This is a genomic window from Pantoea sp. R13S299 (assembly GCF_048515925.1).
Taxonomy (GTDB): domain Bacteria; phylum Pseudomonadota; class Gammaproteobacteria; order Enterobacterales; family Enterobacteriaceae; genus Pantoea.
Genome location: NZ_JBLYEF010000003.1, coordinates 1 through 113,335 on the forward strand (window position 1 = coordinate 1; position 113,335 = coordinate 113,335).

General features: G+C 53.2%; 109 protein-coding genes and 3 pseudogenes (1 of these 112 cut by a window edge). 65 read left to right on the top strand and 47 right to left on the bottom strand.

Features of this window, described 5'->3' with window-relative positions; all coding sequences use genetic code 11:
• Nucleotides 1-426 (top strand): annotated as a pseudogene (locus ACN1CO_RS14370) (hypothetical protein); the annotation flags it as partial.
• 126 nt (nt 427-552) lie between these two features.
• Nucleotides 553-2,148: a tyrosine-type recombinase/integrase gene (locus tag ACN1CO_RS14375; RefSeq protein WP_419139518.1), complete on the top strand. Its 1,596-nt coding sequence runs from the start codon at nt 553-555 to the stop codon at nt 2,146-2,148.
• Between the two features lie 105 nt (nt 2,149-2,253).
• Here the strand turns inward: ACN1CO_RS14375 and ACN1CO_RS14380 are convergent, their stop codons facing one another.
• The gene (locus ACN1CO_RS14380) at nt 2,254-3,171 is read right to left on the bottom strand and encodes an AraC family transcriptional regulator (protein WP_010670295.1); all 918 of its coding nucleotides are present in this window, start codon (nt 3,169-3,171) and stop codon (nt 2,254-2,256) included.
• A 98-nt stretch (nt 3,172-3,269) separates the two neighbouring features.
• Here ACN1CO_RS14380 and ACN1CO_RS14385 point away from each other — a divergent pair, with 98 nt between their 5' ends.
• The 5 genes from ACN1CO_RS14385 (at nt 3,270) to umuC (ending at nt 9,295) form a co-directional block, all read left to right on the top strand.
• Nucleotides 3,270-4,337 (top strand): aldo/keto reductase, encoded by a 1,068-nt coding sequence (locus ACN1CO_RS14385; protein WP_033760287.1) that lies wholly within the window; start codon nt 3,270-3,272, stop codon nt 4,335-4,337.
• Nucleotides 4,338-5,046: 709 nt separating this feature from the next.
• Nucleotides 5,047-6,066, top strand: coding sequence for a LacI family DNA-binding transcriptional regulator (locus tag ACN1CO_RS14390; protein WP_033760284.1), 1,020 nt, complete (start codon nt 5,047-5,049; stop codon nt 6,064-6,066).
• A gap of 867 nt (nt 6,067-6,933) precedes the next feature.
• Nucleotides 6,934-7,509 (top strand): TetR/AcrR family transcriptional regulator, encoded by a 576-nt coding sequence (locus tag ACN1CO_RS14395; protein WP_010670509.1) that lies wholly within the window; start codon nt 6,934-6,936, stop codon nt 7,507-7,509.
• A 52-nt stretch (nt 7,510-7,561) separates the two neighbouring features.
• Entirely contained in the window at nt 7,562-8,038 is a 477-nt protein-coding gene (locus ACN1CO_RS14400; protein WP_010670510.1) for a DUF1348 family protein, read from the top strand.
• 216 nt (nt 8,039-8,254) lie between these two features.
• The gene (gene umuC / locus ACN1CO_RS14405; RefSeq protein ID WP_419139972.1) at nt 8,255-9,295 is read left to right on the top strand and encodes a translesion error-prone DNA polymerase V subunit UmuC; all 1,041 of its coding nucleotides are present in this window, start codon (nt 8,255-8,257) and stop codon (nt 9,293-9,295) included.
• Nucleotides 9,296-9,358: 63 nt separating this feature from the next.
• On the opposite strand, the gene araD is transcribed toward umuC, so the two are convergent.
• The 11 genes from araD to ACN1CO_RS14460 all read right to left on the bottom strand — a co-directional run bounded on the left by araD (nt 9,359) and on the right by ACN1CO_RS14460 (nt 20,670).
• Nucleotides 9,359-10,057 carry an L-ribulose-5-phosphate 4-epimerase gene (gene araD, locus ACN1CO_RS14410; protein ID WP_419139519.1) on the bottom strand — a complete coding sequence of 233 codons (699 nt, stop codon included), beginning with the start codon at nt 10,055-10,057 and terminating at the stop codon, nt 9,359-9,361.
• Nucleotides 10,054-10,914 (bottom strand): L-ribulose-5-phosphate 3-epimerase, encoded by an 861-nt coding sequence (locus ACN1CO_RS14415; RefSeq protein WP_283544913.1) that lies wholly within the window; start codon nt 10,912-10,914, stop codon nt 10,054-10,056. Before ACN1CO_RS14415 ends, araD begins: the two co-directional genes overlap by 4 nt.
• Complete coding sequence (ulaD, locus tag ACN1CO_RS14420; RefSeq protein WP_419139520.1) at nt 10,911-11,567, bottom strand: 3-keto-L-gulonate-6-phosphate decarboxylase UlaD; 657 nt, start codon at nt 11,565-11,567, stop codon at nt 10,911-10,913. The genes ACN1CO_RS14415 and ulaD overlap by 4 nt, the downstream gene beginning before the upstream one ends.
• Nucleotides 11,564-13,045 (bottom strand): FGGY-family carbohydrate kinase, encoded by a 1,482-nt coding sequence (locus ACN1CO_RS14425; protein ID WP_419139521.1) that lies wholly within the window; start codon nt 13,043-13,045, stop codon nt 11,564-11,566. The genes ulaD and ACN1CO_RS14425 overlap by 4 nt, the downstream gene beginning before the upstream one ends.
• Nucleotides 13,042-14,337 (bottom strand): MFS transporter, encoded by a 1,296-nt coding sequence (locus tag ACN1CO_RS14430; RefSeq protein WP_419139522.1) that lies wholly within the window; start codon nt 14,335-14,337, stop codon nt 13,042-13,044. Before ACN1CO_RS14430 ends, ACN1CO_RS14425 begins: the two co-directional genes overlap by 4 nt.
• Nucleotides 14,334-14,819, bottom strand: coding sequence for a YhcH/YjgK/YiaL family protein (locus tag ACN1CO_RS14435; protein ID WP_419139973.1), 486 nt, complete (start codon nt 14,817-14,819; stop codon nt 14,334-14,336). Before ACN1CO_RS14435 ends, ACN1CO_RS14430 begins: the two co-directional genes overlap by 4 nt.
• Before the next feature lie 10 nt (nt 14,820-14,829).
• Nucleotides 14,830-15,828, bottom strand: a complete 999-nt coding sequence (gene yiaK / locus ACN1CO_RS14440; protein WP_419139523.1) for a 3-dehydro-L-gulonate 2-dehydrogenase — start codon at nt 15,826-15,828, stop codon at nt 14,830-14,832.
• A gap of 250 nt (nt 15,829-16,078) precedes the next feature.
• Nucleotides 16,079-16,909 carry an SMP-30/gluconolactonase/LRE family protein gene (locus ACN1CO_RS14445; RefSeq protein ID WP_419139524.1) on the bottom strand — a complete coding sequence of 277 codons (831 nt, stop codon included), beginning with the start codon at nt 16,907-16,909 and terminating at the stop codon, nt 16,079-16,081.
• 14 nt (nt 16,910-16,923) lie between these two features.
• Complete coding sequence (locus ACN1CO_RS14450) at nt 16,924-18,024, bottom strand: substrate-binding domain-containing protein (protein ID WP_419139525.1); 1,101 nt, start codon at nt 18,022-18,024, stop codon at nt 16,924-16,926.
• A complete protein-coding gene (locus tag ACN1CO_RS14455; protein WP_419139526.1) occupies nt 18,021-19,121 on the bottom strand; it encodes an ABC transporter permease in 1,101 nt (366 codons plus the stop codon). The genes ACN1CO_RS14450 and ACN1CO_RS14455 overlap by 4 nt, the downstream gene beginning before the upstream one ends.
• Before the next feature lie 22 nt (nt 19,122-19,143).
• Complete coding sequence (locus ACN1CO_RS14460) at nt 19,144-20,670, bottom strand: sugar ABC transporter ATP-binding protein (protein WP_419139527.1); 1,527 nt, start codon at nt 20,668-20,670, stop codon at nt 19,144-19,146.
• A gap of 319 nt (nt 20,671-20,989) precedes the next feature.
• On the opposite strand from ACN1CO_RS14460, the gene ACN1CO_RS14465 reads away from it, so the two are divergent.
• Nucleotides 20,990-21,802, top strand: a complete 813-nt coding sequence (locus ACN1CO_RS14465) for an IclR family transcriptional regulator (protein ID WP_419139974.1) — start codon at nt 20,990-20,992, stop codon at nt 21,800-21,802.
• A gap of 11 nt (nt 21,803-21,813) precedes the next feature.
• On the opposite strand, the gene ACN1CO_RS14470 is transcribed toward ACN1CO_RS14465, so the two are convergent.
• Complete coding sequence (locus tag ACN1CO_RS14470) at nt 21,814-22,083, bottom strand: hypothetical protein (RefSeq protein WP_419139528.1); 270 nt, start codon at nt 22,081-22,083, stop codon at nt 21,814-21,816.
• A 529-nt stretch (nt 22,084-22,612) separates the two neighbouring features.
• On the opposite strand from ACN1CO_RS14470, the gene ACN1CO_RS14475 reads away from it, so the two are divergent.
• A complete protein-coding gene (locus ACN1CO_RS14475) occupies nt 22,613-23,134 on the top strand; it encodes a GNAT family N-acetyltransferase (protein ID WP_419139975.1) in 522 nt (173 codons plus the stop codon).
• Between the two features lie 10 nt (nt 23,135-23,144).
• Here the strand turns inward: ACN1CO_RS14475 and ACN1CO_RS14480 are convergent, their stop codons facing one another.
• Complete coding sequence (locus ACN1CO_RS14480) at nt 23,145-24,317, bottom strand: EAL domain-containing protein (RefSeq protein ID WP_419139529.1); 1,173 nt, start codon at nt 24,315-24,317, stop codon at nt 23,145-23,147.
• Nucleotides 24,318-24,749: 432 nt separating this feature from the next.
• Here ACN1CO_RS14480 and ACN1CO_RS14485 point away from each other — a divergent pair, with 432 nt between their 5' ends.
• Entirely contained in the window at nt 24,750-25,706 is a 957-nt protein-coding gene (locus ACN1CO_RS14485) for a D-2-hydroxyacid dehydrogenase family protein (RefSeq protein ID WP_419139530.1), read from the top strand.
• Between the two features lie 136 nt (nt 25,707-25,842).
• Here the strand turns inward: ACN1CO_RS14485 and ACN1CO_RS14490 are convergent, their stop codons facing one another.
• On the bottom strand, nt 25,843-26,247 hold the full coding sequence (locus tag ACN1CO_RS14490) for a tautomerase family protein (RefSeq protein ID WP_419139531.1): 405 nt from the start codon (nt 26,245-26,247) through the stop codon (nt 25,843-25,845).
• A 272-nt stretch (nt 26,248-26,519) separates the two neighbouring features.
• On the opposite strand from ACN1CO_RS14490, the pseudogene ACN1CO_RS14495 reads away from it, so the two are divergent.
• From ACN1CO_RS14495 to ACN1CO_RS14540, 10 genes and pseudogenes are all read left to right on the top strand, one after another.
• Nucleotides 26,520-27,195: pseudogene (locus ACN1CO_RS14495) on the top strand (O-methyltransferase).
• Between the two features lie 435 nt (nt 27,196-27,630).
• The gene (locus tag ACN1CO_RS14500; protein ID WP_419139532.1) at nt 27,631-27,948 is read left to right on the top strand and encodes an ArsR/SmtB family transcription factor; all 318 of its coding nucleotides are present in this window, start codon (nt 27,631-27,633) and stop codon (nt 27,946-27,948) included.
• Nucleotides 27,945-28,472, top strand: a complete 528-nt coding sequence (locus ACN1CO_RS14505) for a rhodanese family protein (protein ID WP_419139533.1) — start codon at nt 27,945-27,947, stop codon at nt 28,470-28,472. The genes ACN1CO_RS14500 and ACN1CO_RS14505 overlap by 4 nt, the downstream gene beginning before the upstream one ends.
• A gap of 209 nt (nt 28,473-28,681) precedes the next feature.
• A complete protein-coding gene (locus ACN1CO_RS14510) occupies nt 28,682-30,256 on the top strand; it encodes a methyl-accepting chemotaxis protein (RefSeq protein WP_419139534.1) in 1,575 nt (524 codons plus the stop codon).
• Between the two features lie 169 nt (nt 30,257-30,425).
• Nucleotides 30,426-30,986, top strand: coding sequence for a fasciclin domain-containing protein (locus tag ACN1CO_RS14515; RefSeq protein WP_090965204.1), 561 nt, complete (start codon nt 30,426-30,428; stop codon nt 30,984-30,986).
• A gap of 61 nt (nt 30,987-31,047) precedes the next feature.
• On the top strand, nt 31,048-31,596 hold the full coding sequence (locus ACN1CO_RS14520) for a sigma-70 family RNA polymerase sigma factor (protein WP_419139535.1): 549 nt from the start codon (nt 31,048-31,050) through the stop codon (nt 31,594-31,596).
• A complete protein-coding gene (locus tag ACN1CO_RS14525) occupies nt 31,593-32,270 on the top strand; it encodes an anti-sigma factor (RefSeq protein ID WP_419139536.1) in 678 nt (225 codons plus the stop codon). Before ACN1CO_RS14520 ends, ACN1CO_RS14525 begins: the two co-directional genes overlap by 4 nt.
• Nucleotides 32,271-32,307: 37 nt before the next feature.
• Nucleotides 32,308-32,748, top strand: a complete 441-nt coding sequence (locus ACN1CO_RS14530; protein ID WP_419139537.1) for a GNAT family N-acetyltransferase — start codon at nt 32,308-32,310, stop codon at nt 32,746-32,748.
• Between the two features lie 297 nt (nt 32,749-33,045).
• Nucleotides 33,046-33,594, top strand: coding sequence for a GNAT family N-acetyltransferase (locus ACN1CO_RS14535; protein WP_419139538.1), 549 nt, complete (start codon nt 33,046-33,048; stop codon nt 33,592-33,594).
• Nucleotides 33,595-33,709: 115 nt separating this feature from the next.
• Nucleotides 33,710-35,134 (top strand): alpha,alpha-trehalose-phosphate synthase (UDP-forming), encoded by a 1,425-nt coding sequence (locus ACN1CO_RS14540; RefSeq protein ID WP_419139539.1) that lies wholly within the window; start codon nt 33,710-33,712, stop codon nt 35,132-35,134.
• Nucleotides 35,135-35,195: 61 nt separating this feature from the next.
• Here the strand turns inward: ACN1CO_RS14540 and ACN1CO_RS14545 are convergent, their stop codons facing one another.
• Entirely contained in the window at nt 35,196-35,651 is a 456-nt protein-coding gene (locus ACN1CO_RS14545; protein ID WP_419139540.1) for a MarR family winged helix-turn-helix transcriptional regulator, read from the bottom strand.
• A 76-nt stretch (nt 35,652-35,727) separates the two neighbouring features.
• On the opposite strand from ACN1CO_RS14545, the gene ACN1CO_RS14550 reads away from it, so the two are divergent.
• Entirely contained in the window at nt 35,728-36,807 is a 1,080-nt protein-coding gene (locus ACN1CO_RS14550; protein WP_419139541.1) for an FAD-dependent monooxygenase, read from the top strand.
• An 82-nt stretch (nt 36,808-36,889) separates the two neighbouring features.
• On the opposite strand, the gene ACN1CO_RS14555 is transcribed toward ACN1CO_RS14550, so the two are convergent.
• Nucleotides 36,890-37,312, bottom strand: coding sequence for a GNAT family N-acetyltransferase (locus ACN1CO_RS14555; protein ID WP_419139976.1), 423 nt, complete (start codon nt 37,310-37,312; stop codon nt 36,890-36,892).
• A 105-nt stretch (nt 37,313-37,417) separates the two neighbouring features.
• Entirely contained in the window at nt 37,418-38,344 is a 927-nt protein-coding gene (locus tag ACN1CO_RS14560) for a LysR family transcriptional regulator (protein ID WP_419139542.1), read from the bottom strand.
• Nucleotides 38,345-38,425: 81 nt separating this feature from the next.
• Between ACN1CO_RS14560 and ACN1CO_RS14565 the strand changes: the two genes are divergently transcribed.
• Nucleotides 38,426-39,379 carry an MBL fold metallo-hydrolase gene (locus tag ACN1CO_RS14565; RefSeq protein ID WP_419139977.1) on the top strand — a complete coding sequence of 318 codons (954 nt, stop codon included), beginning with the start codon at nt 38,426-38,428 and terminating at the stop codon, nt 39,377-39,379.
• 56 nt (nt 39,380-39,435) lie between these two features.
• Here the strand turns inward: ACN1CO_RS14565 and ACN1CO_RS14570 are convergent, their stop codons facing one another.
• Entirely contained in the window at nt 39,436-40,644 is a 1,209-nt protein-coding gene (locus ACN1CO_RS14570) for an MFS transporter (RefSeq protein ID WP_419139543.1), read from the bottom strand.
• A 175-nt stretch (nt 40,645-40,819) separates the two neighbouring features.
• Here ACN1CO_RS14570 and ACN1CO_RS14575 point away from each other — a divergent pair, with 175 nt between their 5' ends.
• The gene (locus tag ACN1CO_RS14575) at nt 40,820-41,440 is read left to right on the top strand and encodes a TetR/AcrR family transcriptional regulator (protein WP_419139544.1); all 621 of its coding nucleotides are present in this window, start codon (nt 40,820-40,822) and stop codon (nt 41,438-41,440) included.
• An 82-nt stretch (nt 41,441-41,522) separates the two neighbouring features.
• Here ACN1CO_RS14575 and ACN1CO_RS14580 read toward each other — a convergent pair whose 3' ends face one another.
• Nucleotides 41,523-43,484 (bottom strand): sigma-54-dependent Fis family transcriptional regulator, encoded by a 1,962-nt coding sequence (locus ACN1CO_RS14580; protein WP_419139545.1) that lies wholly within the window; start codon nt 43,482-43,484, stop codon nt 41,523-41,525.
• A 194-nt stretch (nt 43,485-43,678) separates the two neighbouring features.
• On the opposite strand from ACN1CO_RS14580, the gene ACN1CO_RS14585 reads away from it, so the two are divergent.
• From ACN1CO_RS14585 to ACN1CO_RS14600, 4 genes are all read left to right on the top strand, one after another.
• Nucleotides 43,679-43,858: a hypothetical protein gene (locus ACN1CO_RS14585; RefSeq protein ID WP_419139546.1), complete on the top strand. Its 180-nt coding sequence runs from the start codon at nt 43,679-43,681 to the stop codon at nt 43,856-43,858.
• 12 nt (nt 43,859-43,870) lie between these two features.
• A complete protein-coding gene (locus ACN1CO_RS14590; protein WP_419139547.1) occupies nt 43,871-44,884 on the top strand; it encodes a Gfo/Idh/MocA family oxidoreductase in 1,014 nt (337 codons plus the stop codon).
• Nucleotides 44,884-45,663, top strand: a complete 780-nt coding sequence (locus ACN1CO_RS14595) for a TIM barrel protein (protein WP_419139548.1) — start codon at nt 44,884-44,886, stop codon at nt 45,661-45,663. Before ACN1CO_RS14590 ends, ACN1CO_RS14595 begins: the two co-directional genes overlap by 1 nt.
• An 86-nt stretch (nt 45,664-45,749) precedes the next feature.
• Nucleotides 45,750-46,673: a substrate-binding domain-containing protein gene (locus ACN1CO_RS14600; RefSeq protein ID WP_419139549.1), complete on the top strand. Its 924-nt coding sequence runs from the start codon at nt 45,750-45,752 to the stop codon at nt 46,671-46,673.
• Between the two features lie 292 nt (nt 46,674-46,965).
• Here ACN1CO_RS14600 and ACN1CO_RS14605 read toward each other — a convergent pair whose 3' ends face one another.
• Nucleotides 46,966-47,313: a hypothetical protein gene (locus ACN1CO_RS14605; protein ID WP_419139550.1), complete on the bottom strand. Its 348-nt coding sequence runs from the start codon at nt 47,311-47,313 to the stop codon at nt 46,966-46,968.
• Between the two features lie 594 nt (nt 47,314-47,907).
• On the opposite strand from ACN1CO_RS14605, the gene cybB reads away from it, so the two are divergent.
• Both cybB and ACN1CO_RS14615 read left to right on the top strand, forming a co-directional pair.
• Nucleotides 47,908-48,432 carry a cytochrome b561 gene (gene cybB / locus ACN1CO_RS14610; RefSeq protein WP_419139551.1) on the top strand — a complete coding sequence of 175 codons (525 nt, stop codon included), beginning with the start codon at nt 47,908-47,910 and terminating at the stop codon, nt 48,430-48,432.
• An 83-nt stretch (nt 48,433-48,515) separates the two neighbouring features.
• Entirely contained in the window at nt 48,516-48,866 is a 351-nt protein-coding gene (locus ACN1CO_RS14615; protein WP_419139552.1) for a DUF3147 family protein, read from the top strand.
• Between the two features lies 1 nt (nt 48,867).
• Here the strand turns inward: ACN1CO_RS14615 and ACN1CO_RS14620 are convergent, their stop codons facing one another.
• On the bottom strand, nt 48,868-49,077 hold the full coding sequence (locus ACN1CO_RS14620) for a hypothetical protein (protein ID WP_419139553.1): 210 nt from the start codon (nt 49,075-49,077) through the stop codon (nt 48,868-48,870).
• Between the two features lie 61 nt (nt 49,078-49,138).
• On the opposite strand from ACN1CO_RS14620, the gene ACN1CO_RS14625 reads away from it, so the two are divergent.
• The 4 genes from ACN1CO_RS14625 (at nt 49,139) to fetB (ending at nt 52,025) form a co-directional block, all read left to right on the top strand.
• Complete coding sequence (locus ACN1CO_RS14625; RefSeq protein ID WP_419139554.1) at nt 49,139-49,798, top strand: DUF1345 domain-containing protein; 660 nt, start codon at nt 49,139-49,141, stop codon at nt 49,796-49,798.
• A gap of 189 nt (nt 49,799-49,987) precedes the next feature.
• A complete protein-coding gene (locus tag ACN1CO_RS14630; protein WP_419139555.1) occupies nt 49,988-50,476 on the top strand; it encodes a hypothetical protein in 489 nt (162 codons plus the stop codon).
• 114 nt (nt 50,477-50,590) lie between these two features.
• Nucleotides 50,591-51,259: an iron efflux ABC transporter ATP-binding subunit FetA gene (gene fetA, locus ACN1CO_RS14635; protein ID WP_419139556.1), complete on the top strand. Its 669-nt coding sequence runs from the start codon at nt 50,591-50,593 to the stop codon at nt 51,257-51,259.
• Nucleotides 51,246-52,025 (top strand): iron efflux ABC transporter permease subunit FetB, encoded by a 780-nt coding sequence (fetB, locus tag ACN1CO_RS14640; RefSeq protein WP_419139557.1) that lies wholly within the window; start codon nt 51,246-51,248, stop codon nt 52,023-52,025. The genes fetA and fetB overlap by 14 nt, the downstream gene beginning before the upstream one ends.
• Nucleotides 52,026-52,162: 137 nt before the next feature.
• On the opposite strand, the gene ACN1CO_RS14645 is transcribed toward fetB, so the two are convergent.
• A complete protein-coding gene (locus ACN1CO_RS14645) occupies nt 52,163-52,564 on the bottom strand; it encodes a VOC family protein (protein ID WP_419139558.1) in 402 nt (133 codons plus the stop codon).
• Between the two features lie 174 nt (nt 52,565-52,738).
• Between ACN1CO_RS14645 and ACN1CO_RS14650 the strand changes: the two genes are divergently transcribed.
• The 7 genes from ACN1CO_RS14650 to ACN1CO_RS14680 all read left to right on the top strand — a co-directional run bounded on the left by ACN1CO_RS14650 (nt 52,739) and on the right by ACN1CO_RS14680 (nt 59,371).
• Nucleotides 52,739-53,602: an alpha/beta fold hydrolase gene (locus tag ACN1CO_RS14650; protein WP_419139559.1), complete on the top strand. Its 864-nt coding sequence runs from the start codon at nt 52,739-52,741 to the stop codon at nt 53,600-53,602.
• Nucleotides 53,603-54,215: 613 nt separating this feature from the next.
• Nucleotides 54,216-54,431, top strand: a complete 216-nt coding sequence (locus ACN1CO_RS14655; protein ID WP_419139560.1) for a YdgH/BhsA/McbA-like domain containing protein — start codon at nt 54,216-54,218, stop codon at nt 54,429-54,431.
• A gap of 252 nt (nt 54,432-54,683) precedes the next feature.
• Nucleotides 54,684-56,420, top strand: a complete 1,737-nt coding sequence (locus ACN1CO_RS14660) for an ABC transporter permease (protein WP_419139561.1) — start codon at nt 54,684-54,686, stop codon at nt 56,418-56,420.
• Between the two features lie 10 nt (nt 56,421-56,430).
• Nucleotides 56,431-57,768, top strand: a complete 1,338-nt coding sequence (locus tag ACN1CO_RS14665) for an AAA-associated domain-containing protein (RefSeq protein WP_419139978.1) — start codon at nt 56,431-56,433, stop codon at nt 57,766-57,768.
• A 326-nt stretch (nt 57,769-58,094) separates the two neighbouring features.
• Nucleotides 58,095-58,733, top strand: coding sequence for a TetR/AcrR family transcriptional regulator (locus tag ACN1CO_RS14670; protein WP_419139562.1), 639 nt, complete (start codon nt 58,095-58,097; stop codon nt 58,731-58,733).
• Entirely contained in the window at nt 58,730-58,912 is a 183-nt protein-coding gene (locus ACN1CO_RS14675; protein WP_419139563.1) for a hypothetical protein, read from the top strand. The genes ACN1CO_RS14670 and ACN1CO_RS14675 overlap by 4 nt, the downstream gene beginning before the upstream one ends.
• Before the next feature lie 195 nt (nt 58,913-59,107).
• Nucleotides 59,108-59,371: a hypothetical protein gene (locus ACN1CO_RS14680; RefSeq protein WP_419139979.1), complete on the top strand. Its 264-nt coding sequence runs from the start codon at nt 59,108-59,110 to the stop codon at nt 59,369-59,371.
• A 187-nt stretch (nt 59,372-59,558) separates the two neighbouring features.
• Here ACN1CO_RS14680 and ACN1CO_RS14685 read toward each other — a convergent pair whose 3' ends face one another.
• Nucleotides 59,559-59,789 (bottom strand): hypothetical protein, encoded by a 231-nt coding sequence (locus ACN1CO_RS14685; RefSeq protein WP_090965277.1) that lies wholly within the window; start codon nt 59,787-59,789, stop codon nt 59,559-59,561.
• Nucleotides 59,790-60,692: 903 nt separating this feature from the next.
• Between ACN1CO_RS14685 and ACN1CO_RS14690 the strand changes: the two genes are divergently transcribed.
• A complete protein-coding gene (locus ACN1CO_RS14690; RefSeq protein WP_419139564.1) occupies nt 60,693-61,802 on the top strand; it encodes an SDR family oxidoreductase in 1,110 nt (369 codons plus the stop codon).
• A 179-nt stretch (nt 61,803-61,981) separates the two neighbouring features.
• Here the strand turns inward: ACN1CO_RS14690 and ACN1CO_RS14695 are convergent, their stop codons facing one another.
• Together ACN1CO_RS14695 and ACN1CO_RS14700 are read right to left on the bottom strand one after the other, a co-directional pair.
• Nucleotides 61,982-62,278: a YciI family protein gene (locus ACN1CO_RS14695; protein ID WP_419139565.1), complete on the bottom strand. Its 297-nt coding sequence runs from the start codon at nt 62,276-62,278 to the stop codon at nt 61,982-61,984.
• 73 nt (nt 62,279-62,351) lie between these two features.
• The gene (locus ACN1CO_RS14700; protein WP_419139566.1) at nt 62,352-63,158 is read right to left on the bottom strand and encodes an SDR family NAD(P)-dependent oxidoreductase; all 807 of its coding nucleotides are present in this window, start codon (nt 63,156-63,158) and stop codon (nt 62,352-62,354) included.
• A gap of 173 nt (nt 63,159-63,331) precedes the next feature.
• Here ACN1CO_RS14700 and ACN1CO_RS14705 point away from each other — a divergent pair, with 173 nt between their 5' ends.
• Complete coding sequence (locus ACN1CO_RS14705) at nt 63,332-64,387, top strand: helix-turn-helix domain-containing protein (RefSeq protein WP_419139567.1); 1,056 nt, start codon at nt 63,332-63,334, stop codon at nt 64,385-64,387.
• A gap of 290 nt (nt 64,388-64,677) precedes the next feature.
• Nucleotides 64,678-65,784, top strand: coding sequence for a tyrosine-type recombinase/integrase (locus ACN1CO_RS14710; protein ID WP_419139568.1), 1,107 nt, complete (start codon nt 64,678-64,680; stop codon nt 65,782-65,784).
• A 7-nt stretch (nt 65,785-65,791) separates the two neighbouring features.
• Here ACN1CO_RS14710 and pagP read toward each other — a convergent pair whose 3' ends face one another.
• On the bottom strand, nt 65,792-66,361 hold the full coding sequence (pagP, locus tag ACN1CO_RS14715; protein WP_419139569.1) for a lipid IV(A) palmitoyltransferase PagP: 570 nt from the start codon (nt 66,359-66,361) through the stop codon (nt 65,792-65,794).
• A gap of 441 nt (nt 66,362-66,802) precedes the next feature.
• Between pagP and fhuE the strand changes: the two genes are divergently transcribed.
• Nucleotides 66,803-69,025, top strand: coding sequence for a ferric-rhodotorulic acid/ferric-coprogen receptor FhuE (gene fhuE, locus ACN1CO_RS14720; protein ID WP_419139570.1), 2,223 nt, complete (start codon nt 66,803-66,805; stop codon nt 69,023-69,025).
• A 79-nt stretch (nt 69,026-69,104) separates the two neighbouring features.
• Here the strand turns inward: fhuE and ACN1CO_RS14725 are convergent, their stop codons facing one another.
• From ACN1CO_RS14725 to ACN1CO_RS14790, 14 genes are all read right to left on the bottom strand, one after another.
• Nucleotides 69,105-70,220: a helix-turn-helix domain-containing protein gene (locus ACN1CO_RS14725; protein ID WP_419139571.1), complete on the bottom strand. Its 1,116-nt coding sequence runs from the start codon at nt 70,218-70,220 to the stop codon at nt 69,105-69,107.
• Nucleotides 70,221-70,230: 10 nt separating this feature from the next.
• Nucleotides 70,231-70,824 (bottom strand): hypothetical protein, encoded by a 594-nt coding sequence (locus tag ACN1CO_RS14730; RefSeq protein WP_419139572.1) that lies wholly within the window; start codon nt 70,822-70,824, stop codon nt 70,231-70,233.
• 96 nt (nt 70,825-70,920) lie between these two features.
• Nucleotides 70,921-71,766 carry a VOC family protein gene (locus ACN1CO_RS14735; protein ID WP_419139573.1) on the bottom strand — a complete coding sequence of 282 codons (846 nt, stop codon included), beginning with the start codon at nt 71,764-71,766 and terminating at the stop codon, nt 70,921-70,923.
• A gap of 20 nt (nt 71,767-71,786) precedes the next feature.
• Nucleotides 71,787-72,923 (bottom strand): amidohydrolase, encoded by a 1,137-nt coding sequence (locus ACN1CO_RS14740; RefSeq protein ID WP_419139574.1) that lies wholly within the window; start codon nt 72,921-72,923, stop codon nt 71,787-71,789.
• Between the two features lie 2 nt (nt 72,924-72,925).
• Nucleotides 72,926-74,026, bottom strand: coding sequence for an alkylhydroperoxidase domain protein (locus ACN1CO_RS14745; protein ID WP_419139575.1), 1,101 nt, complete (start codon nt 74,024-74,026; stop codon nt 72,926-72,928).
• The gene (locus ACN1CO_RS14750; protein WP_419139576.1) at nt 74,023-75,030 is read right to left on the bottom strand and encodes a putative FMN-dependent luciferase-like monooxygenase; all 1,008 of its coding nucleotides are present in this window, start codon (nt 75,028-75,030) and stop codon (nt 74,023-74,025) included. The genes ACN1CO_RS14745 and ACN1CO_RS14750 overlap by 4 nt, the downstream gene beginning before the upstream one ends.
• On the bottom strand, nt 75,027-76,646 hold the full coding sequence (locus ACN1CO_RS14755) for a dipeptide ABC transporter ATP-binding protein (protein ID WP_419139577.1): 1,620 nt from the start codon (nt 76,644-76,646) through the stop codon (nt 75,027-75,029). Before ACN1CO_RS14755 ends, ACN1CO_RS14750 begins: the two co-directional genes overlap by 4 nt.
• Nucleotides 76,643-77,494: an ABC transporter permease gene (locus tag ACN1CO_RS14760; protein WP_419139578.1), complete on the bottom strand. Its 852-nt coding sequence runs from the start codon at nt 77,492-77,494 to the stop codon at nt 76,643-76,645. The genes ACN1CO_RS14755 and ACN1CO_RS14760 overlap by 4 nt, the downstream gene beginning before the upstream one ends.
• Nucleotides 77,491-78,432, bottom strand: a complete 942-nt coding sequence (locus ACN1CO_RS14765; protein WP_419139579.1) for an ABC transporter permease — start codon at nt 78,430-78,432, stop codon at nt 77,491-77,493. Before ACN1CO_RS14765 ends, ACN1CO_RS14760 begins: the two co-directional genes overlap by 4 nt.
• A 12-nt stretch (nt 78,433-78,444) precedes the next feature.
• Nucleotides 78,445-80,079, bottom strand: a complete 1,635-nt coding sequence (locus tag ACN1CO_RS14770; protein WP_419139580.1) for a TIGR04028 family ABC transporter substrate-binding protein — start codon at nt 80,077-80,079, stop codon at nt 78,445-78,447.
• Nucleotides 80,080-80,289: 210 nt separating this feature from the next.
• Complete coding sequence (locus tag ACN1CO_RS14775; RefSeq protein WP_419139581.1) at nt 80,290-81,519, bottom strand: MFS transporter; 1,230 nt, start codon at nt 81,517-81,519, stop codon at nt 80,290-80,292.
• A gap of 77 nt (nt 81,520-81,596) precedes the next feature.
• Complete coding sequence (locus ACN1CO_RS14780; protein ID WP_419139582.1) at nt 81,597-83,948, bottom strand: GNAT family N-acetyltransferase; 2,352 nt, start codon at nt 83,946-83,948, stop codon at nt 81,597-81,599.
• A 1-nt stretch (nt 83,949) separates the two neighbouring features.
• Nucleotides 83,950-85,242 carry a lysine N(6)-hydroxylase/L-ornithine N(5)-oxygenase family protein gene (locus tag ACN1CO_RS14785; protein ID WP_419139583.1) on the bottom strand — a complete coding sequence of 431 codons (1,293 nt, stop codon included), beginning with the start codon at nt 85,240-85,242 and terminating at the stop codon, nt 83,950-83,952.
• Nucleotide 85,243: 1 nt separating this feature from the next.
• On the bottom strand, nt 85,244-86,806 hold the full coding sequence (locus tag ACN1CO_RS14790; RefSeq protein WP_419139584.1) for a pyridoxal phosphate-dependent decarboxylase family protein: 1,563 nt from the start codon (nt 86,804-86,806) through the stop codon (nt 85,244-85,246).
• Nucleotides 86,807-87,247: 441 nt separating this feature from the next.
• Here ACN1CO_RS14790 and ACN1CO_RS14795 point away from each other — a divergent pair, with 441 nt between their 5' ends.
• Together ACN1CO_RS14795 and ACN1CO_RS14800 are read left to right on the top strand one after the other, a co-directional pair.
• A complete protein-coding gene (locus ACN1CO_RS14795; protein WP_419139585.1) occupies nt 87,248-87,559 on the top strand; it encodes a type II toxin-antitoxin system HigB family toxin in 312 nt (103 codons plus the stop codon).
• On the top strand, nt 87,556-87,969 hold the full coding sequence (locus ACN1CO_RS14800) for a helix-turn-helix domain-containing protein (RefSeq protein ID WP_419139586.1): 414 nt from the start codon (nt 87,556-87,558) through the stop codon (nt 87,967-87,969). The genes ACN1CO_RS14795 and ACN1CO_RS14800 overlap by 4 nt, the downstream gene beginning before the upstream one ends.
• Before the next feature lie 220 nt (nt 87,970-88,189).
• Here the strand turns inward: ACN1CO_RS14800 and ACN1CO_RS14805 are convergent, their stop codons facing one another.
• Genes ACN1CO_RS14805 through ACN1CO_RS14815 form a run of 3 tightly spaced genes read right to left on the bottom strand, consistent with a single transcriptional unit; the run spans nt 88,190 to nt 90,373 of the window.
• Nucleotides 88,190-89,563, bottom strand: coding sequence for a PTS ascorbate transporter subunit IIC (locus ACN1CO_RS14805; RefSeq protein WP_419139587.1), 1,374 nt, complete (start codon nt 89,561-89,563; stop codon nt 88,190-88,192).
• 39 nt (nt 89,564-89,602) lie between these two features.
• Nucleotides 89,603-89,875, bottom strand: coding sequence for a PTS sugar transporter subunit IIB (locus ACN1CO_RS14810; protein WP_419139588.1), 273 nt, complete (start codon nt 89,873-89,875; stop codon nt 89,603-89,605).
• Between the two features lie 48 nt (nt 89,876-89,923).
• Nucleotides 89,924-90,373: a PTS sugar transporter subunit IIA gene (locus tag ACN1CO_RS14815; protein WP_419139589.1), complete on the bottom strand. Its 450-nt coding sequence runs from the start codon at nt 90,371-90,373 to the stop codon at nt 89,924-89,926.
• Nucleotides 90,374-90,819: 446 nt separating this feature from the next.
• On the opposite strand from ACN1CO_RS14815, the gene ACN1CO_RS14820 reads away from it, so the two are divergent.
• The 18 genes and pseudogenes from ACN1CO_RS14820 (at nt 90,820) to ACN1CO_RS14905 (ending at nt 108,014) form a co-directional block, all read left to right on the top strand.
• Entirely contained in the window at nt 90,820-91,554 is a 735-nt protein-coding gene (locus ACN1CO_RS14820) for a GntR family transcriptional regulator (protein WP_419139590.1), read from the top strand.
• Between the two features lie 387 nt (nt 91,555-91,941).
• Nucleotides 91,942-92,430, top strand: coding sequence for an Hcp family type VI secretion system effector (locus ACN1CO_RS14825; protein ID WP_419139591.1), 489 nt, complete (start codon nt 91,942-91,944; stop codon nt 92,428-92,430).
• Nucleotides 92,430-92,792 (top strand): tlde1 domain-containing protein, encoded by a 363-nt coding sequence (locus ACN1CO_RS14830; protein WP_419139592.1) that lies wholly within the window; start codon nt 92,430-92,432, stop codon nt 92,790-92,792. Before ACN1CO_RS14825 ends, ACN1CO_RS14830 begins: the two co-directional genes overlap by 1 nt.
• On the top strand, nt 92,789-93,367 hold the full coding sequence (locus ACN1CO_RS14835) for a hypothetical protein (protein WP_419139593.1): 579 nt from the start codon (nt 92,789-92,791) through the stop codon (nt 93,365-93,367). Before ACN1CO_RS14830 ends, ACN1CO_RS14835 begins: the two co-directional genes overlap by 4 nt.
• Before the next feature lie 288 nt (nt 93,368-93,655).
• Complete coding sequence (locus ACN1CO_RS14840; RefSeq protein WP_419139594.1) at nt 93,656-94,654, top strand: MsnO8 family LLM class oxidoreductase; 999 nt, start codon at nt 93,656-93,658, stop codon at nt 94,652-94,654.
• A gap of 19 nt (nt 94,655-94,673) precedes the next feature.
• On the top strand, nt 94,674-95,825 hold the full coding sequence (locus ACN1CO_RS14845; RefSeq protein ID WP_419139595.1) for an amidohydrolase: 1,152 nt from the start codon (nt 94,674-94,676) through the stop codon (nt 95,823-95,825).
• An 81-nt stretch (nt 95,826-95,906) separates the two neighbouring features.
• Nucleotides 95,907-97,220 carry an LLM class flavin-dependent oxidoreductase gene (locus ACN1CO_RS14850; protein WP_419139596.1) on the top strand — a complete coding sequence of 438 codons (1,314 nt, stop codon included), beginning with the start codon at nt 95,907-95,909 and terminating at the stop codon, nt 97,218-97,220.
• Between the two features lie 11 nt (nt 97,221-97,231).
• Nucleotides 97,232-98,173, top strand: a complete 942-nt coding sequence (locus tag ACN1CO_RS14855; RefSeq protein WP_419139597.1) for an ABC transporter substrate-binding protein — start codon at nt 97,232-97,234, stop codon at nt 98,171-98,173.
• A gap of 10 nt (nt 98,174-98,183) precedes the next feature.
• Complete coding sequence (locus ACN1CO_RS14860; RefSeq protein ID WP_090965329.1) at nt 98,184-98,696, top strand: GNAT family N-acetyltransferase; 513 nt, start codon at nt 98,184-98,186, stop codon at nt 98,694-98,696.
• A gap of 9 nt (nt 98,697-98,705) precedes the next feature.
• Complete coding sequence (locus ACN1CO_RS14865; protein WP_419139598.1) at nt 98,706-99,632, top strand: amino acid ABC transporter permease; 927 nt, start codon at nt 98,706-98,708, stop codon at nt 99,630-99,632.
• Nucleotides 99,616-100,410 (top strand): amino acid ABC transporter ATP-binding protein, encoded by a 795-nt coding sequence (locus ACN1CO_RS14870; protein WP_419139599.1) that lies wholly within the window; start codon nt 99,616-99,618, stop codon nt 100,408-100,410. Before ACN1CO_RS14865 ends, ACN1CO_RS14870 begins: the two co-directional genes overlap by 17 nt.
• A complete protein-coding gene (locus ACN1CO_RS14875) occupies nt 100,407-101,306 on the top strand; it encodes an ABC transporter substrate-binding protein (protein ID WP_419139600.1) in 900 nt (299 codons plus the stop codon). The genes ACN1CO_RS14870 and ACN1CO_RS14875 overlap by 4 nt, the downstream gene beginning before the upstream one ends.
• Before the next feature lie 206 nt (nt 101,307-101,512).
• The gene (locus ACN1CO_RS14880; protein WP_090965337.1) at nt 101,513-102,073 is read left to right on the top strand and encodes a non-canonical purine NTP pyrophosphatase; all 561 of its coding nucleotides are present in this window, start codon (nt 101,513-101,515) and stop codon (nt 102,071-102,073) included.
• Nucleotides 102,070-102,864: an SIR2 family protein gene (locus ACN1CO_RS14885; RefSeq protein WP_010247078.1), complete on the top strand. Its 795-nt coding sequence runs from the start codon at nt 102,070-102,072 to the stop codon at nt 102,862-102,864. The genes ACN1CO_RS14880 and ACN1CO_RS14885 overlap by 4 nt, the downstream gene beginning before the upstream one ends.
• 156 nt (nt 102,865-103,020) lie before the next feature.
• Nucleotides 103,021-103,383: a YebG family protein gene (locus tag ACN1CO_RS14890; RefSeq protein ID WP_419139601.1), complete on the top strand. Its 363-nt coding sequence runs from the start codon at nt 103,021-103,023 to the stop codon at nt 103,381-103,383.
• Nucleotides 103,384-103,776: 393 nt separating this feature from the next.
• Complete coding sequence (licT, locus tag ACN1CO_RS14895; protein ID WP_419139602.1) at nt 103,777-104,610, top strand: BglG family transcription antiterminator LicT; 834 nt, start codon at nt 103,777-103,779, stop codon at nt 104,608-104,610.
• 137 nt (nt 104,611-104,747) lie between these two features.
• On the top strand, nt 104,748-106,607 hold the full coding sequence (gene bglF, locus ACN1CO_RS14900) for a PTS beta-glucoside transporter subunit IIABC (RefSeq protein WP_419139603.1): 1,860 nt from the start codon (nt 104,748-104,750) through the stop codon (nt 106,605-106,607).
• A 12-nt stretch (nt 106,608-106,619) separates the two neighbouring features.
• Nucleotides 106,620-108,014, top strand: a pseudogene (locus tag ACN1CO_RS14905) (glycoside hydrolase family 1 protein).
• Nucleotides 108,015-108,072: 58 nt separating this feature from the next.
• On the opposite strand, the gene ACN1CO_RS14910 reads toward ACN1CO_RS14905, so the two are convergent.
• Nucleotides 108,073-109,200, bottom strand: a complete 1,128-nt coding sequence (locus tag ACN1CO_RS14910) for a Fic family protein (protein ID WP_419139604.1) — start codon at nt 109,198-109,200, stop codon at nt 108,073-108,075.
• A gap of 522 nt (nt 109,201-109,722) precedes the next feature.
• Here ACN1CO_RS14910 and ACN1CO_RS14915 point away from each other — a divergent pair.
• Complete coding sequence (locus tag ACN1CO_RS14915; RefSeq protein ID WP_419139605.1) at nt 109,723-111,663, top strand: methyl-accepting chemotaxis protein; 1,941 nt, start codon at nt 109,723-109,725, stop codon at nt 111,661-111,663.
• A 72-nt stretch (nt 111,664-111,735) separates the two neighbouring features.
• Here the strand turns inward: ACN1CO_RS14915 and ACN1CO_RS14920 are convergent, their stop codons facing one another.
• A complete protein-coding gene (locus ACN1CO_RS14920; protein ID WP_419139606.1) occupies nt 111,736-112,818 on the bottom strand; it encodes an ABC transporter ATP-binding protein in 1,083 nt (360 codons plus the stop codon).
• A 2-nt stretch (nt 112,819-112,820) separates the two neighbouring features.
• Nucleotides 112,821-113,335 carry the 3' portion of a carbohydrate kinase family protein gene (locus ACN1CO_RS14925; protein WP_419139607.1) on the bottom strand. Its footprint extends 433 nt past the window's final position, so only the last 515 of its 948 coding nucleotides appear in the window; the start codon falls outside the window, past its right edge; its stop codon occupies nt 112,821-112,823.

The following is a 113,335-nucleotide window of genomic DNA, read 5'->3' on the forward strand; positions in this document are numbered from 1 at the left end:
TTATTTTTCAGGGGAGCCTTACTGATGAATGAAAAAACGGCCAGAGTCACTTATGTGCCTTTTAAACGCACAGATTATCAGCTGAGGGATGCGTTAAGTCCTGAGGAAAGAAACGCAATAAGTACAGGCTACCGACGGTCAGCTGCGCTCGACCAGCCAGGTTCTCTGCCGTTTTTGCTGTTGCCTCTGCAGGACATTGCCTCACGCAGCAGTATCAGTGCCAGACTTGTCAGAATTACCATACTTGCAGTTCTTGCAGAAACACACCGGGCGGGTCAGCCCTGCTGGCTGTGGTCGCAGGAAAGGTGGTTAACGCTCTGTCAGCAACATAGTTCCGGCAGGCCTTTGCTTGCTGCTTTTGCTTTTCATCTCGGCCCGTTTGCTTCTCCATTAAGCCTGCCTGTGCATGGCGCACCGTCGCTGTAAGCCAGTGCCATTTATGGCCGGATTTTTGTCAGCCATGAACTTAACCGGCTGACAGACGTTCTGATCTCACTGGGATATGTCGGGCAGAATCAGAAACACAATCTGTCGGGTATGCTGGGTGTTCTGATGCTGATGAATAATGATCCGCAACTTGAAACTTTTACGACAGAACTGCTGTGGCGGGGGCAGAACTGTCACGACCGGGGGATCGCAAGAGTTACAGGAAAAATATCCTATGCACTTGCTGCTATGGGGATTATAAAAACCCCCCTGAGAATGCGTAATTATAAAGAATGGCATGAAAAGCCTACAGAAGGTATCGCGCCTGACTGGGCCCTGTGGTGCCGGAAGTGGCGGGAAACGTCGGTACTCCGCCCCCGCTCCAGAGAAACGCAGTACAGTTTCATTCTCCGCTGCGGCCTGTGGCTTGCCCGGGAAAAGCCGGAAATATGCGAACCGTCTGACTGGACAATGGAAACCTGCGCCAGCTTTATTGCAATGGTTGGCAGACTGAAAGTGGATGAGCTGTCACTGGACACAAATAAAGGGGGCAGGCGTTCAAACCGCTCAGGAAAGCCCCTGATGCCGCATTCCCGCAGCCGGTTTGTTTATGCAGTTCGCCGTTTTATGCTTGATTATGAAAGCTGGGGGTGGGGGAAATTAAAATTCAGTCCGGCCCGTCATATGTCCACGCCTGACACACCGCTGTTTCGTCAGGGCGTGAATCCCCGCGTCATTGATGATCCGGTCTGGCTGAAACTGGTCTGGGCAAGCCTGAATCTGCGTAAAGAAGATCTGCTGAGCGAAATTCATTATCCCCTGTCTATGCTTCAGGCTATGGCGGTTATCTGGACACATGCAGGACTGCGACAGAACGAGCTGATGCGTCTGACAATGAACTGCGTTACTCCACAGGCGGATGACATTCTGCAGGAAAACGGCAGCGCTATCCCGGCAGGCACTCTGTGCTATCTCAGCGTGCCAGCTGGCAAAACGTCTAAAGCTTTTGTTAAGCCGGTCTCGGCTGTTGTGAAAAAATATGTCGATATCTGGCTCAGTGAGCGTCCTCAGGAGCAGGCAGCACTTACGGATGAACGCACCGGTGAAAAAGTTCGTTATCTGTTTCAGAATCGGGGTAAACCGGTGGGAAGGAACATAATAAATCTCACTGTCATTCCGCTTCTCTGCGCCAGAGCGGGTATGCCTGTGGAAGATTCACGCGGTCCCATTACAAGTCATCGCGGCCGTGCTTCTGCCGTTACAGCACTGGCCAGTGTTCCTCAGGGCATGTCTTTATATGAGCTGATGCAGTGGTCCGGCCACTCGTCTCCACAGTCAACCATGCATTATATTCGTATACGCCCGACTCAGCTGGCCGCCTCGTTCGTAAAAGCAGACAGAGTGTCTCACATGATAAGCGTGCTGATTGACCACGATCCGGAAGCCGCCAGTCTGACCGGACCCGCGACGTACTATGATCTGGGTGACTCATACTGCACGAACCCTTTCTGGAGCAGCTGTCAGCACCGGATGGCCTGTATTGGCTGCGATTTTAACCTGCTCAAACAGAGCGCGCGCGGACTGGTACTGGAAAGCAAAGCCTCTGTCAGACGTTACCTTGAAGAGGTTCCGCTCACACCCGATGAGAGAGCCATCGTTGAACAGGACGCAGATAAAATTGAACAGGCTCTTAAAAGGTTGCCCCTTAAACCCGAAGGGTAAAAAGGACCGCTTTGTGCCAGAAGCGGACATTGTATATTTGAATACTGCGATAAATTTTTGATAATTATGCATATGCATTAAAAAGACAATTATCGGAGTGGCCTGTTAACAGTTCTTATGCAGATTACGATAGCCTCCTGGCGTTCTTCCGGTATGACGTTTGAAGGCCAGAGAAAAAGAGGGAACAGATTTATATCCGGTTAATCTGGCTATCTCAGTAATACTTAAGTGATGCTTTCTGAGTTCAGCGCATGCCAGCTCCATTCGCCATGACGTCAGATAATTCCCGGGCGTTGAACCGGTAAGCTGATGAAACCTACTGGCGAACGCACTGCGGGACATAGCCGATTTTGCAGACAGACTTGCCAGCGTCCAGTCTGCAGATGGAGAAGAATGTATCAGTGTCAGTGCGGGTCCTATTTTCCTGTCACCGAGGGCATTCAGCCAGGATGTCCCTTTCTGATTAATCTCTAAGTATTCCCTCAGCATCTGCACCAGAACAAGTATTGCCATGCTACTGGCCACAATGTCGTGTCCGGGACGAAGCGCTGATGTTTCATGCGAAAGCAAAGTGATAAGGGCGGTGAGTGCAGGAGAAGAACTTTCCTCTCGTCGTGAAACCAGCACCTGAGGCAGATGTTTTAAAAGCAGCGGGCTGGAAGCCTCCTCAAATACGAATCTCCCCCCAATCCCCTCACTGATAAGTTCTCCCTGTCCGTAGCGGACCACACCATCCGCTTCACGGTGAGAAGAGAATATCTGCCGTCCGTCACTTACCATCAATGCCGGACTTGAGCCACAGCAGTAAGCGTCACCCGAAGTCAGAAGATAGAAGTCCCCTTTTTCAAGCAGCAGAGGCTGCATTCCGTCCATCCAAAGCCAGAATTTCCCCTCAAGCACAGTGCCGAACTTAATGTGTTTATAAGAGGGAAACCGCATTGCCCAGGGGCCACGTGCTTCCATACGGGCCGTAAGGATGGCCTCTGCCTTCAGAAGTGAAAGAATATCAGACAACGGATCCATAACTTCCTGGACGAATGAATAATAAAAAAGGGATTTCTATAATAAAAGAAAGCGTTTGTCTGCGTCATTATCATTTGAAGCTTAACGGAGAAAACAAAATGAAATACGCAGAACTGGGTAAAACTGGGATTTATGTTTCACGCATTTGTCTCGGGACGATGACATTTGGCGGGGCGGATAATGCCGCCGGTAATGCCATCGGCCGCCTGACGGGCAAAGAGGCGGACATTATCGTTGGTGAGGCGCTGGACGCCGGCATCAATTTTATTGATACCGCGGATATTTACGGTATGGGGGGCTCTGAAAGCGTGCTGGGCGAAGTGCTGGCACAGCGACGCAGTCAGGTTTTTCTTGCAACAAAAGCGCACAGCAGAATGAATGCGGGCGCAAACGATGCAGGGCAGTCGCGCTATCACCTTATGCAGGCGCTGGAAGCCAGCCTTAAAAGGCTTAAGACCGATCACATTGACCTTTATCAGGTCCACAATTTTGATACCGTAACACCGATTGAAGAGGTTCTGCGGACACTGGACGACATGGTGCGTCAGGGCAAGGTTCGCTATATAGGCTGTTCGAATTATGCCGGCTGGCAGATTGCCAAAGCTTTGGGTATTTCAGGTGAACATAAGCTGGAGAAATTTGCCAGCGTACAGTCTTTTTATTCACTGGCCTGCCGCGACATTGAACATGAACTCCTTCCGGCAATTAAGGATAGCCAAACCGGACTGTTATGCTGGAGCCCTCTTGCAGGAGGCCTGCTTTCAGGCAAATTTGACCGCAGTGGTAGTCATGAGGCCTCTGCAAGACGCGCAAAAATTGAATTTCCACCCGTTGATAAAAGCCTGGCATGGGACATCGTGGATGTTCTCAAAACAATTTCTGAAAAACACCGCACTACTCCTGCCAGCATCGCAATAGCCTGGCTGCTGTCTTCTAAGCAGGTGACGAGCGTCATAGCGGGTGTGCGCAATGTGCATCAGCTCAGAGATAACCTTAGCGCGCTGTCTGTTAATCTCAGCGAGGAGGAAAAAGAAATGCTGGACAAGGTCAGTCATCCGGGTACACGTTATCCCGGATGGATTCAGTCATATAATGCCGCGAGCCGCTATCCGGCAGGCTTTCCTGATACCGGGCCTAACTGGATATTAGGTGAATCCCCTGTTTAACACGGGCTCAGAGCTATAAAAATAACTAAGCTTTTAATAACTTTGCTGAGTCCGGGTTCCTGACGGGCTCTGCTGACTCAGGCAGTGAACATTATGGTTAGCATCTATTGCTGTTAACATCTTCAATTTAACTCACTCATGCTGTTAGTTCCTTACGCCGGCTGAAAACTTTCGTAGAGAGTAAAATTTTATCCTATCAAACTATTATTAAGTATAATCTAATATAAAAGCTGATTGACATGGTAAGGCTGAATATTAATGTTTTTCATATGCATCTATTTGTTGCATGAAAAAAGGGTCTATATTTAAATCGCGTCAAAAATCCAGAATAAATAATACTTTAAATATTGCCATTATTTATTGTGGCAAATAATTCTACTCATTGTTTAATGATATGATTCTGTTAAAAATTAAATGCCATTTTGGTCAAACTTAGAGTCGGCTGATTTGTTCGTAAGGAATGCGATGTCTCGCAGCGTTGCTTTTGAAAAAGTTCTATAAGTTCAAGTTAATTTTTATGCGAGTAAGTTTTATGTATTTCTTAAAGTAGAGTTTTGTTGGAGTGTTACTCTTAATTTTAAGTGAAATTTATTTGTCTTTTATGTGAAAAGAATATAAATTGAAGTTAAGATTGTAACGCTGGCAGTGTTATAGATTACTTACTATAGTTTGATAGTGACGAAACCTGTTAAAGTAAATACGATAAAATATGAAAAAATTAACTATTACTGAGTTTGCAAAGAAAATAGGTGTAGGTGTTGCAACAGTTGATCGGGTGCTTAATGATCGGGGTGGAGTATCGCCGGCCATGGAGAATCTAATACTCAAGGCCGCCCGTGATGCGGGACTTAAGCGTATTCTGCCGGAAAAGCATAGACCCTCCTGGCAGCTTGAGGTCCTGTTGAGCAGTAATAAATCTTTTTTTTTCGAACAGCTTGCTAAAGATTTTTCCATGCTGGCTGATAACTTAGGCTATCGCAGAATAACACTTCATAAAACTTTATTCTCTGAAGCTTCTCCGGAAAAAATGGCAAAACACATTGAAGCCAGCAGTAAAAAAATGGACGCTTTGATTATATTTGCACATGAGAGCCCACTTATTTATGAAATGCTGACCCTGTGTAAATCTCGCGGTGTCCCGGTAATAACCCTTGTGGCAGATTTACCAGGATCTGATAGATTGTGCCACGTAGGAATTGATCAATATAGCGCAGGCCGTACATCAGGCTTTGTACTTGGTGGTATGCTACCATCACATGGGGACGTGGTGATAATTAGCGGCCGTACGCAATACGCAGTCCATCGTCAGCGTGTCGATGGCTTTATTTCAGTAATGCAGAAATTTTATCCTAAAATCAATGTGCGCGAACCTATTTACAGTCAGGATGAACGGGAGCTTATCAGTCTTTTATTAAACCGAACCCTTGCATCTGATAAAGATATTGTCGGAATTTATAATACAGGCATGGGTAACACTCAGGTTAGTGAGATTTTGAATGATTATAATCTTAGAGGTAAAGTAGTTTACGTCACTCATGAACTTTACAATACAACACGGCAATTACTCGAACAACGAGTGCTGACATTGACCATAGATCAAAATACGTTGAGGCATGCTCAGCTGGCAATAACACTGGCGCTACATTATCTTGAAATGGGTGAGCAGCCTGATGAATATAAGTCAGGAAAGGTTGATTTTATGCTGTACACTCCTGAAAATTATAGGTGATATAAAGTTGGTTACGATTGATTCAGAATAATGGCCCCCTCATTAGTACTCTTAATCTTCCGCTGGTTGGTAAAACCCCTATAACTCTGAATGTCGGACCGCAACGAGCTGTCGCAGATACAATATGTTGTAGTTTTCTAAGCTACTATCGATACTACACATAGTAGATTCAAGATAAGCGGCAAGCCAACACCAGGCCAGGGATTCAGGAGTTTTCAGCCACTGCACGTCTTCGGCCCCCTGCGGTTTTTTTTTGCCTAAAGCGGGTTATTTATCCTGCAGATACCGTGGGATCCGTCCGGAACGCGGCCCGAGATACGCTTGCTATCTTGCCGATGCCTTTTATCATTAAGCTCAAACGGCGGCTGCTCCGACCGGCCACGATAAGAGCAAAAGCCACTGAATACCTCTTTGAACCGCCTGCACGGCGGTTTTTTTATTCTTCTCTCGGCGTTACGTGATCGGCAGCACATGGTTTGTGCCGTTCACTTTTTTTTAGCAAGGCTTACAGGTGACAGCGTTCGCTGAACGCTGGATTTTCCGGGATGCATAACCTTTTCTCCCCGGCTGCTTCCGCAGCTGACCCACTCAGATGGCGGTTTTTTGCCTGTCGCCTGCATGTGCGATAGGTATGTTATGTCTATTTTGGCAAAACTACACTGTCATCGTACATTTGACGGCCGCTTTTCGCTCATCGCGGACCTTATCCCTCGTGCATGTCTGCCCTGTACCAGAAGCGGGCGCTTCTGAACCACGTCACAAACCTGAGTCAGAGCGCTTGCCTCTCTGCAAAACACTACTGGTACTCTCTGAACATGTACCGAGTCTGTACTTGACAAGGTAGAACGATCGTTCTACCTTGAGCGTATGAACAAAAAAACACCCCACACATGTGAAAAAATACTGGAAACCGCAGAGCGGCTTATTTACCAGAACGGCATTCACGCCACTGGCATGGATCTTCTGGTGAAGACCTCTGGCGTTGCACGAAAAAGTATCTATCGCTACTTCGCGACCAAGGATGATGTGGCCGCAGCGGCGTTAAATGCTCGTGATAAACGCTGGATGCAGTGGTTCATAATGGAGTGTAATAAAGGCGCGGCCCCTGAGGAACGTATCCTGAATATGTTCACTGTACTCAAAGACTGGTTTGAGTCAGATGGCTTTCGCGGCTGTGCTTTTATCAACACGGCCGGAGAAGTAGGTAATCCTGGCGCTCCCGTGCGTCAGATAGCAAAGCTTCATAAACAAAAACTACTGGATTACACGCTTGAACTTACCAGTCAACTAAACATTGAACAGCCGTCAGCTCTGGCAAGACAGCTGCTGATCCTGATGGAAGGCGCCATCACTATGTCGTATGTGATGGGTGATGCCAGCGCCGCTGACAGCGCAAGAGATGTGGCGCAACTGCTGTTAAAACAGACCTCTTACCCGGCCTGAGTGAAAAAATACTGGCTTTACTGATATATCCTGATCGCCTGGAGGCTTTACCATGTCCGAAAAACAGATTCGCCCGCCCTTTCCTCCTTTTACTCGCGAAACGGCGCTTGAAAAAGTACGACTCGCTGAAGATGGCTGGAACAGCCGTGATGCTGAAAAGGTGTCGCTGGCTTACACGCTGGATACCCAATGGCGTAACCGAGCCGAGTTTGCTGCTAATCGTGATGAAGCCAAACGTTTCCTCACCCGTAAATGGAAAAAAGAACTGGAATATCGTCTGATCAAGGAATTATGGGCGTTCACTGACAACCGCATCGCCGTTCGGTATGCCTACGAATGGCATGATGATTCGGGTAACTGGTTCCGCTCTTATGGCAATGAAAACTGGGAATTTGAAGCAGATGGCCTGATGCACCGCCGCTTCGCCTGCATCAACGATATGCCAATTAGAGAGAGCGAGCGCAAATTCCACTGGCCACTGGGTCGTCGTCCGGATGATCATCCGGGGCTGTCGGAACTGGGCCTCTAGCCTTCTCCGCTTTCTCCCGGCAGGCTTACGATTACTCGCTTAGCCGGGGGCTTTTTCCAAAGCCGAAATTAACGTTATACATTTAATGCTCTAAACCCGGTGAATGCTGACCTGTATTAAACTTATGGCCTGCCTGACTATGCCCTGGCCAATGTCCGCTTCTCGCTCATAGCAGCCATTCAAAGTCGAAATAATCCTGTAGATTTTCCATTCCACATAAACGGTGACATGTCCGCGCGCATGATGGCGATACTGGGCGAGATGGCCGCAGGACAGGAAGTTTATTCCATTGATGAGTCATTTCTGGACGTTACCGGGATTGGCAATCTTATCCCGCTTGAGACGTTCGGACAGCAGATGCGCGAGCGTATCCGGCGTGAAACCGGGCTGATCATCGGTGTGGGATTCGGGCCGACTAAAACGCTGGCCAAACTTGCCAACCACGCTGCAAAGAAGTGGACGCAGACCAACGGCGTCGTGGACCTGTCAGACCGCAACCGGCAGCGAAAACTTCTGCATCTGACCGACGTCAGTGATATCTGGGGAATTGGTCATCGCATAAACAAACGTCTGAACCAGCTGGGCATCATCACCGCACTGCAGCTGGCGGACAGCAATTTCAGCATGATACGTAAAAGCTTCGATGTCATTGTCGAGCGCACGGCACGCGAGCTGAATGGTGAGTCCTGCCTGGCACTTGAGGATGCGCCGCCGCCGAAGCAGCAGATAGTGGTAAGCCGAAGCTTTGGTCAGCGGGTCACAAAACCGGAAGATATGCAGCAGGCTATCGTGACGTATGCCACGCGTGCAGCGGAAAAACTCAGGGAGCAAAACTCGCGCTGCCGCCATATCAGCGTGTCAGTCGCCACCGGAAGGCATAGCGATGAGCCGCAGTATTCGAACACGGCATCCTGTATCTGCGACTATCCGACCAATGATACGCGGGACATTATCGAATCAGCACTTCGTGGTCTTGGCACTCTCTGGCGGGAGGGCTTCCGGTATGCCAAAGCAGGGGTGATGCTGGGTGATTTTTACCCGTCTGGCATGACGCAGTTTGACCTGTTCAGCGAGCAGCAGCCGCGCGCGAACGCTGATGCACTCATGGCAGCGCTGGACGGCATCAACCGCTCAGGAAAAGGAAAAGTCTGGTTTGCGGGGCAGGGAGAGTGCGACAGCTCCTGGCAGATGAAGCGTGAAATGCTGTCGCCGCGCTACACCACGAGTTTAAAAGATATCCCGGTTTTAAAGTCGTGATGACGATGACAAAAGCGATGCCCTGACTAACCCTCCCCCTGCTGAGTGAAATAAAAAACGTTCCTACTGCCCGTAATAAGCATTCGCCCCATGCTTTCTGAGAAAGTGCTTGTCCAGCAAGGGCTGCTGCATCCGTGTGATATCGGGGGAGAGCTGACGGGAGAAAATACCCATATAAGCAATCTCTTCCAGTACCACTGCGTTATGCACTGCGCTGTCGGCGTCTTTACCCCAGGCAAACGGCCCGTGAGCATTTACCAGTACGGCGGGAATAGAGGCCGGACTGATGCCCCGCGTGCGGAAGGTCTCAATAATCACTTCACCAGTGTTATGTTCATAATCGTGCGTGATTTCGGCTTCGGTCATCAGTCGGGTACAGGGGATGGTGCCGTAAAAGTAGTCAGCGTGGGTGGTGCCCCAGGCGGGAATGTCCTGACCCGCCTGAGCCCAGATGGTGGCGTGGCGCGAATGGGTATGCACAATACCGCCGATATCCTCAAAGGCGCGGTAAAGCGCCAGGTGCGTCGCGGTATCCGAGGAAGGCTTTTTGCTACCTTCAATCACGCGTCCGCTTTCCAGTTCCACCACGACAATGTCGTCCACCGTCATACCGTCGTACTCCACACCAGAGGGTTTGATGGCGACGAGTCCCTGTGCGCGATCAACGGCGCTGACGTTGCCCCAGGTAAAGGTCACCAGCTGATGGCGCGGCAGTGCCAGATTAGCTTCCAGAACCTGCTCTTTCATTGCTTTTATGCTCATATCAAACCTCCTTCCTGCATTTTCTGTTCAATCCAGCGCCGTGCAAGCACGATCTCGGCAACCGGTTCTTCGGCTTTCTCCGTCCACATTTCAATCAGGAACGACCCGCGATAGTTCAGCGCTTTGAGCGTGCGGAATACGCCGACGAAGTCCACGCAGCCCTGACCAAAAGGCACATCACGAAACTGTCCGGGTGAGCTTGCGGTGACGGGTTGGGTATCTTTCAGATGAATGGCGGCGATGCGGTCAATGCCCAGAGTCAGTTCTGCGGTCACATCGTTGCCCCAGGCACTGAGATTGCCCACATCTGGATAGACGGAAAACCACGGCGACGCCTGCTGCTGCTCCCAGACTTTCCACTTGCTGATCGCGTTCATAAACTCGGTGTCCATGATCTCAACCGCCAGCATTACCTGGGCTGCCGCGGCACGCTGCACCGCGCGTGATAGCCCTTCGGCAAAGCGCGCCACGGTGCTTTCGTCGTGGGGTTCGTAATAGACGTCATAACCCGCAAGCTGAATCGTGCGGATCCCGACATCCTTTGCCAGCTGGATAGCCCGATCGATCAGGTCATCCGCGCGCTGGCGAATGGCCGGATCGTGACTGCCAAACGGAAAGCGGCGGTGTCCTGACAGGCACATGGAGGGAATGGTGACGCCAGTTTCGATCGTGGCATTCACCAGCGACATGCGCTGCTCTTTGCTCCAGTTCAGGCGCGCCAGGCGTGCATCGGTTTCATCCACCGACATTTCCACAAAATCGAAACCACAGGCTTTTGCCAGCGCCAGTCGCTCAGGCCAGGTGAGGTTAGCGGGCAGGGCTTTCTCGTAAATACCTAACGGATGCTGGTGTTTCATACGGTTCCCCAGATGCTGGCAATGGCCTGATGAAATTCTGCGGCGCGCTGGATGCCACTGGCGGGATCGCTGAGCGCGCGTCCGGCGATAAACGCCTTAACGTCAACGTCTTTAAATTGTGAAAGGTCCTGAGGCGTAATTCCGCCGGTGATGGAGAGGGCGAACCCCATATCTGACAAGGTCTTCATGGTATCCAGGTCGTGCTGATTCCACTGCTGCCCGCTGGCCTGCGCATCCCGTCCACGATGATAAATGGCCTGTTTCAGCCCCAGTTGCCGCCATTTCCGGGCATCCTCCAGCGTCCAGTTGCCAAACAGTTCGATCTGTATATCGCCATTGTGCTGCTGCGCGACGTCCAGCGCGCTGGCAAAGGTCGCCAGCGGAGCGGCACAGATCACCGTCATCCAGCTTGCGCCCGCCGTAAAGGCCATGTCGGCCAGCGTGCCGCCGGCATCCGCTACTTTATAGTCAGCCACCAGTGTCTTCTCCGGATGCTGGTGGCGCAGACGGCGCACGGCTTCCACGCCGCAACTCAGGCACAGCAGGGTACCGGCTTCAATGATATCCACATGGGGGTGAAGCTGTTGGGCAGTGCTCAGCGCCGCATCCAGCTCGGTATGATCCAGCGCCAGCTGGAGTAAGGGCAGGCTCATAAGGTGGCTCCTTGTGCGTCACTCAGGACGCGGATCAGATGCTGATAACGCTGATACTTCTGCTGATAACGGGTGTGTCTTGTGCTGTCTGGCTGCCAGGTCACGACGTCCGGCGCTAAGGCCTGCTGCGCCTGTTGCAGCGAGGCGTAAGCACCGGTGCCGGTAAGCGCCACCAGTGCCGCACCCAGACAGCCGCTTTCGCTGATCTGTGGCACTTCAACCGTCAGGCCGCTGGCATCAGCAAACATCTGCATCCAGGGCGCAGAGCGCGTGGGGCCGCCGCTCAGACGCAGGGCGGTGACCTCAGGAAAACGTTGCAGAATGCGGTTCAGATGCGTCAGATGGGAAAACACCACGCCTTCGTAGATGGCCTGCACCAGGTGGGCGCGCGTATGGCCAGCCTGCAGACCAAAGAAGCTGCCGTGCAGATCGGCTCCGGCGTTGGTGCCGTACAAGAAAGGCAGAAACAGAAGCGCGGTGCTGGCGGGTTCCAGATCCGTGACCCACTGGTTTAACTGGCGATAGTCGCTGATGCCCCATTGCTCACAGAACCATTCCAGGTTGGCCGCCGACGTCGGGCTGGCTTCATGGATCAGGTACTGTCCCTCGATGGCATAGCGACCATAAACGTAGGGATAGTCTGCTTCGTCGCTGATGCAGTCGGTAATGCCGCTGGTCACAGACCAGGTACCCATCACCGCGTTCAGACGCGTTGCGTCATTCAATCCCGCACACAGGGCAGTGGACATCACGTCAAACAGACCACCGACTACGGGCGTGCCGGGCAGCAAACCGCAAGCGGCGGCAGCCTGCGGTGTTACATAACCGGCAATCTGCGTTGAGCCGATAATCGGGGGCAGAGCAGGAGTGATTTCGCTGATATTCAGCATCTCAGCCAGCGCGGGCGACCAGTCGGCAGCCTGCATGTCGTAGAGATTGGATTCAGAGATATTGGTTTCTTCGCAGGCCAGCTCACCGGTCAGACAGAAACGCAGATAGTCGTGGGCCATCAGCACGCTGCCAATCGCGGCATAACGTTGCGGCTGATGTTGCTTCAGCCAGCGCAGGAGTGAAACCGGATGACCGGTCCACATCGTCTGTCGGGTCAGCGGATAAAGCTGCTGTGGCATGCCTTCCCGCTGCCACTGCTGCACCAGGCTCAGCGCGCGACGATCGGAGGATAAGATGCCATTTCCCAGCGGGTTGCGATCTTTATCCAGCAGGAACAGCCCTTTGCCCTGAGCAGAGATACCTAATCCTGCGACGTCGGCGGCATCCTGACCGCTGGTGGTGAGCACCTCGCGGATCACCGCTGCCGCCTGCTGCCAGAGCAGCGTCATATCGCGTTCCGCATACCCCGGCTCTGGCACCAGCACCGGCAGGTTTTGCCGTGCAACGGCCAGCTCGCGTCCCTGCATATCGTACAGTCCGGCTTTAATAAAGGTGCCGCCACAATCCAGTCCCAGCCAGCGTTTCATAAAGCCTCCCGTTTCACAGAGTCACAACGGGCAGGCAGCGTCATGGCCAGCAGCGCAGCCAGCGCCAGCGAAATCGCCAGGCTGTAAACACCGGCATCTTTGCTGTAAAACGCAATCAGCATCCCGACCATATAAGGTCCGCAGAAGCCGCCCAGGTTGCCCAGCGCGTTGATCAGGCCGCGTGCTCCGCCCGCAACCTCGGCATTGAACAGGCGCGGCGGGATACTCCAGAACACGCCCGCCGCAGACTGAATAAAGACACCACAGCCCACCAGCGCCGCATAGGACCACCAGATATGCGCTTTCAGCAACACGGAGAGCGCCATGCACAGCGCAAAGCCAGCCAGCGGCAGCGCCACAAACAGCTTGCGCCGTCCGGTCGCATCCGACAGAACTGAAAACAAAAACATGCCGAAGATCGCGCCGACATAGGGAAGAATAGCCAGCATGCCGACCTGTTCGACGTTGCCGTGCGTCAGCTCTTTCAGAATGGTCGGCAGCCACAGGGTGTAGCCGTAAATCCCCGTCTGGTAAAAGAAATTCACCATGATCAGCCGCCACATCACAGGCTCGCGCATGACCCGCAGCAGAGAGGCATTACGCACGTTCTGCCCTTTGATCATCAGCTGCTCGTTGTGCAGGGTGGTGATCAGGTACTGCTTTTCAGCGGGAGATATCCAGCTCGCTTCCTGCGGTCGGTTACTGATGGTGAAATGCCATAGCGCCATGACCACCAGCGATAATGCGCCTTCCACGTAAAACAGCATGCGCCAGTCCCAGTGGGTGATGATCCAGCCGGAGAGCGGTGCGGTGATGATCCCGGCGATGGGTACAAACATGATCACAATGGCATTGGCACGGCCGCGCTCGGCATCCGGGAACCAGTTGCCAATCATGGTCAGCACCACCGGCAGCATGCCGCCTTCAGCGATCCCTAACGCGAAGCGCAGCGCCAGCAGCTGATACTTGCTGGTGGCCAGACCGGTGAGCATTGAGATGATCGCCCAGGCCAGCAGCGACCAGCCGATAAAACGTTTGCCGTTGCCATACACGGCCAGCTTGCCGCCTGGCACCTGCAGGAAAAGATAACCAATAAAGAAAATGCCGCCCGCCAGCCCGGCCATGGAGGCGCTGATCCCCAGCTCGGCATCCATTCCGCCCGGCATGGCAAAGGCAATATTGACCCGATCCATATAAGAAATGATGCAGGTGATGAGGATAGGCGGAATGATCCGTAACCAGCGCAGGGAAGGGGTCTTCTCACGATTAACGGCGGTCGATGTCAGACTCATGGCGTCCTCCTTGCCTGAACCAGATCGCGGGTGGGGATCTTAATCACTACTTTGCGAATCGGCCCCGGCGTACCCACCGCGCAATTCGGGCGGTGAATATCCTGCGGAAAAAAAACGGCGAAGGTGCCTGGCAGCATGCGAACCAGGGTCTCCTCCGGCGCATGCTGGTAGAAGATGATGTCGCGCTCGCTGTCGTAAGGCTGATGCACCGGTAAATCCAGGGGTTGCGTGGCGACGCCGATCACTTCTTCGCCTGCCACCAGATACTGCACATCGATATGCAGACGATGCGCTTCCGGATAGTTCTCCTCCGGCTGAGCGGTGTGCAGATCCAGCACCTGCATGGTCCAGCCCGTTTCGCTGTCCTGATAGCGTCCCGCAGCCAGTGTGGTCAGGTCGTAGCGATTGAGACAGGCGAGTGCCCGTGCAATCGCCGGGTGATAGTGATGCGGGTCAGTGTTCGCAATATGTCCGGTGATCATCATTTTCTCCTTACAGCGCCTGAATACGCGCCCAGATGCTTTCATCCACTGGAATGCCAAGGCGCTGGTTTTCAGCCCGCAGCGGTGGAAACTTGTCGCCGGGCAGGCGAATTGCCTGCTCGCTGTCGGCCCGTTCCGCGTTGATGACGGATGCACGGATGCGGTCGAGTTTGTGCTGGCGGGTGTCACCATCAATCAGCTTGTCTACATCAATCGCGATAAAGACCTGCGAGATGCCGAATTCATCACCGTTGTCGTGGGTGACTTCGGTGACGGATGCACCGTTGGAGAGGAGAGTGGCCAGCATGTCCAGCACCACCGACAGCGCGGAGCCTTTCCAGTAACCCATGGGTAAGATGCGGCGGTTTTGCTCAAGGGTGGCCGGGTCGCGGGTGTAATAGCCTTCGTCATCGAACCCGCCGTCGACCGGCAGGCTTTTACCGGCCAGACGATTCACTTCCAGCATGCCGTAGGAGAACATCGACATCGACATATCCACCATGGTGATCGGCTCGCCCGGCACGGCGATAATCAGCGGGTTAGTGCCGATAGCCCCGCTTTTCGCGCCCCATGGCGGCATCACGGCAATTGAATTCGTCCAGCAAATCCCCACAAACCCTTTTTCCGCCGCCTGCCAGCCGTAGCTGCCGCCGCGCATCCAGTGATTAGCATTCCGCAACGCCACCAGCCCGATACCGTGCTCAGAGGCCACGGCCATGGCGCGATCCATCATGCTATGCGCGGTGATATTGCCGATGGCACGCTGTGCATCCCACTGCTCGATCGCGCCCAGCGACAGGACTTTTTGCGCGTCCGCATCGGGAACGATATGGCCTGCGTCCAGTTGCTGAATAAAACGCGGGAAGCGGTTTACTCCGTGGGAATAGACGCCGTTGAGACTGGTTTCGGTAAACATGCGCGCGCAGGCTTCGGCTTTATCCTGGGGCACCTTGCGACTCGTGAGTACGCGGAGAAACTCCTCATACAACTGCTGATAGCTGATTCTCATACGACTGATACTCCCGGCGTTGCCTTTAATTTCATAATGTGGAATGTCATTTCAACTAAATGCTATGGGTAAAAACAGTGCCAGTCAAAGAAATGACCTGAAAATTACTTAATAAAAATCAATTGGTTATATTTATTGGTGGCTTTTGTGATCTCAGGCTTTTTTGCCGGATTTTGCCCGCAGAAAACCCGTCAGCTCCCGATGAGTTGACATGATTGATACTTCGTCCCGTTCTGCCTTCCTGGCTGCTTTAGCGCAGTATTACCCGGTAGAGTGAGGTATTGGCCGTGATATAGAGTTCATTGTTATCGGGTCCACCAAGGGTGCAGTTGGATACCGTCTCGGGGATCGGGATTTTGCCTTTACGCGCTCCGTGGGCGTCGAAAATAATGACGCCGTCGGCGCAGCTACAGTAGATGTCACCGTTGGCATCCACACAAAATCCGTCCGGAAAGCCCGGCGTGACATCGGCAAAAAATTGCCCGGGCGAGAGTTCCTGTCCTTCCACCCGGTAAACCCGGAGCTGATGACGTCCCAGCGTCGGGAAGTCCACCACCGACATATCGGCCACATAAAGCAGGCTTTCATCGGGAGAGAATGCCAGCCCGTTAGGGCGCTGCAGATCGCTGGCCGCAATACTGAGCTGCCCGCTACCGGGGTCATAGCAGTAGAGATAGCAGCCAATCACCTGACTGGGCGCCAGATAGCCTTCGTGATCGTTAACGATTCCGTAAGGCGGATCGGTAAACCAGATCGTGCCATCAGAACGTATCGCCAGATCGTTGGGCGAGTTAAAGCGTTTGCCCTCGACTTTATCGATCAGCACGCTGACTGAGCCGTCTGCTTCGGTCCGGCTGATCGCCCGACGGCCATGTTCGCAACTGACGACTCGTCCCTGACTATCCCGGGCATTGCCGTTGGCATAGTTAGAATGCTGTCGCCAGATGCTGAGTTCACCGTTGCGCTGCCAGCAGTACATGCGGTTGCCTTTCACATCGCTGAATACCACCGCATCCAGCTGCGGGAGCCAGACCGGGCCTTCGGCCCAGGTGGCAGGGGAACACAGTTTTTCTACCTGCATGCTGCTGGCCTCCGTTACTTCACGCCCCAGATGGTTTTGTAATGATCCTGATAACCATTTGCCGGATCGTAATTGTTCTGCGGTCCGCCATCCTGGCTGATATTTTCCTGGGTAATCAGATGCGCGGGTGTCACATAGCCTGAAGAGGGCTGACCGGCGAAGGCGCGGTTAAACTCATCCAGCAGTTGCCAGCCGTGCAGTTTCAACGGTTCAGCCACGGTAGCGACCTGGCTTTCCCCATTGCGAATGCGCTGGAAGGCTGAGATAGATCCATCGCCAGCGGAGATATTGTAAGGTGCGTTTTTGCCGCCTTTGCCTGCGGTTTTCAGCGCCGGTGCCATAAAGTCGAAATAGAGATCGTTAATGGCCAGCGAATACTGCCAGCGGTCGCCGTACTTCTGTAACAGGCTGAAGGTCAGCGAAGGCATACGGTTAGAGGTATCGGCCAGCGGCGTATCGATAAAATCGATGACCTTACACTCGCTGCATTTCTCAATTTCCTGCTTCATCGCATTGGCTTTATCCAGCGCGATTTTATACAGCGAGTCGGTAAAGATAATGACCTGAGCTTTGCCACCCGATTTCACCACAGCGTACTGTGCCGCCAGGCGGGCAACGTCGTTTGAGTCCGAGGTAATGTTATCCGTAATGCCGTACTGCTTAATCGGCCCCGGCGCGGGTTCCGCATGCCATGCCATCAGCACAATCTTTTGCTGCACGGCTTTTTTGAGCGGCATTTTGGCGACGTTCGGGTTCCAGCCGCCAATAATGATACCGTCCGGACGCTGGGCGATGGCCTGATTCAGTGCAGCAAGCTGATCCTTCACCGATCCCGCGCCGTCCAGCGTATCCAGCTTCCAGCCCGCGACTTTTGCCGCCTCGCTGAGCCCTTGCTGAACGCCCTGCACGCCGCCGTTTTTCATATCGGAGGCGATAAAAATCAGCTTCTTATTCGCCTGGAGCTTCGGACCTGTGGTGGGACCGTCCCAGGTGGTGGCGCTGGACGTGGCTTTGGCGACGGCCGCCGTAGCCTGTTCCAGATAGCTGTCTGCGTGAGCGGGCAAAGAGGCTACCAGCATGGCAACGAGAGAAAGACCAAATACCGGATTTTTCATAATGAGTTCCCTGGTGTGATGGTTTTTTGCTGTGGGTCAGGTGTGGTCGCTGGCGTGCTCTGACTGCGCACGACGGCTTTTTGGTTCAGCATACGGCGACGCTGGGCGTAGCCGGCAAGCGTTATCGACAGCAGCAGCGTGGCACCGTTAAACAACGGCTCTACCCAGAAGGCGCCACCAAATTGCTGGATACCGGCGATACCGATCGCCAGAATCGCAATCCCGACCACCGTGCCCCAGACGTTAACCCGGCCCGGACGGATGGTGGTGCTGCCAAGAAAAGCGCCCACCAGGGCAGGCAGCAGGTAATCCATGCCGACGCTGGCCTGGCCGACGCCCTGTTCCGCGGCAATCAGCACGCCGCTGAAGCCGGTAATAACACTGGAGGCGATAAAGGAGCCAATGACGTATTTGTTAACGGCAATACCGTTCAGTCGGGCCGCCACGGGGTTGCCGCCCACGGCGTACATGCATCTGCCCAGCGGCGTATGCTCAGTGACCAGCCATAACACCAGCGCCAGGCCCAGCACGTAGAATGCGCCAATCGGGATGCCAAAGATTTCGGTGCTGTGCAGCGCGCTGAACGCATCCGGCAGATCACCCACAATCTGACGGCCTCCGGAGTGCCAGAGTGCGATGGCATACAGCACCGTGCCGGAACCGAGCGTAGCGACAAAGCTGTCAATGTCTGCCAGCGCCACCAGAATGCCGTTTAGCAGGCCATACAGCGCTGACAATACCAGCACCGTCAGCACCGCCATCTGCCATGAGAATCCATATTCCACCTGCAGCGTAATGGCCAGAATGTGCCATAGCACAATGCCAAAGCCGACGTTCAGGTCGATTTTGCCCACGATCATCGGCAGGGTGGCCGCCAGCGCCAGCAGGGCAATTTTCGCCTTACTGGACAGTATCGCTTGCACGGTCAGCATCGAGGCAAAGGTGGGTGACAGCGCTGAAAAAATTATCGCTAACAGCACGCACAACAACAGTAAGCCGTAGCGGGTGAGGACCTGCATCGACCACGGCGCAAAGCCATGCTGCGCAAGGCTGACCCGTTGTTCGAGTGCGGTAGATTTCACCGAGGTTTTAGACATATCGTTTCTCCTGACTGCCTGTTCAGACGGTAGCTAATGGGGCAGCAGAACTGGCGGAGGCCAGCTCCAGTAAACCTGCAAAGGTAACCTGTTCATTTCTCAGTTCACCCACCACCTGGCCCCGGTTAAATACCAGGGCGCGGTTGCAGATGTGAGCAATTTCTTCAAGGTCATTGGAAATCACCAGCACCGCCACGCCGTCAGCGAGGGCTTTATTCAGCAGGTGATAAATTTCTTCACGAGCGCCGACGTCGACACCCGCAGTGGGATCTTCGAGGATCAGCAGCGGCGCGTTGAGGTGCATCCAGCGTGCCATTACCACTTTCTGCTGGTTACCACCGGACAGAGCGCTGATATCCAGGTTCACGTCTTTGGGACGCACATCGAACAGCTGGACTTTCCACCAGCTGGCCCCGATCTCAGCGCGACGGCCGTAATGGGAGAACAGCCGATGACCGCTGGCGCAGGGATTAACAAACAGGTTCTCGCGCACGCTCATCGACATCACCAGGCTTTCGCCGGTGCGGTCGCCCGCCACAAACGAGATGCCTGCGGCCATCGCATCACGCGGAGAGCGCGAGTGGCAGGGTTTGTCGCGGAAAATCACCTGCCCGCGGGTGGACTGCTTCAGACCAAACAGCATCCGGCCAATCTCCTCCTGACCGGCACCGCGCAGTCCTGCCAGTGCCAGCATTTCGCCGGGTTGCAGGCTGAAAGAGACCGGACCGACTTCATCAATGCACACCTGATCCAGCATCAGCACAGGCGGGCGCGCCTCAGGCAGGGCAAGACGCTGATTGCTTTCCAGCGCTTCGCCTACAATCATTTCGACAAGATCGTGAAGCTTGTAATCTGCCGTGACACCCTCCGCCACGCGTTTACCGTCACGCATCACGCAGATACGGTCAGCAATCTCAATCACCTCATCCAGGCGATGTGTCACATAAATCATGCCGACGTTGCGGCTTTTCAGGCGTTCGATTACGCCAAACAGATGACGCACGTCATTGGCAGGCAGCGAGGCGGTCGGTTCATCCAGCACCAGCACTTCCGCGTTTACCGCCACGGCACGGGCAATCGCCAGCAGCGACTTCTCCGTGCGCGACAGTTCAAAGACGCGTGCATCGGGATCCAGCTGAATCCCCACTTCTTCCAGGGCCAGGCGTGCGCGTTCACGCACCGCCCGCCAGTTAACCAGCCCAAAACGGCGGCTGAATCCCATGACCAGCGCCATATTTTCCGCCACGGTCATCCACTCAATCAGCCCAAGATCCTGATGAATAAACGCAATGGGTTGGGTGGTTGCGGTTTTCAGCGCGGCGGCGGATGCTATGGCGTTGCCCTGAAAGGTCATTTGCCCTTCATCGCTGGTGTACACGCCAGCCAGCACTTTGATCAGCGTGGATTTACCCGCCCCGTTTTCCCCCAACAGCGCCACCACTTCGCCGGGGAAGACCTCCAGGCTCACATCGTTAACCGCGGCGTTACCGCCGAAGCGCTTAGTGATATGGCTGAGTGTAAGAACCGGTTTATCCGGATGAGGTTGCATACCTGCCTCCCGTGACGCCTGAAGAGTATCGACAGCAAGAGCGGCGACCGCTCATTGCTGATTTCAACATGTGAAATAGCATTCCAAAAAATACTATTCCTGACGCGGGGGAAAAGCAAAGAAGCAGCATGGATATTTATGCAGCAGAAACAGCAGGTTAAAATATTGTTTTGAATTTGTGATGAACGGCGCATTTCTGTCAGGACGTAACCGACGTGTCCAGCCACACTAAAAAAGCTTAAGATTCCCTGCAGGTATGTCATGAGTTAACATCATGCGAAAGCGCGTGCAGGCAGTAAAAAACGGAGAGGGCAGGTTGATGGCGGTTAAAGTGGATAAAGAAAAGGATACGAAGAGCGAAAAGCCATCAGGGACACAGAGCCTGTTTCGTGGCCTGCAATTAATTGAGTTGCTGAGTAATTATCCTAACGGTTGCCCGCTGGCCCATCTTTCTGAACTGTCCGGCATGAACAAAAGCACCGTACACCGCCTTCTGCAGGGGTTGCACAGCAGTGGATACGTTACCCAGGCACCTTCCCCCGGAAGCTATCGCTTAACCACCAAGTTTATTTCCATCGGTCAGAAGGCGCTGTCATCGCTTAATATTATTCACGTTGCCGGGCAACATCTGGAAAAACTGAATCTGGATGTCGGTGAAACTGTGAACTTCTCCAGCCGTGAAGATGACCATGCTGTACTCATCAATAAATTAGAGCCGACGACGGGCATGATGCGCACCCGCGCCTATATCGGTCAGCATATGCCGCTGTACTGTTCGGCAATGGGCAAAATTTTCCTGGCCTGGGGTAGCGAAGAGTACCTGTTTAAATACTGGCAAACTCATCAGGATACGATTCAGCAACTGACGAAAAATACCATTACCACGCTGCCTGAGATGCAGCAGGAACTTAACGATATTCTTCAGCAGCGCACCGCGATGGATCGCGAAGAAAATGAACTGGGCGTCACCTGCATTGCCGCGCCTGTGTTTGATATTCAACAGCGCGTACCTTATGCGGTATCGGTCTCGCTGCCGACAGCGAAGCTGCAACTGATTGGCACTAAGAACCTTACGGCCAGAGTGGTGGCGACAGCCCAGGCGATTTCTGAAGAACTCGGCAGCAAGGTCTGAATTAAAAGAGATTATGTACCGACCTGAATATTCTGATAACTACTGTCAGCAGACTGCAAATTCTTACTCCGGTACGCGATCCATTCCGGCCAGCAATGTTCAGGATTGATATCAAAATAACCCCGGCATTCAGCCATGGTGAAGGCAACATCACGTGGCACTTCGATACAGGTGGCATTATCGCGGATGTGGCTGACCTCATCCTCTGTAAGCGGACTTCCCTTCTCATTCTCATTTTTCATCAGTAATGGGATGAGGGCAGGGATATAAACGATACTCATTAGTCATTTCCCTTAATGTTGAACGTCCACGTCGGCAGGAGGTCATCAACGTGTGACCTCTCCGTTAGGCTGTGAGTCACGTTCCGGAAGTGACGACTTCCTGAAATAGTGCGATTCATAGTTGTTCCAGTGCCGCGAGGCTCTTTAATAAATTGAGGTTGCCCTGACAGGCAGGGTTGAATTCCTTTCATTACTTCTTCCGTTTTGTTCTTATTCACTTGTTATATTTTCGACAAAAATCACGATATCTTCAGCTGGATATGAAATATTTTTCAAATTGACTTAAGTTATTATTGGCAGGCTGTCTTTATGTGTTGCGGGGTGGTGTAAGGACTATTAATGCAGAATAGCAGCAGTGTCGATTAATTTGACTTACTGGGACTAAAGTCCGGTGAAATTATGGATATCGCGCTGCCAACAGGCTGGTCAGTTGCGAAATTAATGTCGTGACGCGCGCCTGTTAACGCGATAAAACATCCAGGTTAGATTATTAAACTGAATTCAGGAGCTTCCTTTGCAGCCAGACACTATGCGGTTGTTCGTTCGCCCGATCACGCCATCAGATGCCGATGATCTTTTCAGAATCTATGGCGATCCTGCGACGAACACGTTTAATCCCGCCGGTCCGCATCAGGATATTCATCATTCACGGGATGTCCTGTCCCGCGCGATCCACCACTGGGAATCCCATGGTTTCGGCACCTGGGCTATCTCGCTCCGGGAAAATCTTGACAGAATCATTGGTTTTGGCGGATTGAGCATCAGAAACTTTGCCGATATCACGATCAACAATCTGGGTTATCGGTTTTCAACTGAATCCTGGGGAAAAGGGCTTGCGACGGAGTTTGCGAACTATGCGGTCGGGTATGGATTCAATGCGTTAAAGCTGCCTGAGATATCTGCTGTTGTGAGGGCGAATCACCTGGCTTCGCAAAACGTTCTGATCAAAGCCGGACTCAGGCATGTTCGGGATATTCATGATGTCGAAAATGCGCCTGCCAGCATGCTGTTCAGGCTGAGCCGGAATGAATGGAATCCGAAAGCAGGATGAAGCGCTAATATCAGTTTTTGTCAGTGCCATCACGGTTGCTCAGTTTGACCCCAAACACGCAGAAACCCAGTAACTCTTTTGCCTCATCTTCCACTCGCGTCACCATGACAAGATCCGACGAACCGTCAGGCAGTACCACCTCATAAGGAGGATAGGGAAGTCCTTTTTTGCGGAACTCCTGCAGCCAGAGTAATTTGTCGGCCTGTGACGGGATCACTTCATAAATATATTTATGAATAAGGTCATGCGGGGCCCAGCCGACCCTTTCGGCAAACGTGTCACTTGCATCCACAATCACCAGATCTGGATCCAGAAAGCAAATGGATGTGCCGGGAACAGCATACATGGATGATATCTGATGGGCTCGCTGATCGAGAGAAAGCCGCGCAACCCGTCGGTTAAAACCTTTATCAGTGGCTGTGGTGAGCATTAAGCCGCTTTCTGTGGCTGAAACTGGCTTTCCGAACAGATAGCCCTGCGCATATAAACAACCAATTCCCCGTAACATTTCAGCCTGCTCATCCGTTTCAACCCCTTCAGCAATGACATCCATATCCAGGCTACGGCCCAGCCCGACCACACTGGAAATAATTTTGCGGCTGTCTTTTTTGTCCAGCATGGATCGAATGAAGCTGCTATCAATTTTTAGGGTGTTTACAGGTAACTGAATCAGCCAGGCGAGACTCGAATAGCCTGTACCAAAGTCATCCAGTGCAATCGTACAGCCCATCTCTGACAAGGTTTCAATCTCTTTTCGGGCTGTATCTATGTCATTTAACAGGGCTGTTTCGGTTATCTCAATCTTTAGCCGTGCCAGATCAAACTCAGACTGTCTGGCAGTTTTTCTTATCGTTTCAGCCAGACATCTGCCATCAAGCTGAGAAGGAGAAACATTCATCGACAAAAAATTTTGTTCAGGCCACGTTGCCGCCGTTTTGAAACCCTGAACCATAAGACTGAGCATCAGTTCGTCCAGTAAACCCGCTCGTTCCATAGCCGGAATGAAGTCTGCCGGAGGCGTGATCGTGCCCTCCGGCGAAATGTGCCGCGCCAGCATTTCAAATCCCATCACACGCAGATCTTCCAGTGAAACTATCGGCTGGAAAAATGGATGAAATTCTCCTCTTTTAATACGCTGCTGCAAAAGTTCACGCGGCTCGTCATTCTTCACACCCTGTTTCATTTTATTCCTGTAAATACATAGCTTTCAGCCTGTTAACAGAAGTTCTGCAGAGTTCAGGCTTTATAAAATTAAGCAAGAAGGTGTAGGGCTGTTTTTTATTTTGTGTTTCCTGATATTACCTGCTGAGGAAAAATGTTTCGTAACATGAATATATTAAGCGCACCTTAACATTGTCAGCTCAATAATATTGCCAGGCGATCACTATAAAATTTATGCTGTTGAGAACATAATCCAGTGCTAATTATCGTTATCGGCTAAAACTAACTTTTCATTAAATTGTAGTAGCAGAATTCAGGGCCGTGCATCGCGCCGTGCCTGTGCTTATGGGCGCGTATCGGACATGGGGTTCAGAGTCAGGAAGCCATGAGCATGCTATAACGTGATTGACTGAAATTAATGGTTTTCGGAAGTACCACAAAATAGAGGTTTTTGATGGCCATTCATATTGTGATTCCAGATGATTATCAGCTTGCCACTCAGCAGCTAGATTTTCTTCAGCAGAATGAAAAATTTCAGTGCTCAGCATTAGGCGATCTCAGCAAGGATTCGATGGCTGATCATCAGTTATCCTCTGCCGAGGCATTAATTTTAATCCGGGAAAGAACCGTGATCGATGAAGCCTTTCTGCGTCGCACACCAAAACTTAAATTAATCAGTCAGACGGGCAAGCTTGCCAGAAATGTCGATATTGATGCCTGCACACGAGCGGGTGTCGCCATTGTAGAAGGGACTGGCTCCCCGGTTGCGCCTGCTGAGTTAACCTGGCTGTTGATCATGGCCTCCCGCAGGAAATTAGTCTCGTCGGTGAATGCAATGGAACAGGGGCACTGGCAAACAGAAATCGGCTCAGCGGTTAATATCCAGGTCATCGGCATTTTAGGTTACGGGAAAATAGGTAAACGTATCGCATCCTATGCGGCCGTTTTTGGAATGCAGGTACAAGTATGGGGAAGTCTGCGAGCACAGGAAGAGGCGCGTACTCACGGATGGAAGGTACCTGAGAGTCGCGAGCAATTTTTCGCCACAAGTGATGTGTTAACCGTGCACCAGAGGTTGGTGGCGACCACGGAAGGCAACATTACGCCAGCCGATCTTGCGCTGATGAAAAAAGATGCGTTATTCGTGAATACCAGTCGTGCTGAGCTTGTGGCTGAAGGCGCGTTGCTTAACGCCCTGAAACAGGGTCGGCCCGGCTTTGCGGCACTGGATGTTTATGAAGAAGAACCGCTCTACGACACGCAGCATCCTTACCTGCTAATGCCGAATGTCCTTTGTACGCCACATCTGGGATATGTCGAGAAGGCCAGCTATGAACTCTATTTCAGAACGGCGTTTGAGAATGTCGTGCGGTATTTTGAGGGCGATAGTTCACAGGTGATTAATGGTTGAAGCTTTTGGGGGAAATTGTCAGCTCACAACCTTGAGGGTTGCGGTGAGAACCAGTGCCCGCTTTACACAACCAGGGGGCACTGACCTTCAGAGCAAGCATCAAACTCTATTTACTCAATCTCTATCAGAACTAAATTCAGTAAAATTCATCTTTATGCTGATATCTGTATTCCTGCGTTATGCCTGTGTATCCATACGATGCGGCCTTGCAATCAATAATGTGTACATTAGATTGAGGGTGCAAATTACCAATAGTCCGTTCCATTGCCTGGTAGATAGCCTTCTGGTACGCCGCCTTCTGATCTTTGCTGCAGGTTTCATCCACAACAGTCACTTCAAGTCTGAAAGAGTTTTTTCCCCACTCAGTCAGGCTCTTGCCATCGATGAACCAGTCATCGTTATCGACGTGCCGTACTATGACCATCGTTTCAAAGCTATTTTTTTTTAAAACTTCACATGTGATCTGAGTCGCCAGGAGTACGCACTCTTTAGTTAACTTTTTATTACTTAATCCAGACAGTGTAAGCGTTATACCAGGCATATCATGTCCTTTATAGACGTCTCTTTTGATGTTTTTATGCAGTAACCAACTAAGGTATCCAGCCTCTTTCCACCATCAAAATGGCATAGTGGAGGATCGGGATGCAATGCGTTCTTTCCTTTTTTCGCTGACAGCTCATGAGACGTCGCGCTCATTGTTAACTTTGCTTTCAACTCATTAGTTGCGTTGCAGATGCCTGATTCGGGCTGTCAGGCAGCCGCAATAAAAAGCGTGTAAGCTCTTTAAGAGCCTTTTATGGAGAATAAAAGCAAATGAGAACGCCTGATTATCCCTCGCATGATTCAGATAAATGGTCACAGGTAGATGCCTGGTTTTCTGAGAAACTCGCACCACAGGATCCTGAACTGATTAATGCTCTTAATAACAACGCACAGCAGGGATTACCCACGCACGATGTCTCTGCTTTACAGGGCAAAATGCTATCCCTGTTTATTCAAATGTCACGTGCTGTCCGCGTTCTTGAAATAGGCACGCTTGGCGGCTACAGCACCCTATGGATGGCCAGGGCTCTGCCGCCACATGGAAGCGTGACGACGATTGAGTTCAATAAACATCATGCTGAAGTGGCCCGCCAGAATATAAGCAATGCCGGGCTTACGGAGCGCGTCATCTTGCTCACTGGCGCAGCGCTGGATGTTTTACCTACCCTTGAAGCTCCCTTTGACCTGATTTTTATCGACGCCGATAAAGTGAATAATCCACATTATCTTGAATGGGCAATGAGATTGTCGCACCCTGGCACTGTCATCGTCGGTGACAACACGGTGCGCGGCGGCAACGTCATTGATTCTGAAAGTTATGATCCCAATGTCACAGGCCTGCGAAAATTTATCCAGATGATCTCAGAAGATAAGCGTCTTGATGCTACGGCGCGTGGGTGAAAAAGGGTGGGATGGGTTCGTGATGGCTATCGTCAGGGCGGTATAGGTCGTCTCCAGAAATATAAAAATTATCAAAAACTCACAATATACATATTGCTGTCGAGGCTTTTCCTGAAGCTGATTTTACTGATGTAGTCAGTGATATTGAGCATTTTTGCTCTTCACTGCAGGCGGGCCAGATAGCAGCACGCCAAAGTTAAAATGCGCCGGAGCGTCTTCAACCTCTGCTTCACATGCCATTGCGATAAGGATCTTTTACCAGTGCCACGGCAAGCGCCCATCCAGCAATGCGGTGAAACCTCCAGCAGATTCACCGCTTGTCTGGCGGATGTAGCCAGTGAAGGCGCAATACACTCTCCCAAAATTCGAGCTGTTTGCTTACAAACTCCTTTGCGTCCCGGTGACATCCAAAAATAATCATTGCATCTTGCTTACGCCTATTTTAGTATTTACTTAATTTAGAAAACGCTAAAGTAATAAAATGAAAAACAGTCAGCTTGTCCGGTTGCAGGAGAGCGCTTCGCTGGCCACGACGTTGCTTAAATCCATGAGTAACAGCAATCGGCTTTTGATCCTCTGCATCCTTATCGAAAATCCCGGCACATCGTCAGGGGAGTTGGCGCAGCAGAGCGGCCTGACGCCTTCTGCCACGTCTCAGCATCTGGCGAAAATGAAAGAGGACGGTCTGATTGAGTCTTCGAGGGTGGCGCAAAGGGTGAACTATTTCATTAAAGACGACGCGGTCAAAAAAGTGGTGTCCACGTTAAAAGAGATTTACTGCCCGGAGGATTTTAAATGAAGCCAGAGACACTCTCGCCGTTGCAAGCCAGTCAGCTCATCGAAGAGGGGGCGGTTCTGGTCGATATCCGCGATCGTACTGATTATCTGAGAGAACACATTTCGCAAGCGATCTCTCTGCCGCTGACAGAAATCACCACAGGTAAAACTGTCGAAGGTTCAGGCGAGCAGCCCGTGATTTTTCACTGTCAGGCAGGCATGCGAACCTCCAATAATGCTGACGAACTCATGAAAGCGGTCAGTTCCGGGAAAGTGTTCCTGATGTCAGGGGGTATTAATGCGTGGAAGGGCGCCGCACTCCCGACTGTTGAAGATAAAAAACAACCTTTGCCCGTCATCAGACAGGTTCATATTACCGCAGGCATTCTTATTCTTCTGGGTGTGATAGCGGGATACGCTGTGGATAGCCGACTCTTTTTGCTCTCAGGGTTTGTCGGCGCAGGATTAGTTTTCTCCGGAGTCAGTGGCTTCTGCGGGATGGCGACTCTGCTGCAAAGAATGCCCTGGAACAGAGCAGCTAAATAAATGCCGGCTCTTTTATCAAATAATGCTCGCAGCGCCTGCTGCTGGCATAAGTCAGTCTCCTGCCTCTTTGCGTCATATAAGAATCGTCGCATCTGATACGTTTCATTACTGCAATTCCCTTGCCCGCTGCCGATAACCTGATTAAGTACCAGCGAGCCATAGATACGGAACGTCGGTGATAACCCAACAAATCAGACGTGAGGTCTTCTATGTATCGGAACAGGAAAATGAAATTAAGCGGCATGCTCACCGGAGCATTCCTGGCTGTCATCTTAACGGGTGTATTCGTGACGGGCTTTGCCGGATTTAAACTCAACACGGCCAGCGATCAGCAGGAATTAACGCGGGCGCGACTGGGTGATCTTCAGGCTCTCCAGACGCTCAAAGACAACTTAACTCAGCAAACGGCACTTTTACTGTCCGTGGCTTCAGGCAACCAGCCTCAGGCAGAGGAGAAACTAAAAACGCAGTTCTTTGCATTGCAGACCAACAGCGACAGTACCACTGCGCATTTCCGGGAACTGATCAACGGTGCCAAAAATATTCCTGGGATCAATCTTGCTGAAGTTGAAGAGGCCTCCACACAACTGAATAAAATTGAAGTCGCAACGGGACCGCTTCAGCAGGCAGAGAAAAACCTGTTTATGCCTGATGCCGTTCAGTTCCCTGAAAAACTTCGTGGCGAACTGATTCCTGCGCTTTCTAATTACCGCACTGCGGTGGATGGGATGGTTGATTATCAGGCGAGGGTCACGAGTAAAACGGCGGAAACGTCGACGCAGGCGCTCTCCGGTGTCTATATAACTCTGGCTGGCCTGACGACGCTATTTGTCATTATGGGATTTGTGATGAGCGCCCTGATTACCCGCTGGCTTAAGGTGCAGCTGGGTGGCGAACCTTCTCATGCGCAGGGCCTGGCCGCTGCGATTGCGGCGGGTGATCTGACGACGACCGTAACCCTTCGTCAGGGCGATACCGTCAGCATGATGGCGTCCCTGGATAGCATGCAGAACAATCTGCGCAACCTGGTTTCGCATATCAAAGACTCTTCCGCTTCGGTCGCGATGGCCGCTGATGAAATTTCACAGGGCAACACCGAACTCTCTTCCCGCACAGAGCAGCAGGCCGCCGCATTGCAGGAAACCGCTGCCAGTATTGAGCAGCTTACCGTCACGGTAAAAAGTAATGCAGCGGGCGCACAGCAGACCGCGGATTCAGCCCGCGAAACCGCTGCGCTGGCACGTTCGGGTGAACACGATATGCAGCGCATGTCAGAGACGATGAATGATATTTCAAAAAGCGCGGTGAAAGTCCGGGATATCACTTCTGTTATTGAAGGGATTGCCTTTCAGACCAACATCCTGGCGCTTAACGCTGCGGTCGAAGCCGCACGAGCGGGCGAGCAGGGTCGTGGTTTCGCCGTTGTCGCAGGTGAAGTCAGGACGCTGGCTCAGCGCAGTGCTACGGCAGCCAGAGATATTAAACATTTGATTGAAGAGGCTGTGGCGCAGGTTGAAAGTGGTGTCGTCGTAGCAACCGGAACCGGCAAGAGCATTCTGGATATCAATGCAATGGTCGGAAAACTTGCCGTTGCGATGGATAACATTTCACTGGCCTCTGCTGAACAGATGCAGGGCATTTCACAGGTCAGCATCGCAGTAAACGAGATGGATGGCGTCACGCAGAATAACGCCGCGCTGGTTGAGGAATCCTCTTCCGCATCCCAATCACTTTCAGCCCAGGCGCACTCTTTGCGTGAAGCAGTGAATGCCTTCCGCATTTAAATACCTGTTTATGATGAGCCCTCCTCTTGAGGGTTCATCACGTATCACTTCAGCCTGAACCCCCAGCTCAAAAAAAATTAAATTTTTTTGCATCCGTTTTGCTCCCTCATTCGTATTAACAGATAAGGGCACTCTGGCCCTGTCCGTTAACTCAATAGGGGAAGTGAAAATGAAACCATTCCTGCCAACTCTGATTTTTTCTGCCTTAGTCTTCAGCGGCGCCTCTTACGCGGCCAGCATGAACAGCGACACGGTGATGGTCGGTGGTGCTGCCATGTACCCGTCGAAAAATATTGTTGAGAATGCCGTTAACTCGAAAGACCACACTACGCTTGTGGCCGCCGTTAAAGCTGCCGGACTGGTCCCGACGCTGGAAGGCAAAGGGCCGTTCACTGTGTTTGCACCAACTAATGCCGCCTTTGAAAAGCTGCCACAGGGCACCGTCGACTCCCTGCTTAAGCCAGAGAACAAACAAAAACTCACCAGCGTGCTGACCTATCATGTGGTCGCAGGAAAACTGGATATGAAAGCGCTGGAGAAAAAAATCAAAGCCGGTGGCGGTAAAGCCGAGCTGAAAACCGTCAATGGCGAATCGCTCTGGGTGATGGCGAACGGTCCGCACAACATTCAGCTTAAAGATGCGCAGGGCAATGTTGCCAGTATCACAACCTATGATGTGAACCAGAGTAACGGTGTGATTGACGTTATCGATACCGTACTGATGCCATAAAGCGTTACCTATACTGAGTGTGGCCACAGATTGCGTGGCTACACCATTTACAGGGAAGCCGATGACAAAAAATGTGCCTCACATTCAGGCCGACTTAATGAACCAGATAGCCTGTGGTGACAAAGCTGCTCTTGAGCAGCTTTACCGCGTCCTGTCGCCCCGACTTTATGCAATCATCCTGCGGATGGTCAGACGACGTGACTGGGCAGAAGAGATCCTGCACGACACCTTCATCCATATCTGGCAGTCGGCAAATTATTACGACGATAAGCGCAGTGAACCGCATATCTGGCTCAGCCACATCGCCAGAAATCGGGCGATTGATTTCCTGCGCAAGCATGAAAATCGATGCTGTTCGGTGGATGAAATCAGCGAAGCGGAAGCGGGTTTCCAGATGCCACTAGCATCGGATGGGAGCCATGCGGAGGCGCGTCGCCTTCAGCATTGCATGGCGCACTTACCTTCAGAACAGCGGCAGAGCATCTCGCTCGCCTACTATCGCGGCCTCTCACAGAGTGAGATTGCACTCTCCATGAGCCAGCCTGAAGGTACGGTGAAAAGCTGGATCCGTCGCGCGTTAATCCACCTTCGGGAGTGCATAGGCCTATGACTGCTCAGGAACACCATGATCTCACTGCGGCGGAATATGTGCTGGGTCTTACCGACGATGTGACACGTCACCGGCTGAATAAACGCCTTAATGACGACTCTGTTTTCGCCGCAGAGGTGCTGCGCTGGCAGAAAGCATTCAGCGGCATCGATCTTCTCACCCACGACGTTATGCCTCCCGCTGCGGTCTGGCCACGGATTGTGCAGGACCTTAACCGTAACGCTGGTGGCTCTGGCACGACATCAATCCGCAGGCAGCCTGGCTTCTGGCTCGGCTGGGGGCTGGCGGCGGCAATGGCGGGCATCCTCGTATACAACCAGGTGATTAAGCCGGATGCCCCGCATTCCCTGCAGCCGATTGCGGTACTCAGCGGCGCGCAGCCGAATGCACAGTTTGTGGTGAGTCTGGATAAGTCAGCGTCACTCATTCAGGTCGCCGCGCTGAACATCACGCTGCCTGAGGATAAAGCCCTGCAGCTCTGGCTGATCCGGGGCAGTGCTGCGCCACAATCGCTGGGACTGATCGATCACACCGACAGCAACGCTTTCCGGTTGCCGCCGGGAGAGTTGAATAATCAGACGGTACTGGCGGTAAGTCTGGAGCCGGTAGGGGGATCGAAACTCAGCGGGCCATCCGGGCCGGTGATTTTCCAGGGCAAGGTGACTTTGCTCTGATAGTAAATAGCTCCGGTTCAGGGGGAATGAAAAAAGAATGGAAATCCGGGACGCGATTGCGTCAGATGCGAAGAGCATCAGTAAGCTGATACATGAGGTGTCGGTGCAATGTAACTTTTCAGAGATGGAGCCCTGTCCGCAATGGTTTATCGAGAGCATAAAACCTGATGTGCTCCAGCGGTTGATCGTTTCAGATGACTATCTCTGGCTGATTGCCGTGGAAAAAAGTGAGGTAACAGGTGTACTCACCGTTTTCGAAAGCAATTTAGTGAAATACCTTTTTGTGCATCCGAAATTTCAGCGTAAAGGGGTGGCGAAGGCACTCTGGCAGCGGGTGACTCCGATGCTGCGTTCAGAAATCAGTGTACGGTCCTCACTCTTTGCCGTTCCCTATTATGAAAAACTGGGATTTAAAAAAGTGGGAGAGGTCAAATTTTTCAACGGCGTATCATTTCAGACAATGATGGCTCAGCACTGAATGAATAAGAGATTTTTAAGTTCTGTTTTTCTGCAATAAAACGGCCCGGCCACGCATTTTTAAAACCCGCTTATAAGGCGGGTTTATCCGTAACCCGCCTTCACCCTATTTAACGTCGTATGTTCCCCGTATTCAACTCGCTGATTTTCCGCGCCATCCCCGCCTGGTAATGCTAAAGCGGCGGATGCTTTGCAGCGTTTTTACATTTCATCTGCCTCTTTTTACGCCTTTTTTACAGGCCGATCGGTTTAATTAACGGACCGGGCGCTGATGCGCCTATCTTCAGGGAAGCCGTGGATGAAATTCATTAACAAGCCCCATTCATTACCGGGATGCAGCGATGCTGCAGTGGCTGATCTTGCTGAGCAGCAGCGCCTTCGCCTTATTTCACCCCGCAAATGGTTCAGAGATGCCATAGAGGCCAGCACCGATCCGGCACTGCTGAACACTCGGCTGATCTCACAGTGGCTGGGCGAATCGATACCGGATACCCGATCCCTGACTCTGGCGCTGAACAACAGCCTCTGTTTTGGACTGTATCGCAATGGCCGGCAGATTGGTTTTGCCCGCGTGGTGACCGATATGGCGGAGACCTGGGTAATCCGCAATCTGTACATCTCGCCGGAATATCGTTTTATCGGCCTTGGCTCATGGCTGCTGCACTGCTGTCTGACTCATCCAGGCGCCAGAGGCTGCCGGAGCATCATTGCGATGGGTGAGCCTGTGCCGGATTTCTTTGAACGCAATGGATTTATGGCTTTTCCTTCACTGCCTGGCGTCTACGTAACGAAGTTGCACGAAGGAGCTTACGACCCGATTTGTGCCAAAAGCGCCAGCCGGCATTAAGCCCAGGTGCATGCAGATGAGCGGTTTTATCCAGTTTATTATCCGACCTCCGATCAATAGCGGCTCGCTGCCAGGCAATGTTGCCTCTCCGCAGCGGGTTCTTAAGGAACACACCATGTCAGGCCTTATGCTTGTTTCTCATAATCAATGTCAACGTTCGACGCTTACTGCCGTTTATGAAGGCATACTTTCACGTCAGGGAGGCTTGTGGATTAGCTGGGATGGTGAGAGCACAGTGATACCTCACGATGCGTCGAGACCTTATGCTGTGCAGCAGGCAGGTCAGTATGACACCGTGACCTTCCCGTATACGCCGGGCGAGCTGAATGAGGGTTACCACAACTATATTCATAAAGGACTCTGGCCTGTTTTTCACCAGCGTCCGGACATGGCCCGATTTTCCACCAGCGGCTTTCAGGAATATAAAAATATTAATAAAGCCTATGCGCGCGCCATTTGTGAAAATGCCACACCCGACGATGTTATCTGGATTCAGGATTATCACCTGCTTGGCTGTGCTTCTTATATTCGGGAAGAAGGGCTGACCAACTCAGTGGGTATTTTTCTGCATCAGCCATTCCCGGCGGGCAGAATGTTTGAAACTATTCCCGAATGGCGCTGGCTCACTGACTCATTACTCTGTTGTGACCTGATTGGCTTTCAGACCGTGCAGGATATGAATAACTTCCTCGTCTGGCTGGAAAGCGAATTCAGACTGGAAAAACTGGAGGCGCAAAGCTTCCGTATTCATGGACGGATTATCCGCGTGGGTGTGTTCCCGGTGGGAATTGATCTTGACGATGTGCAGTGTCTGCGCGAGAGCAATAGCTGCACTTACATGGAGATACAGTGCCGCGAAAGTTTGCCAGAGAACACAGTGCTCAGCGGCGGTCACCTTGATGAAAGTTCAGGTCTGCCTTACCGCATCAGCACCCTGGAAGTACTGTTAAGAAGACATGATTGCTACCAGAAAAATATCACGCTGTTGCAGCTGGCCCCTCCGGCAGCCGGACACGCACATGATGCGTCTGAACTTGGCCATGCGCTGGAAGCACTGTGCGGCGAGCTGAATGGCGTGCATGGCACAATGAACTGGTATCCGGTGAACTATCTGACTCATGCCTACAGCCGGGAAGAGCAGGCCGGACTTTATCGTGCCTCACGCGTTGCGCTGGTAACGCCGTTAATGGCGGGCATGAGCCTGATGGCAAAAATGTATGTCGCCCTGCAGGATCCGAAAAACCCCGGCGTGCTCATCCTCTCGCAGTTTGCCGGTGCAGCCGAGCAGATGGAGGGAGCCATCATCGTCAATCCTTATGATCCTGACGCCATGGCCAGTGCGGTGCATCGCGCCCTGCAGATGCCGTTACATGAACGGCGAAGTCTGCATGCCCGTCTGATGAAAGGCCTGCATATGCACAACAGCCATCACTGGGCGGAGTCGTTTTTGCATATGCTGAACGCTGAGACAGCTATTCCGGAAGCCCTGCCGCCGCCAGCGTTTTTTCCGCGACTGAGCAGTAGCCGGGCGAGATACTGAGTTTCAGCGAGTAAAGAGAGCATTTCAGCAGTCGGCATTGCAGAAGATAAAGTCCATCGCATCATTTTATAAAATGACTCCCTGACTGTCGCAACCGCTCGTTGATAGCGATCAGTTCAGGGAGGTCATCTGGCGATAATAAGTCGAGAAAATGTCGTCGCACGCTTGCAGCATGAACCGGTCGGGCTTTGTCGAGGAGCAGACGACCTGCATCAGTAATTCCTACCGAAATACCTGATGGACTGTTGCGGTTTCGCTGCACAAGTCCCCGTGAAGACATACGCGAAAGCTGGTGTGAAAGCCGTGACTTGTCCCATTCGATGGTTTCCTGCAGCTCACGTTGAAGGAGCTCTTCATTTGGACTTTTGCTCAGTTCCATCAGGATCATGAAATCCTGATCGGACAGTCCGGTGGCTTCACTAATATCTCTGGCGATACGCCCCGTGATAAGTGCTGCCATCCGGCGATACCCACGCCATGCCAGCCACTCTTCGTCTGAAATCTCAGTGGTACTCATTAATTGCTCCACACCCGGGTTGATATGTCAACTTTGTGGTTATAGAGTATACGCTTTAACGCCTGAGAGAAAAACCATGACGGACAGACTCACGATTGCCATCGTTGGCGGAGGCCCTGCAGGCCTCACTGCAGCAGTCATACTTCAGAGAAATGGCTTTAACGTCACTCTGTTTGATGAAGAGTCTGGCGATTCTGAGCGGAATCAGGGTGGATCACTGGATTTACATGCTGACAGTGGTCAGGAGGCGCTGCGCCGGGCGGGACTGCTCCAGCAGTTCATCAAAATAGCGAGGCATGAGGATCAGGAAAGCCGGATGCTGAACTACCGTACCGGAGAAATTGAGGGCGACATACCCACGCCGGAAGGCGAAATGGATAAACCTGAGATCGATCGCGGCGAGCTAAAAAGTCTTCTCCTTGGGGCGCTCTCACCAGAAACTATCCAGTGGGGCCATAAGCTTCATTATGTGGACTACGGCCTGGAAAAAAATCATGGGCTGATGTTCAGAAACGGCAGGCGCTATGAAGCGGACATTGTCATTGGTGCCGATGGGGCCAGGTCGCGGGTCAGATCTTATCTGACACCGGAACGTCCACGTTACACAGGTATAACGTTCTTTGAGGGCTGGATAAATCAACCCTCCGAAGCGATTGATGGCATTGCAGGAAAAGGAACCGCTTTCAGCTTTGGCGGCAGGGAGGCTCTGGTAACACAACGCAATGGGGGAGGAAGGATTTGCGTTTATGCGGCCATGAAGCGTGATGCGGATCTTATCGATGAGATAGTCCTGCGGCAGGACATTACCGCCTATGTGCGCAACAGCTACAACGGCTGGGATGCTTCCCTGCAGTCAGTCATCAACGCGACCGGTGATTATGTCAGGCGTCCGATTTATAGCCTGCCCGTAGACTTTGGCTGGGCGCCGCGTCCGGGCATTACGCTCATCGGAGATGCCGCTCACCTGATGCCACCTGTCGGGGTAGGCGTCAACCTGGCCATGCTTGATGCTTCTGACATGGCTCTGGCTTTATGCGAGGCGTCGCAACCGCTGAACGGTTTACGCAACGCGGAAACAATCATTATGGAACGCGCACGCGACATAATGCCTGGCGCAATATCGGGTTTTCAGGACTGGTTCAGCGAAAAAGAGTAGCCTGAAAGAATCCAGAGATGGTGCTATTTGAATCAGCGCTTAATGATGTGAGGCTACCGCTGCATTGTGGTGACATGACAATTTATGACGTTTTGGTATTTTTCCAGATTCTTGCCATACCTTCACTCACTGGACTGACTCGTGTGAAACCAAATTTTTCGTACAACTCCGGAACATCTGCCATCAACGTGACATAAGCCCCATCACAGGCATTTTGATCGAGCCATTTTGTCAGCGCTTCCATTATCAGGCGGCCCAGACCTTTTCCCTGATGCGCGGGATCGACGGCGACATCGACAATATCCATATTCAGCGCGCCGTCGCCTACGATACGCCCCATTCCGATGACGGTTTCCTTCCAGAGTATATGAACACCATAACAGCTGTTGGGAAGTCCCAGACGGGCAGCCTCGGCGGGACGTGGCGTCAGTCCTGAGATAACACGTAAGCGGCAAAAATCCTCTACAGACGGAACAGTTTCAACAAGCTGGTAATCAGACAAAATTTTATCCTCTTCTCAGAATCCATTTTTCTGCAAAATGGGCCTTTCGACTTTGTTCAGGGCGGATGATCTGCAAAGCAGGTTTTAGCCTCCCACAAGAGCAGTGACTCAGATCCGATCTGTCATCACGCTACGCAGTTCGTCTCTAAGCCAGCGCAGCGGCATATCGTTATCAAAGCGTTTATGCCAGAGCAGCGAAAGGGCGATTTCAGGCGTCACCACCGGCACAGGGCTTGAGCATAAACCGTAATGGGTTATCCAGTCATCCGCCAGCCCGGCGGGAACAGTGGCTAACGCGGGCGTGCGCGCCAGCAGTGGAGGCAAAGAGGAAAAATGCGGCGTTAAGTAGCGAATCGAACGTGCTTTTCCCAGGGCCGCAAGCTCGTCATCGATAGCGCTCCAGGTTGCCCCACGATAAGAAACCAGCAGATGATCATGCGCCACGTAATTCTCCAGCGTCAGCGGCGCAGGCAACGAAAGCTGTTCCGGATGCCACAGGGTACAAAAGTGGTGTGACACGATCTTCTCGCGCCGCAGAGTGGCGGGCGTGTTATCGCCGACCGAAATGGCGAGATCGATCTCGCCACGTGCTACCAGCTCAGCATCCCGGAAGGGATCGCTGGCCGTGACCTGAAGCGTTACGCCCGGAGCGGTGCGCGTGATGCGCGCATACAGTCCCGGCATCAGCCAGCGCTCAACCCAGTCGCTCATCCCCAGCCGAAAAACATGTGTCGCCTCTGAGGGCGTGAAGGAGGCTGGCTGAAAAAGTACGTTCTGCATCTGTGCCATTAAAGGCCCCAGCTCAGCGATCAGCGCCTCAGCACGCGGGGTCGGCTCCATGCCCTTCGCCGTGCGCACGAAGAGTGGATCGCTGAACATGACCCGTAACCGGGCCAGGGCATTACTCACCGCAGGCTGACCGAGATGCATCTTTTCAGCTGCACGCGATACGCTGCCTTCCCGCCTGAGAACCAGCAGCACCGTCAGCAGGTTCAGGTCGATACGATGAAAATCATTTTCTCTGATAGTGAGCATCAGTTTAATCAATTTGAGTGATACAGGTTGAGTCAGGATACTGCCACCCACGTTGTGATGAAACTTTAGGAAGAGGAAATGATGAAAATTTTACTGATGCTGGTTGCTTCACTTATCGCGTTCAGTCCGGTCCATGCGGCCGTTCAGCCGTCAGCACTGGATCAGCAGGCGCCGGGTTATTACCGCATGAAATTAGGGAAGTTGCGCATTACTGCGGTTTCCGACGGCACGGTAACCATTCCTCTGAATAGATTACTGACTCACATTTCGCCGGACAAACTTAGCAAAGCAATGGCCAGAGAGACGATGACGCCGCAGGCCGAAACCTCAATCAATGCCTTCGTTATCGATGATGGCAAAAAGCGGATCTTAGTCGATACCGGAGCCGGTGAGCTTTTCGGTCACAATGGCGGACATCTGCTGACCAACCTGGCGGCGGCTGGCTATCCGGCAGAGTCTATCGATGCTGTGCTTCTGACCCACATCCATGCCGATCACTCTGGCGGTGTGATGCGTGCGGGCAAGCCGGCTTTTCCAAAAGCTGAAGTATTCGTGGATAAGCGGGATGTCGATTTCTGGCTTAATCCGGCTAATGTCAGCCGGGTGGAAGCCAGTCAGGCACATACTTTTGCAGAATCTGAACGGACGCTTCGCCCGGTCATCAACGCCGGGCTGCTCAAAACGTTTATCGCTCCCGCCACATTACCGGAAGGAATTCGTGCAGAGTCGACAGCCGGCCACACGCCGGGCAGCGTACTTTATCGCGTAGAGAGTGAAGGACAGACGCTGGTGCTCTGGGGAGATATCATCCATGCCAGCGCGGTGCAGATGCCCGATCCTGAGGTAGCCATCCACTTTGATGTAAACCAGAAACAGGCTATTGCTACACGGGAGAGGGTACTGAAACAGGCTGCCGATCAGGGCTACTGGGTCGCTGCGGCGCATATCGCTTTCCCTGGCCTGGGCCATGTTCAGCATGAGGGTAATGCTTATCGCTGGGTGCCCGTTAATTACACGACGCAGCTCGGGCAGTAGGTTTTAAGCGGCTGGTGCCAGAACGGGGCGTCCCTTCCGGATGCCCCTCAAACTCACTATTTTACTGAACTGCCTCTGGCTCCGGGCCTGAAAGCCTGTTGTTTCGCACGCCAGGCGATGATTAACGCAACAGCCATAAAGGCCAGCAGCGCCCAGGGGAAAGAGACTGCACCGGCATTATTGAGAAGCAGGCCACCCATAACGCCGCCGCTGGCGATAGCCAGATTCCATGCCGTGGTCACCATCGCCTGAACGACATCGACATGATTGCCTGCCGAATCGGCGGCAGCCGTCTGCATCTGAGTTGATGCGCCACCAAACGACCATCCCCAGACGATGACGGCTACAAAGACCACAACCTGTTCCCGCATGCCTGCCGCCAGCGCCACAGAAACTGCCGCCAGTGCCGCAAGGCTAAGCAGAACCAGAAGGCGCAGATGGCGATCCACCATCATGCCGGTAATCCAGATGCCGACAAGTGCCGCAATGCCAAAAATTAGCAGGATAAGCCCAACGCTTCCGGCCAGCCCCGACAGCTGCAGGAACGGTCCGATGAACGTATAAAGAATGTTGTGTGCCGTCATCCATAAAAAGATAACCGCGAGAACAGGCCTGACGCCGGTCATCCGGAAAACCTGCCAGACCGGCAGGCGACGGTCAGCCTGCTGTCCCGGCAGATCAGGAACTGCAACCCATGTCCAGATAAAGAGAATCACGGCCAGTGCTGCCATGATCCCAAAAGGCACTCTCCATCCCATTATGCTGCCCAGCCATGCGCCTGCCGGGGTGCCTAGCGACAGGGCAACCGGTATTCCGACCATCGCAATCGCCAGAGCGCGGCCCTGAAGTTCAGCAGGAACGAGGCGACGCGCGTAGCCTGCAAGTATTCCCCAGGCAAGACCCGCAGCCACACCCGACATGAATCGGGCCGCCATCGTCAGCCCGTAGCTGGACGAAAGGGTGGTAATGGTGTTGAAAATCAGGAATGTCCCGACGGCAAGCAGCAGCACTTTTTTACGTCGCCATCCACTGGTCAGCACCGTCAAAGGGATGGCCGCGAGCAGCGATCCCAGCGCATAAATGCTGACCAGTTGTCCCGCCATCACCTGAGAAACGCCAAGACCCGCGCCGATTTGCGGAAGCAGACCCGCCGGAAGGGTCTCGGTCAGGATGGCGATAAAGCCTGTCATGGCAAATGCCAGCAGAGAAGCCAGGGGCAGACCCCGTTGTGTTGTGGTTTCACTGAATGCGGTATTGGCGTGCACGTTGGAACCTTTTAAGTTCTGGAGCGTTTAAAATCTGCGAAGACCCGTCTGATAACGGGCTGCCTGATATATATCGATCGGTATATATATTCGAAACTATAGGCCGCCCTGCGGCTTGTCAAGTACATATGTATCGATTAGTATTTATCTCCAGTCATCGAAAACAGGAGCGGATATGGCTCAGATGGGACGTCCACGGACATTTGACCGGGACGAGGCAATTCGCCAGGCGATGGCGCTTTTCTGGCAACACGGCTACGAGTCAACGTCGCTTGCCATGCTCAAGTCGAACCTTGGTAACGGCATCACTGCACCGAGTTTTTATGCCGCGTTTGGTTCGAAAGAGGCGCTGTTTGAAGAGGTGGTTGAATGCTACATGGCGACTTATGGGCAGGTTAATGATTGTCTGTGGGACGACACGCTTGACCCGCGTGATGCGATTGAACGGGCACTGCGTGGTTCCGCAAAGATGCAGACAGAGCAGGGGCATCCCAGCGGCTGCCTGATTGCGCTATCCGTAAACACCTGTTCGCCTGCGAACGAGCACATACGGGAGATACTGACAGCACAACGCGATCGGACCCGGGCAGGATTTTTACGATGTGTCACGCGTGCAAAAGAACGGGGATTTCTGGCTTCCCATACAGACGTGCGGGCTCTGGCGCTGACTCTCCATAGCTTTGAGATCGGCCTGTCGACAGAAGCCCGGGATGGGGCAACGGATGAAGAACTTGATGCGGCGGTATCATCCGCAATGAAGGCCTGGGATGCACATGCGCTGAACTCTGTTGATTGACAGAGAACGGAGTTCAGCGTCAGCGTGCGTTTCAGCCCGGCACATGCGTCTGTCTGATGGCCGCCATGCGGAACCATAAAATCTAAGGACCATTTTTTCTGAAAGCACGGTAGTCGGTTTTCCAGGCATTGAGCTTGTTATATAACGCCGTTCGTGAGATCCCCAGCAGTTGCGCCGACTGACGCAGATTACCCTGTTGTTCACTTACAACCTGTAAAATATGCATGCGCTCCAGATTTTGCAGTGAAGGTTGAATCTCTCCGGACGCATCACTGGCTGCTACTTCCTGCAGCGATTCGGGCAAATCGGCTCGGGTAATTTCTAACCCTTCACTCAGGTTGACGATACGCTCAATCACATTTTCCAGTTCGCGCACGTTTCCCGGCCAATCCCAGGATTGCAGACAGGTCATTGCGCCTGGCACGACTACAGGCGGAATACGCTTCAGACGCGTGCAGAGTGCCTGAATGAAGATGTTCACCAGTTCCGGAATGTCTTCGCGACGATCACGCAGCGGCGGGATTTCCAGTGAAATCACATTCAGACGGTAATAGAGATCGCGCCGGAAGGCGTTTCTCTCCACGGCTTCAGCCAGGTTGCAGTGGGTCGCCACGATAATGCGCACATTCACTTTCACTGGCTGCGCTGCGCCGATACGCAGCACTTCGCCCTCCTGCAAAACGCGCAATAAGCTGGTTTGCGCTTCAAGTGGCATCTCACCTATCTCATCCAGAAACAGGGTTCCGTCGTCGGCCAGTTCAAATTTGCCTGCGGAACCGCCTCGACGAGAACCGGTGAAGGCGCCATCGGCATAGCCAAACAGCTCGCTTTGCACCAGATCGCGCGGTAATGCGCCGCAGTTCAGGGCGATAAACGCTTCCTGCTGGCGAGGGCTTGCATTATGAATGGCCTGAGCAAACAACTCTTTGCCGGTGCCGCTTTCACCGCTGAGCAGCACTGTGCTGTCAGTGCGACTGCTGATGCGTGCCTTGTGGATCGCCTGTTGCAGGCGCGGCGAATGGCCCCGAATCATCTCAAACGTGTAACTGGCGTTCACACCCATTACCCGTCGCGTAATGGCACGGATACGCTGATTTTCACGCAGTGACAGAACCCGCCCGCCATCCGGCGCGGGCATTAACGATATCAGGCAGGAAAGGGGAGCGAGGCCTTCCGGCCTGAACTGCAGCTCAAGGTCATTACAGAAAGGCATGGACAGCAGCGATCCGCCCTGCGGTTTCAGCAGCGCATCAATGGGGGAGTCGCGGGGATCAAGTCCGCTGAAAATCTGGCGTGCATAACGGTTGAGCGTTTTGATGCGGCCCTGTTTATCACAGACAATGACGCCTTCATTCAGCGTCTCCAGAATGGACTGCTGTTCAGCCAGCAGGCGTCGTAGCGTCAGCTGCTGTCCGACCGCTTCCGCTGCCGCCTGGACCGTACCGAGCGTGTGGGCGTTAAAATTCTCCGGCGTGGCGGTAAGTGTCAGTACACCAATCAACTGGCCACCGGCATCGCGGACCGGTGCCGCAGCACACTGTCGGCGGCGTTTACGCAGATCAAACTTCCAGTTCTCTCCGCTCAGCACGTACACCAGCCGCTGTTCAATCAGGCAGCGCGCAGTACAGTTTGTGCCCAGAACCTCTTCACGCAGAATGCTGCCAACGGGCGTGAGGTCGGCACCGCAAAAATGCAGCGTAACGCCCTGCGCATCGGTGAGGTTAATGTGACCATCCGGGTTATAGGCGAGCAAATTTTCCATAATGCTGCGCGCCACCAGAATCAGTTCGGCATTGCTCTCAAGAATGGCCGTTAGTTCACTGGCTGGCGGTGCGGTGTAGATAAAGCGATGCGGATTGATTCCATGCTGCTGCGAACGCTGCCATGACTGCAGGATGGTATGCCGCACTGCGGGTGGCTGTTCGCCCTGTATAAAGCTCTGCCAGCTTTCCCATAACAGCGCGTCCCAGCTTGCCGCATCTTCTCTGTCCGGCAGGCTGAAAATCGCATCACTTTCATCTCTTAATAGTCGTTGCTGATTCACCGTCCGCTCCCGCTGGATTAAATGTCCATTTTATTGACATGTTAAGTTTACATGTAAACTTTGTTGCCATTTTGTGACCCGGAGCTGTGCCAGCGCTCACAAAATTTCCCGGATTTTGGTTGGCATCCCCTTTGCAACAGGGGATGCAGTGATGTGAATCCAGCCAGAGAAGGGAAATATATGTGTTCGCCTGAATGTACGTACCGAATCTTATCGTTACCCAACGCTTCCCGATGATGAACCGCAACCGGCTGCTGATGGAGCACTTTCAGGGTGCCTTCCCGCTGATGCTCTCCAAATCCCGTCGTTTCGCCGCTGATGCGCAGCGACATGATCAAAACCCTCCCTCGCCCGCCTGGGCTAAAGCGAAATAATAAGGAGTTTTTATGAACCATCAAACAGTGCGCGTGGGTTTAATTGGCGCAGGTCGCATGGGCAGCTTCCATGCTGAAAATCTGGCCTGGCGTGTGCCTGGCGCTACCCTTGCAGCGGTGGCCGATCCGTTTCCTGGCGCGGCGGAAAAGCTCGCCAGCCGCCTTGGAATCAGCAAAGCGTACAGCGATCTGCATGCGCTGCTGCAGGACGATGAAATCGACGCTATTGCGATTGCTGCTCCGGCCAGGACCCATGCTGAGTGGGTGATTGCCGCAGCCAATGCCGGCAAACATGTGTTCTGTGAAAAGCCGATGGCGGTCACGCTGGAAGAGGCTGATCGCGCCATCGCGGCGGCAAAACAGGCTGGCGTCGTGTTACAGGTGGGCTTTAATCGCCGCTTTGATTCGGGTTTTGCGGCAGCAATTGCGGCGGTAAAAAACGGTGAGAATGGCACGACGCAGCTCAGCCGATCGGTGACGCGTGATCCTGGCCTGCATGACCCCGCCCCGATTCCGCAGTGGACAATCTTCCTTGAAACGCTCATTCACGATTTTGACACGCTATTGCACTTCAACCACGGCGCAAAGCCGGTAGAAGTCTATGCGCTGGCTGATGCACTGGTTCGCCCAGACTTCAAAGATAAAGGGTTGCTGGATACCTCAGTTGTCACTATTCGCTTCGACAACGGTGCCATTGCGATTGCTGAGGCGAACTTTCAGGCGGTGTATGGCTACGACGTGCGCGGCGAGGTTTTTGGCAGTAAAGGCATGCTTCAGGCGGGCCAAATCAACGCCAATCACTGTGTACGTTACACCGCCAGCGGAATCGCGGTCGATACGTCGCGGCTGGATTCAGATTTGCTGCGCGAGGCCTATGTGGCAGAGATGACGGAGTTTGCCCGCTGTATCCGCAGCGGTGAAACGCCGCGTGCCACCGGGGAGGATGCGCGTAACGCGCTGGAAATTGCGCTGGCCTGTATCGAATCTGTGCAGCGCAACCTGCCCGTTAAGCTGGGAGTTCGCTGATGGCCGGATATCAACTTTCCGTATGCGCTGAAATGGTCTTTCTGGAGCTACCGTTTGTTGAGCGCGTAAAACGCATTCATGAACTGGGTTTTGGTGTCGAAATCTGGGGATGGGCCAGCAAGGATATTGATGCGCTGGTGGCGACCGGTGCGCGCTTTACCTCTATGACCGGTTATCTGAGTGGCAATCTGACTGATGAGGCGGAAATACCGATGCTGTTACAGAGCGCTGAAGCGTCGCTGGCGGTGGCTGCACGTCTCGACTGTCCGGTACTGAATCTGCATGGCACCGGACTTGACGATCGCGGCCTGCCGGTAAAACCCGTGACAACGGTAACGGGCGCAATGTGGCTGAAGGCCGCCGATACGCTGCGGCAGGTAGCGCTTCTGGGCGAACGTGCCGGACGAGTTTTCACCCTCGAGAACCTCAACCTGCCGGTCGATCATCCGGGAACACCTTTCGCGCTGGCATCTGAGACTCTGGCACTGGTTGAAGCGGTTAACAGCCCGGCTCTGAAGATGAATCTGGATCTCTATCATGCACAAATTGGTGAAGGCAATCTGATTGAACTGTTGCGACGTTGCGGTTCAGCTATCGGGGAAATTCAGGTTGCCGATGTACCGGGTCGCCAGCAGCCGGGCACCGGAGAGATTAATTACCGTGCTATCGCACGAACGCTAGAGGAGATGGATTACTGCGGCACCGTCGCCATGGAGGGCTGGGCCAGCGGCGATAGCACGGCGGCTCTTCAGCAGTTCCGCGAACATTTCACGTTGTAAGTGCAGTGCGTCGGGTATTTGCCTGTTACCTGGCGCAAATTAAGTCAGTAAAAACAATAACAATCTCAACCCTACAGGAACACACCATGAATATCAGAAATCTCGTTATGTGGCTTTGCCTGCTGCTGTTTAGCGCAGGTGGCAGCGCCAAAACCTTCACCGTTGGGGTAGCGCTGGCTAACTTCGACCTGAACTTTGTCTCAATCCTTCGCACTCAGATGCAAAAAGAGCTGAATGCCAGCCAGCTCAAAAGCCAGTTTGTTGATGCGAAAGGCGATGTTGCGTTGCAGGTGCAGCAGGTGGATGACTTTATCAACCAGGGCGTGGACGCCATTATTCTAAATCCTGTCGATACACAGGGCGTTTTACCGATGATCAATGCGGCAAAACAAGCCGGTATTCCGCTGGTCTTTGTAAACCGAAAACCGGAAGTGAAACTGCCCGAAGGTATGGCATATGTGGGTTCTGATTCGGCGCTGGGTGGCGAAATGCAGATGGAAGCGCTGGCCAAAAAAATGAACTACAAAGGCAATATGGCCATTCTTATGGGCGCCCTGTCGAACGAAGAGGCACGAGAGCGTACCCGCGCGGTGGAAGCCGTCATCGGCAAATATAAAAACATGAAGGTCATCGAAAAGCAGACAGCGAAGTGGCAGCGCAATGAAGCGGTAGATGTGGTCTCAGGCTGGCTGCTGAATCAGCGTCCGATTGATGCCATCGCGGCAAACAACGATGAGATGGCAATCGGTGCCATCATGGCGTTGAACCAGGCGAAGAACGACAAAATTCTCGTCGCCGGTATCGACGGAACACCAGACGGACAGCAGTTCATCAAAAACGGCAGAATGGCGCTGACCATTTTTCAGGACGCCAGAGGGCAGGCTACCGGCGCGGTCGAGGTGACCAAAGCCCTGCTGAATAAACAGAAGGTACAGACGCTTAATTGGGTGCCTTATCAGCTGATTACACCTGAAAATTACGCAAAGTTTGCTGCTGAGAATGCCGGGTAGTCTTTCATTCAATAATTAATAACCCTCTCTGACACCAACCAGGATGCGCGCGAGTGCTGAATCGCTTCCAGTAAAAAGCGGGAAACGGTTAGGGGCAAGCGCGCATATATTGCAAGTTTGAGGTTCCCGTGTTTATTCGCATTGTTTATTTCTGATGCCGTCACTGATCAGCATATGTGATGTGATAAGGCTCATTCCGGGAGGGTTTGTCTGTTGAGGAGTAATTAAGCAGAAGGTATCGGGTGTATCACCACCCAATCAGAAGCCCGCACTATGCGGGCTTAAGCATGCCTTACAATCCCACCAGCGTAATCTGCTTCTTAATCGTCAGTGCTTTATACAACGCTTTTGCCAGGCTGCCAGATTCCACCTCTGGGTGAGCGCCATCCGAATCAGTCCAGAACGATTTAATACGCAATATGGTGTTAATACTGGTGACGCGCTCCATCTCCAGCACGGCCAGCACAGGGTGGCGCAGTTCGCCAAGTTCCTCTGTTGTATCGGCCTCGATGACTGCGGCGCGGGATGCCTGACTGTCAAAGATAACGTGGCAGCGTGCGCCATTCAGGTTGAGAATGTCGATGACTTCATAAAGGCACTCAACAGCCTCGGCACTGTAGGTTGCGGGCACATTACACATAGCAAATCCCTCTGACGCAAAACGTAGTGAGCAGCCAGCATAGGCGAACTCTAATCAGAGGAGAAGTTACTGTTTTTGAATGAGAAATGTAGAGTTCTAAGGTTACGATAACGCGCGTTATTTTAACTCCAATTTACGCTGGACCTATAAATAAGCGAAGCGTGAACGGGCCCTGGCGACAGGGCGCGGATTTGACTTAAATAAAGCCCGGCACCGGGAAGACTAATCGTTCCAGCGAGGAGTGTATTTACAGAAGCACGCAACGCTTTAACTACTCGCTTACGCTATTTTATAGAATGAACATTAGGTTAAGTTTAAGATTTATCGCTGTCTGGAAGAACCGCTTCTTACTGTGACTCTCACGTTTATTCAGCGATGTTGTGTACGAAACCTGCTGATGACTCACTAGCTTTGCTATCAGTGCACAAGCGTCACTTACACAGGTGATATCGGTATGCCCAACTGCGGCATTCCCTTAGCCGAACGCGGTTATGAAAGCTGATGAGCCTGTCATAATGAACAACTAAACTCCTAATAATCATCTAATAATTTACTGGTATAGTGACTGACAAAAATAGTGACGGGAGTTTATCTATGCTAAAGAAATACACAGGTTCGCAAATCCTTTTTCACTGGCTGACGGTTTTGCTGATTATTGTGGCCTACGCCACGATTGAGCTGCGCTGGATGGCAGAGAAGGGAACCTGGCAGCGCAATGTGGTGATGATCACCCACTTCTCCGCAGGCTTTTGCGTGATGATTCTGATGATGGCCCGTCTTTTCTTGCGCACCCGGACAAAAACCCCGACGATCACGCCACCTGTAGCGCGCTGGCAGACCGGTATTTCGCATCTGGTGCACACACTGCTTTATGCGCTCTTTGTAGTCTTACCGATTCTTGGGCTAAGCTCGCGTTACCTGCGTGGCAAAGAGTGGGCGCTATTCGGCATAAACATGCCTGTCGCGACGATTCCGGATCCCGCCACGGCCAGTATGCTGATTGACTGGCACGAAACCCTGGCGCCGCTGGGATACTGGTTAATTGGTCTGCACGCGGTAGCGGCGTTATTCCATCACTATTTTATGAAAGATGACACGCTGCGCAGGATGATGCCGTAACCGCGAGTTCTCAAACCAGAGTGAGATGATCGTTAATGTTCCGGTACCCGTCTGTCGGATAAACAGCACCTTTGAGGAAAATCATGCTCTGGTTAATATCGAAATATGCCATCACGGCTTTTATGGTGGTACTGATATCAGAAGTCGCTAAGCGCAGCGATCGTCTGGGCGGCCTGCTTGCCGCCTTGCCTCTGGTCACCGTGCTGGTACTGATCTGGATGAAGCTGGAAGGACAGACACAGGAAAAAATCAGTGCTCATGCCTGGTACACCTTCTGGTACGTGGTACCGACTTTGCCGATGTTTATTCTGTTTCCTTTTCTCTATCAGCGCACCGGCTTCTGGCTGACGCTGCTGATCTCCTGCGCGATTACTGTCGTACTCTTTGCTCTCTGGGCGCTGCTTCTGAAACGCTTTGGCATCCTGCTGATGTAGTTCAGACGACTGGTGCGGGCAAATCATCAAACTGTCCCGATATTTTCGCTTTAAAAATCGTCTCTGTAACAAAGATATAATTCATTAATCTCAGCATCAGGTGACGTTTTTCTATATAAGCCGTTGCGCTCACCTGTTTTACATTTTTCAGCGTTTCGGCATCGATCCATCGCTTGTACTTTAAAAGTGTAAGAATTGATTCTTTGTCCATGATTTGCACCCGATTTTAGCTACAGTAGATATCACTACGACCAAATCACAATGGTTTTACGATGCCGACATCTTTAACGTCCACGCTATATGCGCGCCTGCGTCTGCTGCTCTCCATCACAGCCGGGCTTATTTGCTATTTTTTGCTCTCGGACAAGCTTGGGCAGATGCAGCGTTTATTGATTAGCTGGAACGTCTGGGCCTGGCTCTATCTCTGTATTCTCTGGTTTCGCATGCTGCGTACCGATGCGGCAGGGATCAAGAGGATTGCTCAACAGCAGGACCAGAGTGCCGCGCTGGTGCTGGGGATGGTGATTGTCGCCTGTATGGTCAGCATTGTCGCCATCATGAGTGAACTTCCCAACCTTAAAGGGCTGTCCGACACCCCGCGGCTGCTGCATCTGCTGCTGACAGCAATGACGTTGATTGCCTCCTGGGCCATGCTGCCCAGCGCCTTTGCGATGCATTATGCCCATCAGCACTATCTGTACCGGAATAATGATGTGAGTCCGCTGATCTTCCCGGACAAAACGAAAAATCCCGGCTACTGGGACTTCCTCTACTTCTCATTCACCATCGCGGTTGCCTCGCAAACGGCGGATGTCGCTACCGGCACCACAGAGATGCGTAAGCTGGCGTTGCTGCAGTCTGTGATCTCTTTCATCTTTAATCTGGCTATTCTGGGGTTATCGGTGAATGTTGGCGCAGGATTGCTTAATTAGGCTGTTTTCATCAGTCGACTGCCGGGTAACGTTTACCCGGCATGAGCTTCTGAAACAATCTGGTCACCTGTCGTGCTTATAACAATGTGTAATAAGGTGTTATCTGCCTCTTCAACAGACACTCACTGCCGTGTAAGTTCCTATGTGTCTTACGCTTGTTATCCCCATAATCCGATAAGGAGAAAGAGAGTGAAAGCAACCGCAATGGTTACGACCAGCCTGTTAATGCTGATGAGCAGTGTTCACGCTGAAGGCCTGACGACATCGGCAGATGGTAAGAATCTTACCGTCAGTTTCGGCCAGCCCACCATCAAACAGGTGCTGCACTATCGCAAAATGTATGACAAAAAGCCGTTCCCGGATGCTGAGATTTATTATTACGACAATGGTACCTATAAGATCATTTCTCAGGGTGAAAACCACTATGGCGTATACGTCATGCAGGGTAAGTTTGACGACGAAACCTTTACCGTGCGGTTTATCTCTCTGCCTTCTGCTGACTGGGGCAATAAAACGGCCTTTCACCAGTTAACCTTTATCAAAAGTGAGAAGCAGAACGTCTTTATTCAGAACGCCATTGTCGATACCGGCGAGGCCATCGCGCAGCAGAACGGCACCTATAGTCAGGAAAAAAACACGGTTACTAATCCAGTCTCCACGAGCTGGAAACACAAATAATTATCGGGTGGCAGCGGGTCTGCCGCCCTGGTTTAACCTCGTCGCTTCTCGCGCAGTGCCTGGTTCGATCTCATACAAAACCCCAATCACTCTTCAAAGTCCTGAGGCGTAAATATGGACAATGCTTTGCCCCTGCTGGATGTGCAGGACGTCGCTTTTTCAGTCGGGGATCGTCAGCTACTGCGCCCGGTATCTCTGCAGTTATATCAGGGCGACTGCATCCTTCTGACCGGTCCATCCGGTAGCGGAAAAAGCACGCTCCTGAAAATCCTTGCTTCACTCATCACCCCGACGTCTGGGCGACTCTTTTTCAGGAACAGTGACATCACCACGCTGAAAGCAGAAGAGTATCGCCAGCAGGTGTCGTACTGCTTTCAGACACCCCAGCTGTTTGGTCAGACGGTCTATGACAACCTTGCGCTGCCCTGGCAGATTCGCCGCCAGAAACCTCAGCAGGATAAACTGGTTACTGCGCTGGAAAGCGTAAACCTCTCACCGGATATGCTGCATAAATCCGTTGAACAACTTTCAGGTGGGGAAAAACAGCGCGTCGGACTGCTCCGTAACCTGCAGTTTATGCCTGATGTCCTGTTACTGGATGAAGTCACCAGCGCCCTGGATGAAGAGAACCGGCTGGCCGTACTGTCATTGATTAACCGAATCTCAGCTGAAGAGAAGGTGGCAGTGGTGCGGATCAGCCATGATGTTAAGGATATTCAGCAGGCAAATCAGGTGCTTCGCCTGGAGCCACCTGCAAAGGAGAATGTGCGTGAATCAGCATAATATCAGTGACACCTCACTGTTACTGTCACTGACGCTGGTGGTGATAGCGCTGCTTATCAGCCAGAAAGAAAAGCTCGGCATGGGTAAAGACATTATCTGGAGTGTCTGCCGGGCGATTATTCAGCTGGTCATCGTGGGCTTTGTGCTGAAATCGATTTTCGACATCAATAACAGCTGGCTGACGGTATTGATGGTGCTGTTCATCTGCGTGAATGCCGCGATTAACGCGCGTAAACGTGGCCGGAATATTGATAACGCCTTTGCGATATCGTTTGTCGCAATCTTCAGTGGCACCGTCATCACGCTGACTATTCTGGTGCTGAGTGGTGCCATAGCGTTCGTGCCGATGCAGGTCATTCCCATCTCAGGCATGATCGCCGGTAATGCCATGGTCGCGGTGGGGCTCTGTTACAGCAACCTGAACCAGCGCTTCAGTGATAATCAGCATAGAATTATGGAGATGCTGAGCCTGGGCGCATCGGTGAAACTGTCGTCGGGACGTATTATCGCTGACAGTATCCGTACCGCAATGATCCCAACCGTGGATGCCGCCAAAACCGTGGGGCTGGTCAGCCTGCCGGGGATGATGTCCGGACTGATCTTCGCAGGCATCGATCCGCTCAAAGCGATTAAGTATCAGATTATGGTTACGTTTATGCTGATAGGCACCGCCAGCCTGTCAACGATCATCGCGGTCTACTTATCCTATCGGCGTTTTTATAATGCCAGGGCGCAGCTGAAGATAGCGGATAAACCGCTGGATTAGCGGTGCTGATTGTCTGCAGAAAAGCAGACAGTTCAGAAGATGACTCTAAGGCACTCGCCTCATGCCAGAAATATCGCTGCAGGTGGGTGCTTTGGAAAGCTTAGCCGTCTGGCTGATAGGCAGTTGATACAGGGTTTTTAATTCTGCCTGTTCTGATAGAGATCCCAGCGGTTGCCATAAAGGTCCTCAAATACCACCACTGTTCCATATTCCTCTTCCCGAGGCTCCTGGCAAAATGTCACGCCTTTCGATTTCATGGCTTCGTAGTCGCGCCAGAAATCATCTGTTTGCAGAAAAAGAAAGACTCTTCCGCCACACTGATTGCCGATGAAACTTTCCTGTCTGTCATTGGAAGCGCGAGCCAGAAGAAGATTGCAGTCGCTTTCTGGGTTCGGTGTGACGACAACCCATCGTTTACCCGGCTGCGGCGTATCTTCAACAAGGGTAAAACCCAGCTTTTCGGTGTAATACTCGATAGCCCGATCATAGTCATCAACCACGATGGCCACATATCCCATACAGCGCTTCTGCGTTCTCATTTCCGCTCCATCAGGTTTCAGGCATAGTTGTCTGGAACAATGTTTTAACACAAAAAAATATTCTCAGGTGAGATGAAGGCTTCAAAAATATCAGCATGTTGACGTTGTAATAAGGGGATAACTGCAAACCTCAGCCTATAATTTTTTAATATATTCATGGTGCGGGGACTAACAATGTTCGAGGGATTTACGCATACACAAATCAGACTTTCTGAAGCAGTGCTCGATGTGCGTTATGGAGGGAGTGGTCCTCCGGTATTGCTCTTGCATGGACATCCCCGCACCCACGTAACCTGGTCAAAGGTGGCCCCTGAACTAGCCAAAACTTTTACCGTTTTTTGTCCTGATTTGCGCGGATTTGGCCGCTCATCTAAGCCTGCAGACGAAACCGGTCATGCTGGTTCGTCTAAACGCGCTAAAGCAAAAGATTGTGTTGAATTGATGAGCTACTTAGGTTTTGAGCAATTCGCGATTGTTGGACATGACAGAGGAAGTTACACCGCCTACAGAGCCGCACTTGATTATCCGGAACGAATCACACGACTCGCTGTGCTGGACTGCATCCCGATATTTGAAGCGTTAAACCGCTGCAATGAGAAGTTTGCCCGACAGTGGTATCACTGGTTCTTCTTTGCTCAGCCAGAAAAACCCGAGCGGGCAATTTTAGCTGATCCTGACAGGTGGTATGGCGGTCAGCCTGAAACCATGGGGAACGAGGAGTACCTTGAATTCCGGCGTGCCATACACGATCCCGAAACTGTGCATGGGATGATCGAAGATTATCGCGCCGGTCTTTCCATAGACAAAGAGCATGAACTTCACGATCGCCAGAATGGGCGACTGATTGAATGCCCGACGCTCTGTTTATGGTCAAAGTATGATGATCTGGAAGAGATCTACGGTGATATAACGGGCATCTGGAAATCATGGGCACCGCATGTTCGGGGTAGAGCGATAGCCAGCGGTCACCATATGGCTGAAGAGGCTCCGGAGGAAGTGACATCTGAACTCCGGTTTTTTTTATCGCAGGATAGTTAACATCCTCGCCTCAGCCAGCCAAAAATCGTCAGTTCAGAACGACTGCTACTGGTATTACGTAAGAGAAAATTAATTCACCAGTTATATAAACGTTTCGTTCGGACTCGTATTTTTTATCAAAAACCGACTGCCTACCTTTTCTATTATCGCGTTCTTGCCTTTCCATTCGTTGAAAAGCACAAAGAACTCATCTGCGCTGATGTCGAAATCGATAAGTATGCCTTTATAATTCCCGCTGGTTAACTTAAGACGTGCATCATTCAGGGTATAAGCCTTCACTGTTTTCATGATGAGCCTGCAATCTGTTATTTTATAAGTGAAACAGGTTCATACCATGTTCTGATTTTATTAACATCCATGAGGATGTAAAAATAATTGTTTATTCATTACAGTTAATGAATCGCTAATATTAATTGTGGGACCCTAAGCAGCATTGCGGCCGTATTAAAAGCGAATGTTATGATAATCATGGGTATTTTCTGTAAGCGCACAAAATATTTATGAGGGTTAACTACCTCAGCACATTTCGTTTACAGAGTCATAATGAGTTTGATTATTATTTCTTCGTCGCAGGTAATAATTTCTCCAACCCAACATGTGAAGGATGATGACCATGAAAACTGTAAAAAAACTGTCATTTGCTGCTGTCGCTGCACTCTCACTGGTCTCCTTTGGCAGCCTGGCTCAGACCGTTTCTGCTATCTCATTAACTATGGACGGCGCACAGGCAAAAATCGCCGCTCAGGCCCGCTCCCAGAATGAGCAGTATAGAATCCTCGAAGCCAGTACTAATAATCGCGTGCACATGACGGCCGAGCTTTATAAATAAAGTCGCCTTGTCAGATGAAATCTTCTATAAAACCGTGACAAAGTTAACGCCGGTCACTTCAGGTGATCGGCGTTTTAATTTATTTCCTGTCGTGAATCCTGAGATCCCCTCTTAAAAAGTCCGGCCCTAACGTGCTGTAACAAAAAATTAATATAAAAAGCGTTTTGGTCAACGATGCGTTTAATCAGCCTGCATGATAATCCCAGCCTTGCCTATATTTTTGCACTCCCGCATGAGTAAAAGAGAGAGCCTATGAACTTCAGGTTTACAATGCTTGCTGCCAACAGGCGTTTAATGCCCAACGCCTGGGATGTTGTGGCATTCCCGCTGATCATCGGCCTGATAGCGATGGCGGCGGTGGGTTTTGATCAAACGTTGTTGCCGATTGAAAGTTTAAAAACTCAGGTTATTTCGCTTAACCCCGAAAATTTACCTGACTACGCTCTGCGAACCACATTGCGCATGCTGGTGGCCATGCTGGCCTCACTGGTATTCAGTCTGATTTACGGCACGCTGGCCGCCAAAAGCTGTCGCGCTGAAAAAATACTGGTTCCCATTCTCGATATCCTGCAATCCGTTCCGGTGCTGGGCTATATCTCTTTTACCGTGACATTCTTTATTGCGCTGTTTCCAGGGCAGGTGCTGGGCGTCGAGCTGGCGGCAATCTTCGCCTTATTCACCAGCCAGGCCTGGAATATGACATTCAGCTTCTATCAGTCCTTACGTACCGTACCAGAGGATTTGGTCGAGGTTTCCCGCAGTTTCCATCTGACAGCATGGCAGCGCTTCTGGAAACTGGACGTGCCTTTCGCTGTTCCGGGGCTGGTCTGGAACATGATGATGTCGATGTCAGGTGGCTGGTTCTTTATCGTGGCTTCCGAAGCGATCACGGTGGGCAATAATGCCTACACGCTGCCCGGCGTAGGCGGCTATCTGGCTCAGGCTATCCTGCATAAAGATATACACGCCGTGGGCTGGGTGTTACTCACGATGGTGATTGTGATTCTGGCTTATGATCAGCTGCTGTTCAGACCGCTTGTGGCGTGGGCTGACAGATTCCGCATGGAAAATACCCGTTCCGAGCGTGCGCCGACATCCTGGGTGCGCGACCTGATCCGCCGAACCCGGCTGATTCAGCAGTGTATCAAACCGCTTCGCCTGCTGTTTTCCGCGGTTGCGCGTATCAACTGGCGCTGGCCTGTCGGCAGGACGTTACCACAGGAGAAGAACATCAAAAGTGCCTCACGCCTGGCAGATCTCGGCTGGGCCGCACTGGTCATTATCGTCACACTCTATATCGGCTACCGGGTGATCGCCTATATGCAGGGTGAGATCACTCTGGACGATGTCAGGCATGTCTTTACCGCGGGGCTGATTACGCTTTTGCGTGTGACCCTGCTGATTATCATTTCGTCTTTGGTGTGGGTGCCTCTCGGAGTGATGATCGGCCTGCGACCGGCGCTGGCAGCCAAAATCCAGCCTGTTGCGCAGTTCCTTGCCGCGTTCCCGGCCAATCTGATGTTCCCGGTCTTCGTGATCGCGATTGTCCATTTTGATCTTAATCCGGACATATGGCTCTCACCGCTGATCATACTGGGCACGCAGTGGTACATCCTGTTCAACGTCATCGCAGGCACCACGGCGTTTCCTAATGATTATAAAGAAGCGGCGGCCAACTTCCATATTCGTGGCTGGCAATGGTGGCGTCAGGTGATGCTGCCGGCAATTTTCCCTTACTACATCACCGGCGCTATCACTGCGTCCGGCGGGGCGTGGAACGCCAGTATCGTGTCGGAATTTGTGCAGTGGGGAAGCACTCAGGTTAAAGCACATGGGCTGGGTGCCTATATTGCACAAATGACGGTCGCCGGGGATTTCCCAAAAATCATCCTGGGGATAGCCGTCATGTCGCTGTTTGTCACGCTGTTCAATCGTCTGCTGTGGCGACCTTTATACAAATTTGCTGAATCAAAATATCGCGCGAACTAGAGGACTTATGATGACAAACAGTTACGCATTGCAGAACGCAGACGTGCCGAAGGTAACAGCAGAAGATAGCGCGGCTGTCCTCTCTGTAAAGGGGATCAAACACGGCTACGCGACGAATCATGAAGAGATGCTCATCCTCGATGATGTCAATCTCACCCTGAAGCAGGGCGAGATCGTGGGTTTGCTCGGGCGGTCAGGCTCCGGTAAATCGACGTTACTGCGTATTATCTCGGGTCTGATCAGTCCGGGTGCAGGTTCGGTTGATTATCTCGGCAAGCCGCTTAACGGTCCGGCCAAAGGTGTGGCAATGGTGTTTCAGACCTTTGCGTTGTTTCCCTGGTTGACCGTGTTGCAGAACGTAGAGGCGGGACTGGAGGCGCTGGGTGTTAACGCATCGGACCGCAGAACGCGCGCTCTGGCTGCCATCGATCTCATCGGTCTGGATGGTTATGAAAATGCCTACCCACGGGAGTTGTCTGGCGGCATGCGCCAGCGTGTGGGTTTTGCGCGCGCACTGGTGGTTGATCCGGTGCTGTTGCTGATGGATGAGCCATTCTCCGCGCTCGATGTGCTGACTGCGGAGACGCTGCGTACTGACTTACTCGATTTGTGGAATGAAGGGCAGATGCCGATGAAGTCGGTACTCATCGTCACACATAACATCGAAGAAGCCGTCTTTATGTGTGACAGGATTCTGGTGTTGTCCTCGAATCCTGGGCGGGTGATGGCCGAGATTACGGTGCCGTTTAAGCATCCACGCAATCGACTGGATCCGGCATTCCGCCGTCTGGTCGATGAGGTTTATACACGGATGACGGCCAAATCGGTTAATGATCCTGTGAAAAAGAGCCTCACGTTAGGCACTCGTCTGCCTCAGGTATCGACCAACATCATAGCCGGTCTGATTGAAACGCTTGCGGCAGCACCCTATCACGGCAGGGCGGATATGCCGGATGTGGCCCGTTCACTGCATCTGGAAGTGGATGAATTATTTCCGATTGCAGAGGTGCTTCAGGCACTGGGATTTGCCGATGTCAGCGAAGGGGATATTGTCCTGACTCCGCCTGCGCGGGTTTTTGCTGAGTCAGATACGCAGCCGCGCAAAGTGATGTTCGCCTCTCACCTGTTGCGCTATGTCCCCCTGGCGGCGCTGATAAAGAATGTGCTGGATGAGCGTCCCGGACATCGCGCGCCTCGTCTGCGATTTGAGCAGGAGCTTGAGGATTTCCTCTCTGACAGTGCCGCTGAAGAGACGCTCAACAGTGTGATTAACTGGGGACGATACGCTGAGATCTTTTCCTACAACGACCAGACTGAGATCTTCAGTCTGGAGGATGTGGAGTTCTGAGTGTTTACGGGGGTATTACGTCTGTATGTTGAAAAAGTTCATGCCTGATTAAGTGTGGAGCCGGAGAAGTTATCGCTAAACCCCGGCTTATTTGTCGCCAGAGAATCAGCTCTGGCCGGTATTTACGACTTTCAACAATATGTCCACACAGTAACGCTATTGTAGTTTTGCCCGCCGCCATACGAAGGCGGCCTTTCACATGCCTTAACCTGTCCGCTGCACTAAAAAACCTGCACAAAAATCCTGGTTTTTACGCCAGGCAAGTAGAAAAACTTTTTATTGTAGATTGATCGATCTACAATAAATCTTCAGCACAGGAGAATCTCATGAAAGCAGCGGCAGGCAGACCCAGAGAGTTCGATCCCGAGGTGTTCCTCGATACTGCACTCGATTGTTTCTGGCAGAACGGATACCAGGCAACATCCATGGCAGACCTTAAAAAAGCATCGGGTCTGGCAAGTGCCAGCATCTATAAACTTTATCCGGATAAGCGCGCTATCTACCTTGCTGCTTTGCAGCGCTATATGGATGAGGGGATGACCAGAACAGCGAAGAGAAGTGCAGAAATGTCACCAGAAGCTGCACTGCGTGAAATGCTGGAATTTGTGGCTCAGCTTTCATCTGCACCTGCTGGAGAGAGAGGTTGCTTTACTATCGCGGCAGCCAGCGAACTTTTGCCGGGTGACGAAGCGGTCAGAGCGAAAGTATCCTTAAAATTTAATCATATTATTAACGAATTAGAGAGCATCTTAATAAGAGGGCAGCAACAGCAGATCTTTCGTCAGGATGAAGATGCGAGGGTAATGGCATTAAGCATTTTTATGATGCTGGAAGGCATGAGGATATATGGCAAACTTCAGCCAGATATAGAGGATCTGAGAAAAAGTAATGACTTTATTGTCAGGTCGGTACGGGTCAATACGCATAGGGGAGCCGGGAATACTGCGGTTAAGGCATCAGCATGATCGAGGTGGGCACTATCGTTCGTCGCCGGAAAAGAAGAAGAACCATGACTGTGCTTGAATATGAAGATGGCATGGTCTTATGCGGCTGGGTCGATAAAGGCCGTTTTTTCAAAAGACGTTTTAATCTGGCTGAATTAAAGATCTGCGTGCCCTATTCAAACTTCTGGTCCCTGATGTGAAAGTGTCATGATGGTCTGTTTTGTTGACGGCTTCATAAAAACAGTCACTTTTGCCCTGAGCGAAAAAACAACCGTCAGAATTGACACTCTGTAGCCCCTTATTCAGACCATTACACCCAATCGCCCTGCGTTAACTTATCCTCCTTACTTCTGGAGGGAATCATGAATAACTGCAAAATCGTCCTGTCTCTGGCGATGGCCATGACGCTTTTTTGGGCTGGCACTACCGAAGCTAAAACATCGAAGCAAACCGATGATCAAATCCGTCAGCTCATTATCGAAGACTCAATCGCATCCTATCCTGGGGTATGTGCCTGTCCTTTTAACGCTACGCGTAATGGCAGTAGCTGTGGCGGCCGAAGCGCATGGAGCAAGCAGGGCGGCTATTCACCGGTCTGTTATAAAAAGGAAGTTTCGAAGGAAATGGTCGAGGAATGGCGTAACAGCCATAACGCTTAAATAATCGGGGATGGATTTATAACCTAATAATCTCAAGGTTCAGATGAGGGCCTTGCCGGAACAGCTCAGTTATTAAATCAGGATGGCATCGTTAATTAACGGTTAGCATTCAGAAACTACCGGACAAATACATTGTCCGGTAGTCGGCTATTTTATATCGGCACTATTAGCGTCACTACCGCGCAGATTAATTCTGTGCCGGCTGAGCCTGCTGGTTTTTCTCAGCTTCTTTATGTTTTTTCTTCGCCATATGGTGACCGACTGCACAGCCCGCTGCGGCTCCGGCGACACCATGATGAGCAACATGACCTGCCACGCCGCCTACTGCGGCTCCTTTCAGACATCCTTCGGCATTAGCCTGTAAATTCACTGACAGAAACAAGCCGGTAGCAATAACGATAACTGATAATTTTTTCATCACTTAATATCCTGATAGTCATAGTTGCAGGTTGAACTCATCAGAGCATAGCCCCTCATTTGGGCATTTAACCTGCAGGATACAGGAATCACGAAGTTAGTTACCTGTGGTTACGCTTTTCACGCAATAAGCAGATGAGTTGGCGCGTTTTTAATCAGAAGATAAACCCGAAAGCATTCTTAGATGGCCTTTCAGGCCGATTTTATGCGCTATCAACCTGATGAACAGGCCTTAGCCTCAGGAAGCCATCAGCTGCGCGTTCGATGAAAATCACTGCCAGTAACCTGAGCGGAAAAGCCAGGCGACATCCCAGCAAGGTAAGCATCAGCTGCGCTAAAAGGTCACTGTGTGCCTAAGGATTGTGGTGGCAGTTATTTCCTGTCGGGCGGAGATAAACTGATAGTAATTAAACGCCGGTTAAACAAAGCTGATGAGTAATAATTTAAACCTCTTTTGTTTAACCTGCAGGCACTCTATGGTGGCTTTTCTATCTTAATAAATTCTTAATAAACCTCATTTATAAATGCTTTATAAAGTTCATCAAAAATAAATAAAATAAAACTTGATCCCAAATGGCAAAAATTGTTCAAATCAGATCGTGAGTTCAACAGAGGGTAAAAACATTTAAGGATTGCAGTCCGATCATGGAATATAAACAGATTCTAAATGAACAAGTTTAACGAAATATCCGCAGTCTTGTTGAGCCTGGCGATAGTAATTAGCTTTATACTGGTCTGATTCTCAGGCTGATAAGTGTTTATGTCGTCAGCATGGGATTTAGCGTCAAACCTTAATTTATCCTTAAGACCATCATAAATATTGTAACCACAATAATAGTTTTTCCTGTTCGGGAAGCGTTCTGTTAATGCTTTCCTTTGATCAACCAGATTAAATGGCATTATCATGAAAAAAATCCTTATCACCGGTTCTACAGGTTTTTTAGGCGGGGCTGTCGTCGCAAATTTATTACAGAACAGCGTTAAGGATCGACTGCTGCTGCTGGTCAGAGGCGAAACGGTTGAAGAAGGGCTAAACAGACTCAAAGCGAACCTGAAGAATTTTGGCTTAAATGAGTCAACAATCAACACGATAGCGCCTGAGAATATTATTCTGGGTGATCTGGCATTAACGGAAAACTTTATTAACGACGCACGGCTGAATGATGTGACTCACGTGATTAACTGTGCCGCTGTGGCCTCATTTGGTAATAATCCCACTGTCTGGAAAGTCAACGTTGAAGGTACATTCCAGTTCGCTGAGCGGATGAGTCGCGTCGAAGGGTTAAAGAAATTTATCCACGTGGGAACCGCAATGTCATGTGCGCCGGAACCCGGTTCACTGGTCACTGAGGGCAGACTCGACTCGAGCCGGGATCAGCATGTCGTCGAGTACACCTGGAGTAAGGCCACGATTGAAAAGCTGATGACCGAAAAACTGCCGGGTCTGCCACTGGTCATTGCCCGGCCGTCAATCGTAGTGGGTCACTCCGATCAGGGCTGTCTGCCGTCAGCCAGTATTTTCTGGGTATTCCGCATGGTGCTGGCATTAGGGAAATTCACCTGCGACCTCGATGATCGTATTGACGTGGTTCCGGTTGATTATTGCGCGGATGCGCTGGTCATGTTGCTGGACGCAGAAGACGTGATCAATGAGGTGATTCATATTTCCGCAGGAACACAGAGCAGTGTGACGTTCGCGGAAATTGATGAGGCGATGGCCAAAGCATCCGGAAGCAGGGCGCTGGGCGTTGATTACCAGAAGGTGTCCTATAAACAGCTTTCTGACAGCCGAAGAACGTTTAAGGATCTTTTCGGACCCTGCAACGAACGGATCATGCTGCGCGCCATGAACCTGTACGGTCATTTCTCAAACCTGAACGTGGTATTTGATAATTCCAAACTGCTGCAGCTTGGCATGAACAAACCTTCTCGTTTCACCGACTATCTGGATCGCTGCGTAGTGACGACGCGTGATTCAACGATTGCCGAACTGATGCAGGTCGATTTTAAATAGCCAGCCACTGGAAGAAGCAATAAGGGTCGTCAGGGACTGATTTAAATAGCCCTGCTCATGATGAGCGGGGCGACTTAAAAATATCATAATTTGCGAATAACCCTGACGCGTGGCGGACTTATTAAGCCATGCACGTAAATGCGTATGCGCATAGTTAGCATCGTTTTTAGATTCACAAATTACTGGCGTACGGCGATATGCGGCATATCGAAATGCTCATAATGACCTGCACCGTTTTTCACAATAGGATCCTGCGAAGTAAAGCTCGCGATCTCTTCATCATCCGCGATCTGATAAAGAGAAAGTCCGTAACCGTCACCATCATTAAGCACCGGACCATGTGCAAGGATAATGCCCTGCTCAAGTAGCGTATTTAAAAATTCGCCATGTTCACCCAGCCATTTCTGCTCATCAGCAGACAGCGTGGAGAGAAAGGCCGCGCGCGGCGGTATCCATTTACACAGATAATTTTTCATATCTCATTCCTTAAAGTGGGTTGAGTACTGATTTTACAGCAGGCTCTGTTTAATTATGCATTAAGCGGGGGTTTTACTTTGCCGCTTTAACACTTTTCAGAATAGAACCTTCAAATATTGCCGGTAAATAACTCTGTAAAAAGGGAAGGATACCGGTCATTTTTCCGACGGGATTGCTGAACTTCGGTTCTTTGGCCTTGATCAGTCTGGTGATGGTTGAGACGACCGCGTCCGGAGCTTCAGCCTCCTGTAATCCTTTTCTCGTCAGGGCCTGAACCTGCTTGCGGTAGGCGTCATATTCTGGAATACGGTTTTCAGTCGATGAAACGGCGTGGTTGCCCAGATTCGTTTTAAACCACACTGGTTCAACCATGCTGACCTTAATATCGAAAGGGTCAAGTTCGAATCGCAGTGATTTGAAATATCCTTCAACCGCATGTTTTGAGGCGGTGTAGTAAGATAAATTCGGTGGTCCGATTAACCCCACAATTGAACTGACGGTAATAATCTTACCGCGTTTTTGTTGACGGAAAAAAGGCAGTAAAGCATTGGTCACCTTAACCGTACCCCAGAAATTGGTTTCGAATTGTTCGCGTCCAACCTCAACGGGGGTTTCTTCAGCAAGACCGGTTACCATGTAACCCGCATTATTAATCAGAACATCAAGCTGACCGGTATGGGTGAACAATGCCTGAGTGAATTCATTAATCGAGTTGTCATCATCAATATCAAGGCGCAATAATTTAAACGGCACTTTGCCTGCATGTTTCTCAGGTTGTCGACTGGTCCCAATTACGTTGTAGCCGGTTTTATGAAGTTCGCTGGCAAGCATTAAACCAAATCCCGATGATGCACCGGTAATTAATACGGTATTTTTCATTCTTTCGGCACCCTTATCATTATGGAAATGCATAGGGCCTATTCTGCGGCTATCACTTGCTTTACACACTAGCAGAACGCGCCAATCTAATTGCCAGACACGCCAATCTGGTGCTACGTTAATTGGCGCGTTTCGCTAGTGAGATGGCACAAACTGAGAGATAAACTTAGCAGATGAATAGCGAAATCAGCTCCGACTTAACCCACCGCAAAACCAACACCCAGGACTATTCCATCTGGCCTGGCTGGCGCCTGCTGATGCAGGACGCAGGCATTAATGCGTCACCCGTCCTGCGTCGCGCGCAACTGCCCGGTGATCTGTTTGTCCGCCAGAACGTTCGACTCAGCCCGGATGATTTTTTCAGACTCTGGGTGGCTATCGAAGATGAGGCGATGTCTGTTAAGGGTGATATTCCTGCTGCTTTGCAGATAGCAAAGGTGATGTCTTCGGACTGGTTCGATCCTGAACTTTTTGCCGCGCTGTGCAGCTCAACTATGCTTTGTGCACTGGAGAGAATGGCAAAGTACGTCAGACTGATTGCGCCCATGATATTCAGCGTTGAACGCAACTCCCGTCACACGACTGTCATCATAGACTTCATGGACAACACCCGGCAGCCGCCTGATATCTTTCTTACGTTCAAACTCGTCTTTTTTGTGCAACTGGTACGTCTGGCGACGCGCACCTTAGTGAAGCCTTTGCAGGTAAGCTGGCCAATGGCAAGCAACACAAGGCAGGATTTTCTGGAGGCTTATGCGCATTTTTTTGGCACATCCATTACAGATAGCGCTAAAGCTACCGTCGTCTTTTTAACGGAAGACATGGAAAGACCCTTTCTCACTGAAAACCACAAAATGTGGCTTTTCTTTGAACCCGCTTTGCGTCAGAGATTAGCTGACTTAGATGCGATGGCTGGCATGTCCCAAAGAGTGCATAGCACGCTACTGGAGACTTTACCGGCCGGCGAAGTCTCAATGCAGGTTGTCAGTCGTAAACTGGCTATCAGCACACGAACTCTGCAGCGCAGGCTTCAGAGTGAGGGAACAACATTCCAGAAAATCCTCGATAACGTCCGTGAGTCACTCGCTCATCACTATCTACGCAATACAACGATGTCGGGTGCGGAAATATCCTTTTTACTGGGCTTTGAAGATTCAAATTCTTTTTCCAGGGCATTCCATGCCTGGACGGGAAGTACTCCACAAGCCGTACGTGAAACCCACAAATGAATCAGTGAAATTTGGTGGTGGGAGCCGTGTTCGGATTCTTTCATGATTCGCTAACCCGGCAAATGGTTCTCTTCAACGCTATTCACATCCTGCGCGACGGCAATCTGGCAGACAGCAAAACGCGCAGGCTTATGCGCTAAATAGTGCCCTTTCTAAATGTGTAACCCAGCCCCTTAAGCACCCTAAGATTACCTCAAACGCGTATTTATGACTCCAGACTTATTAGGTCTGGAGTCACAGATAAAGTGTCGTTAGAATGGCCCGTTTCGCAGTAATAAACAGGTGTTGTTGTGACCATAGAACTGACTCAGACCGCCGACCGTTCAGCGCATGTTGGCCGCCATGTCCTGATCTGGCTGGAGCAGGTGAAAACCGCTTCGCTGGGTGAGCTGGATAATTTTGGCGATGAAGGCACGGTAGAGCAGGTGATGAAGGTCTGGGTAAAACTGTCTTTGCTGATCAGCCGCCGGCGTCCGGAGATCGCCATCTCCTCTCTGCTGAAACATGTCCTGCCCAATATCGGATCACAGCCGCTCAAAACGCTGAATCGTTTACGCCTCAACCGGCTCTACAACATCCTGATCGCCGACGGCAAAAAAGAGGAGGCGCGTCGGGTATTCGCGCTAACCAAACAGTTCCTCGCCTGGGCCGAGATGCAGGGCTACCTCGATCATTCACCCATCGCCTCAATGAAAAAACGCGATGTCGCGGGTCGCGCTACGCCGCCGCGCAATCGGCAACTCACCGATGCGGAAATCTGGGTCTTCTGGCATGGGCTGGATAACTGGGCTTTGTCGGAGCAGGCGCGCTGGGCACTGCGTTTATGTCTGGTCAGCGCCAGACGGCCGGATGAGATTGTGCAGGCGCAGAAAGCGGAGTTCGATCTGCAGTTAGGATTGTGGATGCAGGGTACGCGTAATAAATCGCAGCGGGAGCATGTGCTGCCAATTTCCCCGCTGATGCGTCAGTGTATTGAAGCGTTGCTGCGCGCCGCCGATCCCGACTCGCCCTGGCTGGTGCCCGCACCACGCGATCCCCAACTTCCATTGTCAAAAGGCGCGCTGAATCAGGCGCTGCGCCGGATGATCCGCGCCCCGCGCGGACTGGGGCTGGAACTATTTACCCCACGCGACCTGCGCCGGACCGCACGATCCAAACTTTCTGCGCTCGACACGCCGAATGATGTTGCCCGAAAAATCATGAACCATGCGCTGGAAGGCATCGACCGGGTTTATGACACCCATGACTATCTGAGTCAGATGCGTAGCGCGATGAATACTTTCTCAGATGCAGTTGAGCAGATTATTGAATGCGAAAGTTACCATCTGCTACGACATCGCTATGATGGCGAGACTCTCTCCCTGGACGATCTCTCTATCATGGCGATGTCACGCTAAATAGCGGTCAGAAGTGGTAACGCAGCCAGGCAAAATAGACGTTCCCGTTGTTGTGAGTGCCAGGAATATAGGTCATCTGGAAATCGAGAGCACCATAGCCAATTGAGGCCAGCGGCAGAAGCGCAGGCACCGGGATATAGTCCCAGTTATGCCGCGCGGTGACGCCTGCTGTGTAACCTGCGCCCCAGTGAAAATTCTGATCGGCCAGCGGACGCCAGGTTGCTACCCAGCCGTAGCCACCAAAGGGTTCCCATTTATTAAAGGAGTCCTTAAACGCCATCAGGTAGATGCCATTCCAGTTTCCTTTTTCATCGTAGCGGGAGATGCCTCCACCCGCGCCCCACGGTCTTTCATTATATTTATTGATGTGTTCCCGGTCATACGTGGCACGGTTGTGCCAGGTCATCGCGGGCAGATAAAAGTCGAAGCCTTCTGGCTGATCCCAGGTAGTGGCCACTTTATCGCTGAAATTTTCCCAGCCCGCACTTACATTCTGAATAAGCGTGGCTGAGTGGGCTGAAAACAGACTGAATACGGACGTCATTATCAGCGCTTTTAGAGGCAGAGTTTTGCGCATGTAAGAATACCTGCAATATCTGGTGTTAAATAAGGATAAAAGTGAATTAAGGCGAGTATTATTGCATCGGGAAGGGAAACTTCAGGTCAATGAACGGCCATTACAGAATTTTATAATTATCAAAAGCGAACAGAATTCGCTCAACTTTGTGCAGTCAGCAGGCACACTGACACGGGAAAGACCTCTCTCTGGTTGTCGCCTTCTGAAATCCCCTTTCATCAAGACATTTCCCTGAAAAATTTCGCATTATTCATTAACAAAATCTTGCATTGATAATCGCAATGCGTATATTTCTCATTTGCTTTAAATGTTAATCACACCCGCGCGAAAGCGCTCACGGAAAGGTTTTGATTCCTCAGACCTTAAGCAGGGCAGCGATGCTCGCAGGACGCAGGGTCGTGACAGTGGCAGCATAAAAACATAAAGATATTTGAGGAATTAATGAACGCTTTCGATCTTCAGTACCCCAGGGTTAAGAGCGCGTCTGCTCTCCACAATCCGTTCCGCTTCTCCTTACTCGCTGTTCTCGTCGCCTCATCGCCAGTGCATAACGTCGCGTATGCCGCTGAGACTCAGACACCTGCTACAAGCGATAATCAGACACTGACCGTCACGGCTTCAGCCGATGATGCCGTGACAACGTCACCTGAAACTGATTACAGCGTTCCGGTTACCCGTGCGGGTACGAAAATGCTGGGCACCGTGCGGGATGTGCCGCAGTCAGTCAGCATCGTAAGCAAGCAGCGAATGGCCGATCAGCAACTTCAGTCGCTGAATGATGTGCTGGCCAATACCACCGGCATCCGCGGCATCAGTGGGGACATGGATCGCACTAACTACTATGCGCGCGGCTTTATGATCGACAACTACATGGTCGATGGGATTCCTACCGCTTTCGCCCAGCGCTGGAATCTGGGTGATGCGCAGACCGATATGGCGCTATATGAGCGCGTGGAAGTGGTTCGCGGAGCGACCGGCCTGTTGACCGGTCCTGGCAATCCGTCAGCTGCCATCAATATGGTACGCAAACATGCGGACAGCAAAGAATTCGGCGGCACCGTCTCCGCCAGCTACGGTAGCTGGAACAAACAGCGTTATGTCGCTGATCTCTCCGCGCCGCTCAGCGAGTCCGGCAATGTGCGCGGCCGCCTTGTCGCAGGCTGGCAGGATAACAACAGCTTCATTGAGCGTTACGGCGCTAAAAAACAGTTCATCTACGGCGTGGTTGACGCTGACCTGACCGACACAGCTACGCTCTCTGTCGGCTACGAGTTCAGCCAGGTCAATACTGATTCCACCATGTGGGGCGGCGCACCGCGCTGGTACACCGACGGCACGCAGATTCATACTCGTCGCGGCTACAACACGGCGCCTGACTGGGCCTACAACGACAAAGAGAATCGTAAGCTCTTTGTGAACCTTAAGCAGGACTTCGATAACGGCTGGAACATCACGCTGAATGGCGCACACAACGAGATGCGTCTGGACAGCAAGCAGATCTATCTGGATGGGTATTTCGATCGTAATACCGGCGCGGGCGTCTCTTCCTATGCTGATTATCCGGTGGTGGGCGGAACCGGTTATAACACCGGCAAACGCAAAGTGGATGCGGTGGATGCTTTCGCCAGCGGCCCGTATGAGCTGCTCGGGCGTCAGCATGAGCTGATGGTGGGCGTTAATTACACCCGCCAGGACAATAAGTACTTCAGCACCTTTGAGAACATCTCTTCCGAGTCGCTGGGTAACTATAACGATTTCAACGGCCAGTATCCTGAATCTGCCTGGACACCGCGTCTGCCTGCCAGCGATACTCAACTGGTCCGGCAGAAATCGACCTACATGGCGACCCGCCTTTCTCTTGCCGATCCGCTGCACCTGATTCTCGGTGCCCGTTACACCAACTGGAACCGCGAGACCTTAACGGGCGAAGCGGAAGAAAATAACATTACCCCGTATGGCGGGCTGATTTATGACTTCGCTGAGAACTGGTCGGCTTACGCCAGCTACACCTCGGTGTTCCAGCCACAGGATTATCGCGATGTCAGCGGCGCTTACCTGTCGCCGGTGATCGGTAAAAACTACGAGGCAGGTCTGAAATCTGACTGGATGGACAGTCGTCTGACAGCCTCGGTTTCGGTATTCCGCACCGAACTGGATAACGTGGGTGAAGCAACCACCCAGACAGTTCAGGGTTCAGGTGATGTTGCCTATATTGGCCGGAAGGGTGTGGTGAGCCGTGGCGTGGAATTTGAAGTCAACGGCGCATTAACTGACAACTGGCAGATGACCTTTGGCGGCACGCGCTACATCGCCGAAAACCGCGACGGCAGCACCTTTAACCCGCAACTGCCGCAGACCAGCTTTAACCTGTTCAGCAGCTATCGTCTGCCGACCCTGCAGCAACTGACGCTGGGTGGCGGCGTGAACTGGCAGACCCACGTCTGGAGCGATGTCGGCGGACCAGAAGGCAATGGCACCTGGCGCGCCCGTCAGGGCAGCTATGCGCTGGTCGATCTGTTTGCCCGCTATCAGGTAAACAAAAATCTGTCGCTGCAGGGCAACCTGAATAATCTGTTCGACAAAGAGTATGACACCAACGTGGCCAGCTCCGTGGTCTACGGTGAACCGCGTAACGTCTCGGTGACTGCCAGCTACACTTTCTGATTAAACCCACTTGATCGATCAGTCTGTTAAAACGCCTCAACTGAGGCGTTTTTTATTAGTCTGAGAGCAATACCTTTACTCAGCAACGTTTCTGCCTGTAAGCCAGCATAGAAACCACGTTAGTTTCTTCAAAGGTCAAACTGGCTGTCTGAGTAGTCGCGTTACCCGTTAATTTGTCAAAGGCAGATGGCGTGATATTCAGGAGATGAGCAAGACATTTTCTATCCATCCCCAACTCATTAATGAAAAAATTCAATGCATTGTTGAAGAACTCTGGCTCCTCATGCTTGATGAGACAATCTTCTTTTTCATCAATCGCTTCTCCTTTACGCTTAAGACCAGTAAACGCAGTTTTGTACTGAGCATCTGTTAAAAGCGAAAGCTGATGTGCCCGATAGATGATCGCCGCTTTACTCACTTTCCATGTCAGCTTGAATGCGCTAAGTCCCTGCCAGTTAATACGGCCGCCAACCGGGCGTGGAAAGTGCCTGACCATTGAATCCCGCGGAAGCAGGAGAGCAGAGGCAAAACGATTCGCCTGAGACTCAGTGACTCTGTCTCCGGTTGTCATTCCGCCGTGCAGGATTAAATGCGCCACCTCATGGGCAATATCAAACCGCTGGCGACAGGGCGATTTTTTGGCTCGATTTCTGACGATAAAAGGTCTTTCAAGGGGAACAGACAGGGCATCGACCTCATCTGAAACTGAATCAAAAGAAGTCACAAAAGCGCCCAGTTTTTCAGCCAGACGCGTCATATTTTCTATCGGCCCGGAACCTAATCCCCACTCTTTACGGCATTTTTCTGCCGCCTTTTCAATTTCTTCCTGGGTCTCAACTGTCAGTTCAGGAAAACGCACCGGAGGCAGATCAAGATACTGTTCAAAAAGATCTACCAGACGCACATAGAGTTCAGCTTTTGCCAGCGTAGAAAGTTTAGTCGACAGGCGCGTGCTGCTGAGCTTACGAAAATGTACTTTATCTTCATTCACTCTGGGCTGAGTATGAAGAGTAAAGAAGTCAGGCTCGACCTCTAATGCGGCTGCTAATTCCATCATGAGTTGGGAAGTCGGCACCGCTGTGCCTGATTCCAGCCGCTGTATGTACTGGCGGGTCTTTCCGACCCGCTCAGCCACCTGCTCCAGCGAATACTCGTTATACAGGCGAGCTAATCGCAGATTAAAACCGTTAAACACTTTTCACCTGTTAATCTTCATCAGAATGACCTTCCTTATCAGGCCGGAATGCTTTGATAGGGTCGAGTTTGATAGCAACCGGAATCGGTGGTGTTTCTGCTGCAAACTGCGGAACAGAGACCCGGCTTTCGCCATACGTCCACTTCGATACAATCTCGTCCAGAGCATTCGTACCGATGAAATGTACACGGGCACCTTCACCTTCAAATTCTGGTTTTTCCACTACGAAGCGGTGCAGGGTAGGCGTTGTAAGCTGCGGTTCAAAGAGCTGGTCAACGACATTTCTGCGGAAGAAACCAGGCTTTTTTGGATTCTCAGGATCATCAGCAAAAAAACGAACCGGGATAGCCTCAATGTTGAAAGTGACATCCATCCCGGGATGAGTCAGCTGAAGCCAGCTATGCTTTCCGCTTAAACACAGCGCAATGAGCATTTGTCGCTGCCTGCCAAAAGTACAGGTGCCACGCGTATAATTGTCATCAAAAGGCGAAGAGAGCTGTTCGTACGTTCTGTCCAGTACCTGTAAAAGTTCTTCGGCGATGACAGTTAAACGCTCATGACTCAATTGAGAGTAAAAGTCCCACGGAACCCGATGTGTGTGCATTTCATTAATCCTTTAACGTTGCAAAATGACCCCTTTGTCAACCCGGATTCTGGTGCGTTACAGATGATTTGTCAATCAGGCAGGCCACGCCCGCACTCAGGTAAAACGCAGCGCCAGGTTAAAACCCTCTGACGACTCCACCACAATTGCCTCGGCCTGCTCCTGAAAGGCAATGTTCCCCGACAGCAGCGCGCGCTTCACCTGGGCGAGATTCTCTGTTTCAAAACCCAGCGCGACCATGCGTGCGCTGCCATCATAGTCTTCGGGTAACGGACCAAAACGCTGCTTAGCATACTCTGCCGAAGCAAAGCGAACCGTGGCGGCACCAGCGCGCAGCACGAAGGCCCCTTCGGGACAGGCGAGCACTTTCGCGGCACCAAACAGCCGGCTGTAAACCTGAGCGGAGAGCGCCGGGTCCTGCGCCACAATCACAAACTCGCTGATGTTCCGTACCCCATTGGGATGACGCTGCCAGGCAGGCTGCCATACCGCTTCGGGCGTCAGATGCTGGCAAAAAAAGCTGCGGCCATTGGGTATCAGTGAAGGCCGCAGCCGCACGGTGCGAAAGCGCGCCTCACTCACCGAAACGTCGGGCAGGGTGACCGGACGATGAAAAGCGGCAGGAGGATCGCCATCCAGATCCTGCCGTTGCAGGTGCTGAAACTCACTCTCCGCATCGCTGCTTTTCCACACCAGACCGCTCAATCCCAGCGGCGATTGCCAGAGGTCGGCGCGCTGGCTGCCTTTGCCCGGCTCATAGCCCAGCAGCTCCAGGTAATTCTCACCAAAGATCGCCAGATGATTACTCGAACCCAGCGAGTGATGACCCCGCTCAGTGAGCTGAAAGCCGAGCCGACGGAAGCGTGCACTGGCGCTGTCGAGCTGATCGGCCACGTTAATCACAGCGTGATCCAGAATCGGTTGCGGAACCGGAACAGACATATCAGCACTCCTCTTTTTCGTCATTGTGCCGCCACAATCTGCAGCGCGCGCGGCACGAGCTGCGTGAAGTACTCTACTGCCGGGCCGATCAGCGCTTCATCCGGATCGAAGGCGGCATGGTGCAGACCAAACTCGCTGGCACTGCCGATGCTGACAAACGCACCCGGCACCTGTTGCAGATAGAAGGCAAAATCTTCTCCGCCCATCTGCGGCGACTCAGCATGCTCCGCCAGATAACCACTCTGTCGGGCAACTTCCAGCGCCACATCCACCCAGCCTGGCGTGTTAATCAGGGCCGGTGGACCCTCGGTCCACTCCAGTTCTGCCGTTGCGCCAAATCCGGCCGCGATGCCCTGAATCAGCGAACGAATGCGATGCGGGATCTGCGCCCGGATATCACCGTTATGGGTTCGGACGGTGCCCTCCAGCTCAACGCTTTGCGGCAGCACGTTCCAGGTGTTTCCGGCGGTGAAGCGCGTCACGCTCAGCACCACCGTCTCCAGCGAGCTGAACACCCGGCTCGGCAGGGTCTGCAGGGCGGTCACGATATGACTGGCAATCACGATCGAATCGATGCCCTCCTGCGGTCGCGCCGCATGTGCGCCTTTGCCTTCAATACGGATCACAAATCGATCGACGTTGGCATAGAACGCGCCCGCCCGGCTCTGAAGCGTGCCCAGCGGCAAATCAGGAGCGTTGTGAAGGCCAAATATCGCCTTAACGCCTTCGAGCGCACCGGCCTCAATCAGCTGACGTGCGCCATTAAAGGTCTCTTCGGCGGGCTGAAACAGAATCCGCACCCGGCCTGGCAGCGTGGCTTCCTGCTGTTTCAGCTGCAGGGCAACGCCCAGCATCACGGCACTGTGAACGTCGTGACCACAGGCGTGCATCACGCCCGGCTGCTGTGATCGCCACGGACGATCGGTGATTTCCTCAATCGGCAGCGCATCGATGTCGGCGCGCAGGGCGATCAGGGCTTCGCCATGACCGATTTCTGCCACTACGCCGGTTTTTAGCCCCAGCGGCAATAGCCGGATCCCGGCCTGCTCCAGCCAGCGGGTAATACGTTCAGTGGTAGCAAATTCATGGTTCGAAAGCTCGGGGTGCTGATGCAGTTCGCGACGCCACTGCACCAGTTGTTCGGTTGAAACTGTCATGTTTATCCCTGTTGTTCCGGCAGAAAAGGTTCGCCCAGCGTCAGCATCAGGCGATTGGCCCACGCAAAGAAGGCGGTGGACTGAATCAGGTCGAGCAGGGCGAGCGTATCCAGGCCCTGCTCACGGAGTGCAGAGATCTGCAGTTGTGTCGGTTTAGCCGGGGTCAGCGACAGCGCTGCCGAGAAGGCGATGATCGCCTGCCAGCGCGCGCTGTGTCCGTGGGATAACACGGCACCGGGCGCGACGTTCAGCAGTTTCTGAACCGCGTCATCCTGCTTTGAAAGCTGGCTGGCTTTGCGCGCATGAACTGAGGCGCAGTAAATGCAGCCGTTGACCTTACTCACTACGGTGGCGGCCAGCTCGCGCTCGGCGCGGGGCAGCCCGCCAGCGGTGTAGAAAATGCCTTTATCGGTCAGGGTACGCTGCTCCAGCAGCGGCAGGTTGCGCGCCAGCAGGCGGAAATAGTCAGAATCGGTGTGACCGAATTTTGCCAGTGTCGCCTGCTCATCCTCGCTGAATTCCGCCAGGGGTTTCGCGGGCAGCCAGGGCTCCCAGCCGAGTTCCTGTTGCGTAAAGGCGGTCAGGGCCGCTTTGCCGCTGGCGGTTTTTAATGCCTCGTGCCAGTGTCCGGCGACGACCGGTGCAGCCTCACCCGATGCTTCATCGCCCTGTAAGTTACGCAGGCCCGCCAGTAACCGGCTCTGAAAACTGACGAACGCCACCAGCTGTGCCAGCGTGACAATTCCGCGCAGGCTCCAGCCCGCCAGCTTCAGGACTTCCAGATGTTCGGGCGTAGCGGCAACCGGCTCAAAGGTCAGGCGATGGGCAAAGGCCTCTGCCGCATTTAACCGCTTACTCTCAGGCGGGATTTCCTGCGGCTGATAATGTGACTTAAGGCCGGGCTGTCCATGCCAGCCTGCCACCTGTGCGGCCAGCAGACGACGCTCGGCTAACGGGAAATCCTCATCGCCCTGACTGAACAACACGTCGTAGCTGCCCTGAGCATGAAGCGTAGCGGCGTGACGCGTGTGGCGCGCGTGAGCCAGTTCGGAATCGGGATCGATATCCGCCAGTGTGGCGATCAAATCGTCAGTTTGACTCATGAAACTCTCCTGTGAGATTCGCCAGCGGCACGAAGCGCGGGCGCAAGATGTCCGGCAATCAATTCAATTGAGCGCAGCGTGTCGGCATGCGAAGGCTCAACTGAATGCACCTGGAATGAGATGTCGGTGACGCGCGACAGCACGCTGTCCTGCGCCAGCGAATGCGCGACCTGATCGATGCCGCCGACATGGGCATCAAACTGCGCCATCAGGTCATCAAAGCTCTCCCCGCGTAATTCGCCCGGGTACTGCGCGGCCTGCTGCCGGATGCCTGGCTCAGCGACCTGACGCGCATAACTGTCGGAATCCGCCACGAATGCGGTGCGGGAGGCGAGAATACGCGGTGCTATCCCTGCTGGAAGTGCCGCAAGATAGGCATCGATGAGCGGATTCTGGATTGCATCGAGTGGCAATTCTGCCTGGCCCGCCGGTCGCGGCTGGGTGCGTGACAGCATCAGCCCATGTCCGCCCTGGGCGGCACGGATTGCGCCCTCAACGGAGAAAGTGGCGATCCACACCCGGCCAGCCAGCTGCGGCGCGGCAGGATAAAGATGATTATCAGGATGACCCAGCGAATCACCGCGCCAGGCGCTGAGCAGGGTATGCAGATTGTCTGCAAAGGCGGTTCCGCGCTCGCCAGACGTCAGACCAAACGGCAGGAACGAGTCCGGTGTACCGCCCGATCCCAGCCCAATCTCCAGTCGCCCATCCGCCAGTAAATCCAGTACTGCGGCATCTTCAGCGACGCGCAGCGCGTTTTCCATCGGCAGGGTAATGATGGCGGTCCCGAGCCGGATGGTGCGGGTCTGCGCGGCGGCGTGTGCCAGGAAGACCAGCGGTGACGGCAGCCCGCCTTCATCCTCATGAAAGTGGTGCTGCGCAATCCACGCATTATCAAATCCGCAGCGTTCGGCATGCTGAATCTGCTCGGTGGCCAGCTGATAGCGCTGTTTAGCCGGGACCTTATCCAGCAGCCGGGTAAAGAATCCGAGACGTCGGCTCATGCTGACTCCTTGTGAGTTAACGGAACGAGCGGAGGAATGGCGGCAATTAACTCGCGCGTATAAGCGTGCTGGGGCGAACTGAATATCGTGACAACGTCACCTTGCTCCACCGCTTCGCCCGCCTTTAACACCGTGACGCTGTCGGCAATCTGCCGCACCGTTGCCAGATCGTGCGTGATAAACAGATAGGTCAGGCCCAGCTCGGCCTGAAGCTGCTGTAACAGGTACAGGATCTGCGCCTGCACCGTGACATCCAGCGCTGAGGTCGCCTCATCCAGCACCAGAATCTCCGGCTCGCAGATTAGCGCCCGCGCCAGGGCTACCCGCTGACGCTGACCGCCGGAGAGTTCATGAGGACGACGTGACAGCAGGGAGAGCGGCAGCGCGACCCGCGTGGTGATCGCCTCAACCCGTTCGCGGCGCTGGCTGCGGCTCAGCCGGTCAAAATTACGCAGGGGTTCTTCAATAATCGAAAAGAGTGTCTGACGGGGATCGAGCGAGGCGAAGGGATTCTGATAGACGAACTGAATCCTGCGGCGCAACTGACGCAGCGCTTCACCACGTAATCCGTTAACCACAATGCCATCCAGCGTTACCTCACCGCTGTCAGCAGTTTCAAAGCCCATCACGATGCGCGCCAGCGTGGTTTTGCCGGAGCCGGATTCGCCCACCAGGGCATGCGCGGTGCCGCGTGCTACCTGAAAACTCACCTGGTTCAGCGCCTGTAAACGCTGCTGCTTGCCCAGCGAAAAGCTTTTCATCACGCTGGTTGCCCGGATCGCGGGCGCAGAGAAACGGGCAGCCGCAGGTTTAACTCTGGCGGGGCGCTGTGGTGCCGCATCATTCAGTAACTGACGGGTATAAGGATGAGCCGGGGTGCTGACAACCTGGGCTGTGCGACCTGATTCCTGAATTTCGCCGTGACGAAACACGATGATGCGGTCGGCGCGCTGCGCTGCCAGCGCCAGATCGTGAGTGACGAACAGCACGGCGGTATCAGATTCATGCCGCAGGTTGTCCAGCAGATCGAGGATGCGCTTTTGCACCGTGACATCCAGCGCGCTGGTCGGCTCATCGGCAATAATTATCTCCGGCTGCAGGGCGAGGGCAATCGCGATCAGCACCCGCTGCTTCATACCGCCCGACAGCTGATGCGGATACTGCTTAACCCGCTGCTCCGGATGGCTGAGGCCGACGCGGGTCAGCAGATCGATCACCCGTTGCTGACGCTGCGCTACCGGCAATCGCAGATGCAGGCGCAGGATCTCTTCGACCTGTTCACCCACGGTTTTAACCGGGTTCAGTGAGTTGCCAGGATCCTGCGGCACCAGACTGATACGCGCCCCACGCAGGGTGTCGAAGCGCTTCTGCGACCACTGACTGATATCCACGCCGTTGAGCCGGATGTCGCCCGCATCGCGGCGGCCATTTTCCGCCATCAGACCCATAATGGCCTGTGCCGTGGTGGTTTTACCGGAGCCGGATTCGCCGACCAGCGCCACCATCTCACCGGCGTGCAGTTCGAAACTGACGTTATGCACCACCGGCTGCCACTGGTTGCCGCTGCGATAGCTTAGCGTCAGATTGTTGACCGCGAGTAACGGTTGAGCGCTCATCGGCGTCCTCCTGAAAGTTGCTGGCTGATGCGGTTAGCGGCGAGCACGACAGCGACCACCACCACACCAGGAAATGTCGTCAGCCACCAGGCGGTAGCCAGATAATTGCGTCCTTCAGCGATCAACAGCCCCCATTCCGGCACCGGCGGTGGCGTGCCATAACCGAGGAAACTTAGCGTCGATAGCGCCAGAATCGCCTGTCCAAACTGCAGGGCGGCGTAGGCAATTACCGGCGTCAGTGCGTTGGGCAGAATGTGACGCCACAGCACGCTGAAAAAGCGGCCGCCGCTGCCGTATGCTGCTTCGACATACTCGCTGTGACGGATGCGCACCACTTCGGCGCGCGCCAGCCGGGCAAAGCTGGCGATGGAAGCGATGCCCACCGCTAACGCGGCATTCAGCGTGCCGAAGCCGAATAAAATCAGCACGCTCAGGGAGAGTAGTAGCGCCGGAATGGCCAGCAGTACATCCACGGCGCGCATCACGATGGATTCGGTTTTGCCGCCAGTTGCGCCCGCAAGGACGCCCAGCGCCGTCCCTGCCACCAGTCCGATCGTCACCGCCATCACGGCGGCAGAGAGCGAATGTGACGCGCCGTAAACAATGCGCGCAAACAGATCGCGCCCCAGCTGATCGGTGCCTAGCCAGTGTCCGGCCTGCGGAGCCAGCCGTTGAGCGCCCGCAATCCCTTCAATCGGGCTAATTGAGGTAAAGAGCGCTGGGAAAAGTGCTGCCAGCACGGCCAGCAGCATGACTAAAACAGCCAGCCACAGACCGGGCGCGAACCGGAAGGGATATTTCTTCGACGCCACGGATTGCCGCGCGGCAGCGTAATCAACCAGACTCATGATGCACCTCGTAACAGCTGTAAGCGCGGGTCAAACAGCGGCATCAACAGATCCACCAGCAGATTGATCACCACAAAACCCAGCGCGGAGATCATCACCACCGCCTGCAATACCGCCACATCCTGATTATTCACCGCCTGCTGCGTCAGCTGACCCAGACCGCCCAGGCCAAACACCGTTTCGGTAATCAGCGCTCCGGCAATCAGTTCCCCCAGCAGCAGGCCCGCCACGGTGAGCACCGGCAGCATCGCGTTGCGCAGGATGTGCCGCCACAACACATATTGCTCGCTGGCTCCTTTGGCGCGCGCCACCGCCACAAAAGGCCGGCTTGAAACTTCATCGATGCTGCGCAGCAGAATCTGAGCCAGCGGCGCTGAGATCGGAACCGCAACCGTGATGATGGGCAGAATTAATCCCTGCCACGGCGAAGGATTGATTACCGGGATCCAGCGCAGCTGGAACGAGAAGAGCTGAATCAGGGCGATGCCGAGCCAGAAGGTTGGCACCGAGATAAACAGCGCGGGCAGCGACTGCAACAGATTACGCAGCCCGCGCAGGGCAGGCAGCCTGGAGAGGGTCGCCAGCACAAAGGCCAGCAGCGTCGCCATCACGAAGCCGCACAGGGCCAGTCGCAGCGTGCCGGGCAGATTGCTGGTGAGCAGTTCACTCACTGGCACGCCCGCCTGCACCGAATAGCCGAAGTCGCCGTGCAGGATCGCCACCAGGGTGTGCAGATATTGCTGCCACAGCGGGCTGTCCGCGCCATAGGCCTGACGCATCTCAGCAATCTGCTGTGGACTCAGGCCGAGATCCGGATTCTGAAACTTGATCAGTACCGCATCGCCGGGCAGCACCTGCAACAGTACAAATGACAGTGTAAACGCGGCCCAGAGTACCAGCAGGCCCAGGCCAGCGCGTTGCAGCAGATAGTGGCGCATCCTCACCTCCGGTTACTGTTTTTCCAGCCAGGCACCATAGAGCGCCGGGCGGCCTACCGCTTCAAAACTCACCCCTTTCAGCGAGGGCGCGCCCGCATAGACCTGTGGTTCTTCGAAGATCGGAATCACATAGGCCTGGTCCAGCAGATAGCGCTGAACATCACCGGTCAGCTGCAGCCGTTTTGCCGGATCAACTTCAGAGGAGACGGCCACCAGCAGCGCATTCAGTTTGTCGTCGCGGAAGCTTTTCACTTTGTCGCTGGAACCGCCTTTCTGCAGCAGGTTGTCGCGGTTGGCCGGGTAGAAGCTGCTCTTAATGACATCGGGATCGGCACGGCCGACTTCGGTGACGTTCAGCGGCGTTTTCAGAGGGTCGAGGTTATCCAGCGTTTTGCTGCCTGCATCGCCCGCTTTGACGGTAAGAGCAACACCTGCCTGTCGCCACTGCTGGGCCACCAGTTGCAGCACTTCTTTGTTCTGCGGTTGTGGCAGGGATTCATAGACGGTTAACGCCAGGCGCTGACCCGCTTTCTCGCGGATGCCATCTGCGCCCGGTTTCCATCCCGCCTGATCCAGCAATGCTTTCGATTTCTCCAGATCGAACGTGAGTTTGTCCGCCAGATTGACGTAACCGGCGGCGGTAGTTGCGACGACGGAGGTTGCCTGCGGATAGTTGGGTGAGAAGAGGGTTTCCACCACCTGTTTTGCATTGGTGGCATGCAGTAGCGCCTGACGTACCCGGATATCGCTGACCAGCGGATTATCCGGACGGAAGCTCAGACTGTCATTGACGCCCCGCGTCGGTGCGGCATACACCGGGAAGTTCTGGTCTTTAGCCTGCTTCTCATCGTACGCCTGAACCTGACGGATCAGGCCCGCCTGGCCCGCCAGCAGAGCACCGATGCGCACGCTGTCCTCCGGCGTCACGATGACTTTGATCCCGTCGAGATTAGCCGGGCCCTGCTGCTGAATGTTTTTCGGTCCCCACTGATAATCTTTGCGCGCGACCAGATCCACTTCGCGACCGAGCTTCTCATCACTGACCACAAATGGCCCGGAGCCGATGATATGTCGGGCATCACCCAGCTGATCGAAACTGCGCGCCAGCGTACTCAAAGAGACCAGGCCGGAGCCAATCGTGGCGGTGCCCTGCAAAAATCCGGGCGACGGTTTTTTGAAAGTGAACTTCACCGTCAGCGGATCAATCACTTCGCTGTGGTCGTAGTTATTAATCACTTCCGATACCGGCAGGCGCAGGGCTTTATTTCCCAGCCCGTAAGTATCGAAGTTTTTCGCCACCGCGTTCGCATCTAATGGCGTGCCATCGGAAAAAGTTACGCCTGGACGTAATTTAAAGGTGTATTCGGTTTTATCGGCGTTGGTGGTCCAGCTTTCTGCAATCCAGGGTTCAACCTGCAATGTTTCGGGATTCTGCCAGGTTAATTTATCGGTGATCTGATTAAGAATACCGCCATTTGGGTAAAAGCCACCGGCGGGCGGATAGAGGTTGGTATGTGCCTGCTGTTCCAGATAAATCAGCGTCCCGCCTTTGACCGGCGCGGCCACGGCGTTAGAGGTGAGAGTCCCGGCAAGTAAGGTAAAAACCAGCGTCCGTGTGCGCGGTTTAAGAGCAAATAACGTCTTCATGGTGAATTCCTTTGTTATCAATTGCCTCAGCAGGCGGAATCATCATCGAATGACGCAACACACAGATAAAGTAACGATTTGGTCAAAGCTTATCTGAAAATAATAAATGCGGAATCAGGCGGGATGTAAATGGTGTTCTGAGTTTGCGGAATGGCAAATAAGGTTCTGCCATTCCGCGATTTATTTTATTAATTGCTTACCGCGGGTTAATTATGATTCCACGCATAATTTGCGCTGGACTGCGCGCAGGAAAGCGCTGACCAGACCCAGCCACAGCAGACCGCAGATCAGGTTCACCATGCTGAAGCCACCGGTGCCGAAGCTGAAATACGCAGTTTTGGCGGCTTCAATGCCCAGCGCAATAATCAGAATACTCACCATGCCGAGCATCGCCGCCACGCTGCCTTTGCCTGCACTGCTGGAAAACAGCGTCATGCGATAGAGTCCGGCGTTGACCAGCCCGGTGCCGAAGCCGTAAAGACTCATTCCGGCGGTGAGCCACAGATAGCTTTGCGGGTTGAGCAGGGTGGCGGTCACCGAGATTGCCAGCCCGCAGACCACCGGCCAGGCACCCAGTCTTATTGGCTGTTCAATCGGCAGACGGCTGGATAACCGCCCCAGCGTCAGGTTGCCCGCTATCATCGCGGCAAACACCGGCAGCTGTAGCAGCGCATAGTCCATGCGGCTGAGTTGCGCGCCGTGGATCAAAATTACGGGCGACAGCGCGACCCAGGCGATGCAGGGCACGGTAACCAGCCCGATGGCCAGCGAACCGCGCATTACCTGACGATCTTTCAGCAACGTCGCATAACCGCTGATAATCGATCGCAGTGACAGCGGTTTCTGACGATCGCCCGCCGTTTCAGGCATGGCATACCACAATCCGGCCAGTGACAGCGCCGCAACAGCACCAATCAGCCAGAACAGGGTGCGCCACTCACCTACGGTAAGAAAGGCCGCGCCCGCCAGCGGCCCGGCCAGCGGGGCCAGCAGGGCGACGTTGGCCATCAGCGCCATCATTTTGATGCTGAGTGATTCCGTGAACGCCTCCTGCACCGCCGCGTAACCTACTGCGCCGATAAAGCAGAGGCTGATTCCCTGCAGAAACCTCAGCAGGACAAACTGCTCAATGCTCTGCACCCAGTGGGTCGCGATGCAGGAGAGCATAAAAAACGCCACGCCGCTGAGCAGCACCGGACGCCGCCCGATACGATCCGAGAGCGGACCCAGCAGCCACTGCAGCAGTATCCCACCCGCCAGATAGGCGGTCAGTGAGGTGGAAACCCATTCCGGGCCGACCTTAAATTCCTGCGTTACCAGCAGCATGCCCGGCTGGATCATGTCATGGGCGATATAGGTGGCGAACTCGAACAACACCAGCGACAGCGGAAAGATGAGATGTCGCCGGGTTACACGCGCCACCGGTAAAAAAGAAGCCATTACGAATACCTGCAATAAAACCATGAAAAAAGCGGCCACCGGGGTAGCCGCATAACATCAGAGTGACAGTGTAACGCTTAACGCCAGCGGGCAATCGGGTTGACCAGCGTGCCAGCGAACTTAAGGTTCTCGGCAGGATCAGAGAGGTTAATCATCTGCTGGTTATTCGCCAGCTGCAGGCGGTTCAGGCAGGAGCGGGTAAACTCCGGCGCGAACATGTCATAGCGCGCGAACTTAGTGGCATGCTCCGGGTGCGCAATCTGGTAATCCTTCACGCACTGTGCCACCGCCTGCCAGAATTCCTCTTCCGGCAGCGTCCCTGACTGATGCAGGATCGCGCTGATAAAGCGGAAGATGCAGTCAAACACATCGGTGAAGATTGAAAGCAATTTAAGGTTCTCCGGCACATCGACCGCCAGACGCTGAACCCCTTCCGGCAACACCGAGTTCGGGTTCATCACGGCGATCTCTTCGCCGATATCTTTCATGTACGCGCTGACCGGCACGTTGTTTTCCAGCAGCATGATCAGGTTTTCGCCGTGCGGCATAAACACCAGGTCATGCTGATAGAAGCAGTGCAGCAGCGGGCTGAGATAGCAGGTCAGATAGCGATCAATCCACTGTTTCGCGGGCAAACCGGAGTCCGCGATCAGCGCGGGCAGCAGAGCCTGCTGGTGGTGATCGACGTGCAGGAACGAGGCCATGGTCATCAGTCGCTGACCGGGTTGCAGGCTGGCCGCAGGATTATCCCGCCATAGCGCCGCGAACATTTTCTTGTACGCCGAATCGCCTTTGATCGCCTGCTCGTAGTAGCGGTTGTGATAGCCGACCGAAGCGACTTCGCGCAGGACGCGGAAATCACAGCGTTGCAGCCAGGCATCATTTGCCACCAGCTGTTCCAGCCAGCCGTTGATGGCCGGTGTTGTCGCCATATAGTAGGGCGACAGACCGCGCATAAAGCCCATGTTCAGCACCGACAGCGCGGTTTTCACATAGCGCTTTTCAGGCTGGCTGCGGTTAAAGAAGGTGCGGATAGACTGCTGCGCCTGGTAAGCATCGTCGCCGGTGCCGAGATAAACAATATCGTGACTGGCGATGTCCGCCGCAAACACGGTCAGCAATTTGTTCTGCCACTGCCACGGATGCACCGGCATCAGGATGTAGTCTTCAACCGCCAGTCCTTTCTTCACCAGCTGCGTATTGAATTGTTCCACGGTGGTATCGCCCAGCTCGTCACGCATCAGCTGCTCATAGCTCAGCTCGCTGAGGCTGGAGAAATGGGCGTTGCGGCGGTGAACGGCAACCCAGATAAGGTGAACGGGCGCGGCGGCTTCCGGCGCATAGGCCAGATAATCCTGTGCATCGAAGCCAATACGGCCGTTGTTGGCGACAAAGCAGGGATGGCCTTCGGTCATCGCCGCTTCTACCGTCTGGAAATCGGCTGCGACCAGCGCCTGGCTGTCGGGATTATTCTTCTGCAGCTTATACACGCTGCTGCACAGGGTGCTGCTGATCTCCTCCATGTAGGTCGCGAGCAGCGCCTGCGGAATCCCGATCTCCCCGTTGAACTCGACGATAAACTTCAGCGCATCCAGCGGCAGATCGTGGCCGTTCTCCTGCTTGCGCAGTGAATTTACATCGATTTCCCAGTGATCCAGCGCCAGCCGCGCGGCGCGGAAATGGTAGGTCGCTTCTCCGCCCGGCACCGCCAGCTGATAACTGCCATCACCTGATGCCTGCGGGATAATGATTTTTTCATGCGCGAACTCGGCAATCGCTTTGCGGATCAGCATGCGGTTCGCCTGCGTCCAGTTGTCGCCCGTCAGATGCGTGCCGTCGGTCAGTGAAGAGGGGGTGTTCATAGTCTGCGACTCCTGCTGTAACGCGTGTTGATAATCTTCCCGCTGGCAAAAGGCCAGCCAGGCGGTTTTATGGCCCATGTCGATGGTGTGCTGGTAGCGGAATCCAGCGCGTTTGTTCAGCACGTGAATTTTTTCATTTCGCACGTCCGGCTCTACCACGACACGGTTCACTTCCGGGCGACTGAACATGTAGTCCATCACCAGCGTGAAGACCTGCCAGCTAAAGGCCTTGATCGGCTGGCTGGCCGGAGCAATCAGAATGTGCATGCCGTAATCATCGGGCGCGGCCGGGTAAAACCTGCCGACCTCATCGTCACAGGCGCGGTAGCACTCAATCAGGCAGACGGGATCGTCATTGCAGCAGCCAATCAGCGCGGCATGGGGATCGGATGCGGTCAGCGTCTGATAAAACTCCGCGACCTGCTGCAGGGTCTGCTGCTGCATGCCCCAGAAGCGGGCGTAATCGCGGGTGACCCAGCTGTGGATCAGCGGCGCATCACTGGCAATCATGGGTCTCAGGGTAAACTGGCCTGCGGAGCGGGCCGCACTGAACAGTATTGATTTCATCTCAGTGCTCCGATTTAGCCGGGAAAGTCTGGAAGGCGATCTGGCGCTCAACCGGATAAACCTCGCGTCCGGTCAGTTCACGCAGCAGCACCGAATTGCGGTAGCAGGCCATGCCGAGATCCGGCGTGACAAAGCCGTGAGTATGCAGTTCGGCGTTCTGCACGAAGATCTGATTGTGATGGTCGATGCTGTAGTTGCGCTGCACGTCATAGCGGCCTTTCTCATCCCAGCGCAGGCGGGCGTGGATGCCCTCTAAAAACATCGGTGGCTGATAGTGATAGCCGGTCGCCATCACCAGCCCTTCGGTGCGGCGGGTGAAGGTGCAATCCTGTTCCTCCTGGTGCAGCGTCAGTTCGAACTCTCCCTGTGGCAGCCAGCGCATCGCGGTCAGCGCCGAGTGGGTGAAGAGGTTGACGTTGAGATCGCCGTCGAGCTGTTTGACATACATCAGGTCGTAAATGTCATTGATTAAGCTGCTGTTGATCCCCTTGTAGAGATTCTTGTGGCGCGCATTCAGCTCGTCGCGGGTGCTGGCGGGCAGGGCGTGGAAATAGTCGACCCACTCCGGTGACGTCATCTCCAGCGTCAGCTTGGTGTACTCCAGCGGATAGAAGCGCGGCGCGCGGGTAATCCAGTTGAGCTGATAGCCAAAGCGGTCGATATCGGTCAGCAGATCGTAATAGATTTCCGCCGCGCTCTGGCCGCTGCCCAGCACGGTAATCGAACGCTTCTGCTGCAGTTCCGCTTTGTTAACCAGATAGTGGCTGGAGTGCGTCAGGCGCTGGCGATGCGGCTGGCTGCACTCCGGCATCCAGGCTTTTGGCCCGGTGCCGAGGATCAAATGACGCGCCTGATAGCGCTGCTTCTCACCGCTTCGGGTGTCTGTCACCTGGAGGTGATAGATCCCGGCCGCTTCATCGTAGCTGACATACTCGACATGACTGTTCCAGCGCAGGTTAGAGAGCCGTGAGCTGGCCCACTGGCAGTACTGGTTATACTCTTTGCGCATCAGGAAGAAATCTTCACGGATATAAAAAGAATATATTTTTCCCTTTTCCTTCATATAGTTAAGCAGGCTGTAAGGGCTGGTCGGATCGGCGAGCGTCACCAGATCGGCCATAAACGGCGTCTGCAGATGTGCGCTTTCCAGCATCATGCCGGTATGCCAGTCAAAGCCCGGATTCTCATCCAGGAAAATTCCGTTTAATCCCTCAACCGGCTCACTCAGACAGGCCAGGCTCAGGTTGAAGGGGCCAATGCCGATGCCAATAAAATCGTAAACAGGATTATTCATTTCAGATCGCTCCCTGATTCGCCGCGCTCAGCGCAGAGGCACGAACCTGCTCGCGGCCATAATGCGCAATGAGGCTCAACACATCTTCGATGTCGGCGGTGGTGGTAGTGGGATTTAACAGGGTAAATTTCAGGTACTGACGTCCATCCACTTTAGTTCCGGCGATCACCGCATTACCGGAGCGGAACAGCGCTTTACGGATAGCGGCATTGATCTCGTCAATCTGCGCGTCGCTGGCATGTTTGCCGGGAACGTAGCGGAAAATCTGGGTCGTCAGCTCGGGTGCGTGCAGCACTTCAATGGCAGGATGCGCAGTTAACAGTTGGTGAGCCGCCTGTGTCAGATCGATCAGGGTATCGAATGCATCACCCAGCGCCGCCGGACCCATCACACGCAGTGTCAGCCACATTTTCAGCGCATCAAAACGGCGGGTGGTCTGGATGCTTTTGTTGACCAGATTCGGTGTACCTTCCTGCTGCGCGCTGAGCGGATTCAGGTAATCCGCATGATGCGTGACATGCTTCAGGTTATGGCTGTCACGTACAAAGAACGCGCCGCAGCTGACGGTCTGGAAGAACGATTTGTGATAATCGACGGTGACGGAATCCGCGCGCTCTATGCCATTCAGGCGTGAGCGATGGTTCTCGGAAACCAGCAGGCCACAGCCATAGGCGGCGTCAACGTGCATCCACAAACCGTAATCGTCACAGAGACGGGCGATTTCCGGCAGCGGATCGATGCTGCCAAAGTCGGTGGTGCCGCTGGTGGCGACCACCGCAATCGGGATCAGCCCCTCACTGCGGCAGCGTTCGATTTCCTGCGCCAGGCATTGAGCGTCCATGCGGAAATGGTCATCGTGATCAACGGCGATAACCGCGTCATAACCCAGCCCCAGAATCGCCATCGATTTCTGGATGCTGAAGTGGCTGAGTTTCGAGGTAAATACCCGCCATTTCGACGCAGTCTCTGGCAGGCCACGATGCTTGATAAGATGTCCCGGATGATGCGCGGCACACCAGCTGTCACGCGCCAGCAGCATCGCCATCAGGTTGGATTGGGTGCCGCCGCTGGTAAAGATCCCATCGGAACCGGCAGGCAGGCCGATGCGGCCCAGCGTCCAGTCGATCACCTTTTGCTCAATCAGCGTGCCGCCTGCGCTCTGATCCCAGGTATCAACTGAGCTGTTCACTGCCGCCATAATCTGCTCTGCCATCAGAGAAGGCAGGACGACCGGGCAGTTCAGGTGCGCCAGATATTTTGGATGGTGGAACCAGACCGCGTCACGAAGATAGAGCTGGCTCAGCTCTGCCAGTGCATCATCGTTATTGCCCAGCGGACGATCAAGATCGACCTCGCTGAATTCCGCCGCCAGTTCATGGGGCAGAATACCGCTGAAGGGTTTTTCTACGCCGGTGACGGTACGGGTCATCAGCGCCAGCACCTCCTGAGTCTGCTGCGACCAGGCCGCCAGTTGCTGATCGTTAAAAATAGCCGTTTCGGCACCGCTGGCATTGGAGGCTGGCGCGAGATCCCGTGCCGCCTGAGTGGATGAGCGTAAAAGCATGTTCAGTTCCTGTGCGTTAATACCAGTGACCCTGCCGGCATAAAGCCAGCAGCGTGGGATGTCCGCTCAACAACTCCAGTAAACATAAAACTAACTAACCAGATAAAAACCCTGACAACTCTGTGGATCAGGGTTTTCACCTTAAAAAGTGAAAATACCGCATATTATTTGTGGATTTGGCAGCGTTTAACGCTTTGTTATATGCGGATGAGAGTGTAAATGTTAATCATTATCATTCAAATGTTTTGTTGTTAAATTTTATTTATTAGCGCGCCTAATGTAGAAAATGTGATGAAGATCACTTTTTGCGATCGGAATAGTCTTTTTTTTGGGGGGCACTAGCGCCAGTTATTCGTCCACAACGTCAAAGCCAGGGTTCCATATTGGAAACATCTGCATTGTGAGCTACAATGTTTCCAACATGGAACGTTGAGAATAAAAATGCACATCATCTCAAGAGGGCCGTTCAGGGAAGCGGCAATAATTCATCCCGTTCATACCTCCGCACTGAATGCGGTTTATCTGTTGCTCAGGGATGAAGAATTTGCGCCCCCAGATGCGCTGAAAGTCCGCTTTCAAAGTCTTGACCGAATGAAATATCGGGAAAAGTGGTGGGTGATCGATGTGGGTGGAAACAGCCTGAGGATCATGTTTTATGCTGACTTTGATCGAGGCAAAATATTTATCAAACACATCGTGACGCATGCGGAATATGACAAGCTGGTGAAGAAGTACCGGGAGACTAAAGAATGATTAGCGAAGCCATTCAGGCCACAAATGATCTGGTCAGAATTGTTCCCTTTCTGGGAGGCAGCACTGATAAAAAGGACTACGAGCAGGCGCTGAAACTGGTTGAATATCTGGTTGAGCACCAGCCGGATAGCCCGCTAGTAGAGATACTGGCTGATAAGGTCGCCCGATACGAAAACAGCGCCCCAGAGTTCGCTGCGTTTAATGCGCGCATTGCTGCTATGCCGCGCGGAGTTGCACTTTTACGGGTTCTTATGGATCAGCACGCCCTGACTCAATCCTCTTTTGCGGAGGAAATAGGGCAGCGCTCTTATGTCAGTCGCATCCTTCGTGGTGATCGCCCGCTGACGGATAAACATAAAGCCCGACTGGCAGCGCGTTTTAACCTGCCGTTTGAAGCGTTCACTGATTAGCTGAGCCTGGACTTACGATAAACCCGTTTCAGTAGGGGTGTGACTGCTGGATACCGAAAGTTGATCCGGGATTACATCTGGCGGGAAGGATAAATGACAGACGCGGTTGTTTCCGCATTAGCACCTTCTTTATGACATCATCGCGTTCGATTGATCAAGGCTTCCAGCAAACACTCAGAAAGGGCTTACAGCCCTTTCTGAGCGTAATGAAGCGTTCTGATTACCCCACGTTCGGTTCTGCAGGAACCTTCTTTTTGGCCATGAAGTTATAAAGCACTAACAGGCCAAAAATACCGGTGATGATCAGGGTGATGGTTCCCTTATCCATAAAGTGAGCCATATTACCCAGCAGGATGCCGGTGACGCCGAAGTCGGTATCCGAGAAGGTGGTGTTGGTCAGTCCAATCTGTCCGAGTACCGGCAGCAGGGCGACAGGCAGGAAGGTAATTAACAGACCATGCGCAAAGGCTCCGCAAATCGCCCCGCGCTTGCCGCCAGTCGCATTACCAAACACGCCTGCCGTCGCACCACAGAAGAAGTGAGGAACCACACCCGGCAGAATCAACACCCAATGCAGCTGACCCAGGACAAACAGTCCCACGAGACCTCCGACAAAGCTGGAGATAAAGCCAACCAGCACCGCATTCGGGGCGTAAGGAAAGACTATCGGGCAATCCAGTGCAGGTCTGGCATCCGGCACCAGTTTTTCTGAAAAGCCGGTAAAAGCAGGGACGATTTCAGCCAGAATTAAGCGCACACCCTGCAGAATAATAAAGACGCCCGCCGCAAAAGTAATGGCCTGGATAAACGAGTAAACCAGGTAGTTCTGACCATGACTGAAGTTGGCCTCCACATACTCTTTACCTGCAGAGACCGACAGGATTAAGTAAATAATCATCATCGTCAGAGAGATGGAGATTGTACTGTCGCGCAAAAAACTGAGGTTTTTTGGCATGTTCATCTCTTCGGTAGATTTAGATCCTTTACCGACGATAGATCCGATCCAGCCTGATAAGACATAGCCAATGGTGCCGGTATGCGCGAGGGCGACCTGGTCACCCCCGATGATCTTACGCATATAGGGCTGAGCGATCGCTGGGAAAGTGGCCATCAGGATACCGAGCAGCAGTGACCCGCTGTAAATGAGCTGAACACCTTCAAAGCCGGCAACCGATAAAATAATGGCGATCATACAGGCCATATAGAACGTCACATGCCCTGAAAGGTAGATATATTTCAGTCGGGTAAACCGTGCTACAACGATGTTGGCGACCATACCGAAAGCCATGATCATCGTGGTTGGCGCACCATATTTAGCCAGGGCGATAGAAACCATCGCTTCGTTATTTGGAATGATGCCCTGAACATCAAACGCATGTTTAAAAATGTCGCCCAGTGGCGTCAGGGAACCGACCAGAACGGTCGCTCCGCCTGCCAGCACCAGAAAGCCCAGAATCGTTTTTACCGTACCCTTGATGACATCAGGAAACGGCTTCTTCTGCGCAATCAGTCCGAAACATGCCACCAGACCAACTAATATTGAGGGCACTTTCAGCACGTCGACGACGAACTGCAAAAGATTTTGAGTAAACATATTAACCTCGAGGGTAAGGTGTTTATCTAATTTTTAGCGTCAGTTTTTCTCAAAATACTCGCGTATTTTTTGCTCTGTTTCTTTCAGGTCGATAATGTTGTTGATGATGATGACCTTCTGTTCCGGAAGGTTCGCGCTGTAGGCAATGTCTTTTGCCATTACAAAAACATCCGCCACATCGGGGGTGACTGAACCAAGATCCGAATGTTCAACTTCCGCTTCAACACCGATCGTTTTAAGCACCTTCTTGATGTTCATTTCCATCATGAAGCTGCTACCCAGACCTGAACCACACACCGCCATAATTTTCATATCTAACCTCATTAGCTGTTGATCAAAAGTCGCGTTTCAGCGGGCAGATCAGACGCCCGATAAAATTGTCGTGAGCGCTTCTTTGCTGGTCGCATTGAAGAGCTGTGCCATGATCTCTTCATCGGACAGAACCTCTGCCAGCTCGGAAATCATTTCGATATGGCTATTACTGTCCGGCGCGGCAAACATAAAGATGGCCTTCACCGGATCGTTCTCTTCGGAATCAAATTTTACGGGGGTGCCCAGCAGTACGATCGACAACCCCAGTTTGTGTGCGCCCTGTTCCGGGCGGGCGTGAGGCATGGCAATCTGCGGCGCGATAACAAAAAAGGGACCGATCTCCTCTTTCTGTCGAATGATCGCATCTATGTAATCCTGCGATATTGCGCCCTCAGTGAGCAGAGGATGCCCCGCAATCACTAATGCTGCCTGCCAGTCGGCAACGCTTTCGACGTACTGAATTTTCTCGTTGTTTAACCACTTAGCCAGGTATGACATCGCCTTGCTCCTGCTGAAAAATGTCTGAGTATGTACAGTCAGGTATTGAGAAATACTCTCTCATCCTCTTATTAACTAAACCGGCTGACAGCCGAATCTCACTCGAATCACAAACACATAGAGGGGGTGAAATTCGTAAAAGAGCCTGTTATCAATCAGTTAAGACAAAAATCACTTCTCACTGTGGACATAAATTTATCTTTCACTTTTGTCATCACATCTGTACATGTTAAAGATGTCTAGTCATCCTGATGATGTCCTTCGACGTGTACGGACACAACATGTAAAGTTAAAATATTGCTGAGCAGGCTTAACATCAGTGCCAATTTGCTAAGTTGATCACATATTCAGCTAGCCGCAGTGGTACTCATCCGGCAATGTCAGGCAGAACTGTACTGACACGGATTAGAGGGAGCCTGTCCTTCACTCAAATGGGAATAGAGCCAATGGTTGATGGCATGACTGAAAAGCAAAAAGAGGTTGTTGATTACATCCTCAATAAAATTAAGGATGATGGCCTTCAACCCGGAGAAAAGCTGGATACCGAAATTTCCATTGCCAAAAACATAGGCATCACCCGCGCGACGGTGCGTGAGGCCACTCGCATTCTGGTGGAGCAGCAGAGAATATATCGGGTTAAAGGATCGGGTATTTTTGTGGGTTCCACTGAGGTGAGTAGCCAGGCGCACAGATATCATGTTCTATCACCTTTTGATTACCAGGCTCAACGAAATGGCCATAAAGGTGTCAGGAAAATCATTTCTGTCAGCATAATTAAGGTCCCTTCAGCCGATATGGCGCAGGCGCTCCGTATTAAAAATAGCGATCAGATTTATAAAATTTTACGCCTGATGTGTTTCGATGACATTCCGGTGGCGCTTGAGCAAATTCACCTGCCGGTAAATATGTTTAACAGCATGGAGTTCAGTAAGCTGGAAATCTCTAAATATGCCTACATTGAAGAAGTGACGGGAAAAAAAGTTCAGCTCAGGGATCAGCACTTAACGGCCGTCAATCTTGCGGATACACAATCACTGACGCTGCTTAATTTAGCGGAAGGTGATGCGGTCATTCAGCTCAATGAAACCGTTTTTCTTGACGACGGTGTGCCCTGTGAGGTCAACGTGGCGATTATCAACACCCGGTATTTTCCGCTGAAACAAAATTCGCAGCGGCCTTAGGTGAAATATGCTTTAGTTACTGATCTTTCGAGAAATTATTGGGATTATTATTCGTACCTATAAATAGGACAGCTCTCTCCTATTAGTTACCTCTGTCAGGGAGGCGGCAATTTGAACTTAAGATAAAGAGTGTGATGAGCAATATACTTTGATCGGCCGCCTTCGATGCCGCTGGGTTAAAATAGCTTCAAGATTACAGATAAAGTCGCTTTGTTTACTGTTTTTAAACAATTGAAAAATGTAATTAATCTATCAATCCTTTTTTAACGCAAAGCCTGTTAATACGTTATCACTTGATTAAAATCAAAAAATCAATTCATTGCTACCTTGCTAAAAAAGAGATAATAGATAATTAATATACTCCTTGCTAATGAAAGAGAGTTCTTAATGGCTATTCCAGTTTACCTATGGCTTGAAGATGATGGCGGCACTCCAATAAAAGGAAATGTTGATTTGAATGGTAGGGAGGGGAGTATAGAAGTTAGCGAATTAATGCACTCCATTGAACAGATTATTGACCCTGTAACTGGAAAAATCACTGCAAAGCCTTTACATAGTTCATATTCGTTCATGAAAGAAATAGATAATTCTTCTTCATATCTTTACAAAGCCCTCTCTACAGGTCAGACACTAAAATCAGCAGTGTTTAGATTCTACCAAATAAACTATAACGGACAGGAGGAAGAGTATTTTAGGGCAACTCTTGAGGATGTTAGGGTTATAGAGATAGAGCCGCTAATGATGGATGCTAAAAATCATCATTGGGAAAAGCACAATCATACTGAATATATTGATTTTTCTTATAAAAAAATTACATGGCATTATCTGGATGGAAATATCATTCATTCTGATTCATGGAACGAGAGGAATGCATAATGGCATGGGAATATGATGTAACAACGCACACCTTCACACGCAATGGTGAATCTTACACCGCAGATTACGCCGGAGCGACAGGTTATAAGAATGATATTTCTCAGGAATGCGTGAGCAACAAAGGCCCACTACCCAGAGGCAGTTATACCATTGGTTCTCCCCATAATTCGGTTCATACCGGAAAATACACTCTCGACCTCACTCCCGCTCTAAGCAATTCTATGTGTGGCCGGTCAGCGTTTCGCATTCATGGAGCAAGTAAGAAGCATCCTTTGGATTCATCGGAAGGCTGTATAATTGCTACACTCAGCGTTCGCAAAAGCATCTGGGCAAGTGGTGACAGGAAGTTAAACGTAAAATGAAATTACCTCTGATTTTCCTTACTTTGTTTTCTCCTGCTGTGATGGCTACCCAGATGGTAGGTTTTGGTGCCAGTTATTACGATGAAGAATCATCCGTCACTTATTACGACACTCATAAGCCCTTAGTGCCCAAAGTGGTTATTGGGGATCGGCTCTTTCCAATTGAGTTTAGCAGTCTTACTGATATCGCAAAACAGACTGGCGTAGTAGTTAATCGCGATGATTTTGCATCATGGCTTTGCCTGACATCTGAGAATATAACCTATTGGTTTATCTCCGATAATGAGATGGGGCAGGGCGATTTAACGGCGATCGCTATTGCCAGAGAAGGAAAGCAAAAAGGCTGTTCTGCATATAAAGGTTATTTGAATATCTCTGTTAAAGGTATTCCCTTACTCAATGCATCAACAGACACGCTTTTAGCGACCTTCTCAAGCAAGCCAGAGGGGGAGATTACTCAATACTGCAATGACTCAAGCCGTTACGGTGATTTCACTCAGTCAAACTGTCTTCAATATTATCGTGAAAAAGGTATCATCAAAGGCGTAATCATCAGTCAGATTACGGCCAGCTAATCATCTTTCAGAGGTTGACTGACGCACAACCTCTGAAAAAACGCATAAGACGATTTTCTGCATAACTTTGCCAGTTCGCTGGTTTTAATCGCATTTTTACCCGCCAACAAACAGCCTCAGCCGCAGGATCCTGCTATAAGCCCCTGTTTCAACGCCGTTAACCTCCATTTTCCTTTCAGTCCTCCTCATTATGACGAATCTAAGAAAGCATAAAACAATATGATGTTTTACCAATAATCGACTGCGTAGCACACTGGTCAGCAACCGGAATGAATAAGGACCAGGTGAATGGCATATCGATTAAGTCTATTAGATAAAGCGCCCGTGCTGCAGGGCGAGACGCCCACCGCCGCGCTGCAGCGCACGCTGCAACTGGCGCAACTGGCAGAAGAGTGGGGCTATCACCGCTTCTGGCTGGCGGAACATCACAACACCGCGCAACTCGCCAGTCCTTCACCGGAAGTGTTGATTGCCTGGATCATTGCACAGACCCGACATATTCGTGTCGGATCGGGCGGGGTAATGTTGCAGCACTACAGTCCCTATAAAGTAGCAGAGAACTTTAATCTGCTCGCCTCCCTGGCTCCGGGCCGCATCGACCTCGGCGTGGGTAAAGCGCCGGGCGGGCTGCCGCTCTCCACCCATGCTTTGCAACAGGGAGTTGATGCGGCTAAAAAAGGCAGCTTTGCCGAACAGCTTCAACTGCTGGATAGCTGGCTGAAGCCAGCGCAGGCGCATCCCGACGACGAAGGTTTAGCCGCGACGCCGCTGCCTTCACGCCCGGCTAACCGTTTTCTGCTGGGTGCCAGTGAAGAGAGTGCCAGGCTTGCCGCCAGTCTGGGCTGGCAGTTTGTCTTTGCGGCGCATCTGAATGGCGATCGTCAGTTGCTGGAGCACGCACTGAGTACCTTCTCCCGTCTGAGTCACGGCCAGCGCGCACTGGTGGCCGTGCAGGTGGTGGTGGCCGATTCACCCGCCGGTGCAGATCTGCTGGTTTCCGGTCTGCGTCACTATCACGTAGCGGTGAAAGATGGCCCAGGCGTGAATGTTGCCAGTCTTGAGCAGGCCGAACGTTATGTGCGTCAGGGCGGTTATCGGGATTACACAATAGAGCCGCGCACGCCGTCCCTGCTGAAGGGTACGGCAGCGCAGGTTCATGCTCAGCTGGACGCGCTGCATCATAATTTTGATATCGACGAGTTCGTTATCGACACGCCGATTACCGAGCCGGTTGCCCGCCTGAAGTCACTTGAACTGCTGGCCACGCATCATCTGGTCGCAGCCTGAACCTCAGTGGAGAGTCATCATGAACCATGAGTCACAACTGATCGAATGGCGACGCGAACTGCACACCTGGCCAGAGCTGTCGGGTCAGGAGTTCGCGACCACCGCGCGACTGCGGGTCTGGTTAGAGGCGGCGGGCATCCGGCTTCTGGACTATCCCCTCGAGACAGGCCTGGTGGCGGAGATTGGCAGCGGCGATACGGTGATAGCCCTGCGCGCCGACATCGATGCTCTGCCGATTCATGAGGCGAGCGGAGTGCGTTTTCATTCCCGTCATCCTGGCGTGATGCATGCCTGCGGTCATGACCTGCACAGTGCGGTGATGCTGGGTGCGGCGCTGCAGCTCAACGCGCAGGCCGATCAGTTGCCTGGCCGGGTACGTATCCTGTTCCAGCCCGCTGAGGAGATCGCGCGCGGCGCGCGTCAGTTTATCGACGCAGGCGTACTGGATGAGGTGCAGGCCATTTTTGGTATGCATAACGAGCCGTCGCTGCCCGTCGGCACCTTTGCCACCCGCAGCGGGGCGTTCTACGCCAATACGGACAAATTTATCATCCGCGTTACCGGCAAAGGCGCACATGCCGCGTATCCGGAGCAGGGCGTCGACAGCATTGTTACCGCCAGCCAGATTATTCAGGCACTGCAGGGACTCACCAGCCGCAGCTTCAGTGCGCTGGACAGCCTGGTGCTGAGCATTACCCGCATCGACGGCGGAAAAAGCTGGAACGTGCTGCCGGGCGGCGTTGAGTTTGGCGGCACGGCACGTACCCACGATTTACAGCTGCGCGCGGAACTGGAACAGCGGGTTCGCACGCTGGTTGAACACTTCGCCGCAGCCAATGGCGCGCAGGCGACACTGAGCTGGCATCCTGGCCCACCGGTACTGATCAACGACGCGCACTGGGCGGACTTCAGCATTGATGTGGCGCAGCAGGCAGGTTATCGGGTGCAGGCAGCCGAACTGCATCTGCTGGGTGAGGATTTTGCCTTCTATCTGCAACAGGTGCCGGGTGCATTTGTCAGCATTGGCAGCGCCAGTGATTTTGGTCTCCACCACGCCAGCTTTACCCCGGATGAGGCGCTGATCGCCCCCGCCGCCGACTACTTCGCCCGACTGGCCCGCCAGGCGCTGCAACATCTTAATGCGCGATGTCGGGAATCCATTCTGAACTGAATTCATCTGCAGCCCGCTCAATCACGACGGTTCTGAACACTGCCGTCGGGCATCGCTACGACTAAAATAAGAGAGAACATCATGACCACAAGACAACTTCGGCTGGGCACTATTCTGCATGGCGCATCGGGAAATATGTCCGCCTGGCGCCATCCGGCGGCGCAGGCCGATGCCAGCATCAACCTGGATTACGCCAGAAAAATCGCCCGCAAGGCGGAGCAGGGCAAGCTCGACTTTCTGTTTGTCGCCGATGGGTTGTTCATCAACGAGAAGTCGATCCCGCACTTTCTAAACCGCTTTGAGCCGCTGACCCTCCTGTCTGCACTGGCGGGCGTGACGGAGCATCTGGGTCTGGTCGGCACCGTTTCCACTTCTTATAGCGAGCCGTTCACCGTGGCGCGTCAGTTTGCCAGCCTTGATCACCTCAGCGGCGGTCGCGCGGGCTGGAACGTGGTGACCTCACCGCTTGAAGGGTCTGCGAAAAACTTCTCCCGCCAGAAACACCCGGAGCACGCATTACGATATCGCATTGCCGATGAGTATCTGCAGGTGGTGAAAGGCTTGTGGGATTCGTGGGAGCAGGATGCCTTTGTGCGCGACAAAGAGAGCGGACAGTTCTTCGACCCGGCGAAGCTGCATACGCTCGATCACCACGGTGACTTCTTCCAGGTTCAGGGACCATTGAACATCGCCCGCACGCCACAGGGCCGTCCGATAATCTTCCAGGCAGGCGCGTCTGATGACGGTAAAAAACTGGCGGCGCGGCATGCTGACGCCATCTTTACCCATCAGCCAACCCGTGAAGAAGCGCAGGCATTTTATCAGGATGTGAAGCAGCAACTGGTAGCGAACGGTCGTCAGCCAGAGGATCTGCACATCTTCCAGGGTGTCAGCGTGATTGTCGGCGATGATGCAGAGGATGTGGAACGCCAGTATCAGACCACAGCGGCGCTGGTATCGATTACCGATGCGCTTAACTACCTGGGCCGTTTCTTCGACCATCACGACTTTTCACAGTATCCGCTGGATCAGCCGTTCCCGGACATTGGCGACATTGGTCAGAACAGCTTCCGCAGCACCACCGACGAAATCAAACGTAAAGCCAGAGAGCACGGTCACACCCTGCGTCAGGCGGCGCTGGAAGCAGCAACCCCGCGCCCGCTGTTCCACGGCACGCCGGACGAGGTGGCGGATGGCCTGCAGCTCTGGTTCGAGACCCAGGCCGCTGACGGCTTCATCATCAATGGCGGCACGCCCGATACCTTTGAACGTTTTGTCGACCGCGTGGTGCCGATTCTGCAGGCTCGCGGCCTGACACGCCGCGACTATCCGGGCAGCACTTTGCGCGACAGCTTCGCACTGAAACAACCCGTTAATCAGTTCACCTCACAATAAGGGCACAAGCCATGAAAACAACATCGCGTCTTCTCGCCCTGCTTATTCTTGCCGCCAGCAGCCATGCACTGGCTGAAGACACCAGCGTCTCCTATAACGGCCAGCGCGTCAGCCTGGAAGCGAATAAAGCGCCAATTAATACCGTGAAGAATCCGGACGCCATCGCGCAGCTGCCTGCCGGTCATCATTTTGTGGTGCCGGGTTCGTTTACCGTGGCGGTCGCGGCGCTGAATTCGCCGCCGCTGACGGTGTTTTCCGATGACAACAAAACCCTGCTTGGCAGTGAAGTTGATATCGCCCGGCTGGTCGCTGACAGCCTGGGACTGAAACTCAATGTGGTGCCGACGTCCTGGGAAGACTGGCCGCTGGGCGTGGCGTCGGGCAAGTATGATGCGGCAATCTCCAACATCACCGTGACCAAAGATCGTAAACAGAAGTTTGACTTCGCCACCTACCGCAAAGACTCCCTGGGTTTCTATGTCAAAACCAGCAGCCCGATCAAATCCCTGACCAAAGCAGAAGATATCGCAGGGCTGCGGATCATTGTGGGATCCGGCACCAATCAGGAGGCGATTCTGCTGGCGTGGGATAAAGAGAATCAGGCCAGGGGCCTGAAAGCCTTCACACCGATCTACGCCAAAGATGACGCCGCCCAGACGCTGGCGCTGCAGGCAGGCCGTGCGGATGCCTACTTTGGTCCGAATGTCATCGGTGCCTGGAAAGCGGCGCTGACCGGTAAAACCCGACTGGTGGGCAGCGTCGATGGCGGCTGGCCAAAAGCGGCGCACATTGCGGTGACGGTGAAGAAAGGCAGCGGGCTGGCTGAACCAATTAGCACCGCGCTGAACGGCACAATCGGCAATGGCGACTATCAGAAGGTGCTGAATCGCTGGGGCGAAGGTGTTGAAAAGATCGATCGTTCTGAAATCAATCCCGCCGGACTGGGCGACTAAGGAGCAGACCATGAGTGAATCCACATTTCGCGAAGTGTCGCCTGACGCACCGGAGCTGCAACCCATTCTCGGCGGCCTGTTCGGTGAATATTCCGCACGCTACGGCGACTACTTCGCCCGCCATAAAGAGCAGGAGCTGACCGAATGGTATCTGCCGCCACAGGGGCTGTTTATTGTGCTGGAGCGTGACGGCGAGATCATCGCGATGGGCGCTTACAAACCCTATGACCCGCAGACCGCCGAGCTGAAACGCATCTGGACCCGCAGCGATCTGCGTCGTCAGGGGCTGGCGCTGGTGGTGTTACAGGAGCTGGAGCGGCGAGCGCTTCAGGCGGGTTATCAGCGGCTGTTCCTTACCACCGGCTTCCGCCAGCCGGAGGCGGTGCGGCTCTATACCGGTCACGGCTATCAGCCTCAGTTTGACCTCAGCGGCGATCTGGAGCGTTACGGCCAGCCGCCGCATGACGGGCGACTGCGGTTTATCAAAGTGATCGGTGTTTATAACGTCGCCGAAGCGAGTTAAGGAGTGACGATGAGCAAACATCAACAGTTACAGGTCGTGCCGGCGCGTTATCCGGCACGCACCGCCGGGGCTATCGTGGCGCTGTTTATACTGGCGGGCGTGGTGCAGTCGGTAGCCTTTAATCCGCGCTGGGAGTGGAGCGTGTTTGCCCGCTGGTTCTTCGATCCGGTGATCCTGCATGGTCTGGGTCAGACGCTGCTGCTGACCCTGCTGGGCACAGTATTCAGCCTGTTTTTTGGCGGGCTGCTGGCGCTGGCGCGCCTCTCCTCGTCGTGGCTGCTGAGCACGCTGGCATGGGGCTATATCTGGCTGTTCCGTTCGCTGCCGCTGATTGTGGTGCTGATCATTCTTTATAACTTCTCCTATCTCTACGACACCCTGTCGCTCGGCATTCCGTTTACCGGCCTGTCGTGGGGCGCGTTTCAGACAATTAACGTGCTGGGCCAGTTTCAGGCCGCCGTTATCGGTCTGACGCTGGTGCAGGCGGCTTACAGCGCGGAGATTATTCGCGGCGGGATCCTCGGTGTCGATCATGGTCAGATGGAAGCCGCGTCCGCGCTGGGGCTTTCCGCCACGCGCCGCACCTTCCGCATCATTCTGCCGCAGGCGCTGCGCGCCATTATCCCTACCGCGTTCAACGAGATCATCAGTCTGGCGAAAGGCACCTCCGTGGTTTACGTGCTGGCGATGCCGGAGCTGTTTTACACCATCCAGATGATCTACAACCGCAACCAGGAAGTGATCCCGCTCCTGATGGTGGGAGCCGCCTGGTATCTGATTATTACTACCGTCCTGTCCGTGATTCAGTACAACGCTGAACGCTGGATGGCCCGCAGCGTCACGCGTGAACCACAACCCTCTCGCTGGCGACAGTGGCGCAATCGCGTCACGCCACTTCATCCGACCGAGGAGATCAGCCATGTCCGAAGCCATTGATTACCGCACCTCACACACGACCGGTGCCATCAGCATTACCGGCGTCAGTAAACGATTTGGTAAACACAAAGCGCTGGATGATGTCTCGCTGTCGCTGGAACCCGGCTCAGTCACGGTGATCCTCGGCCCGTCCGGTTCCGGTAAATCTACGCTGCTGCGCACCATCAATCATCTGGAGCGGGTCGATGAGGGCTTCATTCAGATTGATGGCGACTACATCGGCTATCAGCAGCGCGGTAATAAGCTCTATGAGCTGAAAGAGAAGGCGATTCTGCGACAGCGCATCAACGTTGGTTACGTGTTCCAGAACTTCAATCTGTTCCCGCACCTGAGCGTGCTGGATAACCTGATTGAAGCGCCGATTGCGCATCGGCAGTTAACCAAACCGGAAGCGATAGAGCGGGCGGGCGAACTGCTGGATATTGTCGGCCTGCGCCATAAAGCCGATGCCTGGCCACGTCACCTGTCGGGCGGACAGCAGCAGCGCATCGCCATTGCGCGGGCGCTGATGCTCAATCCGCGCGTGATGCTGTTCGATGAGCCGACCTCGGCGCTGGACCCGGAGCTGGTCGGCGAAGTGCTCGACGTGATTAAAAAGCTGGCGCGTTCCGGCACCACGCTGGTGATTGTGACTCATGAGATCGGCTTTGCCCGGGAAGTGGCGGATAACGTGGTCTTTATGGTGGATGGCCGGATTGTGGAGCAGGGCAGCACGACGCAGGTGCTCAACAATCCGCGTCATGAACGTACCCGCCGTTTTCTGGCGCGCGTGTTATGAGGGCGCTGACGTTAACGGTGCTGGCGCTGATTCCATCGCTGGGTTATTCAGCCGCAGAGAAACTTGATGTTCTGCAAAACGAGACGCCGATCCATGCACCAGCAAATCCCCAGGCAATCAGTAAAATTCCGGCTGATTACCACTTTATCGAACCCGGCACGCTGACGGTGGCGACTTCTGCGACTAATTCACCACCGCTGTCGCTGCTGGCGTCTGACAATGTGACGCGGATCGGCAGCGATCCTGATATAGCCCGGCTGCTGGCGGACAGCCTGGGATTAAAGCTGAAGCTGGTGCCGGCTTCGTGGGAGGACTGGCCGCTGGGCATCAGCGCCGGACGCTATGATGTCGCGATGTTCAATATCGCCGTCACCGAAGAGCGTAAAAAGAAGTTCGATTTTGCGACCTATCGTGCCGACAATCACGCCTTTGCGGTGAAAAGCGACAGTCAAATCAGCCGGATTAATAGCCCGGCTGATATCGCCGGTAAGCGGATTATCGTTTCGTCGGGCACCAATCAGGAGCGTATATTACTGAGCTGGGATCAGCAGAACCGGGCCAAAGGTCTGCCTGCGGTGACGCCTATCTACCTTACCGATGATGCATCGGCGACGCTGACGCTGTTGTCGGGACGGGCCGATGCGATATTCGGGCCACACTCTATGGCCGCCTGGAAAGTGGCGTCACGCGGACAGACAAAGCTGGTGGGTAACGGGCCGTTTCGCGCCTGGGTTGCCGTGACCACCAAAAAGGGCAATGGCCTGGCCCCTGCGCTACAGACGGCACTGGATGGCACCATCGCGGGCGGGCAGTATCAGCAGGTGCTGGCCCGCTGGGGCGAACAGGATGAAGCCATTTCGCAATCGACGGTGAATCCACCGGGTATTGTTTACTGAGTCTGCAGAGCCGGTGGCCGCACCGGCTCTGCAGTAAAATTGCGTGTCAGAACAAGGCCGCATTGCCGCCTGGGTCTCTCTCATCCGACCGCGCGCTGCTCGCAGCGCCTCCCCGAATTGGGCTACACTCTTCAGCGTTAGTGATTTAACCTGCCCGCCTTGCGTTAAAATCGAGTGCGTGGCGGAGTAATTAACCTGGAAGCCCCATGAAAATCAGATTCCTTTCTGCCAATGAGCCAAAACTGGCTGAGGTGCGCAAAATACTCGAACCCATCGGGGTCGAAGTCCTGCCCATCGCCCGTCGCATCGAAGAAATTCAGACCGAAAACGAACTGGACCTGGTGCGCGACAAACTGACCAAAGCCTTTTCCCTGATTGGGCGACCGCTGTTTGTGGAGCATACCGGCCTCTATCTGGATGGCCTGAATGGTCTGCCCGCCGGTCTGACCCGCATCTTCTGGAACCGCCTGGACGCAGAGCGCTTTACCGCGCTGGTGCAGGGGCTCGACAGCCAGGCCGTGACGGCCAAAACGGTGCTCGGCTACTGTGATGGCCGCAAAATGTACCAGTTTTCGGGTGAACTGCGCGGTACCATCGCCGCGAAACCGGCCGGGACACGCGGCTTCCAGTGGGACTGCGTGTTTATTCCCGAAGGCTATGAGCAGACTTTTGCAGAAATGGGCGAACTCAAGAATGAGATTTCGATGCGGCGCATCGCGCTGGATCGCTTCGCCACCTTTTTAAAAACCTCGCGGGGAGTGGCATGAAACCTGAACTCAAACGCGCCTATGATTCCGGCAAACTGATTCTTTTTGCTGGTGCCGGTATTTCGCGCAATTTTGGTCTTCCCGAGTGGCATGAACTGATTGCTCATCTGGCTAACGAGCTGGGCTACGATCCAAAAATCTTCAATACCTATGGCACGCATCTGTCGCTGGCGGAGTATTACAAACAGAAAAAGGGGTCGCTTGGCCCGCTGCGTAGCTGGATGGATCGTGAGTGGCACCGCCCGGATATCGATGTCCGATCTTCTGAAATTCATACCATGATTACCCAGGGTAATTTCTCGCGTATTTACACCACCAATTACGATCGCTGGCTGGAAGCGGCACATGAAGCGCACGGCGTCCCGTATTACAAAGTGGCGAATGCCGCTGATCTGGTCTCGCTGACTGAGGATAAGCGTCACATTATCAAGCTGCACGGTGACTTTGATGATGACACCTCCATCGTCCTCGATGAGAGCAGCTATTTTGAACGGCTCTATTTTGACTCGCCACTCGACATCAAACTGACCCATGACGTGATGGGCAATTCAGTGCTGTTTGTCGGCTACAGCATCAGTGATTTCAACATTCGTCTGTTGTTCTACCGTCTGACCAAGATGTGGGGCCGCACCGGGCTGGCAACCGCCCGACCGAAATCGTACCTGTTCACCAACCGCAACAACCCGGTGGCCAAAGAGGTGCTGGGGCAGTGGGGGATCGAGGTGATCGTTTCCGAAGAGGACGATCCACGCAAAGCACTGGCGATGTTCCTCGAAGAGTTGCTGGTGTAGTCAGCGTCGTGTCCGGCAGAGAAGCGTCAGGAAAAAGAAAAAAACCTGCGCCCGGTTAAGGTTAGCTGGCGCACAACCGATAAACTCTATTCTCTGCTGGCAAAGCATAACCGGCATGATATACTGTATGTATACACAGTACCTGAGGGCGAAAAGATGGCTGTTGAAACAAAATTTGTTGTAGTCAGAAAGGGTGAAGAGAAGATGACGTTTGCCAATAAGAAAGAGGCCGATGCCTACGACAAAATGCTCGATATGGCCGAAGCCTTCACTGACTGGCTGTTACAGCATCAACCTGCACTGGATGAATCTCAGGCGGAAACGCTGGGCCTGCTGATTGCAGAGCAGAAAGATGCGGTTCAGCATATTCTGCGCACCAGCAAACTGCCGGAAGCGGCTGCCGTTTCAGAACCTGAAGCAGTAACGCATTCTCAGCCTGAAGCCGTGTCAGACGAGGGTGCGGATGAGCAGGTTGAAGAGCCTGCTGCAAAGAAAGTGCGTGCCGTCAAAGCCGCGTAACCTTCACAACGCCGGAAGCGAACCTTCCGGCGTTGCTGTTTCAAAGGGCATTTTGATTCGTTGTTCTGCCTGTTCTGTGGCAATCATTCATCATTAAACAGTTCCCCTCTCCGGTTTATCGCCATAAATTGTAACCTGCGCTTTAATTTCATCATCCTGCCCGCTCAATCCTCCTGAACAGCCTTAATTCCATCGGTTCTGATGAGCTTAAAACGGTCAAGACTTTTTAAGCTGATAAGTGGATCTCGATCGCTGTCACGCTTTTTGCCCTGACAGATTGAGGTCACGAATAAAACTGATAAAGTTCCCGGACTGGATTGTTACTGCTTAGGTAGGCAAAACCTGATTTCTGGCCTCTGCCGGACATCAGGTTTTTTTGTTTCTGGGGCTCCGATGAAAATCGCCAAAATTCTTAATAATAATGTGGTGATGGTTCAGGATGAACAGGGGCGCGAGCAGGTCGTCATGGGCCGAGGGCTGGCGTTCCAGAAGCGCGTTGGTGACAGTCTCAATAGCGCGCAGATTGAGAAAGTGTTTGCGCCGCAAAGTGATGTGCTGGTCCGTCGGCTGGAGGAGCTGTTAAACCAGATTCCACCTGAAGTGATGACCACCTGCGACCGCATTATTGATCTTGCGACACAGCGTCTGGGGAAACTACAGGAGAGCCTGTATATCACCCTGACCGACCACTGCTATTTTGCCATTGAAAGGCAGAACAAAGGTCTGCCGATTAAAAATGTGTTGCTGTGGGATATCAAACGCCTCTATCCCAAAGAGTTCGAACTGGGGCAGGAAGCCAGGGCAATCATCTCCCGTCGTCTGAATGTCGAACTACCTGAGGATGAAGCCGGGTTTATCGCGCTGCATCTGGTGACGGCACAGCTTCATAATGAAATGCCGGAAGTGATGGATGTCACCCGGGTGATGCAGGAGATCCTGCAACTGGTGAAGTATCAGTTGCAGCTGGAATATAACGAATCGTCACTGAGTTACCAGCGGTTTGTCACCCATCTGAAGTTTTTTGCGCAGCGGATGCTGACGCGAACCGTGGTCGACGATGACGATGTTTCATTGCATACGGCAGTAAAAGATAACTATCCCAAAGCCTGGAAATGCGCGGTGAAAATCGCGCAGCATTTGCAACAAAGCTATCAGCGTGAGCTGACGGCGGAAGAGATTATGTTTCTCGCCATCCATATCGAACGGGTGAGAAAAGAGGGGAAGTAAGCCCCAACAACTGGATTGTTACTGCTTAACGCAGGCAAAACCTGAGCGCGGCCTCTGAAAAGAGGTCGTTCCCGGGTTTTTTTTATTTTTGGCTCAGTCAACTGATGTCCGCGGGCATAGGTTGTAAGGAAATCGGGATGGAATATCACACGCTGGCGCAGGATATCCTTAGCCATATTGGTGGCAGGGAGAACATCGTAAGTCTGGTGCATTGTGCCACGCGGCTTCGTTTTAAACTGAAAGAAAACCACAAAGCCGATGCTGAAGGACTGAAGAAAAATCCGGGCGTCATCATGGTCGTCGAAAGCGGCGGACAGTTTCAGGTGGTGATTGGCAACCATGTTCACGATGTCTGGCAGGCTGTCCGTGCAAAAGCGGGACTGTCGGATGAGACCCCTGCATCAGCAGAGGATGAGAAGTCAGGTAACCTTTTCAGTCGGCTAATCGATGTTGTGTCCGGCATTTTCACGCCGTTTATCGGCATACTTGCCGCCTCCGGTATTCTCAAAGGTCTGCTGGCGCTGGCGCTGGTCTGCGGCTGGCTTTCTGTTGAAAGTGGTACGTATAAAATCTGGTTTGCGGCCAGTGATGCCCTGTTTTACTTCTTTCCGCTGGTGCTGGGCTACACCGCGGGTAAAAAGTTTGGCGGTAATCCCTTTATCACTATGGTGATTGGTGGAGCGCTCACTCATCCAACGATGCTTGCTGCCTTTAATGCCAGCCAGCAGACCGGGAGCATGACGGAGGCGTTTCTCGGCATCCCTGTGACCTGGTTTAATTACAGCGCGTCGGTCATCCCCATTATTCTCGCCGCGTGGGTAAGTTACTGGCTGGAAAAACAGAGCACCCGCCTGCTGCCCGCCTCCATGAAGAACTTTTTTGCGCCATTGATCTGTCTGAGCGTCACTGTGCCGCTGACTTTCCTGGTGATTGGCCCACTGGCCACGTGGCTGAGCCTGCTACTGGCCAACGGTTACCAGTGGATTTATGCGCTGGCGCCCTGGCTGGCTGGCGCCGCCATAGGGGCGCTGTGGCAGGTCTGTGTGATTTTTGGTTTGCACTGGGGGCTGGTGCCTCTGATGATCAACAATCTTGCCGTACTGGGTCATGACTCGATGCTGCCCATGCTGCTGCCTGCTGTCATGGGGCAGGTTGGCGCGGCACTGGGCGTTTTTCTGCGCAGCCGGGATGCGCGCCAGAAGATGCTGGCGGGTTCATCTGTAACTGCCGGGATCTTTGGCATTACTGAACCCGCAGTCTATGGCGTTAATCTGCCGCTGCGCCGTCCCTTTATCTTTGGTTGTGTAGCCGGTGCCATCGGCGGTGCCGTGGTCGGCTTCAGCAGTACCCACGTTTATTCGTTTGGCTTTGCCAACATCTTTACCATCGCTCAGATGATCCCGCCTGGCGGTGTCGATGCCACGTTATGGGGTGGAATTGCCGGTACGCTACTGGCGCTGATCCTGAGCTGTGTCATGACGCTGATAGCGGGAATGCCCCGTAACAGCACGGCAGACACCGCGATTCCAGTGATGCCTGGCGAAGATGACATCCTCTCACCGATGACCGGCACCGTACTGGCGCTTGATCAGGTACCGGACGCGACCTTCGCCAGTGGCCTGCTGGGACAGGGCGCGGCCATCATTCCTTCCGACAACAAAGTCATTGCGCCCTTCGCGGGTGAGGTTGCCTCGCTGTTTCAGACCCGACACGCCATCGGCCTGTTGAGTGACAGCGGTATTGAGCTGCTGATCCATGTGGGTATCGATACCGTCCGGCTCGACGGCAAACCTTTCACGGCACATGTCCAGCCAGGCGATAAGTTTAAGCCTGGCGATCTGCTGCTGGAGTTTGACCGTCAGGCCATTCTTGATGCCGGATATGACCTGACAACCCCGATCATCATCACCAATAGCGATGAGTACCGTGAGGTGATGAAAGTCGCAGGGAGCGCTGTTACTGCAGGAACATCTTTACTCAGCATCATTCATCGATAAAAGGAGAACAGGATGAAAACTTTCCCGGATTCATTTTTATGGGGCGGTGCGGTTGCCGCTAATCAGGTTGAAGGCGCATGGCGTGAAGAGGGCAAAGGCCTCTCAACCTCAGACGTGCAGCCACAGGGGATTTTTGGCCCGGTAGTGGATCGCATTGCGGGCAGCCAGAGTCTTAAAGACGTGGCGATCGATTTTTACCACCGTTACCCGGACGATATCAGACTGTTTGCAGAGATGGGATTCAGCTGTCTGCGGGTTTCAATCGCCTGGACGCGTATTTTTCCAAACGGTGACTAGCAGCAACCGAACGAGGCTGGCCTGGCCTTTTACGATCGCTTATTCGACGAGCTGGCAGCCCATAACATTACTCCGCTCGTGACCCTGTCACATTATGAAATGCCCTGGCATCTGGTTAAGCACTATGGTGGCTGGGGTAATCGTCAGGTGATTGGCTTCTTTGAGCATTATGCCCGTACGGTATTTGCCCGCTACAGGAACAAAGTCAGACTCTGGCTGACCTTTAACGAAATCAACATGTCTCTGCATGCGCCGATGACCGGCGTGGGCCTGCCGGAAACCAGCAGTCTGGGCGAAATTTATCAGGCTATCCATCATCAACTGGTGGCCAGCGCTCTGGCGGTCAAAGCCTGTCATGAGATTAACCCTGATGCCAGCATCGGCAATATGCTGCTCGGGGGGCTGGTCTATCCGCTGAGCTGTAAGCCTGATGATGTGCTGGAAGCGCTGCAGGAAAACCGGAAATGGCAATTCTTTGGCGATGTACAGTGCCGGGGAGCTTACCCTGGATATATGTTGCGCTTCTTCCGCGACAACAACATCCAACTGGATATCACGGATGACGATCGCCAGATACTGCAGTCGACCGTCGATTTTATCTCGTTCAGCTACTACATGTCAGGCTGTGTCACCGCCGATGAAGCGCTGAATGAGAAGATGCGCGGTAACATTCTGAGCATGGTGCCCAATCCCCATCTGCAGAGTTCTGAATGGGGCTGGCAGATCGACCCGGTCGGGTTGCGTACCCTGCTGAATTTGCTGTGGGATCGTTATCAAAAGCCGCTGTTTATTGTTGAAAATGGACTGGGTGCTAAAGACATTCCGGATGCAACCGGCGTCGTGCAGGATGACTATCGCATCAGCTACCTCAACGATCATCTGGTGCAGGTCCGTGAAGCCATTGAGGATGGCGTTGAAGTCATGGGATATACCAGCTGGGGGCCGATCGATCTGGTCAGCGCATCTAAAGCCGAGCTGTCTAAGCGGTACGGCTTTATTTATGTTGACCGTGATGACAACGGAGAAGGATCGCTGGCGCGCAGTCGTAAGAAAAGCTTCTACTGGTATAAAGAAGTTATTGCGACAAAAGGAGCCTCACTGAAAAGCTAATTCGTGTGCTCAGTGGTACAGCGCGGCCGCCGCGCTGTACCACCCATTCAGCTCCTGCTCAGTCCGTCTCGCGGTGTTTAACCTGATAGCGGGTGCTTCTGCCGCCGCCTTCAAGCCGGTAAAGACAGCCTTTTTCAACCAGGTCTGCCAGATGACGGGTCGCGGTAGCCTTACTCACTTTGGCCACTTTCTGATACTGACTGGCACTGATGCCCAGTTCGAAACCCTGCTCACCGCCATCTAACAGCCGGTTCAGCACTTTTACCTGCTCCGCACTCAATCCCATACCCTGATGCCGCAGCCAGAAGCGCGCCTTCATCTGCGTGCGATCGATAACGTTCATCGCCTGTTTCAGGCTCTCATCCAGAATATCAAGAAACCACACCAGCCAGCCGGTGATGTCCAGGCCGCCTTTCTGCGTCTGCTCAAGGATGCGGTAATAACCGGCACGCTGCGCCAGAATCGCGGGTGACATGGCATAGAGGCGGATACTCTGGCTGTCCGCCTGCGCCAGCGCCAGATCGGTTAACGCTCGCGTGATACGACCATTACCGTCATCAAATGGGTGCAGAGTGACAAACCACAGATGGCAAATAGCGGCGCGCAGCAGCGGGTCCAGCATCACATCATGCTGACTGCGGTTGAACCACTCAATAAACTGCACCAGCTGCGGTTCCAGTCCGTGTCGTGGTGGCGCTTCAAAATGCACGGTGGGGCGATCGATGCGGCCGGAGACCACCTGCATTGGCTCACTGCCGCGCAGCGTGCCGACGCTCAGGCGCTGCACTGTCCATTCATCCGCCGGGAAGAGCCAGTGATGCCACTGGAATAATCGGTCCAGCGTCAGTGGCTGGCTGCGGTTGTTGATCGCATCGAGCATCATCGCGGCCAGTCCCTCCGAGCGATCGGAGACCGGCCAGGGCTGCTCTTCTGTCACGCCTAACCGGCGCGCCAGCGATGAGCGCACTGACTGCACGTTGACCCGCTCCTCTTCGATGGCGGATGAGGAGAGGATATTGCTCAGCAGGGTATCGAGCGTCTGGGTGTCACTGTCTGACTGCAGGCTGGCACGGCCCAGCAGTAAACCACGCTGCTGCTGCAGATGGCGCAGGCGCGGTAACAGCACGGCATCCTGCCACTTAAATTGGGGCCAGTCCGGCTGTTGCCAGATCCAGTTCACGCTCATAATCGGCTCACAATAAAAGAGGATGAGCCGAATACAGGAGGCTATTCGGCTCATAGAATGAGTCGATAATAGCGAATATCTGGCTCACAGGCCAGTCACGCGGAATTGAGGGCAAAAAAAAGGACCCGAAGGTCCTGTTTGCTTAGCGGGAGAACTGCATAAAGGTGTCTGAATAGTAGTGAACGATCCAGGCGACATACGCTAACCAGACAACCATCCCAATAGCTAATCCTGATTTACCGATCATTGTTCTCTCTCCACTGCGATAAGGGGGCTACAGCAACTGTTGACATAAACTGACAGTAATAGCGGGCGGCAGTATTGTTGCAGATCAAAAAAAGGCCGTTCATTAGCAGAGCCACAACCCCTTTGCGATCAACTTCCCTGTATCACGCACTCTGAGACCCTCATCACGGCGGGATAAGAGCTATTAAAGTTCAAAAAAACGGCGCCGATAGATGATCTCAGGAGCACCATAACTACAAGGAGGTATTTGAGCGGGTAAATTTCAGGGGAATCACTATGGCCAGTCAGAAAACACATAAGAAAAAAATGGGTACCCGTGCGCAGATGTTAATCATGGGGGGTTTAACGATAGTGCTGGGATTTACCGTGACGATCGGGGTCCTCAGCTGGCAGTCAGGTAAAGAACAGAAAGAACTGGCCGAAAAATATCTGCAGCAAATTGCGCAGAGCCGTGGCTTACAGGTACAGCAGGAGCTGAGTCATGCCCGCGATGTGGCCAGCCTTCTCGGTCAAAGTCTGATCGCGTTACCCCGCGCCGGAATTACCGATCGCAAAGCGGTCGATAAAGTGATGGAGTATGCGCTGCGCGCCAATCCAGATTATCTGTCGATGTCAGTCATATTTGAACAGAATGCGTTTGATGGCCGGGATGCTGATTTTGCCTCACAGCCGGGTCAGGCCCCACAGGGTCGTTATGCCTTTTTTGTGGATCGTGACGCGTCAGGTAAATACGCGATGCATCCGCTGCTCTCCTATCTGACGCCGGGTCAGGGCGATTACTATCTGGTCCCGCAAAAATCACAAAAAGACACGCTGACTGAACCCTACAGTTATGCCTATAACGGCGTACCGACGCTGCTCACCTCTGTCGCGGCCGTGATTATGGATCAGGGCACCTTAAAGGCGGTTGTCACCTCTGACATCTCACTGGCATCACTGCAACAGAAAGTGAATCAGATCAAACCCTGGCAGGGCAGCGGCTATGCGCTGTTGCTCTCCAGTAACGGGAATGTGGTCTCCTCGCCGGTGAAAGATGAAGCCGGCAAACCCTGGAAAGGCGAAAAAGATGGTTTTACGACGAAAGTCGTACAGCATTTTGATGCCGTCCTGGGTGAAGACGCACTGGTCACCTGGCAGCCGGTAGTAATTGGTAACAGCGATAAACCCTGGTATCTCGGCGTCGTGGCACCGGTCAGTCAGGTGATGGCCGCCTCCACCCGACAGCTGATGTGGGCGGTGATCCTGATGGTCGTGAGCGTGATGCTGGTCGGTGCGGTGCTGGGCATGCTGTTCAGCCGTAAAGTGCTGCGTCCGATTGGCGGCGAGCCGGTTGAAGCGGCCCATATTGCGCTGGCCGTTGCCGATGGCAAACTGGATAACCGGATTGCGGTGAAAAGCGGCGATAGCAGCAGCCTGTTCTTTGCGCTTCACACCATGCAAAGCCAGCTTCGCCAGATTGTCGGACAGATTAAAGATTCCAGCGAATCGGTACGTCAGGGTGCAGGCGAAATTGCCAGCGGCAACCTCAATCTGGCGTCACGCACCGAAGAACAGGCTGCCGCGCTGGAGCAGACCGCCGCCAGCATGGAGCAGATCAGCGCCACGATTCGCCTGAATGCCGATAACGCGCAGCAGGCGACCAGCCTGACGGAGAACGCGACTCACATTGCCAGTCGCGGTGCCTCGCTGGTGGGTGAAGTGGTGCAGACGATGGCGCAAATCGATGATAGTTCGAAAAAGATCGGTGACATTACCACCATGATCAACAGCATCGCCTTCCAGACCAATATCCTGGCGCTGAACGCCGCGGTGGAAGCCGCACGTGCCGGTGAACAGGGCCGCGGTTTTGCGGTGGTTGCCTCTGAAGTACGTAATCTGGCCCAGCGCAGCGCGAATGCGGTGAAGGAGATCGGCGCACTGATTGAAGAGTCGAGCGTACGCGTCGAGAGCGGCGTCCGGCTGGTGAATGATGCCGGTAAAACCATGCAGGAGATGATGCACGCGGTGAATTCGGTGCAGGGCATTATCGGTGAGATTGTCACCGCATCAAGCGAACAGGCGCGCGGCATCAGCCAGGTAACGATTGCCGTGAATGAAATGGATGGCGTCACTCAGCAGAACGCCGCGCTGGTGCAGCAGATGTCGGCGGCCGCCAGTTCGCTGGAAGATCAGGCGCAGCAGCTGTCACAGACGGTGGAGCAGTTTCATCTGGCGTAAAGAGGCGTATGCTCTCTGAGCCAATCTCTGCGTCACAGACTAAAAAACCCGCCATCGGCGGGTTTGTTTTTATCACTGTTCCGTCAGCCGCACACCGCTGCTGGCATCAAACAGGTGCATCTTATCGGGATTCACGGTCACCGGCAGCGTGCCGCCTGGCACGGCATCACTGCGGCCGCTCAGCTGCATATGCAGCGGGAAACCCTGCCAGTTCAGGTGTAACAGCGTTGATTCACCCGTGATCTCCACAATCTTCACCTCCGCCGGTTGCCCGCTGGCATCAAAAATCAGATCGTGGGGACGTACGCCCAACGTGACGGGCTGATCGGCCTGTAGCTGCGCGGCACTGTGCCAGCGAGGCGGTAACGGCAGCCACTGCGCGCCACAGCAGACGCCAGGCAGACCGTCCTGTGTCTGGAAGCGGGCATCCAGCAGATTCATCGGTGGTGAACCGATAAACCGCGCCACAAAGGTATTAACCGGACGGTCGTAAATCGCCAGCGGCGCACCCTGTTGCACAATCACCCCTTCTTTCATCACCACAATCTGATCAGCAAGCGTCATCGCCTCGACCTGATCGTGGGTGACATAGACCATCGTGGTTTTGAAACGCTGATGCAGGGACTTAATCTCGGCGCGCAGCTCCATGCGCAACTGTGCATCAAGGTTAGAGAGCGGCTCATCGAACAGAAACACCTGCGGATTGCGCACCATCGCCCGGCCCATCGCCACGCGCTGCCGCTGTCCACCCGATAACGCCCGTGGATAACGCTGTAAGAGCTGATCGATGCCGAGAATGCCGGCGATACGGGCGATTTTGCTTTTCTGCTCCTCGCGCTTCACCTTCTTCACCTGCATGTGAAACGCCAGATTCTCGGCAACGGTGAGATGCGGATAGAGCGCATAGCTCTGAAACACCATCGCGATATCCCGGTCAGCGGGATCGAGATCGTTAATCTGCTTTTTATCCAGCATGATCGCCCCGTCAGAGACCGTATCCAGACCGGCAAGTAGCCGCAGCAGGGTAGATTTGCCGCAGCCGGAAGGACCGACCAGCACGGTAAAACTGCCGTCAGGGATGGTTAAATCCAGCGGATGGAGCACGCTCTGTTTACCGTAGCGCTTCGCCACCTGTACGAGTTCAACACTGGCCATGTTCAGCGCACCTCATTTGAAAGTTGGAGTTGTTGCCAGCTGGGATAGCGGCGCGGAGAGCTACTTATTGCCTGTGAAGCCACTTCAATGCCCCAGCGCAGCGCGGTGAGCGATGACTGGTGGTAGAGCAGCGCAGTGAGAAATCCGGCATTAAAACTGTCACCGGCACCAATGGTATCGACCACCGTCACTGGCTGACCGGCGGCAAACTGCACCGAGGCGGCAGACCAGAGACGCGCGCCCTCTGCGCCACACTTAATCACACAACCGCCACGACCACTGAGCTGAGCGGCCAGTCGTTTACCGCTTTGTTCCAGCAGGTCTGCGCCCGCTAAACCCAGCGCTTCCACCTCATTCAGCAGTAGCCAGTCACAGTCCGCTAACCAGCTCCCCATCTCCAGGCGAAGCCCATCGCTCCAGCCCGCAGGCGGCCAGCCGGTATCTACAGCCACACAGAAACCACGCTGTTGCAGCGCGGCCAGCAGCGCCGGATAGTGGTTGTAGAGTTCAAGACAGA

Excerpts from the sequence above, each read along its gene's own strand:
- ACN1CO_RS14375 (WP_419139518.1), top strand. The coding sequence starts at position 553 with ATGCTGATGAATAATGATCCGCAACTTGAAACTTTTACGACAGAACTG.
- ACN1CO_RS14380 (WP_010670295.1), bottom strand. The coding sequence starts at position 3,171 with ATGGATCCGTTGTCTGATATTCTTTCACTTCTGAAGGCAGAGGCCATC.
- ACN1CO_RS14385 (WP_033760287.1), top strand. The coding sequence starts at position 3,270 with ATGAAATACGCAGAACTGGGTAAAACTGGGATTTATGTTTCACGCATT.
- ACN1CO_RS14390 (WP_033760284.1), top strand. The coding sequence starts at position 5,047 with ATGAAAAAATTAACTATTACTGAGTTTGCAAAGAAAATAGGTGTAGGT.
- ACN1CO_RS14395 (WP_010670509.1), top strand. The coding sequence starts at position 6,934 with ATGAACAAAAAAACACCCCACACATGTGAAAAAATACTGGAAACCGCA.
- ACN1CO_RS14400 (WP_010670510.1), top strand. The coding sequence starts at position 7,562 with ATGTCCGAAAAACAGATTCGCCCGCCCTTTCCTCCTTTTACTCGCGAA.
- araD (WP_419139519.1), bottom strand. The coding sequence starts at position 10,057 with ATGAGCATAAAAGCAATGAAAGAGCAGGTTCTGGAAGCTAATCTGGCA.
- ACN1CO_RS14415 (WP_283544913.1), bottom strand. The coding sequence starts at position 10,914 with ATGAAACACCAGCATCCGTTAGGTATTTACGAGAAAGCCCTGCCCGCT.
- ulaD (WP_419139520.1), bottom strand. The coding sequence starts at position 11,567 with ATGAGCCTGCCCTTACTCCAGCTGGCGCTGGATCATACCGAGCTGGAT.
- ACN1CO_RS14425 (WP_419139521.1), bottom strand. The coding sequence starts at position 13,045 with ATGAAACGCTGGCTGGGACTGGATTGTGGCGGCACCTTTATTAAAGCC.
- ACN1CO_RS14430 (WP_419139522.1), bottom strand. The coding sequence starts at position 14,337 with ATGAGTCTGACATCGACCGCCGTTAATCGTGAGAAGACCCCTTCCCTG.
- ACN1CO_RS14435 (WP_419139973.1), bottom strand. The coding sequence starts at position 14,819 with ATGATCACCGGACATATTGCGAACACTGACCCGCATCACTATCACCCG.
- yiaK (WP_419139523.1), bottom strand. The coding sequence starts at position 15,828 with ATGAGAATCAGCTATCAGCAGTTGTATGAGGAGTTTCTCCGCGTACTC.
- ACN1CO_RS14445 (WP_419139524.1), bottom strand. The coding sequence starts at position 16,909 with ATGCAGGTAGAAAAACTGTGTTCCCCTGCCACCTGGGCCGAAGGCCCG.
- ACN1CO_RS14450 (WP_419139525.1), bottom strand. The coding sequence starts at position 18,024 with ATGAAAAATCCGGTATTTGGTCTTTCTCTCGTTGCCATGCTGGTAGCC.
- ACN1CO_RS14455 (WP_419139526.1), bottom strand. The coding sequence starts at position 19,121 with ATGTCTAAAACCTCGGTGAAATCTACCGCACTCGAACAACGGGTCAGC.
- ACN1CO_RS14460 (WP_419139527.1), bottom strand. The coding sequence starts at position 20,670 with ATGCAACCTCATCCGGATAAACCGGTTCTTACACTCAGCCATATCACT.
- ACN1CO_RS14465 (WP_419139974.1), top strand. The coding sequence starts at position 20,990 with ATGGCGGTTAAAGTGGATAAAGAAAAGGATACGAAGAGCGAAAAGCCA.
- ACN1CO_RS14470 (WP_419139528.1), bottom strand. The coding sequence starts at position 22,083 with ATGAGTATCGTTTATATCCCTGCCCTCATCCCATTACTGATGAAAAAT.
- ACN1CO_RS14475 (WP_419139975.1), top strand. The coding sequence starts at position 22,613 with ATGCGGTTGTTCGTTCGCCCGATCACGCCATCAGATGCCGATGATCTT.
- ACN1CO_RS14480 (WP_419139529.1), bottom strand. The coding sequence starts at position 24,317 with ATGAAACAGGGTGTGAAGAATGACGAGCCGCGTGAACTTTTGCAGCAG.
- ACN1CO_RS14485 (WP_419139530.1), top strand. The coding sequence starts at position 24,750 with ATGGCCATTCATATTGTGATTCCAGATGATTATCAGCTTGCCACTCAG.
- ACN1CO_RS14490 (WP_419139531.1), bottom strand. The coding sequence starts at position 26,247 with ATGCCTGGTATAACGCTTACACTGTCTGGATTAAGTAATAAAAAGTTA.
- ACN1CO_RS14500 (WP_419139532.1), top strand. The coding sequence starts at position 27,631 with ATGAAAAACAGTCAGCTTGTCCGGTTGCAGGAGAGCGCTTCGCTGGCC.
- ACN1CO_RS14505 (WP_419139533.1), top strand. The coding sequence starts at position 27,945 with ATGAAGCCAGAGACACTCTCGCCGTTGCAAGCCAGTCAGCTCATCGAA.
- ACN1CO_RS14510 (WP_419139534.1), top strand. The coding sequence starts at position 28,682 with ATGTATCGGAACAGGAAAATGAAATTAAGCGGCATGCTCACCGGAGCA.
- ACN1CO_RS14515 (WP_090965204.1), top strand. The coding sequence starts at position 30,426 with ATGAAACCATTCCTGCCAACTCTGATTTTTTCTGCCTTAGTCTTCAGC.
- ACN1CO_RS14520 (WP_419139535.1), top strand. The coding sequence starts at position 31,048 with ATGACAAAAAATGTGCCTCACATTCAGGCCGACTTAATGAACCAGATA.
- ACN1CO_RS14525 (WP_419139536.1), top strand. The coding sequence starts at position 31,593 with ATGACTGCTCAGGAACACCATGATCTCACTGCGGCGGAATATGTGCTG.
- ACN1CO_RS14530 (WP_419139537.1), top strand. The coding sequence starts at position 32,308 with ATGGAAATCCGGGACGCGATTGCGTCAGATGCGAAGAGCATCAGTAAG.
- ACN1CO_RS14535 (WP_419139538.1), top strand. The coding sequence starts at position 33,046 with ATGAAATTCATTAACAAGCCCCATTCATTACCGGGATGCAGCGATGCT.
- ACN1CO_RS14540 (WP_419139539.1), top strand. The coding sequence starts at position 33,710 with ATGTCAGGCCTTATGCTTGTTTCTCATAATCAATGTCAACGTTCGACG.
- ACN1CO_RS14545 (WP_419139540.1), bottom strand. The coding sequence starts at position 35,651 with ATGAGTACCACTGAGATTTCAGACGAAGAGTGGCTGGCATGGCGTGGG.
- ACN1CO_RS14550 (WP_419139541.1), top strand. The coding sequence starts at position 35,728 with ATGACGGACAGACTCACGATTGCCATCGTTGGCGGAGGCCCTGCAGGC.
- ACN1CO_RS14560 (WP_419139542.1), bottom strand. The coding sequence starts at position 38,344 with ATGCTCACTATCAGAGAAAATGATTTTCATCGTATCGACCTGAACCTG.
- ACN1CO_RS14565 (WP_419139977.1), top strand. The coding sequence starts at position 38,426 with ATGAAAATTTTACTGATGCTGGTTGCTTCACTTATCGCGTTCAGTCCG.
- ACN1CO_RS14575 (WP_419139544.1), top strand. The coding sequence starts at position 40,820 with ATGGCTCAGATGGGACGTCCACGGACATTTGACCGGGACGAGGCAATT.
- ACN1CO_RS14585 (WP_419139546.1), top strand. The coding sequence starts at position 43,679 with ATGTACGTACCGAATCTTATCGTTACCCAACGCTTCCCGATGATGAAC.
- ACN1CO_RS14590 (WP_419139547.1), top strand. The coding sequence starts at position 43,871 with ATGAACCATCAAACAGTGCGCGTGGGTTTAATTGGCGCAGGTCGCATG.
- ACN1CO_RS14595 (WP_419139548.1), top strand. The coding sequence starts at position 44,884 with ATGGCCGGATATCAACTTTCCGTATGCGCTGAAATGGTCTTTCTGGAG.
- ACN1CO_RS14600 (WP_419139549.1), top strand. The coding sequence starts at position 45,750 with ATGAATATCAGAAATCTCGTTATGTGGCTTTGCCTGCTGCTGTTTAGC.
- ACN1CO_RS14605 (WP_419139550.1), bottom strand. The coding sequence starts at position 47,313 with ATGTGTAATGTGCCCGCAACCTACAGTGCCGAGGCTGTTGAGTGCCTT.
- cybB (WP_419139551.1), top strand. The coding sequence starts at position 47,908 with ATGCTAAAGAAATACACAGGTTCGCAAATCCTTTTTCACTGGCTGACG.
- ACN1CO_RS14615 (WP_419139552.1), top strand. The coding sequence starts at position 48,516 with ATGCTCTGGTTAATATCGAAATATGCCATCACGGCTTTTATGGTGGTA.
- ACN1CO_RS14620 (WP_419139553.1), bottom strand. The coding sequence starts at position 49,077 with ATGGACAAAGAATCAATTCTTACACTTTTAAAGTACAAGCGATGGATC.
- ACN1CO_RS14625 (WP_419139554.1), top strand. The coding sequence starts at position 49,139 with ATGCCGACATCTTTAACGTCCACGCTATATGCGCGCCTGCGTCTGCTG.
- fetA (WP_419139556.1), top strand. The coding sequence starts at position 50,591 with ATGGACAATGCTTTGCCCCTGCTGGATGTGCAGGACGTCGCTTTTTCA.
- ACN1CO_RS14645 (WP_419139558.1), bottom strand. The coding sequence starts at position 52,564 with ATGAGAACGCAGAAGCGCTGTATGGGATATGTGGCCATCGTGGTTGAT.
- ACN1CO_RS14650 (WP_419139559.1), top strand. The coding sequence starts at position 52,739 with ATGTTCGAGGGATTTACGCATACACAAATCAGACTTTCTGAAGCAGTG.
- ACN1CO_RS14655 (WP_419139560.1), top strand. The coding sequence starts at position 54,216 with ATGAAAACTGTAAAAAAACTGTCATTTGCTGCTGTCGCTGCACTCTCA.
- ACN1CO_RS14660 (WP_419139561.1), top strand. The coding sequence starts at position 54,684 with ATGAACTTCAGGTTTACAATGCTTGCTGCCAACAGGCGTTTAATGCCC.
- ACN1CO_RS14665 (WP_419139978.1), top strand. The coding sequence starts at position 56,431 with ATGACAAACAGTTACGCATTGCAGAACGCAGACGTGCCGAAGGTAACA.
- ACN1CO_RS14670 (WP_419139562.1), top strand. The coding sequence starts at position 58,095 with ATGAAAGCAGCGGCAGGCAGACCCAGAGAGTTCGATCCCGAGGTGTTC.
- ACN1CO_RS14675 (WP_419139563.1), top strand. The coding sequence starts at position 58,730 with ATGATCGAGGTGGGCACTATCGTTCGTCGCCGGAAAAGAAGAAGAACC.
- ACN1CO_RS14680 (WP_419139979.1), top strand. The coding sequence starts at position 59,108 with ATGGCCATGACGCTTTTTTGGGCTGGCACTACCGAAGCTAAAACATCG.
- ACN1CO_RS14685 (WP_090965277.1), bottom strand. The coding sequence starts at position 59,789 with ATGAAAAAATTATCAGTTATCGTTATTGCTACCGGCTTGTTTCTGTCA.
- ACN1CO_RS14690 (WP_419139564.1), top strand. The coding sequence starts at position 60,693 with ATGAAAAAAATCCTTATCACCGGTTCTACAGGTTTTTTAGGCGGGGCT.
- ACN1CO_RS14695 (WP_419139565.1), bottom strand. The coding sequence starts at position 62,278 with ATGAAAAATTATCTGTGTAAATGGATACCGCCGCGCGCGGCCTTTCTC.
- ACN1CO_RS14700 (WP_419139566.1), bottom strand. The coding sequence starts at position 63,158 with ATGAAAAATACCGTATTAATTACCGGTGCATCATCGGGATTTGGTTTA.
- ACN1CO_RS14705 (WP_419139567.1), top strand. The coding sequence starts at position 63,332 with ATGAATAGCGAAATCAGCTCCGACTTAACCCACCGCAAAACCAACACC.
- pagP (WP_419139569.1), bottom strand. The coding sequence starts at position 66,361 with ATGCGCAAAACTCTGCCTCTAAAAGCGCTGATAATGACGTCCGTATTC.
- fhuE (WP_419139570.1), top strand. The coding sequence starts at position 66,803 with ATGAACGCTTTCGATCTTCAGTACCCCAGGGTTAAGAGCGCGTCTGCT.
- ACN1CO_RS14730 (WP_419139572.1), bottom strand. The coding sequence starts at position 70,824 with ATGCACACACATCGGGTTCCGTGGGACTTTTACTCTCAATTGAGTCAT.
- ACN1CO_RS14735 (WP_419139573.1), bottom strand. The coding sequence starts at position 71,766 with ATGTCTGTTCCGGTTCCGCAACCGATTCTGGATCACGCTGTGATTAAC.
- ACN1CO_RS14740 (WP_419139574.1), bottom strand. The coding sequence starts at position 72,923 with ATGACAGTTTCAACCGAACAACTGGTGCAGTGGCGTCGCGAACTGCAT.
- ACN1CO_RS14745 (WP_419139575.1), bottom strand. The coding sequence starts at position 74,026 with ATGAGTCAAACTGACGATTTGATCGCCACACTGGCGGATATCGATCCC.
- ACN1CO_RS14750 (WP_419139576.1), bottom strand. The coding sequence starts at position 75,030 with ATGAGCCGACGTCTCGGATTCTTTACCCGGCTGCTGGATAAGGTCCCG.
- ACN1CO_RS14755 (WP_419139577.1), bottom strand. The coding sequence starts at position 76,646 with ATGAGCGCTCAACCGTTACTCGCGGTCAACAATCTGACGCTAAGCTAT.
- ACN1CO_RS14760 (WP_419139578.1), bottom strand. The coding sequence starts at position 77,494 with ATGAGTCTGGTTGATTACGCTGCCGCGCGGCAATCCGTGGCGTCGAAG.
- ACN1CO_RS14765 (WP_419139579.1), bottom strand. The coding sequence starts at position 78,432 with ATGCGCCACTATCTGCTGCAACGCGCTGGCCTGGGCCTGCTGGTACTC.
- ACN1CO_RS14770 (WP_419139580.1), bottom strand. The coding sequence starts at position 80,079 with ATGAAGACGTTATTTGCTCTTAAACCGCGCACACGGACGCTGGTTTTT.
- ACN1CO_RS14775 (WP_419139581.1), bottom strand. The coding sequence starts at position 81,519 with ATGGCTTCTTTTTTACCGGTGGCGCGTGTAACCCGGCGACATCTCATC.
- ACN1CO_RS14780 (WP_419139582.1), bottom strand. The coding sequence starts at position 83,948 with ATGAAATCAATACTGTTCAGTGCGGCCCGCTCCGCAGGCCAGTTTACC.
- ACN1CO_RS14785 (WP_419139583.1), bottom strand. The coding sequence starts at position 85,242 with ATGAATAATCCTGTTTACGATTTTATTGGCATCGGCATTGGCCCCTTC.
- ACN1CO_RS14790 (WP_419139584.1), bottom strand. The coding sequence starts at position 86,806 with ATGCTTTTACGCTCATCCACTCAGGCGGCACGGGATCTCGCGCCAGCC.
- ACN1CO_RS14795 (WP_419139585.1), top strand. The coding sequence starts at position 87,248 with ATGCACATCATCTCAAGAGGGCCGTTCAGGGAAGCGGCAATAATTCAT.
- ACN1CO_RS14800 (WP_419139586.1), top strand. The coding sequence starts at position 87,556 with ATGATTAGCGAAGCCATTCAGGCCACAAATGATCTGGTCAGAATTGTT.
- ACN1CO_RS14805 (WP_419139587.1), bottom strand. The coding sequence starts at position 89,563 with ATGTTTACTCAAAATCTTTTGCAGTTCGTCGTCGACGTGCTGAAAGTG.
- ACN1CO_RS14810 (WP_419139588.1), bottom strand. The coding sequence starts at position 89,875 with ATGAAAATTATGGCGGTGTGTGGTTCAGGTCTGGGTAGCAGCTTCATG.
- ACN1CO_RS14815 (WP_419139589.1), bottom strand. The coding sequence starts at position 90,373 with ATGTCATACCTGGCTAAGTGGTTAAACAACGAGAAAATTCAGTACGTC.
- ACN1CO_RS14820 (WP_419139590.1), top strand. The coding sequence starts at position 90,820 with ATGGTTGATGGCATGACTGAAAAGCAAAAAGAGGTTGTTGATTACATC.
- ACN1CO_RS14825 (WP_419139591.1), top strand. The coding sequence starts at position 91,942 with ATGGCTATTCCAGTTTACCTATGGCTTGAAGATGATGGCGGCACTCCA.
- ACN1CO_RS14830 (WP_419139592.1), top strand. The coding sequence starts at position 92,430 with ATGGCATGGGAATATGATGTAACAACGCACACCTTCACACGCAATGGT.
- ACN1CO_RS14835 (WP_419139593.1), top strand. The coding sequence starts at position 92,789 with ATGAAATTACCTCTGATTTTCCTTACTTTGTTTTCTCCTGCTGTGATG.
- ACN1CO_RS14840 (WP_419139594.1), top strand. The coding sequence starts at position 93,656 with ATGGCATATCGATTAAGTCTATTAGATAAAGCGCCCGTGCTGCAGGGC.
- ACN1CO_RS14845 (WP_419139595.1), top strand. The coding sequence starts at position 94,674 with ATGAACCATGAGTCACAACTGATCGAATGGCGACGCGAACTGCACACC.
- ACN1CO_RS14850 (WP_419139596.1), top strand. The coding sequence starts at position 95,907 with ATGACCACAAGACAACTTCGGCTGGGCACTATTCTGCATGGCGCATCG.
- ACN1CO_RS14855 (WP_419139597.1), top strand. The coding sequence starts at position 97,232 with ATGAAAACAACATCGCGTCTTCTCGCCCTGCTTATTCTTGCCGCCAGC.
- ACN1CO_RS14860 (WP_090965329.1), top strand. The coding sequence starts at position 98,184 with ATGAGTGAATCCACATTTCGCGAAGTGTCGCCTGACGCACCGGAGCTG.
- ACN1CO_RS14865 (WP_419139598.1), top strand. The coding sequence starts at position 98,706 with ATGAGCAAACATCAACAGTTACAGGTCGTGCCGGCGCGTTATCCGGCA.
- ACN1CO_RS14870 (WP_419139599.1), top strand. The coding sequence starts at position 99,616 with ATGTCCGAAGCCATTGATTACCGCACCTCACACACGACCGGTGCCATC.
- ACN1CO_RS14875 (WP_419139600.1), top strand. The coding sequence starts at position 100,407 with ATGAGGGCGCTGACGTTAACGGTGCTGGCGCTGATTCCATCGCTGGGT.
- ACN1CO_RS14880 (WP_090965337.1), top strand. The coding sequence starts at position 101,513 with ATGAAAATCAGATTCCTTTCTGCCAATGAGCCAAAACTGGCTGAGGTG.
- ACN1CO_RS14885 (WP_010247078.1), top strand. The coding sequence starts at position 102,070 with ATGAAACCTGAACTCAAACGCGCCTATGATTCCGGCAAACTGATTCTT.
- ACN1CO_RS14890 (WP_419139601.1), top strand. The coding sequence starts at position 103,021 with ATGGCTGTTGAAACAAAATTTGTTGTAGTCAGAAAGGGTGAAGAGAAG.
- licT (WP_419139602.1), top strand. The coding sequence starts at position 103,777 with ATGAAAATCGCCAAAATTCTTAATAATAATGTGGTGATGGTTCAGGAT.
- bglF (WP_419139603.1), top strand. The coding sequence starts at position 104,748 with ATGGAATATCACACGCTGGCGCAGGATATCCTTAGCCATATTGGTGGC.
- ACN1CO_RS14910 (WP_419139604.1), bottom strand. The coding sequence starts at position 109,200 with ATGAGCGTGAACTGGATCTGGCAACAGCCGGACTGGCCCCAATTTAAG.
- ACN1CO_RS14915 (WP_419139605.1), top strand. The coding sequence starts at position 109,723 with ATGGCCAGTCAGAAAACACATAAGAAAAAAATGGGTACCCGTGCGCAG.
- ACN1CO_RS14920 (WP_419139606.1), bottom strand. The coding sequence starts at position 112,818 with ATGGCCAGTGTTGAACTCGTACAGGTGGCGAAGCGCTACGGTAAACAG.